Consider the following 99,422-nt stretch of genomic DNA (forward strand, 5'->3'; position numbering starts at 1 on the left):
AGTTGCCCTGGACGTCGGGGTTGGCATAGGCGGAGGTGCGGGTCGGCAGCAGGCTGATCTCCTTGGCGATCTTCGCCTGGGCCTCCACCGTGGTCATGAAGCGGACGAACTCATAGGCGGCCGGGATGTTCTTCGAGCCCGCGTAGATCGCCAGGTTCCACCCGCCCGTCGGTGCCCCGGCCTTGACCGAGCCGGCCGGGACCGGCGCGATGCCCAGGTTCGTCTTGTCCTTGAACTCCTTGCCCTGGTAGATCTCCGACAGCGACCACGGCCCGTTGTAGATCATCGCCGCCTTGCCCTCCTTGAGGGCGGTCATCGCGTTGGCGTAGCTCTCCGTGGTGGCGGGTTTGGGCGCGGCGCCCGAGCTGATCAGGTCGGCCACGGTCTGGATCGCCCGCACGTTCGCCGGCGAGTTCACCACGATCTTCTTGTTGGCCACGTCGAGGAGGTCGCCGCCCTCACCGTAGATGAACGGCAGCAGGAAGTAGGAGTCGACGTTGAGTGCCAGCCCCTCGGCGCCGGTCTTGGCCTTGACGTCGAGCGCGGTCTGCTTCAGCTCGGCGATCGTCTTCGGCGCCTCCTCGTGCCCGGCCTCCTTCAGCAGCCGCTTGTTGTAGAGCAGCGCGAGGGTGTCGGTGACCTGCGGCACGGCGTAGGTCTTGCCGTTGTACTTGGTGCTGCTCAGCGGCCCCGGCAGGAAGTCGGCCTCGTTGTCCACCGCCCGCGTACCGTCCAGCGGCTGCAGGTAGCCCAGCGACGCGAACTGCGAGGTCCAGGCCACCTCCGAGCGGATCACGTCCGGCGCCCCCGCCCCCGCCTGCGCGGCGGTCTGGAACTGCCCCTGCGCCTGGTCGGAGGGCACGTTCACGTACTTGACCTTGACCTGCGGATATTTCGCCTCGAACGCCATGATCAACGCCTGGAACGTCGGCCCCTCGCTGTCCGGCCGCGTCGTGTCCCACCACGTGATCTCGCCGCTGACCTTCGAGGGATCGGAGACGGTCGCGGTCGGGGGTGCCGCGGTCCCACCGCCGCAGGCGGAGACCGCCAAGGCGAGTGCCGCAACGACCGCTGCGGCGGGTAAGAGTCGTCGCATGTCCTTCTCCTCATCTTTCCGAGGGGGAACACGCCGGACGTTACGCCGAGGTGACGCTCCTTGAAAGATGGGTACGTAAGGTTTTGCAAGTTGTTACCTTGATCCACGGATCTGGCGGATCGGCCGCCGGACCGCGTGTTCCCCCACGTTTTCGCAGGTGATCTCCTATGGTGGAGCCCTGCCCGCCGCGCGTCCGCCGGCCCTCCGGTCAGGGAGCGGTCCCAGCGGTTTCAGAAATTTCCAGAAAGGGTTGCAAAGCGTCGTGATCCGCGAGGGCGAGGCGAGGGCCCACTGGATCGACCGCGACACGGTGGCGTGGCAGGTCGACCCGTCGTTCGAGCACGCTCTGGCGTGCGGCGCCGAGCGGGTCATCCGGCTGTCGCCCGGGACGCTGAGCGACGGGCAGCGGAGCGCGTGGCCGCACCTGGCGTCGTACACCGCGCTGAAGGTGGACCCGCGCGACGCCGGCCTCGTCCGCGAGGCGCTGCGCGAGCGGGTCCTGGCCGTGGCGCGGGACGGCTCGGGCGAGCTCGCGGCGGCGACGGGCGTGCAGCTCCCCGGCGTGCTCGACGACCTCTACGCGGGGGCCGCCACCGCGCCGCTCGGCCCCAGGGGACGGGCGGTTCCGAGGCTGTCGCTGTGGGCGCCGACCGCCCGCAAGGTCGAGCTGGCCCTGTACGACCCCACTGATGGGCCCACTGATGGGCCCACTCATGGGCGCGGCCGGAGCGTGCACCCGATGCGGCGCGACGACGAGACCGGCGTCTGGTCGGTACGCGGGCTGCCGGCCTGGTGGGGCCGCGAGTACACGTTCCTGGTCACGCACCACTCGGGGACGAACGAGGTCACGGACCCGTACGGCCTGGCCGTGACCCCGGACGGCGGGCGCAGCAGGCTCGTCGACCTCGACGGCCCCGCGCTCAAGCCGCCCGGCTGGGACCGGCTCGCCAAGCCCCCGGCCGTCCCCCAGCACCGGGCGACGATCTACGAGCTGCACGTGCGCGACTTCTCGGCCTCCGACGCCACCGTCCCGGCCGGGCTGCGCGGGACGTACGCGGCCTTCGGCCTCGACTCCGCCGGGATGCGGGAGCTGCGGGCGCTGGCGGAGGACGGGCTGACGCACGTGCATCTGCTGCCGGTGTTCGACTTCGCCACGGTGCCCGAGCGCAGGGCCGACAGGACCGAGCCCGACTGCGACCCAGACTGTGACTTCGCCGCGCTGCCGCCCGACTCGCGGCGGCAGCAGGAGTGCGTGGCGCGCACGGCCGCGACCGACTCCTTCAACTGGGGGTACGACCCGCTGCACTACACCGTGCCCGAGGGCTCGTACGCGACGGACCCCGACGAGCGGATCAAGGAGTTCCGCGCCATGGTCGCCGCGCTCAACGGGGCCGGGCTGCGCGTGGTGATGGACGTGGTCTACAACCACACCCACTCCACCGGCGTGCTCGACCCGATCGTGCCCGGCTACTACCACCGCCTGCTGGCGGACGGCGCGGTCGCCGACTCCACGTGCTGCCCCAACACCGCGCCCGAGCACACGATGATGGGCCGGCTGGTGGTCGACTCGGTCGTCACCTGGGCCCGCCAGTACAAGATCGACGGCTTCCGCTTCGACCTCATGGGTCACCACCCGAAGGCCAACCTCCTCGCCGTCCGCCGAGCCCTCGACGAGCTGACCGTGGACGGGGACGGCGTGGACGGCAGGTCGATCATCCTTTACGGCGAGGGCTGGAACTTCGGCGAGGTGGCCGACGGGGCCAGGTTCGAGCAGGCCACGCAGGCCAACCTGGCCGGGACCGGCATCGGCACGTTCACCGACCGGCTGCGGGACGCGGTGCGCGGCGGCACCCCGTTCGAGGCCGACCCGCGCGTGCAGGGGTTCGGCTCGGGCCTGGCGGGCGCGCCGAACGGCGCCCCGGTCAACGGCACGGCCGAGCAGCAGCGGGCCCGGCTGGCCGGTTACACCGATCTGATCAAGCTCGGGCTGGCCGGGAACCTGCGCGACTACGTGCTGCCCTCCGGGAAGAAGGGCTCGGAGATCGACTACAACGGCGCACCCGCCGGGTACGCGGCCGAGCCGGGCGAGACGGTGTCGTACGTGGACGCGCACGACAACGAGACGCTGTTCGACGCGCTGGCGTACAAGCTGCCGCAGCCGACGCCGATGGCCGACCGGGTGCGCATGCAGGTGCTGTCGCTGGCCACCGTGCTGCTGGCGCAGGGGACGGCGTTCGTGCACGCGGGCAGCGAGCGGCTGCGCTCGAAGTCCCTCGACCGCAACTCCTTCGACTCCGGCGACTGGTTCAACCGGCTGCTGTGGGACTGCTCGCTGGGCAACGGGTTCGGCGGCGGGCTGCCGCCCAGGGCCGACAACGAGCCCAGGTGGCCCTATGCCGGGCCGCTGCTGGCGGACCCGGCCCTGCTCCCCGGCTGCGCGGCGATCGGCGAGTGCCGGGCCGGCTTCGGGGAGCTGTTGCGGATCCGGGCCTCGTCGCCGGCGTTCGCGCTGGGATCCGAGGTGCGCGAGCGGCTGACGTTCGCCGATGCGGCGGACGGGGTGATCGCGATGCACGTGGACACGTCCGGGCTGGACCCGCGCTGGTCGTCGGTCACCGTGGTCTTCAACGCCACTCCGGCCACGCAGGTCCAGCGGATGGAGCGGCTGGCGGGGCGGTCGGTGGTGCTGCACCCGGTGCAGGCCGTCTCCGGCGATGCGGTCGTCCGGGAGTCCGCCTTCGACCCGGACACCGGCACGCTCACGGTCCCGGCCCGCACGGTGGCGGTGTTCGTCGCCAAAACCCACCCGGGATAGAGGTGGGACGGCTCGGGTAGGGGGAACATTCAGGACGAAGAACATACATCACTGGCGTTGGCGATCGCGACAGCGCAAACTGGATGGACGGCGATCGCGTGGAGCAGTGGAGCACCCGTGGACAATCACCTTGATCACATGCCGGTCCTGTCCCGCGGCAGACATCGCAATCCGAAACGCGGTGCCTGCTTCATGGAACTGGCCTCCTACCTGGCCGGAGAGCGGTGGAGCGACCACCCGGCCTGCACCCACCCGTTGCTGGCCGCACTCGCCCGCCTGGTCAACGACAACACCAGCGACGAAAGCCGCGCCCAGCTCGTCCACCTCGTCCCGACCATCATCGGCCTGACCAGCGACGACCTGAGGCTGGACGCCCGCATCGCACTGCGCTGCGCCACGACGGCCCTGCCGGTGGCGGCGGCCGAGCGCCAGCTCGCGCTGGCGGTGTCGGTGCTGGCGGCCGAGGAGATGCTCGCCAGGCTCGAAGGGGCCCCGTCAGGACAGCTCAGCGAGCGGAGCCGCCGGGCGATGGAGGAGGTGCCGCACGCGGCCGAGCAGGCCCGGCGCTTCAGCCGCGCGGCCCGGATCACGGAGAAGGGCTTCCGCCGGTACGCGGCGCCGAACGCGGTGCAGCTGTCGGTGGTGGGCATCGTCCAGGCCTGCATCGCCGACCCGGACGCGCTGCTGCGCCGCCTGCTGGAAGAGGCGATCGACGACTGCGTGACCCTCATCCGCACCCCGGAGCGCACCACCCCGGCCCCGGCCCACGCCTGACCGGTTCACGGCGGCGCCCGGGTGCCGGGCGCCGTCCGTGATCGGGCTTCTTCGCAGCTCAGGGAAGCCTCTCCTTCGTTGCGGATCTTGGTGACCTGTGTCTACATTTCCAGATGAAATATTGGGAATGGAGGCACTTTCGTGACTATTGAGCTGACTCATCCTTATTCGCCGGAGAAGCACCACAGCCACCGTGACGTCACCGGTGGATGGTTGCGGCCCGCCGTCTTCGGGGCGATGGACGGGCTGGTGTCCAATCTCGCGCTGATCGCCGGAGTCGTGGGCGCGGCCGGCGCCGGGCGCGGCGCGGTGGTGGCCGGGGTCGCGGGGCTGATCGCGGGTGCCTGCTCCATGGCGGCCGGCGAGTACACCTCGGTGAAGTCCCAGACCGAGCTGATGCGGGCGGAGATCGCCGTCGAGCGGCGGGAGCTGGCCCGCAATCCCGAGGGCGAGCAGGCGGAGCTGGCGGCGATGTACCGGGCGAAGGGGCTCGACGCGGACCTCGCGCGGAGGGTGGCCGAGGGGCTGTCGGCCGATCCCGAGCAGGCCCTGCGGGTGCACGTGCGGGAGGAGCTGGGCGTGGACGTCGACGACCTGCCCTCGCCGTACGTGGCCGCCGCGTCGTCGTTCGGAGCGTTCGCGGCCGGGGCGCTGGTGCCGCTGGTGCCGTTCCTGTTCGGGGCGTCCGGGCTGATGGTCGCCATGATCGTGAGCGTGCTGGCGCTGTTCGGGTTCGGGGCGGCGGTGGCGCGCATGACCGCGCGGCCGTGGTGGCTGGGCGGGCTGCGCCAGCTCGCGCTGGGCGCGGGTGCCGCCGCCGTGACGTTCGGGCTGGGGCATCTACTGGGCGTCACCGTCTCGTAAGACCCCGCCGGGAACGTGTGACATTCTCGTGACTGTACGTGATGGGCCCCTGGGCGGATCATGTCGGCATGGACGGATTCCTCGACGAGACCCGCTCGGGAGTGACCGAGCTGCGCGTCCACGGCGTCTCCGGCACACCCCCCGAGGGCATGCTGAACCACCCCCACCCCTGGATCGTCGCCGGTGACGGCACCACCGGGTTCTACCGGCGCTGGTGGACCGACGGGCCGCCGGACGGCGAGCACGCGGACGTGCCGGACTCCCGCCATCGCGAGGCGTACGCGTGGGGCGGCCTCACCTCCGGCGGTAAGACGATCGCCCTGTGGCTGCTCCTGCTGCCGTTCGCGTTGGCGAACCTGTCGTACTTCATGCTCCCCAGACCCGCGCGCGGCACGGGCCTGCGGCACGTGACCGAGGCGGCGCAGCGGCTGTTCGCCCTGCTGCTGACCGGCACTCTCGTCGGGGCCGTCACGCGGGCCAGCGTGGACCTCGTCGGCTGGCAGTGCACCGCGGCCGGGCGGGCCTGCACCTACGACACCGCGCCTGTGTGGGTGCACTGGCTCGGCGCGCTGTGGGGCAACGAGCCGTCCCGGCGGCTGGCGGTCACCGCGCTCGTCCCGCTGCTGATCGTGGCGCTCCTGTGGTGGATCGCCCGGCGCACCTGGCAGCGGGACGAGCGCACGGCCGTGCCGCCCGACGGCGGCGGCGCCGAGCTGCCGCTGGCCCGGCCGCGCCTGTGGCACGGCGACGAGCCGGTGTGGCGGCTGCGGGTCGTGCACGTCTGCTTCGCGATCGCCTCGATCGGGGTGGCCGTGGCCGCGCCGTTCGCGGGCACGCCGCTGGGGCTGGCCCTGACCGTCGCGAACGCGGCCGTGGAGCTGGCCGCCGCGGTGCTGGTCGTGCTGCCGGGGATCGCCCGGCGGCTGGACCCCGGCTCGGACGAGCGGATCCCCGGCTGGCTCACATTCGCGTGCCGGGCGCTGCGCGTGCTCGCGCCGCTGGTGTGCCTGGCCACCCTCGGGGCGGCGCTGGCCGGGCTGGCGCCGGGCGCGCCCGGACGGCAGCTGCCCGGCGTGGGGGTGGGGACGTTCCAGTTCGCGCTCACGGTCGGGATCGGGGCGTTCATCCTGGTCGCCACCTGTGTGCTGGCCTGGATGGACCGCGCTTCCGGCGAGCCCCGGGCGATGGGCGGGATCGCCGCGTGGTTCGTGCTGATGGTGGCCGCGGGCAGCGCGAACGTGCTGGCACTCGGCCTGCTGTTCTGGACCGCCACGTTCTTCGGCGTCCCGGGCACCTCAGCCTCCCCGGAGCCGGTCGGCAAGAAGCTCTTCCTCGACGACCCGGTGTGGTGGACGGCCGCGCTGGTGCCGCTGCTGGCCGTCGGTTTCGCAGGCCTGGCCGTCACCCTGTACGCGATCCGCGGGTCCGACGCCGCCCGGCTGACTCCCGAGGTGACACCCCTCTACGGCCAGCGCGACGGTGGCGCGGTGGCCGGGAAGTGGGCGCTCGCCGCCCTGACCGACCGCGCCGGGCTCGTGCTGGCCGTGCTGACCGGCATCGGCGTCGCCGGGTTCGCCGCGGTGACCGTGATCTACCAGTTCCACCTGTTCACTCCGAACGGCGGGATCGTGGGGCTGCTCGCCACCCTCGGCAGCTGGGCCATGGCGGCGGTCATCGTGGGCCTGGTCTTCCTCGGCCGCCGCACGTACAGCGACTCCGGGCTGCGCCGGACGATCGGGATCCTCTGGGACATCTCCACCTTCTGGCCCCGCGCCATCCACCCGCTGGCCCCGCCGTGCTACACCGAACGCGTCATCCCCGAGCTGATCGACCGCGTGGGCCGGCTGGCCAAGGAGGAGCGGGAAGAGGTGGTCCTGTCCGGGCACAGCCAGGGGAGCGTCATCACCGCCGCCCTGGTGCTGCAGCTCGGTCCCGAGGTGCGGGCCCGGGTCAGGATGCTCACCCACGGCTCGCCGCTGCGCCGCCTGTACGCCGCCTTCTTCCCCGCCTACTTCGGCACCGCCGGGCTGTCGGCCGTACGCGACGCCGTCCCCTGGTACAACCTCTACCGGCTGAGCGACCCCATCGGCGGGCCCGTCTTCGGCCACGTCGACCCCCTGGCCCCCGGCGCCCCCAACGGCGTGGACGTCTTCTGCTGGGACCCGCACCGGCCCGCCCCCGGCGAGCCCCTGCCCGAGGCCCGCTGGCACTCGGACTACTGGCTCGACCCGGAGTACGACGAGGCGCTGAGCCGATTGATCGTCGGATCGTCGCGAAGCCCTTCGCCTGAGCCCCCGGCCCGGTAGGGTTTCGGGCGTTTCCAACAAGAGCGGGGGTCGGTCGGTGAGGTGGGTGCTGTTGCTCCTGGTGTCGTCCGCCCTGTGGTGGGCCGCCCCGCCCGCCCAGGCGGCGCAGGAGGACGCCGGAGGGCGGGTGGCCTTCATCGGGGTGCCGGGGCTGATGTGGGACGATCTCGACCCGGCGGACACGCCCCGCCTGTGGCGGCTGGCCGGGCAGAGCGGGATCGGGTCCCTGTCGGTCAAGGCCGTGGGCACCGTGACCTGCGCGTACGACGGGTGGCTGACCGTGGCGTCGGGCGTGCGGTCGGCGGTCGGGCGCCGGTGCGGGATGTCGCCCGAGCCGGTCGCGCAGGGAGCCGGGGCCGTGGTCTCCGAGGTCCCCGGGCTGCTGCAACTGCGTGACGGGACCTTCGCGGGCACGCTCGGGACCGCCGTGCACGCCGCCGGGCAGTGCACGGCCGCCGTCGGGCCCGGCGCGGCGCTGGCCCTCGCCGACCGGACGGGCAAGGTCGACCTGTACGCCGCCGAGCCCGCCGGGCTGGCCGACTGGTCGCGCTGCCGGATGCTGGCGGTGGACGTCGACGTGCTGGTGAAGCCGTACATCGTGGACGGCAAGCTGCCGCTGGAGCCCGAGCTGCTCGCGCCGGAGCGGCGGCGCGCCCTGGTCCGCGAGGCCGACGCCGAGGTCGGCGCGGCCCTGGACAAGCTGCCCCCGGACACTGAGATCGTGCTGGCCGGGATCGGCGACCACGGCTCGGTGCCGCACCTGCGGGTGGCGATGTGGAAGCGCGCGGGCATGGTGGCCGCGCCGGGCGGCGAGGTCGCCGGGCCGTCGGTGGGGGCCAACTCCACCCGGCGCGCGGACATCGTCGTGCTGCCCGACATCACGCCCACGCTCCTCACCGCGGCGGGCATCGCCCCGCCCTCCACCGTGATCGGGCTGCCGTGGCAGCTCGGCGAGCGCACCACGATCGACGATTTGCGCAGGGCCGACCTCAAGGGCACCGCCGTACGCGGCACGACCGGCGTCTTCTTCACCGCCTTCGCCATCGTCCAGGTCGCCTTCTACGCCCTCGCCTACTTCCTGCTGTCCAGGCGCAGGCGGCTGGGCGCGGTCGGCGTGGCCGCCATCGTGCTCGCCTCCATCCCCGTCTCCACGTACGCGGTCAACCTGGTGCCGTGGGAGCGCAGCCCGTACCCCGTGCCGACGCTGATCGGCGGGGTGCTGGCGAGCACGGCGATCGTCGCGGTCGTCGCGCTGGGCGGCCCGTGGCGGCGCCACCCGCTGGGCCCGCCCGCGGCCGTCGCGGCCACCACCGCCGCCGTGCTCGTGGGCGACCTGCTGACCGGGACGACGCTGCAGTTCAACAGCCTGATGGGCTACACCGCCGTGGTCGGCGGCCGTTACTACGGGCTGGCGAACATCCCGTTCGCGCTGCTGGCCACGGCCGTGCTGATGGTCACCGCCGTGGCCGCCGAGCACTTCGTCCGCGTCGGCCGCAAGCGGCTGGCCGTGGCCGGGGTGACGGGGCTCGGCGTGGTGGCGATGCTGCTGGCCGGCTGGCCCGGCGTGGGCAGCGACTTCGGCGGCGTGATCGCGTTCGTGCCGGGCATCGCGGTGACCGCGATGCTCGTCGCGGGCAAGCGGGTGTCGGTGCTGAAGCTGGCCGCGTTCTGCGTGCTGGGCGGGGTGGCGGTGTCGATCATCGCGGTGCTCGACCACCTGCGCCCGCCCGCCTCGCAGACCCACCTGGGGCGGTTCGTGGGGCAGGTGATCGACGGGACGTTCCTGCCCATGATCGGGCGCAAGCTGGGCGCCATGCTGAACACCATGCTCTCCCCGAACCTCATGCCGATCGTGCTGGCCGGCCTGGCGTTCCTGATCTTCGCGGTGCTGCGGCCCGGGCAGATCAGCGCGGGCATCGTGCCGAAGGCGTTCGCGCGGGCGCCCATGCTGCGGGCCGGGCTCGTCGGGGCGCTGGTCAGCGGCGTGGTCGGCATGCTGGTCAACGACTCGGGCACGGCCGTGCTGTCCATGGCGGTCGCGCTGGCCGTGCCGCTGGTGCTGCACGCGGGCGTGCGCTCGGCGGAGGAGCCGGACTCACCAGCCGAGGTGGAGCTCCTCGGGGGCCCGGTGGATGAACGTGGCCGCCATGACGACGTCCTCGCCGGCGAGACGTAGACCGGGCAGCTCGCGTACGAGCAGCTCGAGGGTGACCTTGAGCTGCTCGCGGGCCAGCAGCGCGCCCGGGCAGCCGTGTACGCCGTGCCCGAACGACAGGTGCCGCACCGGCTCCCGCGCGATGTCGAACTCGTCCGGCCGCTCGAACACCGCCTCGTCCCGCCCGGCCGAGCCGAACGACACGAACACCGTCTCGCCCTCGCCGAGCGCGGTCCCCGCGAGCTCCAGCGGCCTGGTGACGGTGCGGCGGAAGCCCTGCACGGGCGCCTCGTACCGGGCCGCCTCCTCGATCGCCGCGCCCGCCAGCTCCGGCCGCCCGCACAGCAGCTCCCACTGGCCGCGCTCGCGCAGCAGGCGGTGCACGACGGTGCCGAGCAGGGCGGTCGTGGTCAGGTGACCGGCCAGCATGACGTTCTGGGTGTTGGCCACGATCTCGTCGTGCTGCTCGGGCGTCGGCTCGCCGGGACCCGGGGCCAGGCCGCGCGACAGCTCGCCGGTCAGGCTCTCGGCGGTCCTCGACCTGGCCGCGTGCGCCGCGAAGAGGTGCCGCAGCGCGGCCACCTCGCGGGCCGCGGCCACCTGGTCGTCCTCCGACATCGGGGTGAACAGCAGGTCCTCGGCCCGGTTGCCGGCCCGGATCGCGGCGGGCACGTCGGCCGGGTCGAGGCCGAGCAGGTGGCCGATCACGGCGGCCGGGAGCGGCCTGGCGTACCCGGACATCCACTCCACGTGCCCCGCCTTGGCGAACGACGCGACCAAGTCGCCCGCCGTCGCCCGGACGAACGGCAGCGCCGCCGCAACCTTGGCCGGGGACAGGCCGCGGGTGAGCGGCCGGCGGTAGCGCGCGTGCGCCTCGCCGTCCGTGCTCAGCACCACCGGGGCGCCGCCGGGCGCGCCCGCCAGCTCCGCGAACGCCCGCGGGCCCGGGATCACGTCGGGCCGCAGCGCGCCCTTGGAGGAGAAGTCGTCCGGGCGCCCCAGCACCTCGCGCACGTCGGCGTGCCGGGCCACCAGCCAGGCGTCCAGCTCCTCGACGAAGGTCAGCCCCGGCGCGGCGCGGGCCCGGGCGTAGACGGGATACGGGTCGCGGTAGAGCGCCTCTCGATCCACGCGTACCATCCTGCAAGCCCTGGTGGAGGGTCGACAAGATCTGAAATTTTCTTTTAGTTCACTCTTAAGTCTTGAAAGTTATATCCACGAGCGATTGAGTTCGGTCGTGCAGTCCCTCAGAATCCTCACAGCTTCGGTGCTGGCGTTAGGCCCCCTCGCCCTGGCCACGGCCCCGGCGCAGGCCGATCCCGCGCCCCCCGTAGAGGACGCGCTCAAGGCGTCGTCCTACCCGCCGCCGTCCACGCTGCTCGCCCAGGATGCCGGGCAGCGGCTGGAGACGGCCAAGAGGACCCGGCCGGTCGCGCCGGGCATCTCGCTCACCTCGTTCGACACCTACGACGCGCTCGGCTGGCTGCGCGCGGACGCGGTCACCGCCGACCTCGGCGGCGCGAAGGCCGACTACCTGTACTCCGGCGAGGTGTCCAAGACCGAGCCGCTGTCCGGGCCCGCCAAGCGCGCGCACGCCGTCGCGGCCGTCAACGGCGACTTCTTCGACATCAACAACTCCGGCGCCGCCCAGGGCATCGGCGTGCAGAACGGCTCGCTGGTGCAGTCGCCCGTCACGGGCCACGAGAACGCGGTCGCGATCACCGGTGACGGCCTCGGCCGCGTGCTCAAGATGTACTTCGAGGGCACCGCCACCCCGGCCAGCGGCACGCCCATCGCGCTCACCCAGTTCAACCAGATCGTGAAGAGCGGCGGCGTCGGGCTGTTCACGCCGCTGTGGGGCTCGTTCAACCGGGCCCGCGCCGTCGAGGGCGCCACGTCCGTCGCCGAGGTCGTCCTGGTGGACGGGGTGGTCTCCGAAGTACGCACGTCCGCCGGCACCGGCCCCATCCCCGCCGGGACCACGATCCTGCTGGGCCGCGACGCCGGGGCCACCGCCCTGTCCGCGCTGAAGGCCGGCGACCGCGTGGACGTCAAGTACCAGCCGAAGTCGTCGGACGGCAGCCAGGTCAAGGCGGCCGTGGGCGGCAACTGGGTGCTGGTCAAGGACGGGGTCGTGCAGAACTCCACCGACCCCGCCGCGCACCCCCGCACCGCCGTCGGGTTCTCGGCCGACGGCAGGAAGATGTACCTGCTGACCGTGGACGGCCGCCAGGTCGACAGCCGCGGCGTCACGCTCAACGAGCTCGCCGCCATGATGGTCGACCTCGGCGCCGCCAACGCCCTCAACCTCGACGGCGGCGGCTCCTCCACCATGCTCGCCCGCGAGCCCGGCGCCGCCGACGTCCAGGTGGAGAACAGCCCCTCCGACGGCGGCGAGCGCCACGTGCCCAACGGCCTCGCGCTCTACGCGCCCGAGGGCAGCGGCAAGCTCAAGGGCTTCTGGCTGGAGACCGCGAGCGACCCCGCCAAGGCGCCCGGCGTCGGCCCGGTCGCGGGCGGCCGCCCCGACCGCGTCTTCCCCGGCCTCACGCGGCGGCTGACCGCCGCCGGATACGACGAGACGTACGGCCCGGCGGCCGGCACGCCGTCGTGGCGGGCCAACCCGGCCGTGCACGGCGTCGTCCGCGACGGGAAGTTCCACGCTCTGGTGCCCGGCCAGACCACCGTCACCGCCTCCCGCGGCGGCGCCAAGGGTGCCATCGACCTGACCGTCCTGCAGCCGCTCCAGCGGCTCGGCGCCACCGCCGACCGGCTCGGCCTGGCGGGGGCGGACGGCGTGGCGACGTTCGGCGTGGTCGGCTACGACCGCAACGGCAACTCCGCGCCCGTCGAGCCCTCCGACCTCACGCTCGACTACGACAAGAGCCTGTACGAGGTCACCGCGGCCGAGCACGGCTACTTCACCGTCAAGGCCAAGAAGGCCGTCGGGTCCGGCCTGATCACCGCCAAGGTCGGCAAGCTCAGCACGGCGGTGCCGGTGACCGTCGGGTTCGAGGAGAAGCCGGTCGCCGACTTCGAGGACGCGGCGAAGTGGACGTTCGCCGCCGCCCGCGCCACCGGCTCGCTGTCGGCCGCGCCCGGCCAGAGCGGGGGCGGGCTCAAGCTCTCGTACGACTTCACCACCTCGACCGCGACCCGGGCCGCGTACGCCAGCCCGCCGCAGCAGATCGTGGTGGACGGCCAGCCGCAGGCGTTCGGGCTCTGGATCAACTCCACCGGCAAGGGCGAGTGGCCGAGCCTGGAGTTCTACGACGCGCTCGGCCAGTCGCAGATCCTGCGCGGTCCGTACATGACGTGGACCGGATGGAAGTACGTCGAGTTCGCCGTGCCTCCGGGCGTGAACTACCCGCTCAAGCTGCGGCGCTTCTACGTGGCCGAGACCAAGGCGGACGCGAAGTACACCAACGAGATCCTCATCGACGGCCTGGTGGCCAAGGTGCCGCCGTCGATCTCCGCCCCCGCCGCGCCGAAGGTCGTCGATCCGGTGGTCAAGGCCGACGTGGGCCGGATGCCGTGGCGGTTCGCGGTCATGTCGGACGCGCAGTTCGTGGCCCGGGACCCGGACAGCGACATCGTCAAGAACGCGCGCCGCACGCTGCGGGAGATCAAGGCGGCCAAGCCGGACTTCCTGCTGATCAACGGTGACCTGGTGGACGAGGCGTCGCCCGAGGACTTCGCGCTGGCGAAGAAGATCCTCGACGAGGAGCTCGGCGGAACCCTGGAATATCACTACATTCCCGGCAACCATGAGGTCATGGGCGGCAAGATCGACAACTTCAAGGCCGTCTTCGGCGACACGTACAGCACCTTCGACCACAAGGGCACGCGCTTCGTCACCCTGGACACCTCGCGCCTGAACCTGCGCGGCGGCGGCTACGACCAGGTGGCCATGCTCCGGTCCGAGCTGGACAAGGCCGCCGGCGACGCGTCGGTGGGCTCGGTCGCGGTGCTGTTCCACGTGCCGCCGCGCGACCCGACGCCCGGCAAGGGCAGCCAGCTCGGTGACCGCAAGGAGGCGGCGCTGGTGGAGGGCTGGCTGGCGGACTTCCAGCGCACCACCGGCAAGGGGGCCGCGTACATCGGGGCGCACGTGGGGACGTTCCACGCCTCGCACGTGGACGCGGTGCCGTACTTCATCAACGGCAACTCCGGCAAGAACCCGGCCACCGCGGCCGACGACGGCGGGTTCACCGGGTGGTCGCTGTGGGGCGTCGACCCCGTGACGCCGGCCGAGGCCGAGCACGTGCGGCGGAACTGGTTCGCCGACGCGCCCGACTGGATCGGCACGCAGGTCCGGCCGCACCTGGACGACCTCGTGCTCACCGCCCCCGCGACCGTCGCGATCGGCGCGCCCGGCGCGGTGACGGCGGCGGTCAAGCAGGGGAGCCGTACGGTCCCCGCGGCCTACCCGGTCTCGGCGGCGTGGTCCGGCTCGCCCAACCTGTACGTCGGCGGCCGTGACGGCGTCAAGCCGTGGCACGTGGCCTACTTCGACCCCTCGACGGGGACGCTGACGGCGCTGCGGCGGGGGCAGGTGACGGTCGCCGTCACGGTGAGCGGCGTCACCCGCCAGGCCACCGTGGCGCTGGCCGCCAAGGCCGCCGCCTGACCTCCCTCCGGGCGGGCCGCCGCGGCGGCCCGCCCGGGCTCCTGAACAGCCCGGTCGTACCATGAAGGGAATGCATTCATAACAGCGAGTCGCCGTCTCCTCCCGGGCGATCGCGCCGCAAGGCGCTCAGAGGAGACGGGAGACGCTGATGGCGCTCTTCGACACCGACGTGATGATCGTCGGAGCCGGCCCGACGGGCCTGCTGCTCGCGGGCGACCTCGCCGCGAGAGGCGTCGCGTGCATGATCGTGGATCGGGAGCTTCGGGGGTCGAAGCTGTCGCGGGCGTTCGTCGTGCACGCCAGGACGCTGGAACAGCTCGACGCCCGGGGCGTGGCCGACGAGCTGATCGAGACGGGCTCGATCTTCGGGACGATGTCGATGTTCGGCAACCTGGAGATCGACCTGTCCCGGCTGCGGTCGCGGTTCCCGTTCCTGCTGTGCACCCCGCAGTACAACACCGAACACGTGCTGGAGAACCGGGCCTCCAGGCTCGGCGTGGAGGTCATGCGCGGGGTCGAGGTCGTCGGTCTCCGCCAGGACGCCGACGGCGTGGACGTGAGCATGCGCATCGACGGCACCATCCACAGCCGGCGCGCGAAGTTCGTGGTGGGCGCCGACGGCGTGCGCAGCGTCGTACGGGACGCACTCGGCGTTCCGTTCCTCGGGCGTTCCGCGGTGGACTCGGTGATGCTGGCCGACGTGCGCCTCAGCCGGCCCCCGACGCAGGAGCTGGGCCTCAACACCGGCGCCGAGGGCTTCTGCTTCGTCGCCCCCTTCGGGGACGGGCGCTACCGGATCATCGCCTGGGACCGGCGGCGGCAGCTTCCCAGCAGCGCGCCGGTCACGCTCCAGGAGGTGAGTGACATCACCCGCAGCGTCATGGGCGGCGATCTCGGCCTGCACGACGTGCGCTGGCTGACGCGGTTCCACAGCGACGAGCGACAGGTTCCCAGCTACCGCGTGGGCCGGGTGTTCCTGGCGGGCGACGCCGCGCACGTGCATTCCCCCGCGGGCGGGCAGGGGATGAACACCGGCATGCAGGACGCGGCCAACCTCGGCTGGAAGCTCGCCGCGGCGGTCCAGGGCTGGGCGCCGGACGGCCTGCTCGACACCTACCACGCCGAACGGCATCCGGTGGGCGGCATGATCGTGCGGCTCAGCGGTCGCCTGCTCACGACGGCCCTGGCCCGTACCCGGCGTGACAGGGTCCTGCGGGCGACGCTCCCGATCATCATGAACCGGTTCCCGCCGGCCGCCCGCCGGCTGCGGGAGGCCATCTCCGGCCTCGCGATCTCCTACTCCGCGCCCCGGGGAGCGCACCCGCTGGTCGGGCGGCGGGTCCCCGACGTCCTCCTGACCGGCGACGCGAGCCGGCTGTACGAGGCGCTGCGCGACGGGCGCTTCGTGCTCCTGGCCCCCGCCGACGAGCCCGCCGACGAGCCCGCCGTGCTTCCGCCGGCGCGGGTCAGGCACGCCACGCCGAGAAGCGCCCGCCTGCCCTCCATGCTGGTCCGTCCGGACGGTTACATCGCCTGGGCGAGCGCCGCCGCCGATCCCGCCACCCGTGTCCTCGGCCTGCGTTCCGCCCTGGCGGAATGGTGCGGCCTGCCGCCGGCGTCGCCCGTGACCGGCCCGGTCGGGACGAGGCTGCCCGGTTGATGGCCTGACCTGCGCGTATGTGGGTAACAGGCCCATGGAGGTGTGGTGACCATGTCGAACAAGGACTCGGCGGCGGAGCCCGGATTCAAGATGCTGGCGGACATCAAGCCGCCCTTCATCCCCGAGGGTGCTTCGGGGATGACCATCCTCGTCGAGTGGTCTCCCGGCCACCCCGGCCTTGCTCCGCACCGCCACGCGGGGCCGGCCTTCGGCTACGTGATCGATGGCGCGATACGGTTCGAGCTCGAAGGTGAGCCGGAGCGCGTGGTCGAGGCCGGTGAGACGTTCTGGGAGCCGGGCGGCGACGTGATCCACTACCAGGACGGCAACGCCTTGCCGGACGCGCCGACCAAGTTCGTCGTGTTCATGCTGTGCGCGCCCGGTCAGCCGATGCTGACGTACGTCGACGAGGCGGAGCTGGCGCAGCGGGCCCACCTGCGCGCCCCGCGCCCTACCGCCGGGCAGGGCCCGCAAGGCTCTTGAAAGCGTACGTCGGTCCGCGGCAAGTCGGCTGAAATCGGCGTATCGCACATTGTCGTCATCTCGCCACGAAAGGACGGCCCCCGATGACGATCCCCCGTACTCTCGCCGGTCTTGCCATCGCCGCCACCGCCACCATCGCCGCTGTCACGACCATCGCCCCCGCCGCACAGGCCTCGACCGCGGCGGATTCGGCCGCGTGGGGCCCGTACTACGCGCCGGGGCGCGCCGCCCACGCCGTGGGCACGCTGACGGCCACGGGGGAGGACCACGCCGACCTGCCGACGGCCGACGTCGTCCGGGTTTCGGGCAAGGTGTACGACCACACGCGGCCCGCCGCCACCTGCGGCTGGGCGGTCTTCCGCATCACGTACCGCTCCGGGAGCAACCTGCCGTTCCGCCAGCACGCGGTGCGCGACTGCTCGTACCGCGCCCCGAAGCGGTTCTCGTTCTCCTACCGGGACGTCTACCAGGTCGAGCTCAAGGTCTGCTCGGAGTCCAAGTCCGCCAAGCCGTCCCTCGTCTGCCAGTACGCGGGCACCTGGAAGACCCTCTACCTGTCGAAGTAGCCGCACTCAGATCTCGGAGATGATCTGCCGGCGCTTGGCGGCGTACTCGTCGTCCGTGATCGCCCCCGTCGTGCGGAGCGCCTCCAGCTCCTCCAGACGCTGGGCGGCGGACCGCTCGGACGGCGAGGCGGCGCCGGCCGCCGGTCGTTGATCCTGGTGCCGGTCTCCGACATGCCGGTGATCTGGGCGAGCGTCAGCACTCCGCTCCGCTCCAGGGCGGCGGTCCTGGCGGCCGCCTTCGCGCCGCGGCGGGCCAGGGCCACCGCGACCACCACGTCGGACACCGTGAGCACCAGGCCGACGTAGAACATCCACTGGATCTCCGCGCGTTCGGCCGGGCCGAGTGCGAGGTAGACGATCACGAAGATCGGGCCGACCAGCCCTCCGCAGAGCAGGACGACCAGTTGTGACCTCAGATAACGCCCGAACATCGGCCTGCTCCCGTCAGCGGGGCGGTGGATCGGGTGCCAGAGTAACGAGCGGTGATCTCGGCCAGGGATCCGTTTGAGGAAGAATCGGACCGTTCCATCGACGCTTGGAGGCGGCCCTGGATGGGAAATATGCGGATTGTTAGCCTTTCAGGAGGTTCTCCTGGTGCTCGAGAGACTCAATGGACAAACTCTCTGACGACGACCTGGCGCTGTTACTGCTGATCCGATTCTTCGAGCTGAAGCTGCTCTCGCTCTTCGAGCGCGGCGAGCTCAACGGCACCACGCACACCTGCCTCGGCCAGGAGTACGTCCCCGTAGCCCTGCGGACGCTCCTGCGCGAGAGCGACTGGATCTTCAGCAACCACCGGGGCCATGGCCACTATCTGGCCAGGTTCGAGGACCCGGAGGGGCTGCTGGCCGAGATCATGGGCAGGAAGGGGGCGATCTGCGACGGCGTCGGCGGCAGCCAGCACCTCAAGCGCGACCGCTACCTGTCCACCGGCGTCCAGGGCCAGAGCCTGCCCGTGGCGGCCGGGGTCGCGTTGCGGCTGAAGCGGCACGAGCCGGGCGCGCTGGCGTGCGTCTACATCGGCGACGGCACCTGGGGCGAGGGAGCCGTGTACGAGGCGCTCAACCTGGCCCAGCTCTGGCGGCTCCCGCTTCTGGTCGTGGTCGAGCACAACGGCATCGCCCAGTCCACGCCGACGGGGCTGCAGATGGCGGGCACGGTGGAGGGGCGGGCGCTGGCGTTCGGCGTGGCGCACCACCGGGTGGACATCGCGGAAATTCACGAAATCCGCGCCCAGTTGGCGCCGCTCGTCGACCGGGCCCGGACGGAGTCGCTTCCGCTGATCGTGGAGTTCGCCACCCATCGCCTCGGCCCTCACAGCAAGGGCGACGACACCCGGCCGCCGGACTTTCCCCGCTTCGACTGGTACGCCGCCTACCAGGCCGCGCACCCCGTACAGTCCGCCGGGATCGAGGCGGAGGCCCGTACCCGGATCGACCGGATCGCGGCCGAGGTCGCCGCCCGTCCGCCGTCCGTCTGGACGCCGGCGTGACGGTCGGCGGGGCGCCCGCGCGCAGGGTGCGGGTCGGTGAGGACCTCAACCGCGCGCTGCACGGGCTCCTCGAGGACGACCCCTCCGTGTACGTCCTGGGCGAGGACCTCCTCGACCCCTACGGCGGCGCCTTCAAGATCACCAAGGGCCTGTCCACCCGCTTCCCCGGCCGCGTGCTCACCACCCCGCTCAGCGAGGGCGCCATCGTCGGCGCGGCCTCGGGGCTGGCGCTGGCGGGCGGCAAGGCGGTCGTGGAGATCATGTTCGCCGACTTCGTGGCGCTCGCCTTCGACCAGATCCTCAACTTCGCCGGCAAATCCGTCACCATGTACGGGACCCGCGTACCCCTCCCGCTGGTGATCCGGTGCCCGTCCGGCGGCCACCGCGGCTACGGCCCCACCCACAGCCAGAGCCCGCAGAAGCACTTCATCGGGATCCCCGGGCTGTCGCTGTTCGAGATGTCGCCCTTCCACGACAACCGGGCCGTGCTCGACCGCATGCTGGCGCTGGGCGAGCCGTGCCTGCTGTTCGAGGACAAGGTGCTCTACACGCGGCGGATGTACGAGGTGGACGAGCTGTTCACGTGGGAGCCGGTGGGCGACGTGGCGGTGGTCCGCCTCGACACCGGGGGACCCGGCGGCCTCGACATCCCCTCCGGCGATCTCGACTACGTGCTGATCACCCCCGGCGGGGTCGCCCACCGCGCGCTGGCCGCCATGCGAACCCTGCTGCTCGACCACGACCTGACCGGCGTCCTGGTGGTCCCCTCGCGCCTGTACCCCTTCGACCCGTCGGAGCTGCTGCCGCTGCTCGGGCGGGCGCCGCTGGTGTGCGTGGCCGAGGACGGCAGCGCGGGCGGCACCTGGGGCGACCACGTGGCCGCCGACCTGCACACCCGCCTCTGGGGCCGCCTGCGGCGCCCGGTCCGGCTGGTCAGCTCGGCGGACAGCGTGATCCCCACGGCCGCCCACCTGGAGCGCGAGGTGCTCGTCCAGGACTCCACGATCCGCCGTGCCGTGCTGGAGGGGTTGGATGGCTGAGATCCGGGTGCCGAAGCTGAACACCAACGACTCGGCGTACGTGCTGCTGGAATGGCTGGTGGCGGATGGCGCGCCGGTGCGGGGGGATGACGTGGTGGCGTCGGTGGAGACGTCCAAGACGGTGGAGGAGCTGGTCAGCGGGCACGACGGGATCCTGGTCCAGCTGATCCCGGCCGGCGCCGACTGCACCCCGGGCCAGCCCATCGCCCACATCACCCCCCACCCCGCACCACCCCCCACCCCACCTCCACCCGCCCCCGCCCCGCTTTCGCCCAGCCCCGCGCCCGCCCCGCCTTCGTTCGCGCTTCCCTCGGCCGTGCCCTCGCTCGCCTCGGGCGCGCTTGCGGCGGTCTCCGGTGACGCCCTGCCCGCTGAAGCGCCGCTGATCACGGCGCCCGCGCGGGCGCTCATCGACGAGCTGGGCATCGACCCCGCCCGCGTGCGCGACCTGCCCGTGAAGGTGGTGCGGCGCGCCGACGTCGAGCGCCTGGCCGCAGCCTGCTCACCCCCGCCCCGCCCGCCGGCATCGCCTGCCACCGAAGGACCCTCGCCGTCCGTGGAGGCCGCCGTCGCGGAGACACCCCCACCGCCCTCGCCCGCCGCCGCGTCACCTGGAGCCGCGCCGGTCGGGGGGAGTGTGCGGGGGTTGAGCGGGAATCAGCAGGCCGTCGGGAGGACGGTGAGCCTTTCGCATCAGACGATCCCCGCCGCCTACACCGCCATCAAAGTGGACGTCGGCAGGGCCACCACAACCGCCCGCGACCTCACCAAGCGCCTGCGCAAGCTCGTCGGCCTGCCCGACCTCCTCATCGCCGCCGTCGCGCGCCTGCACCAGGACTTCCCGCTGTGCTTCGCCACTCTCATGGACGAGGGCACGGCGGCCGTCCCCGACGCCCCCAACGTGGGTGTCACGATCGATCTCGGCACCGGCCTGTACGTGCCGGTCATCCGCGACGCGCACGGCAAGGGGATCGAGGAGATCGCCGGGGAGCTGGCCGGGTTCCGGCGGCTGGCCCAGCGCGGCGGGTTCAGGCAGGAGCACTTCGACGGCGGCAACATCGTCGTCACCCTGCACCACGACCGCGACATCGTCATGGCCATCCCCATCGTCTTCCCGGGCCAGGCGTGCGCCCTCGCGCTCACCTCGCCGCAGCGGGAAGGCGAGCGCACGGTGGCGGTGATCGGGCTGGCCTACGACCATCGGCTGGTCAACGGCAGGGACGCCGTCCTGTTCCTCCAGGCGCTCAAGGAAGCGCTAGAGGCGGCGTCCTTCGAGGGACTGTAAGCCGACCAGGTCGTCGGGGGCGGCGTCGGCGGCGTCGTCCACCAAGGACGGCAGCCGGGACCGGAGCGCCACGACCGCCAGCACCGCCATCGCGACCGCGAACAGGACGTACATCAACCCCACACCCCGCCCCGCCCCGGTCCCGATCAGCGCGCCGACGGTCGAGGCGAGCGGCCCGTCCGGGGCGAGCAGCGGGTCGAACACCGCCGCCCCGTACGGCGCCACGAGCCCGAACCCCAGCGGCAGCGTCGACCAGGCGATCAGCGTGTTCAGCGCGAACACCCGCCCGTGGAAGCGCTGCGGCACCTTCACCTGCACGATCGTGGCGTAGACCCCGTTGAGCAGCGTCACCCACAACGACATCCCGAACGCCCCGAGCCCGATCGTCACCAGATCCGCCCGCAACCCCGTGACCAGGCAGAACGCGGCCAGCGCGAGCGTGCACCAGAGCACCGCCCGCATCCGCCCGTGGCCCGGCCCGCCCCACACCGTCATGGCTAGGCCGCCGAGCAGCACCCCGAGCCCCGACAGGAACGAGATCCGCCCCACGTCCTGCAGCCCCGCGAACGACAGCACCAGCGGCGAGATCATCAGGAAGAGCGGCGACAGGAACACGTTCAGGACCGCGAAGAACAGCAGCATCCGCCGGAACCCGAGCTGCCCCCACGAATACCGGAACCCGGCCACCAGCTCCGTCATGACCGGCTCCTTGCGCCGCCAGGCCATCGTCCGAGGGAAGCGCACCAGCAGCGTCACGGCGATCGCGAACACGTAGCTGACCACGTCCAGGACCAGGATGCCCCCGAGCCCGACGACCGCCATCAGCCCGGCGGCCGCCAGCGGCACGATGAGCTGCGTCATCCCCCCGGCCATCTGCACGATGCCGTTCGCGTGGCCGAGGTGCCGCTTGGGCACGAGCTGCGGCACCGCCGAGCTGTAGGCGAGGCGCTGGAACGTGAGCGCCACCGACAGCAGCGCGAGCAGCGGGTAGATGTGCCAGGTCTGCAGGTTGCCCGTCCACAGCAGCACGCCGAGCAGGAGCTGCGTCCCGAAGGCGGCGAAATCGCCGCCGAGCATCACGGTACGGCGGTCGCTGCGGTCCACGATGGCGCCCGCCAGCGGGGCCACCACCATGCCCGGCACCAGGCCGAGGACGGCGAGCAGGGCGAACTGGGCCAGGGAGCCGGTGGTGAGGTAGATCCAGAGCGGAATGGCGAACTCGGTCAGCGCCGAGCCCATGATCGACACCAGCTGGCCCCCGGCCACGACCAGGAACCGCCGCATGCTGGGTTGCGGCCCCGCGAGCGGCCCTGCGAGCGGGATCCGAGCCGGGGTCGGGCCGGCGGCGGGGGCTGGCCGAGCGGATGAGGCCGGGGTCGGGGCCGGGTCAGGGGGAGTGGTGGGGACCGAGCGTGCGGATGGGGCTGGGGCTGGGGGCGATGGGGTGAGGTGGGAGGTGTCGTGCAGGCGCCAGTTCGGGCCCGAGGCCGGCTCGCCGGTGTCCAGGGAGAGGTGGGTGCGGGTGACGATCTCGGCCAGCTCCTGCGCCCGATATTTCAGGAAAAAGTGTCCGGCCTCATCCAGCTCCACCACCGCGGCCGTCGGACTCAGGAAGTGCCACTCGCGATACCGCTCCTCGAAGTACTCGGTAGCCGGATCCCGCTCACCCGCCACACTGATCACCGGCGCCCGCAACGGCTCCACCGCGCTCTCGAACAGCCCGGTGAAATACTCCTCCGCCGCCTCCGTGTCCTCGCGCATGTTCCTGATGATGTGCCGCGCCTGCCCCGCATCGAGCTCGCTCATGTCGAGCCCCATCGAGGTCAGCCAGTTGGCGTAGCTGCGGTCGCTGCGCAGGTACTCCCGCCGCGCCAGCCGGGACAGCACCGCCAGCACCCGGTTCCCCGGCCGGGCGAACGGGAAGATCGCCCCGATGTAGACCGCTTCGAGCCGCCGCCCGGCCGCCTCCAGCCGCCGAGCGATCGCGACCGTCAGCGCCGACCCGACCCCGCAGTGCCCGTACAGCGCGAGCGGCCCCCGTACCTTCTCCAGGATCTCCCGCACGCACCGGTCGGCCACCTGCTCCAGGGGCAGCCGGTCCTCGTCCAGCCCCACGTCGTGCCCGGGGATCGCGACCGCCCACAGCGCGTGCGTGGCGGGCAGCGCGTCGGCCAGCGGCTGGTAGGCCACCGCGGCGCCCCCGCCGTACGGGACGCACACGTACGTGAGCTCGGCATGGACGCGGCGCGGCGTCAGCTCGTGCAGCAGCCCGCGCGGCCCGGCGGCGCCGCCGTCGGCGAACGCGGCCAGCTCGCGCACCGTCGGATGCTTGAACAGGTCCACCACCGCGACCGGCGACGGGAGCCGCCTGCGCAGGCGCGCCACGACCTTGATGGCCAGCAGCGAGTGCCCGCCGACGTCGAAGAAGTCGTCGTCGATGCCGAAGTCCGCCCCGTCGAGCACCTCCGCCCAGACGGCGCTCACCAGGCGCTCGGTGTCCGTCTCCGGCGCGGTGCGCGTTCCCGCCGGAGCGGCCGAGGGGGCGGGCAGTCGGCGGCGGTCCACCTTGCCGTTGGCCGTGAGGGGGAGGCTCGGGAGGGCGACGAAACGGGCGGGGATCATGTACGCGGGCAGCGTCTCGGCGAGGTGGGCGCGCAGGCGCACCGGGTCCGGATGCGGCGTGACCACGTACGCGACGAGCTGCGCTCCCGTGCCCCGCCCGTCGGTCGTGACCACGCACTCGGTCACGTCGGGGTGGCGGGCGAGATGGGTCTCGATCTCGCCGAGTTCGATCCGGTAGCCGCGGATCTTGACCTGCGCGTCGGCCCGGCCGAGGAACTCGATGACGCCGTCGGCGGCGTACCGGCCGAGGTCGCCCGTGCGGTAGAGACGCTCGCCGGTGCGGGGGTGGGTGCGGAAGGAGGCGGCCGTCCGCTCGGGGTCGCGCCAGTAGCCGGTGGCCACGCCCGCGCCGCCGATGTACAGGTCGCCGGGCACGCCGACGGGGGTGTCCCGCAGCCCGGGGCCGAGGATGTGGAACGTCTGGTTGGCCAGGGGGCGGCCGTACGGGATGGAGGTCCAGGACGGGTCCACCCGGCCGATCGGGTACGAGATGGACCAGATCGATCCCTCGGTGGCGCCGCCCAGGCTGATGACCTCGGCGTCCGGGGCGAGGGCGCGGATGCGGTCGGGGAGCGTCAGCGGGATCCAGTCGCCCGACAGCAGGACCAGGCGCAGGGAGCGAAGGTCGGTGCCCTCGTGCTCGGCGTGGTCCACCAGGAGCTCCATGAGGGCGGGCACGGAGTTCCAGACGGTGACGCGTTCCCGCTCCACGAGGCGGGCCCAGGCGGCCGGGTCCTTGTCGGCGGCCGGGTCGCCCATGACCAGGGTCGCGCCGACGGCCGCCGCGCCGTAGACGTCGTACACGGACAGGTCGAAGCTCAGGGCCGAGAGCGCGAGGAAGCGGTCGGCGGGGCCGACACGGAAGCGCTGGTTGAGGTCGCGGACGGTGTTCAGGGCGGCCTGATGCTCGATCATCACCCCCTTGGGTGCGCCGGTGGAGCCGGAGGTGAAGATCACGTACGCGAGGTCGTCGGGGGAGGCGGGGCAGTCGAAGGGCGGGGCGTCCGCGTCCGGGAGCACCGCGAGCCGGGTCACCCCGTCCGGCCAGGACAGGTTCAGCCAGGGCTGGGTGACGGCGATCGCGCATCCGCCGCGCTCGATCAGCTCGAAGCGCCGCCGGTCGGGCAGGTCGGCGTCGATCGGCAGGTACGCCGCCCCGGCCGCGTTGATCGCCAGCACCGCGACGACCTGCTCCCAGCCCCGCTCCATCACGACGGCCACCAACTGGCCCGGCCCGGCCCCGGCGGTCCTGAGCTCGGCGGCCAGAGCCCGTACCCGGCGGCGCAGCTCCCCGTACGTGATCTCGCCCCCGGGATGCCGCACCGCCACGGCCCCGCTCTCCGCGCCGGCCATGACCGGCTCGTGCAGCAGGCCAGGCGGGCCGAGGTCGACGGCGGTGTCGTTCCAGCGCCGCCGCTCCTCCAGCTCCCGCGGCGTCAGCAGCTCCAGCTCCGACACCGGCGCCGCCGGATCGGCCGCCACCCCCTCCAGCAGCGTGACCAGATGCCCGGCCATGCGCTCGATCCGCTCGGCGGAGAACAGCGCGGTGTTGTAGACGAACAGGAACGCCCCGCCGCCCCCGGTGTAGAGCTCCAGGTCGAACCGGGTCGCCCACACCCCCGGCTCGAACCCCTCCAGCGTCAGCGGCCCCGGCTCCGGCTCGCCGCCGTAGTTCTGCATGGCGAGGATGACCTGGAACACCGGCGACCTGGACGGCTCCCGCGCCACGTTCAGCTCCGACACCAGCCGCTCGAACGGCACCTCCTGGTGCGAGTACGCGTCCGTGGCCAGCTCCCGCACCCGTCCCAGCAGCTCCGCGAACGACGGATCCCCGGACAGGTCCACCCGCATCGCCAGCATGTTGACGAAGCACCCGATCAGGTTGTCCAGCTCGGGCAGCGACCGCCCGGCCACCGGCGAGCCGATCGCCACGTCGTCCTGCCCCGCGTACCGCCCGAGCAGCACCGCGAAGGCCGCCAGCAGCACCATGTACGGCGTCGCGCGGTGCTCCCCGCCCAGCCGGTCCAGCCGCTCGGCCAGCTCGGGGGCGATCGCGAAGCGGTGCGCCGCCCCGTCGTGGGTCAGCTCGGGCGGCCGCGGCGCGTCGGCCGGCAGCTCCAGGGGCTCCAGCCCGGCCAGCCGGTCGCGCCAGTAGCCGACGTCGCCGTCCGCGCGTTCGCGCTGCCAGGCGGCGAAGTCCCCGTACGTGATCGGCAGCTCGAGCGCGGTCCCGCCGGTGCAGAACGCCAGGATCTCGCGCAGCAGGAGGTTCGCCGACCAGCCGTCGGCCGCGATGTGGTGCACGGCCAGCGCCAGCACGTGGTCGTCGGGCGCCAGCCGTACCAGCAGGGCTCTCATGACCGGGCCCGTCACCAGGTCGAACGGCTCCATCAGGAACGGCCCCACCAGCTCCCTGGCCGCCTCCGCCGACCCGGCCGCGGCGACGGTCAGCGGGACCTCGGTCTCGTCCGACACCAGCACGTCCGGCTGCCCGTCCGCGCCGGCGGGGAAGCGGGTGCGCAGCGGCTGGTGGCGTTCGCAGACCCTGCGCAGCGCCGCCGCCAGGACGTCGGGCCGGAGCGGCCCGCGTACCCGTCGCACCAGCGGGATCGTGTAGGTGGCGTTCCCGGGGGCGTACTGCTCCATGAACCACAGCCGCTCCTGCGCGTACGACAGGGGCGGGGGCCGGTCGGCGGGCAGCGCGGGGATGACCGGCCGCGATCCGCCGCGCCTGCGCAGCCGCTGGGTGAGCAGCGCCCGCTGTGCCTGGGTCAGCTCGGTCATGGGCCTTCCTCCGTCAGTCTCATGACCTGCTCGTCGGACAGCCCCGCCACCTCGGCCACCAGCGCCTGCTCGACGGCCTGCGCCAGCGCCGCCACGGTGCGGCGGTCGAACAGCGTACGGATCGGCAGATCCACCCCCGCCAGGGCGCGCAAGCGGGCGGCCACCCGGATGGCGAGCAGCGAGTGGCCGCCGAGGGCGAAGAAGTCGTCGAACGCGCCGATCTTGTCCGCGCCCAGCACCTCCGCCCAGACGTCGGCCACCAGCTCCTCGGCGTCCGTCCTGGGCGGCGTGTCGTCGCTCCCGACCGGAGCGTCCGGCTCGGGGAGCGCGGCCCGGTCGAGCTTGCCGTTGCGGGTGAGGGGCAGCGCGTCGAGCAGCACCCAGCGCGCGGGCACCAGGTACGGCGGCAGCGCCCGCGCGACGTGCTCGGCCAGGCTCCCGGCGCCGGTCTCCCCACGCGGCACCACGTACGCCACCAGGTCGCCCTCTCGCGCGAGCACGGCCGCCTGCCGGACGTCGGGATGGGTGAGCAGGCAGTGCTCGACCTCGCCCGGCTCGACGCGGAACCCGCGCACCTTGACCTGGGCGTCCAGGCGCCCGAGGAACTCCAACCGGCCGTCGCGCCGCAGCCGCACCCGGTCGCCCGTCCGGAAGTAGCGGCCCTCCGGCAGGGTCACGAACGGCGTATCGGGGGCGTTGAGGTAGCCGCGGGCCACGCCGGGGCCGCCGACGTACAGCTCGCCGGGCGTGCCCGGCGGGGTGGGCGCCCCGTGGCGGTCGAGGACCCGGACGGGGGTCGCTTCCACCGGGCGGCCGATCGGCGGGTGCGGGTCCCCGCCCTCCAGTTCCGCGTGCGTGGCGATGATCGTCGCCTCCGTGGGGCCGTACGTGTTGACCAGCCGCACCCGGTCGCCGAAGCGTTCGCGCCAGCGGTCCACGGCCTGCGCGCGCACCTGCTCGCCGCCGAGGATCACCAGGCGGAGCCCGTCCGGCCAGGGGATCTCGTCGATCAGGTCCACCAGGTGGTGGAAGTAGGCGGTGGGCAGGTCGAGCACGGTGACGTCGGGCCGCCGGGCGAGCAGGTCGGGCAGGGTGGCGCCGCCGCCGGGCAGCAGCTCGACCGTGGCGCCCGCGGCCAGCGCGGGGAAGATCTCCTCGGCGTGGGTGTCGAAGCTAAGCGAGGCGAGCTGGACGACGCGGTCGCCGGGACGCAGTCCGTACGCGGTGCGCATCCACCGGACCCGCTCGGCCAGCCCGGCGTGCTCGACGGCGACACCTTTGGGGGTGCCGGTGGAGCCCGAGGTGTAGATCACGTACGCCAGGCCGGGCCGGCGTTCCCCGGCGCCCGGTCCCGGCTCGATCCCCGCCGTGACGACGAGGGACGTCCCCGCGGCCATCGCGCGCAGGCGCTCCGGCGGGTACTCGGGGTCCAGGGGCACGTAGGCGGCGCCCACCCGCCAGATCGCCAGCATGGCCACCACCGCCTCGACCGAGCGGCCCGTCCGGAGCCCGATCAGGTCCCCTTCGCCCGCGCCCCGCCCGGCCAGCTCACCGGCCAGCCGCGCCACCCGCCGCTCCAGCTCGGCGTACCTCACGGCCTCGGCGCCGCAGCTCACGGCCACCTCGCCGGGGTGCGCCGACCCCGACTCGGCGATGAGCCCTCCGACGGTCCCCACGCTGCCCAAAAGAGGGCCCGCCGGAGGGCGGTCCAGCGACGCGAGCAGGGCCTCGTCGGACGGCGTCAGCACGGGCAGGCGCGACAAGGGCACCTGCCGGTTGCCCGGGTCGGCCACCCCCCGCAGCACCACCGCGAACCGCTCCGCCAGCTCCGCCACCGTCTCCGCGTCGAACAACCCCGCGTCGTACCCGAACGCCACCCGCAGCCGCCCGGGCGACCGCCACGCCTCCACGGTCAGGTCGAACTTGGCCTGCCGGTACCCGTCGTCGAAGAACGACATCCGCACCGGGCCGAGGCGGTCGCGTTCGCCGTCGGCGGTCTGGCTGTTCAGGGTGAACAGGGTCTGGAACATCGGCTTCCTGGCCAGGTCCCGTTCCACGTCCAGCTCGGCCAGCAGCTGCTCGAACGGCACGTCGTGATGGGCCATCGCGTCCAGGACCGTCCTGCGCGTCCGGGCCAGCAGCTCCTCCAGCGCCGGGTCACCCGACAGGTCGCCGCGCAGGACGAGCGTGGTGCTGAGGTAGCCGATGAGGGGCTCCAGCTCCACCCGGTCCCGGCCCGCCGTCGGCGACCCGACCAGCACGTCGTCCTGCCCCGTGTGCCGGGACAGCAGGACCTGGTACGCCGCCAGCAGCACCATGAAGAGCGTCACCCGATGCCGGCGAGCCGTCGACTCCAGCTGGGCGAGCAGCTCGCCCGGCACCTCCAGCAGGTGGAAGTCGCCGCGCGTCGCCCCCGGGCTGTGCGGTCGGTCCGTGCGCAGGTCCAGGGTGGGCGGGTCGGCAAGCTGGGCGCGCCAGTAGCCGAGGGCCGCGCCGCGGTCCTGCTCCCGCCGCCACCCGGCGACGTCCCCGTGCTGCACGGCCAGCGGTGCGAGCTCGGCGGAGGCGTACAGGGCGGCCAGGTCGTCCAGGAAGACGGTGATCGACCAGCCGTCGGCCATGATGTGGTGCAGGACGACGCAGAGCACGTGATCGTCCGGGCTGAGCCGGACGAGCGTGACGCGCAGCGGCGGCGCGGCGCCCAGGTCGAGCGGGGCGTTCGTGCGGGCGGCGACGAGCGCGCGGGCCTCGGCCTCGTCGCGGGCTGCCAGCCGCTCGATCCCGGCGGGCGCGGGCCGCTCGACCACGGCCACCGGCCGCCCGTCCACCTCGGGGAAGCGGGTCCGCAACGACTCGTGCCTGGCGATCAGCCCGGTCAGCGCCCGCTCCAGCGCCGTCTCGTCGAGCGGGCCCTGGAGCCTGCGCACGATGTACATGTTGTACGAGGCGTCGGCGGGATCCAGGCGGTGCAGGAACCACAGGCGTTCCTGGGCGGGGGAGAGCGGCGGCAGCGTGCCGGCCGGGCGCGGCACGAGGGGGCTGCCCGGCTCGCCCGCGAGCTCGTCCAGCGTCGCGGCGAACCCGGCGACCGTGGGATGCGTGAACAGCTCCCGCAGCGGCGCCGCCGTCCCCGCCGCCGCCAGCCGGGCGATCACCCGGGTGGCCAGCAGCGAGTGGCCGCCGAGCGCGAAGAAGTCGTCGTCCGCGCCGAGGTCGCCGGTGCCCAGCACCTCGGCGAAGATCCGCGCCACCTGCCGCTCCCTCGCGGTGACCGGCGCGCCGCCCCGGCCCGCCGCCGGCCGCGCGGGCTCGGGCAGCGCCCGCCGGTCCACCTTCCCGTTGGGGGTCAGCGGCAGGGCCTCCAGGGGCACGACGACCGAGGGCAGCATGTACGAGGGCAGCCACTCGGCCGCCCGCTCCAGCAGATCGTCCGGGACGGCGGGCACCACGTAGGCCACCAGGTCGCCGCCCCGCACCACCACGGCGGCCCGTCGCACCCCCGGGTGCCGCTCCAGGGTGGCCTCGATCTCGCCCGGCTCGACCCGGTGCCCCCGCAGCTTGACCTGGCCGTCCCCGCGCCCCAGGAACTCCAGCGTGCCGTCGGCCAGCCACCGCACCCGGTCGCCCGTCCGGTACCACCCGTCCGGGAACGCCTCCGGCGGCTCGCCCGGCGAGCGCAGGTAGCCGAGGGCCACCCCGGCGCCGCCGATGACCAGTTCCCCGGGGACGCCGATGGGCGCGGTCGAGCCGGAGCGGTCGAGCACCCGTACCGTGGTGTTCGCGAGCGGTCGCCCGATGCTCACCCGGTCGGGGGAGGGCGGCACCTCCCAGGCGGTGGACCAGATCGTGGTCTCGGTCGGCCCGTACATGTTGAGCAGCCGCCCCACCCGCCTGCGCAGCCGCCTGGCCGGCGCGAGCGGCAGCGCCTCGCCCCCGGCCAGCGCCACCAGCCCCGACGGGTCCAGCCCGGCGGACAGCAGCATGCTCCACCCCGACGGCGTGGCCTGCACGTGGGTGACCCCGGACGCGCCGATCAGCCGGGCCAGCGCCACCCCGTCGCGCACGGCGTCGTCGCCGGCCAGCACCAGCCGCCCGCCCGTCACCAGCGGCAGGTACAGCTCCAGCCCGGCGATGTCGAACGACAGCGCCGTGCTGCCCAGCCACACGTCCTCCGGGCGGGAGCCGAGCAGCCGTTCCATCGCGGCCAGCAGGTTGACCAGCGCGGAGTGCGGCACCGCCACCCCCTTGGGCGTGCCGGTGGAGCCCGAGGTGTGCAGCACGTACGCGGGGGCACCGGCCGCCGCCTGTGATGCGGCGAAGGCCGCCTGGGGGGCGGGCTCGATCCGTTCGACGTGCTCGGGCAGGGGTGCCGACGGGCCGGCCAGCGCGGCCCGCACGCCCGCCTGCGCGAGCATGGCCGCGACGCGCCCGGCGGGCAGCGCCGGGTCCACCGGCAGGTACGCGGCCCCCGCCATCATGACGCCCAGCAGCGTCCCCGGCAGCTCGGCCGAGCGCGGCAGGCACACCGCCACCACGGACCCCGGCCCCGCCCCGCGCGCACGCAGCCCCGCCGCGACCAGCCGGGCCCGGGCGGCCACCTCGGCATAGGTGCGCGCCTCCCCGGAGCACTCCACTGCCACGGCGTCCGGCCGCAGCTCCGCCTGCCGCAGGAACAGGTCCACGACCGTGCCGGACGGGACGCCGGCCGCGGTGTCGTTCCAGGAGTCCAGCAGCTCGCGTTCCTCGGGCGGCAGCACCTCCAGCTCGGACACCCGCGCGCCGGGACTGCGGACGACGGAGCCCAGCAGCGCGAGGAAGCGCGCCGCCAGCCGCTCCACCGTGCCCCGCGAGAACAGCTCGGCGCTGTGGACGAACGCACCGCGCAGCCCGCCGCCGTCCGGCCACAGGTCCACGCGCAGGTCCACCATCGCGGGCGGCGTCCCGTGCGGGAACGGCTCGCTCGTCAGCCCGGCGAACGTGGCGGCCTCGCCGTACCCGACCGCCGCGTTGTGCAGCCCGAACATGGTCTGGAACAGCGGCGTGCGGCTGAGGTCGCGTTCGATGTCCAGCGCCGACAGCACCCGCTCGACGGGCGTCTCGCCGTGCGCCATCGCCTCCAGCACGGTCCGGCGGGTGCGTCGCAGCAGCTCCGTGAACGCCGGATCGCCCGACAGGTCGCCCCGCAGCACCAGCGTCGAGGCGAACAGCCCGACCATCGGCTCCAGCTCCGGCCGGCTCCGCCCGGCCGTGGGCGTGCCGACCACGATGTCGTCCTGCCCGGTGTGGCGGGCCAGCAGCGCCTGGTACGCGGCCAGCAGCACCATGAACAGCGTGCACCGCTCCGCCCGGGCGAGCCGCGCCAGCGCCGCCACGAGCGCGGGGTCGAGGTCGAACCAGGTCTCCCCGCCCGCGCTGCCCCGCCGGGCCGGGCGCGGCCGGTCCGCCGGCAGGTCCAGCGGCGCGGCCCCGTCGAGCCTGGCCGTCCAGTGGTCCACGTCCGCGTCCGCCTCGCGCTGCGCGTCGGCGTACTCGGCGTAGGTCGTGGCCAGCTCCGGCAGCCGGGCGGGGGTGCCGTCCAGGCGGGCCGCGTAGCACCTGGCCAGGTCGTCCATGAGCACGTTCAGCGACCAGCCGTCGCCGATGATGTGGTGCAGGACGACGCACAGCACGTGGTCGCCGGGGGAGAGCCGGACCAGCGTCACGCGCAGGGGCGGCGCGGAGCCCAGCTCGAAGGGGGTGTTCGCGCGCTCTTCGAGCAGCCGCGCGGCCTGCTCGGGCGTGTCCAGGGTGACGCGCTCGACCGGTACGGGGCCGGGCGGCTCGACGATCGCGACCGGCTGCCCGTCGTGGTCGGGGAAGCGGGTGCGCAGCGATTCGTGCCGCGTCACCACGTCGCCGAACGCGCCGGTCAGGGCGTCGGCGTCGAGCGGGCCGGAGATCCGCCGCACGACGGCCACGCGGTAGGCCGGGTCGGCCGGGTCGAGCCGGTGCAGGAACCAGAGCCGTTCCTGGCCGAGGGAGATCATGCGCGCAGCTCGCTGACCGCCGCCGCCACCCCGGCGACCGTCGGATCGTCGAGGAACACGTCGAACGGCACCTCGACGCCGAGCCGTTTCCTGATCCGGGCGCCGATCTGGGTGATGGTCAGCGAGTGGCCGCCGAGGTCGTACAGGTCCTCGTCGGGGGCGAGCTCCTCGATCCGCAGGACCTCCATCCAGATCTGGCGTATCTGCTCGACCAGCTCGCCGTCCACCGTCCCCGCCGTTGCATCCGGTACGGGGGCCTCGACCGGCGCGGGCGCCGCCATCGGCGCGGCGGTGGGCAGGGGCAGGTCGGCGAGCCGGAGGCCGGGGTCGGCGGCGAGCACGGCCCGCAGGTGCTCCCCGGCCCGCTCGACGTGCTCGCGCCCGATGACGTCGGGGCTGTGGTGCAGGGTGAGCCGGAGCCCGTCGTCGCCGTCCACGGCCTGCAGGTGCAGGACGTTCCTGACCATGTGGTTGGACATCTTCCACTCGGCCACCACGCCCAGCCCCGGGAAGACCACGTCGGCCGCGCGCCGCCGGAAGCTGATCGACACCGGTGCCAGCGCGGGGCGCGGCCGGATGCCGCCCGCGGCCCTGGCCGCGGGGATGTCGCGGAAGCGGTTCAGCTCGCGCAGCCGCGCCCGCAGGTCGTGGGCCAGCTCCGCGAGCGTGGTGTCCGGCGTGGGCGCGGAGTAGAGCGGTAACTCGGTGGCGAACAGGCCGATGTGCTCCCTGGTCTCCGGCCGCCGGGTGGACATGGCGACCGCGACCGCCGGCTCGGCGTTGCCGTACCGGAAGAGCAGGGCGTGCACGGCAGCCAGGAACAGCTCGAACCGCGTGACCCCGACCCCCTCCCAGCCGGACATCTCGCCCGTCAGGTCGAGCAGGACCGTCTCGCCGCGGCCGGCCGTCCGCGCGGTCCCGGCCATCCCGTCGATGACCACCGTCGGCCGGTCGCGCCAGTGCTCGTGCCAGTACGCCGCGGCCTCGGGCGGGATCGTGGCGGCGGCTCCGTACGGCATGGGCAGCGGCGGCAGGGGCCCGCCCGAGTACGCCGCCGCCAGGTCGCGCACCAGCAGGTCCTTCGACATGCCGTCGAACACCAGGTGGTGCCCCACGAACAGCAGCAGATGCCGCGCCGGCCCCACCTCCGCCAGCGTGAACCGCGCCAGCGGCCCCCGCCCCAGGTCGAACGGCCGCGCGATCTCCTCGCGGAGCAGGTCGTCCGTGTCCGCCGCCCCGGCGAACGCGACCGGCGGCCGGTCGGCGGCGGGGACCAGGTGCAGCTCCCCGTCGCGGTCCTCGAACGCGCACCCCAGCACCGGGTGGCGGGCGAGCACCGACTCGCACGCCTTCAGCATCGCCCCCCGGTCCAGCGGGCCGTCGAACCACAGGGCGAACGGCATGTGGTACGCCGTGCCGCCGCCGTGCATCATCTCGGTGATCCACATGCCGTGCTGGGCCTGCGATGCCAGGACCATCGTCACTCCTCTGCCATACGGCGCAGTTCCCGCTTGATGACCTTGCCCGCGGCGTTCCTGGGCAGGGCGTCCAGGGTGAGCAGCACCGTGGGCAGCTCGTGCCCGGCCAGCCGGGTGCTCAGGAAGGCCCGCACGTCGCTGAGCGCCAGCGGCCCGGTGGCCACCACCGCGGCGGCCACCGCCGTGCCCATCACCGGGTGCGGCACCCCGAACACCGACGCGTCCGCCACGGCCGGGTGCTCGTGCAGCGCCGACTCGACCTGGATCGTCGAGACCTTGAACGCGCCCGACTTGATCACGTCGCTCTCCCGGTCGACGAGGTACAGGTAGCCCTCGTCGTCGAGGCGGCCGAGATCGCCCATGCGCACCCAGCCGTCCTGGAACGCGCTGTCTTTGCCGGGGCCGTAGTAGGCGCGGGGATGGGCGGCGGCGCGTAGCCACACCTCGCCCGTCTCGCCGGGCGCCACGGGGGTGCCGTCCGCGTTCGCGATCCTGAGCCGGGAGCCGCCCGCCGCGCGGCCGAGCGAGCCGGGCCGGTCCGCGTCGTAGATCATGATGGTCTGAGCCGGGGCGGCCTCGGTGGAGGTGTAGTAGTTGGCGACGGTCGCGTTCGGGAACACGGCGGTCAGGCCGGCGGCGATCGACGGGGGCAGCGCGGCGGCGGCCGAGCCGAGCAGCAGCACGCTGGACAGGTCGTGGCGGTCCTGCACGCGGGCGTTGAGGAGCTCGGCGGCCATCGCGGGGACGACGAAGACGGTGCCGGCCGCGTACTCCTCGATCAGGGCGGCGAAGCGGGCCGGGGTGAAGAGCGGGAGCGTCACCACCGCAGGGGCGGCGGTGAGGGAGTGGAGCAGCATCACCTGGCCGGCGTTCGTGCCGATGGGGAAGGCGTGCACCAGATGCCGGGAATGGGCGAACGGGCGGCGCTTGGGGTGGACGGGAGGGGAGGTCAGGTTCGCGTGGGTGGCGGCGACACCCTTGGGCCTGCCCGTCGTGCCGGAGGTGTAGAGGATCTGGGCGAGCGAGAGCGGATCCGGGGCCTCCGTCTTCTCGCGGACGGCGGGTCCCGACAGGAGCGTTGCCAACGGGATGAGGGCCGGCCCCGGTGGGAGCGCCGGGCCCCCGCCGCCGTGGACGACCGTCGTCGCCCCGCAGTCCTCGATCATGTACGCCAGCTCCGGCGGGGCGAGCCGGTCCGAGAGCGGCACCGCCACGCCGCCCGCCTTCAGCACGGCCATCCAGCTCACCGCGTAGTCCAGCCACTCGCGGGCGCCGAAGACCAGCGCGACCCGATCGCCCTTGAGCGGTCCTGGGAGCGCGCGGGCGGCGGCGGTGGAGCGCTCGTCCCACTCCGCCAGGGTCAGGCTGCCCTGGCCGGCGACGATCAGCGCGGTGTGGTCGGGATCGGTGGCGGCTCGGGACGTCAGGAGATCGGGCACTGGAAGGGCCGACGGAACCACCCCCAGAATTTTTTTCGTCGTGCCGCTTGACGCTAGAAAAAATGCACACACGCGTCAAGCCCTTACCTATAGGCGCTTGCCGACGTCTGGCACCGCGTGACACACTCGCCCCGGATTCCCCGACGAGGGAGGGTTCACCAGGTGCTGATGGATGGGGAGCTTCGCGAACGGCTCGCCGACATGATCGCCAAGGCCGCCGACGGGGCGGTCGATCCGGCCGAGGTGCTGTCCGGGCAGACCCGGCTGAGCGATCTCGGCGTCACTTCTCTGGCCTACTTACGACTGATCGACGCGGTGGAGGCCGAGTTCGGGGTGGAGCTCGACCCCACGGCCATCGACAGCCTGGACGCGCTGGTGGACTACGTCCGGCTCCATGGCTGACCCCGGTGAGGTGCCGGCCAGGGACGGGCCGCTGACCTGGGGGCAGCAGGACATCTGGCGGGCGGTCGTCGCCGCCGCGCCGCAGGAGCGCTACCTCAACATCGCCCGGGTCTTCGCCGCGCCCAAGCGTCCGGTGAGCGTGGAGCGCGCCGCGCTGGCCCTCGAACGGCTGGTCGCCCGGCACGAGTCGCTCCGCACCCGGCTCACGGGGCCGCGCGACGCGCCGCTCCAGCGGGTCTGGCCGTCCGCGTGCCCGCCGTACGAGGTGGTCGAGTCGGGGCCGACCGAGCCGGGGCCGGTGGAGTCGATGGCGGTCGGTTCGGGGGAGCTTGGCTCTGGGACGGTCCGGTCGGTTCGGGCCGAGGAAGTGAGCCCGGTTCCCGCCGGGGAAGTGAGCTCGGTTCTGGCCGAGCGGCTGGCGGCCGAGCCGTTCGCTTACTGGGAGGAGTGGCCGCTGCGGGTGGCGTTCGTGGTGGCCGGGGGATATGTCCGGCACATCGTCCTGGTCCTCTGCCATCTCGCCGCCGACGGCCACGCGGCCGAACTCGTGGTCAAGGACTTCCGCCTGCTCCTGATCCGGGACTCCCTGCCACCCCTGCGCAGCGCCCCACCCCGGGAGCTCGCCGCCTGGGAGCACTCGCCCGAGGGGAGGCGGGTGTCGGGGGAGGCGATCGGGTTCTGGCTGGAGGAGTACGCCCGGATGGACCCCGTGCCGCCGTCTTCGCACGTACCGGGGGAGCCGCGGTTCGTGGAGACCACCATGCGCTCGCCCGCGCTGGCCGCCGCCGCGCAGGAGGTCGCCGCGCGCAACCGGGTCAGCTCCTCGACGGTGCTGCTCGCGGGCGCGATGCGGGTGGCCGGAGGGCTGACCGGGCAGCGGTTCTGTGGGATGCGGGTGATCGTGAACAACCGCTTCGCGGCCGGGCGGCGCGACGTGGTGTCCACGGTCTCGCAGGAGGCGCTGGTGGTGCTGGACCTGCGTACGGAGTCCTTCGACGCGCTGGTGCGCCAGGCGTGGGGGACGGCGCTGCGGGCGTACCGGCAGGCGCAGTACGACCCGTACGCGATGGAGGAGGCGGTCAGCCGGGTGGGGCCGGGGATCCGGTCGTTCGGCTGCTTCAACGACCAGCGGCTCGTCCAGGAGGACGGCCAGGTCGCCGTTCTGGAGGGCAAGACCGAGGTGGCCAGGACGGACGCGATGGACCGCAACATCTGCGACTTCCGCCTGCACGTCGGCGGCGAGCCGGGCCGCATGGAGGTCTCCTGCTACGCCGACACCGCCCTGCTGCCCCCACCGGGCATCGAACAGTACCTGCTGGACCTGGAAGCCCTGATCGTGGAGGCGGCCCGTACATGAGCCTGTACGCGGAGGCGACGTCGTGCGCGCAGGGGGAGGAGCTCCGCTTCCGGCTCCTCGACGACGGCGGCGGCCCGATCGTGGTGGAGGACGTGCCGTCGGGCCGGGTCGTCATGGAGGACGTCTCCTCCGGCGGCCGCTCCTGGACCCTGAAGGTAGGCGACGACTGGCCCAGCTCCCTCTATCGAGCCATTTATCACGACACCAGCGCATATTTCGTCGTACGTAGCTCCGTGCCCGCTTCGCCCATCCTCGTGTCGATCCCGTTCCCCACCTGGGAGGCGTACAACCGGCCCGGCGTCCCCGGCGAGGGCCTCTACCAGTCGGAGCAGCCCGACCGCGCCGTCAAGGTCACCTTCGACCGGCCGGGCGCGGGGCCGCAGATCGAGGAGTGGGAGCTCGGCCTGCTCCGCTGGCTCGGCCCGGCGGGCTACACCGTCGACTACTGCTCGGGCCTGGACCTGCACGGCGGCCTCGACCTCCTCTCCCGCTACCGGCTCCTGGTCATCAACGGCCATGACGAGTACTGGTCGTGGGAGATGCGGGACGCGGCGGAGGCATTTGCCCGCCGTGGCGGAAATATCGCCATATTCTCCGGCAACACCTGCTGGTGGCAGGTCCGCTTCGAGGACGACCTCCGTACCATGGTCTGCTACCGCGACGCCACCGCCGACCCCATGGCCGCCACCGACCCCGGCAGGGTCACGGTCGAATGGCCGAGCGACCCCGTCAACCGGCCCGAGAACACCCTCACCGGCCTCACCTTCAGGAACGGCGCCGGCTGCTGGGTGGACTCGCGCGTCATGTCCGAGGAGTCCTACACCGCCAGATTCGCCGGCCACTGGGTCTTCGAGGGAACGGGGCTCGCGGACGGCGACACGTTCGGGAGAGGCGCGATCGGCTACGAGACGGACGCGGCCGACCTGGAATGGGTGGCCGGCGTCCCCCGGGCGACCGGCCGCGACGGCACACCCCCGTCCTTCGTCGTCCTCGCCACGGCCGACCTGTCCCACTGGCGCCGCTACGGCAAGGGCGGGGCCGCCACGATGGGCCTCCACCGCCTCGGGGCGGGCACCGTCTTCAACGCCGGCACCATCAACTGGGGCAACACCCTCGACGACCCGGCCCTGGCCACCATCACCCGCAACATCCTCAACCGCCTCTCCCACCCACCCACGACTCCCACCTGGGACCCCATCGGCCCCACCCCCGCACCCGCTTCCCCACCTCCGGCCCTCACCCCAGGCCGGGCTCCCGCGCCGCCTTCGGCATCACCGGCTTCCACGCCACACCCGGCGACCAGGTCGGCTTCAGGACCTCCGGCTCCTATGCCACGTCCGGCCTCCGCGTCGGGGGACGTCGAGGCGAGCGGTGCCTTCGTGCGGGCGCTCGTGTGCTGCGAGAACCGTCTCTACGCCGCATGCTGGGACGGGAGCCTCGCCGTCAGGGACGTATGCGGCCAGAACCTCCCATGGCAGACGATCGACGAGACCGACGCGATCGCGCTCGCCGCCCCCCGGGAAGCGCACGGCGGCCCGCCCGCCGGGCTGTACGGCGTCGCCCCCGACGGCACCATCCGTTACCGCGACCCCGTGCCGGCTCCGAAGCCGTGGCGGGACGTCAGCCGGGCGCCAGAGGGCACCATCGCCCTGGCGGTCGTGGACGAAGGGCTGTTCGCCGTCACCTCCGGGGACGAGCTGTGGCACTTGCCCATCAGGCGGCTCGGCGTCCACGACTGGAGGAGCGTCGGCCCGGCCGCCGGTGCGGTGAGCCTGACCGCGATGAACGGCCGGCTGTTCGCCGTCTCGGCCGACCGGATCCTCGTACGGACGGCCGAGCGACACGAGGCCGGTTGGCACGACCTTGGCCCCGCCGAAGGGCACACCGTCGTAGCCGCCACCGCAGGACGGCTCATCGGCGCGGCACCCGACGGCGCCCTCCGCTGGCGATCACTGCCGTAGAGCAAGCGCCGACCACCGTCGCCAAGCCTGCCAACGAGCGGCCGCCCTGCGGATCGGCCCATCACGTGGATGCGATGTTCGGCCTGGACCTCAGACCACTTCTACCCCGTCCCGAGCGCCGGGCCGGCCACGCCCCGCCTCGAAGGCTGAATCACCTTCGCCGCCCTCGCCCGGACGGCGCGGCGCATCCGCCAGGGCGCCCTGGTCACCAGTGTTCGCTACCGGCACCCGGCCGTGCCGGCCAACGTGGCCGCCACCCTCGACATCGTCTCCGGGGCCGGCCGGAGCGAGGAGGAGTCCGCCAAGCTCAGTCGTACAGCCACGAGGCCAGGAGACGGCTGAGTCTTGGCATGACGATCCAGGTCATGAGTGCGGTGAGGACGGGCAGGAGCAGCGCGAACCGCAGCGGTGGTGGGAGCGGGGACAGGAGCGGTTCGGCGATGGTGGTGATGGCGAGCAGCAGGATGTAGAGGGCCGTGAGGGTGATGAGCCAGGTCTTCCAGCGGGCGGGCGGGCGTACGACCTGGCCGTCGGTGGGTGCGAACCAGCCGTCGAGGCCGGTCAGGTCGCGTTCGAGGGGCGGCGAGTCGACCAGGTCGGCCGACTCGGCGATCAGGACCGCGCGGTCGGGTGAGGATCTCCAGGCGGCCAGCCGCTCGGCATCGGCGAAGCGGTAGACGATCGCGTACTCGCCGCCTCCCTCGGATGGGGGGATGACCGTCATGCCCTGGCTGCCGTGCGCGGCGGCCAAGGAGCGGACGCGTTCGAGGAAGGCCTCGAACTCCTGCTCTCTGCCCGCCCGCACGCGTCGGGTGACCAGGACGATCATGGCAGCAGGTCGGTGACCAGGGTGACGGCCTCGTGCAGCTCGCGCCGATCCTGGTAGCGGCTGAAGTGGACGCCGTCGGGGGTGACCAGGGCCTTGGCGCCCAGGTGTTCGGCGAACAGCCGCACATGCTCGAGGGGGTCGGGGGTGAGCACCGGGTCGTCGATGGCGGCCAGCACCCGGAACTGCCCGGCGGCGCGACGGATGCGGTCCCAGTCGAAGCCATCCTGGAAGAACGGGGCGAGTTGGTCGTAGCCGACCTCGTGGGCCATGGAGGCGACCAGCACGACGCCGGCGTAGGGGCCCTCGCGGCCGACGTCGTGCTGCTGTAGCAGGCGGAGCAGGTTGACGCCGCCCAAGCTGTGCCCGACCAGGACGGTGTCGCGGGGGTCGTCCACCTCGGCGGTCACGGCCTTGAGCCAGGGTCCGGGCTGTGGCGCCTGAGGGTCGGGCATCTGCGGGACCCGCACGTCGTGAGGGCTCAGCTCGGCGGCCAGGTGGCCGTACCACGCCTGGTCGGGGGAGCTGGCGTATTCGTGCGAGATGACGACACGGCTCATGAGGTTCCAATCGAATCGCTACGTTTCGTTTCGATTGAAAGGTAGGCTACGGTGATCTACATGTCAACCGAGCGCAGGGGCGGGCGCACCCGCAGCCCCGAGGCCCACCAGGCGGTCCTGACCGCCGCCGCCGAACTGCTGGAGGAGCACGGCTACCAGACCCTGACCATCGAGAAGATCGCCGCGCGCTCCGGGGTCGCCAAGAGCACCATCTACCGGTGGTGGCGCTCCCGGCCTGAGCTGGTGATGGAGGCCTATACCCAGACCGTCGACCGGCGGATGCCCGAGCCCGACACCGGATCGGTGCAGAGCGATCTCACCGTCTTCGTCACCGAGCTCTATCGGGTGGTGAAGCATCCACTGCGCGTCCGCACGCTGCGCGGGCTGATGGCCGAAGCCCAGCTCGACGAGGACTTCCGCGAACCGTTCCGCGCCTGGGTGAACAGCCGCCGCGCGATCGTAGCCCACCTCCTGGAACGAGGCGTCGAACGCGGCGAACTCGACCCCGGCCTGGACGTCGGCCACGCGACGGACCTGATCTTCGGACCGTTCTGGTACCGGCTGCTCGTGGAACACGAACCACTCGACCCCGCCGACGCGGCGGCCCACGTGACCCGACTGATCAAGGGACTCAGACGAACACAAGGGTCAGAGGCTGAATGACAAGGTCGGCTTGCTCCAGCGGACCACTTGCCCGGCGGAGCGATCCCCGCCTAAGAGCGGTCGCTCTCGTAGGCCAGCCACTGCGCGAACGTGTGCAGCCCGTAGTCCGGCGTCACACTCTCCCGCCACCCCAGCTCGACCCCCGCCCGCTCGACGTTCACCAGCGGCCCGGGAGGCTCGTCGGACGTCTCGACGTCCATCGGACGCACCGCCTGTGACACCGCCTCGGCCAGCTCACTCATGCGCAGCCGCTTCCGGTTGGCGACGTTGTACACGCGCCCCGCAACCCCCCGTTCCAGCGCGGCCAGCACCGCCCCGGCGACGTCCTGTACGTGCACCAGCTGCACCGGACGCCCGGAGACAGGCGCGGGACGGTTGAGCGACGACCTCAGCACCAGGTCCGCCACCGGCCCGAGCTGAGGCATCCCGGGGCCGTACGGCTCACCCAGCCGCAGCACCACCGCTCCCGGCGCGGCCGCCTCCACCTGCAGCAGGGCCCGCGACACCGGCGTGGCGGCGGGAGACACGGGCGTCTCCTCGTCCACCCACTTCCGCTGCGGATAGACGTGGACCGAGCTGAGCAGCACCCCGCTCCGCCCGCCCGCGAAGGCCGCCCGCGCGAGCCGCAACTCCTCCTCCGGGTCGGCGTCCGGGGACCAGCCGAGGGCGCACACGTGCACCACCGGCACGCCGGAGTCCCCGGCGGCGGCGAGACGGAGGCCCCGGTCGGTGAGCGCGTGCGCCAGGTGCTCCCGGACGAACGTCTCGGCACCGCTCACGGCCACCGTCGCAGACGGCCCCAGGGCCGCGATCGAGGGGATCGGGGGCGGCGAGGTCACGGAGCGTGGCGAGCGATCCGCCGGGCCCGCCCCAAGGCCTGCCTCCAGGCCCGACCGCGCCACCTCGTGCAGTTCCGCCGACAGCCGCCCCAGCTCCCGCCCCGAGAGCTCGTGGCACAACCCGCCCGCCCCCATCGTGGCCAGCGCCTCGTCCACGACCCGAGCGTCCCCCAGCCCTCGGCCCCCGCCCACGACCTGGGCGTCTCCCGGCTCGCGCCCACGATGCACGACCCCCATCGTGTACGCCGTCAGCCACAGCGCCCCATGCGCCCCCGCGCCCGCCCGCGCCACCAGCGCGCCCGCGTCGATCCCCAGGCCCGCCAGATAGTCCTCGCACCGCAGATCCCGCCACCGCCCCGACCCCGGCACCCGTACGGCGCACTGCGCGACACCCCGCTTGAAGAACGGGATCACCGGCAGATCGTCCAGCACGGCGTCCTCGCCCAGCCCCGCCAGCGGGTCGTCGGTGAAGAAGCACGGCGAGCGGCGCACCCCCTGGAAGTCGTTGTCCACCAGGCTCGCCAGGTCCTCGTGCTCGGCCAGGCTGGGCACCGCCACGAACACCGGCACCCCGGCCTGCCGCAGGTACCGCCCCATGAGCACATCGTCGGGCCACGTGTCGCCCCGGCCCGCGGCCCACTCCACGTACCCCTCGGCGACCTCCTTGGGCAGCAGCAGGGCGGCCACCGGCGTGTACTCGCCCGCCCCCGCCACCCAACGCGCCCCGGCCAGCGCCCCCTGGCGTACGGCGGCGCCGTTGCGCGAGTTCCAGAACGCGAACAGGGCGAGCGCGGCGTGCGGCATGGCGCGGGCGGCGCGCTCGGCCCGTTGGAAGAACGTGCTGGAGAGCACCATGTCGTCGTGCAGGAGGAAGTGGTGGGTGGAGTCGCCGGGGATGCTCGACCAGGCCAGCAGCGAGGTGCGGAACGCCGAGGGCCGGCCCCCCGGATCGGGGTCGGTGACGACGTCGAGCACGCCCCCGGCCAGCCGCGCGGCCGCCTCCCTGCGCTGGGGATGCGCCATCACGGCCCCGCTCAGCCGCACGCCCCGATTCACGTCCCCAGGCATGCGCCTACCGTGAGCTCGCCCGACTCGACGAGGTCAAGGGCGTCGCGCCGGTCCGCGCCCTCCCACCGCACGTCGCGTAGCACCAGCAGCCCCGACCCGCAGGCCACCAGCACGCCGCCGGTCCCGGTCGACCACACGGGCGCGAGCACGGTCCCGGCCGGTTCCGTGCCGCTGAGCTCGATGAGGTCTGCCCCAATGAGATCTGCGCTGTGGACGTACAGCCGCCGCCCGGAGACGGACGTGAACGCCCCCGGATAGGGCGGGGCCAGCGCGCGTACCCAGTCGTAGAGGTCGGAGGCGGGCCGGGACCAGTCGATCAGCCCGTCCTCGGGCCGCCGCTTCTCCCACCACGACCCGCCGGGCCCCTGCGGGCGCGCCACCACGCGGCCCTCCAGCAGCAGCGGGATGTACGTCGCCAGCAGGTCCACGTTGATCTCGGTGACCTTGCGGTAGACGGCGCCGACGTCGTCGCGCCGGCTCACCGTGAACTCCCGCTGCGCGATCAGGTCCCCGGTGTCGGCCCCCTCGTCCAGGAAGAACAGGCTGACCGCGCTCGTCTCCAGCCGCTTGATGATCGTCCACGGCAGCGCGGCCCGCCCCCGCCCCTCGGGCAGTCGCGTGGGATGCAGCCCGATGGACCCCAGGGGACACACCGACAGCAGGGGCTCGCGCACCAGCTGCGACCATCCCGCGATCACGAACAGGTCCATGTCCTTGACCAGCTCGTACGCCTGCCCGTCGTTGATGTCGGCCGTCTCCAGCAGCGGGATGCCGTGCTTTTCGGACGCCTCCCGCAGCGGCGCGAACCCGGAGCGGTGCTGCAGCGCGGGCGGGTAGCCGATCAGCAGCGACGGCGGGGTGCCCTGCGCCACCAGCACGTCCACCGCCGGCGCGGCGAACTCCATCCCGGTGGCGAACGCGAACGTCTTCACAGGACCTCCCTCAGCACACCGAACGCCTCCGCGCGGGTGACGCCGATCTCCGCTCCGCGTAACGTGGCCAGCGCCGTCACCGAATCCTCGCTCCTGATGTGCGGTGAGGGCCGGTGCTGGCTCTCGTACGCCCGCAATGCCGCAAGCTTCGCGTCCATATAAGCGGATATATCGCAGTAAGCCGTCGAGCGGGGCATCGGCTCGGACGCCCACTGGATCTTCGACATCTCGTACATGAAGACGTTCGGCACCAGCCACTTGCCGAACTGCTGCGCGATCGGCCGGGCGGCGGCGAACCCGGCGTCGAAGACCGCGCAGTGGTCCTGGTCGTAGTCGGCGAAGCTGGGCACGAGCAGCAGGTCGGGCCGCCGCTCGTTCAGGGCGTGCTCGAACAGGTCCACCAGCTCCCGGCGCGGCAGCGTGTCGAGCCGCTCGGTCAGCCCGCGGTCCCCGTACGCGATCTCGAAGGTGAAGCCGAGCAGGCCCCGCACGGCCTCGATCTCGTCCAGCCGCTGCCGGTAGGTCGTGGCGCCGGCCAGCCCGTAGTGGCGCATGCCGTCCACCGCCAGATACAGGACGTGCACCTCGGCACCGAGCTCGGCCTGCGCGGCCATCAGGCCGGCACAACCCAGGACCTCGTCGTCGGCGTGGGGGGAGATCACCAGGACGCGGTCAAAGCGGCGCATTCACTGCCCTTCGGTCCTCGCGGGCGCGGTAGTAGTCGGCGGTGGCCATGATGAGCTCGTCGAGGGTGACGCGGGGCCGCCAGCCCAGGTCGGTGGCCGTCCTGAGCGCCGGGATCTTGTGGAAGGACTCCGCCTCGGCGTAGTGCGGCCCGTGCACGGTCCGGCCGTCCACGCCGACGATGGGGGAGGGGCTGCCGAGCAGGGCCTTGACGCGTTCGGCGAGCTCCATGACGGTGACGGCGTTGGCCGGGTTGCCGACGTTGATGATGACGTCGTCGCCGTCCAGCGCCGCGTCCATGAAGCCGATGAGGAACGCCGTCAGGTCACTGGCCGCGATGAACGCCCTGACCTGCTCCCCGCCCGCGAACACCGTGATCGGCCGCCCGGCCAGGGCCTGCTGCACGAACGTGGGCATCACGAACCCGCCCGCGCGCGACTGCCGCGCGCCCGCCACGTTGAAGGGCCGGATGACGATGCCGCGTAACCCGTGCCGCCGGCTGTTGCAGACCATGGCCTCGGCCAGCGTCTTGGCGACGGCGTACTCGATGCGCGTGTTGTACTGCGTCGGCACGACGATGTCGTCCTTCTCGTCGAGCACGCCGCTGCGCCCGTACACCTCGGCCGAGCTGAACATGCACAGCGGCACCCCGGCGGCGGCGCACGCCTCGATGACCGGCGCGGTGCTGCCGATGATGTCGTGCCCGAGCCGCCCCGACCGTGACAGGATGCTGGCCGGGCCCACGTAGGAGGCCGCGTGGATGACGCGGTCCACGCCCGCGAAGTCGCCGCCGGAGGCCAGGTGGTCCTCCACGCGCTGCCTGACGACCGTGCAGCGCGGGTCGGTGTCGTAGTCCTCGCCGTCCACGACCGCTCCGGCGTTCGAGTCGATGATCCGTACGCGGTGGCCCGCCGCGAGGTAGGCGTCCACCAGATGTGAGCCGATGAATCCGAGACCGCCGGTGATGACTACTTCGCCACCTGGTGCTCGCACGGACCCGCCTTTCCCGCTCGAGGAAAACGGTCATACTGGGACCTAGGCGGGATTAAAACAGTTTTCGTCTGTCTTGTCACCCATGGCCACAACTTTTCACCGCGGCGCGTGAACCCCTCCTGACGCGGGTAGCTCCCTATCCTGACCGGGCAGGGAGACCTGGGGAGACACCGCCGATGTCCAGTGAGCTCGACCTCATGCCCGCCGGCTTCGTGCGGGCCATCGAGGAGATGGCGCTGGTGGACCACCACGTGCACGGCGTCACGTCCCACGACCTGTCGCGCCGGGCGTTCGAGGAGCTGATCACCGAGTCCGACCGGCCGGTGCCGTCGTGGATGACCCCGTTCGACTCCCAGGTCGGCCACGCCATCCTGCGGCACTGCGCGCCGGTGCTCGGGCTGGACCCGTACTGCGCGCCGGAGGAATACCTGGCCAGGCGCGCCCGGCTCGGCGCCGACGAGACCAACCGGCTGCTGCTGGGCGCGAGCGGCATCGGGCACTTCCTGGTCGAGACCGGCTACCGGGGCGAGGAGCTGCTCGGGCCCTCCGGCATGGCGGAGGTCACCGGCGTGCCCGCCGACGAGGTGGTGCGGCTGGAGGCCGTGGCCGAGCAGGTGGCCGCCGGCGGGTGCGGGGCGGGCGCGTTCGCCGACCGGTTCGCCGAGGCACTGTGGGAGCGCACGCGTACGGCACGCGGGCTCAAGAGCATCGCCGCCTACCGCTGCGGGCTCGACTTCGACCCCGCGCCACCCTCGCGCGAGGAGGTCACGGAGGCGGCCGGGCGCTGGTTGTCCGCCGGGGGCGGGCGGCTGTCCGATCCCGTGCTGCTGCGCCACCTCATCTGGACGGGGCTGGAGCGGGGCCTGCCGCTGCAGTTCCACATCGGGTTCGGGGATCCGGACGTGGACCTGCGCCGGTCGGACCCGCTGCTGCTGCGCGGGCTCATCGAGCTGGCCGAGCCGACCGGGGTGCCGCTGCTGTTGCTGCACTGCTACCCGTACCAGCGGCACGCGGGGCTGCTGGCGCACGCGTACCCGAACGTGTTCTTCGACGTGGGGCTGGGCGTGAGCTACACCGGCGCGCGCAGCGTGGCGCTGGTGGCCGAGAGCCTGGAGGTGGCGCCGTTCGCGAAGCTGCTCTTCTCCTCCGACGGCTTCGGCCCGGCCGAGCTGCACTATCTCGGGGCGCTGCTGTGGCGGCGGGCGATGGCGCGGGTGGTCGGCGGGTTCGTGGCCGAGGGGGAGTGGTCGGTGGAGCAGGCGATGCGGGTGGCCTGGATGGTGGGCGCGGAGAACGCCCACCGCGTCTATGACCTCGGAGGGTGAAGGAGAACGATGTTCCGCCCATGTGTGGACAGAAAACTCATCGATGACGAAACCATCTCTAACCTCTAGGCTCGACCGCGATGGATCTCGAAACTTTCTCCCCCGGTTCGGGACTGCTCGAACCCCGGGCAGCACTCCGCTCTGACGCGCCCGCCCTCGACCTCAACGGCACGTGGCGCTTCCGCCTCTCACCCACCGCGAACGTCCCTGACGACTTCGCCCAGCCGGCCTTCGACGACGCCGGCTGGGACGAGCTCCCGGTCCCGTCCCACTGGAACCTGCACGGGCACGGCGCACCCGCGTACACCAACGTCGACTTCCCGATCCCCGTCGACCCGCCCCGGGTCCCGGACGAGAACCCGACGGGCGACTACCGCCGCGTGTTCGACCTGCCGGAGGGGTGGACGGGCGGCCGGCTGCGGTTCGAGGGCGCCGACTCCTTCGCCAGGGTCTGGCTCAACGGCCACGAGCTGGGCTTCTGGACCGGCAGCAGGCTGCCCGCCGAGTTCGACGCGGGGCCGTACCTGCGGCCGGGGCGCAACGTGCTGGCCGTCCGCGTACACCAGTGGTCGGCCGCCAGCTACCTCGAGGACCAGGACATGTGGTGGCTGCCGGGCATCTTCCGGGACGTCACCCTCACCCGCTCCAGCGCCGACGTCTTCGTGCGCGCCTCCTACGCGGACGGGCGCGGCACGCTGAGCTTCGAGGGCTCGGGCACGCTGAGCGTCCCCGAGCTCGGCGTCGCCGACCTCGCGCCCGGGGCGGAGGTGACGCTGGAGGTGGAGCCGTGGACGGCCGAGGCGCCCCGCCTGTACGACGCCGTCCTCACCCTCCCCGAGGAGACGGTACGGCTGCGCGTCGGCTTCCGCACGATCTCCATCGTGGACGGCGTGCTCCTGGCCAACGGCCGCCCGCTGCTGTTCAAGGGCGTGAACCGGCACGAGTTCCATCCGGAGAGCGGCCGGACCCTGACGTACGAGACGATGCGCGAGGACGTGCTGCTGATGAAGCGGCACAACGTCAACGCCGTCCGGACCAGCCACTACCCGCCCCACCCCGACTTCCTCGACCTGTGCGACGAGCTGGGCCTGTGGGTCATCGACGAGTGCGACCTCGAGACCCACGGCTTCGGCATGATCGGCTGGCGCGGCAACCCCACCGACGACCCCCGCTACGCCGACGCGCTGCTCGACCGCATGCGCCGCATGGTCGAACGCGACAAGAACCACCCCAGCATCATCATGTGGTCGCTCGGCAACGAGGCGGGCGTCGGCCGGAACCTGGCCGTCATGTCCGACTGGACCCGCGAGCGCGACCCGTCCCGCCCGATCCACTACGAGGGCGACCGGTCCTGCGCGCACACCGACGTCTACTCCCGCATGTACGCCTCGCACGCCGAGGTCGAGCTCATCGGGCGGCATGAGGAGGCGCCGCTGGACGACCCCGAGCTGGACGCGCGGCGCCGGGGCATGCCGTTCATGCAGTGCGAGTACGCCCACGCCATGGGCAACGGGCCCGGCGGGCTGGCCGAGTACCAGGAGCTGTTCGAGAAGTATCCGCGGCTGGCCGGCGGGTTCATCTGGGAGTGGATCGACCACGGGCTGGCGCATCCGGAGTACGAGTACGCGTACGGCGGCGACTACGGCGAGCCCGTACACGACTCGAACTTCGTCATCGACGGCCTCGTCTTCCCCGACCGCACGCCGTCGCCCGGGCTGATCGACCTGAAGAAGGTGTTCGAGCCGGTCCGCTTCGAGTTCGGGGACGGCGTGGTGCGCGTCGTCAACGGTCACGGCTTCGCGGACCTGTCGCACCTGGAGTTCCTGGCCACGGTGGAGGCGGACGGGGAGACGGTCGCCGAGCACCGGCTGACCGTTCCCGCCGAGGGCGGCGAGGTCAAGCTGCCCGCCGCGCCCGGCCTGGACTCGGGCTCCGAGGTGTGGCTCACCGTACGCGCGGTGCTGGCGGCCGACCAGCCGTGGGCCGGAGCGGGCCACGAGGTGGCCTGGGGCCAGGCGCTCCTGTCGCCGCTCATCGGCGAGGCTGTCGAGGGCGCGCCCGCGACGTGGAGCGCCGGGCTGGTCCGTGACGGCGGCGAGATCTCCGTGGGTTCCGCGGGGGACTCGGCCTTCGACCTGGAGACCGGGCGCCTGATCAGGCTGTTCGGCGTCGAGGTGGAGGGGCCGCGGCTCGGCCTGTGGCGGGCGCCGACCGACAACGACACCTACGGCGGGCTGGCCGGCAAGTGGCGCGGGCTCGGCCTGCACCGCCTCACCCACCGCGTGGACGAGGTCGAGATCGGCGACGCGCTGACCGTGCGTACCCGGGTGGCGCCGGCCGCGACCGACGCCGGCATGCGCGCCACCTACACCTGGACGGCCTCGGACGGCGGCCTGGAGCTGAGGGTGGACGTCGAGCCGGAGGGCGACTGGGCCGACCCCATCCCGCGCCTCGGGCTGGACATGTCGCTGCCCGCGGGTGCGGTCGAGCACGTCACCTGGTTCGGCAGGGGGCCGGGCGAGGCGTACCCGGACACCGGGATGGCCGCCAGGGTCGGCCGCTGGCGGGCGACCCTTGACGAGTTCCAGACGCCGTACGTGTTCCCGCAGGAGAACGGCCACCGGGCGGACGTGCGCTGGGCCGACTTCGGCGCCTTCACGGTGCGCGGGTTCCCGGCGTTCGGGCTGACCGCGCGGCCGTGGAGCGCCTTCGACCTGGACCGGGCGCGGCACCGGCCGGACCTGGTGCCGGGAGAGCGCGTGCATCTGGGCCTCGACCTGGCCCAGCAGGGCATCGGCACCGCCACCTGCGGGCCCGGCGCCCTTCCCGTCTACGACCTCAGGGCCGGGCGGGCGACGTTCAGGCTCCGCTTCGAGCCCAGCTGACCGACGGATCTGATCATGCGCGGCCCCTCCCTCGGGGCCGCGCAGCCTTCGTGCTGACCGTTCACTGACGTTCAACGGGAGGAATGTGATGGATGCCAAGGAATACCTGGCCGGTGTGTTCGACCGCGCGTCCGGGACGTACGAGCAGGTGGGGGTGCCGTTCTTCGCGCCCGTGGCCGCCGAGTTGGTACGCCAGGCCGCGCCCGGGCCGGGCGACCGCGTCCTGGACGCCGGCTGCGGGACGGGCGCCTCGCTCGTGCCCGCGGCCCAGGCCGTCGGCCCCACGGGGCGGGTGGTCGGGCTGGACCTCGCGCCCGGCATGGTCGCCGCCGCCACGGCCGAGATCGAGCGGTACGGCCTGAGCCACGCGACCGTCCTGCTGGGCGACGCGGAGCGGGCCGAGGAACTGCTGCCCGGCGAGCGGTTCGACGTCGTGCTGGCCGGGATGATGCTCTACTTCCTGCCCGACCCGCTGGCCGCCGTACGCTCCATGACCGGGCTGCTGCGGTCCGAGGGCCGGTTGGCGGCCAGCCTGCTGGTGCGGTCGAGCCCGGTCGAGGTCGAGCTGCTCGGCCTGGTCGGGCGGGCGCTGGAGCCGTACACGTCGGGGGCGGGCGGCGCCCCGTTCAGCCACACGCTGGGCTCGGCCGAAGAGCTGACCGGGCTGTTCGAGGCGGGCGGGCTGGGCGGGGTCCGGCACGAGGACGTGGTGTTCGAGGTGGTCGTCGAGGCGGGGCAGGTGTGGGACTGGCTCTGGTCGGCCGCCCGCAGGGCCCCGCTGGAGGCGATCCCGGAGCACCTGCGCGAGGAGGCCCGGGCGGCCCTGGAGGCGGCGCTCCCCCAGGACCGCTACGTGCTTCCCCGCACGGTCCGCTTCGCGACGGGCGTCCGCCCCTGATCGGACGCGCCCGGCCCTTCTCCTTCCGGGGCCGGGCGCTCCCTTCCGGGGCCGGTCAGGCGTCGGGCACGGTGAGGATCGTGCCCGCGCCGACCGTCAGCCCGCCCTCGCGGATGGCGAAGCCGAGACCGGGCTCCAGCGCGACCGCCTTGCCCAGCTCGACCGCCACGTCCACCGTGTCACCCGGCCGGGCGGCGACGGCGCCGCTGAGTGTCAGCTCCCCGGGCACGTCCGTCGTCCGCAGGTAGAACTGCGGCCGGTAGCCGGACGCGATCGGCTTGCGCCGCCCGCCCTCATCCGCGGTCAGGAGGTACACGCGGGCGGTGAAGGACCGGTGGGCGCGCTGGCTGCCGGGCGCCGCCAGCACCATGCCGCGCCGTACCTGCTCGCGGCGGACCCCGCGCAGCAGCACGGCCGCGTTGTCACCGGCCTCGCCCCGCTCCATCGTCTTGCCGAACGTCTCCACGCCCGTGACGACGGCGCCGAACGCCTCACCGAACCCGACCGCCTCCACCGAGTCACCGACCCGGACGGTGCCGCGCTCGATGGCCCCGGTGACGACCGTGCCCCGGCCGGTGACCGTGAGCACGTTCTCGACCGGCATGAGGAACGGCGCGTCCACGTACCGCACCGGCACGGGGATGTGCTCGTCCACCGCCTGGAGCAGCGCCTCGATCGACGCGATCCAGACCGGGTCGCCCTCCAGCGCCCGCAGCCCGGACACCCGCACCATCGGGACGCCGTCGTAGCCGTGCTCGGCCAGCAGCTCCTGCAGCTCCAGCTCGACCAGGTCGGTCAGCTCCGGGTCGGCGCCGTCGGCCTTGTTGACGGCCACGACCAGGTGCTCGACGCCGACCCGCTTGGCGAGCAGCACGTGCTCCCTGGTCTGCGGCATGATCCCGTCGTGCGCGGACACGACGAGGATCGCGCCGTCCAGCTGCGCCGCCCCCGTGATCATGTTCTTCACGTAGTCGGCGTGCCCGGGCATGTCCACGTGCGCGTAGTGGCGGGTGGCGGTCTCGTACTCGACGTGCGAGATGTTGATCGTGATCCCGCGCCGCGCCTCCTCGGGCGTGCGGTCGATCCGCTCGAACGGCGTGTACGTGGCCTGCCCGCGCTGCGCCAGCACCTTCGTGATGGCGGCGGTCAGCGTGGTCTTGCCGTGGTCGACGTGCCCCATCGTGCCGATGTTGAGATGCGGCTTGTTCCGTACGTAGGCCTGCTTGGCCATGGTTCCTTCCTTGAGACCTGGTTTCCGTGTGACCCGTACTCGGGGCCGACAACCTCCCCCCGCCGGGTCACCTCAGGACTCACGGGAAGAGGTCAACGCTCCAGGCCGTCGCAGGCACGCTCAAGCACGCCCGGCACCGCGGGCGTCACAAGGAGAGCGTGCAGGAACATGAGGAACATGGTGCGACCCACAGCAAGCGACCGCAACCGAATATTCCCCAGGGGTAGGTGGGCCGATGCCACCCTCCCGTTGCCCATCCGGATGGTCGGCCTGCTGGAGCCCGCCCCGCGCCAAAGGTCTTCGCCACGGCGGCGCTTCGCGCCAAAGGGCTCAGGCGTCCTTATTGTGGCGCCTGACGGCGCAACCCCCGCGCCTTCGGCGCCATCGCGGGCCCACCCGTTGACCGACGAGGCGGTGGGCCGACTGACACCCACCCCGGACCGGCATGCCCTTCGGGCACTTCGGAGGCCGAAACGGAACCCAGGACAGCCCTCGCCCGGAGATGGCCCGATCCTGTAGGCACGAGATCGAGGGATTCAAAGCTTGGCGAGCAAATCTACTGCGCCAATTGAGCGCAACTGGCGCAGGCGCGTGAGCTCGTTACTCGAAATGGCAATGACCAACCGCAGATCGGAAGGGGGTATGCATTCTGTCCGCACAGGGCTCGCTTCGCGTCCGATGGGACGGCATGTTGGACGGCCTCTCGGTCGTAGCCTGAGAGCCCCAGGCGCAAGCAGATGGTGTTCTCATCCGCCTTGGACTCGCCAGGATGAACAAGCAGATCATCCCAATGGAAGGACCACCTTCGAACCCTGCCGAGCAGGTCGTTCGGGCTGCCATCCAGTTCGAGAAGGGCGAGGGTGCCGTTGCGGAGTGTGGCGACCACCCTTCCGTGTTCGCCGATAAGCCAAATGTCGGCGTTTCGTGTGCTGATGGGGCTGTGAAGCAGTTCGACGACCTCGGCTGGGTGGCGGGCGTAGATGACGCGCTTGCGGCGCTCGTCCCAGCCTGAGCGCCACCAGAACAATTCACCGTCGCACCAGACGACCAGCCCGATCCAGACGGATACCAAGGTCAGGCCGTAGCCGTCGTGCACGTCTGTGGGGATGCCCAGGGCCCCGAGGGCTTCGGCCAGCTCGTCGGCGGCCAGTTTCTGCGGTGAGAGATAGCGGTTTGGTGGTTTCATGAGCGGCCCTCCCCTTCCATCGGCGGTGACGTAGCGTGACGGTATGCGTCGGCTGAGCCGCGACCCAGGAAAGAAATTCCGGGGTATGCGGTGAGCGCCCGATGAGGATGAGGACATGCGGGGAATGACCAGCAAGCTGTCCATCGGCCAGCGCGTGGCCTGGTACCGGCGACGGCGAGGGATGGCTCAGGACGTACTGGCCGGGTTGGTAGGGCGCACCACCGATTGGTTGAGCAAGGTCGAGAACGACCGCATCACCCTGGATCGGTTGTCCGTCATCAAGTCCCTGGCCAACGCGCTGGATGTCTCTCTTGGTGATCTACTGGCTGAGCCGCACCTGTTCGAGTGGACTGATGAGAGCGGTGATCAGACCATCCCCGCATTGCGGGCGGCGATTACCGACTATCGGCAGCTTTCGCCGATGGCCGAGCTGATCCAGGCCGTAGAACCGCCGTGTCCGGCCGAGCTGGAGCGGATGCTTGGTGAGGTATGGCGGGCGTACCAGGGAGCCAGGTACAGCTACGTCATACGGACGCTTCCGGGACTCCTGGGCGAAGCGCATCACGCTGTGCGTGCCGGCGGGGGCGACGCCCGCCTGGCATCGCTGGGCGTGCTCGGGCAGGTTTATCACGCTGCCGCCAGCATTCTGACCAAGGTAGGCGAGGCTGATCTGGCGTGGATCGCCGCTGAGCGAGGATTGACCTTTGCCCGGGAGTCCGGAGATCAGCTCGTCACAGCTTCGTTGCTTCGCTCTGTGACGCACGCCTTGCTGTCCAACGGCCGCTACGAGGCGGCCAAGCAACTCACCGAGGACGCCGCCGAGCTTCTGTCTTCTGATCTTCCGCACGCCACGCCTGAACTGCTGTCGGTGTACGGCACCCTGTATCTCGCCGGCTCCATGGCCGCGGCACGGGACGACGATCGGAATACGACGCGGGCCTTCCTCGCAGAGGCCCGGGGTTCTGCTACGCGGCTTGGCAGGGACGCCAACCACGTTTGGACCGCGTTCGGGCCGACGAACGTCCGTATCCACGAGGTGGCGACGGCGATCGAGTTGGGAGACATTCAGGTTGCCGTGGAGCTCGGGCCGCGGCTGGACACCAGAGGGCTGCCGATTGAGCGCCGAGCCCGCCACGGGCTTGCCGTCGCCCACGCGCTGAGCCTGTGGAACCGTACCGACGCCGCCATGGCGGCGTTGCTGGAGGCTGAGACGATCGCGCCCGAGCAGGTGCGTCATCACTACCTCAGTCGCCAGCTCACGATGTCGTGGATCAGACGTCAGAAGGGCAAGCCCAGCTTCCAACTTGCTGCTCTTGCCCGGCGGCTGCACATCGTTTGAGAGCGGCCGCGGTCGCGTAAAGTCGAGGTCGTGAGCGATCAGGGGACCGTGCCGTTCGCCCAGGCGCGCGCCGCCGCAGGCGCGCTGTTCTTTGACGAGGTCGGCCACGTGCTGCTTGTCCGGCCAACGTACAAGTCCTACATGGACATCCCCGGCGGATATGTTGAGCCGGGAGAGACGCCGCATCAGGCGTGCGTTCGTGAGGTTCGCGAGGAGCTGAGCATTCAGCCGGCCATCGGCCGTCTCCTCGTGGTCGACTGGGCTCCTCATCCCCAGGAGGGGGACAAGGTCCTGTTCGTGTTCGACGGCGGCACCCTCGACAGCGAGGTGATCAAGCAGATCAGGTTCGCCGACAACGAGCTGAGCGCGTACGAGTTCCACCGCGTTGATGAGGCGGACGACCTCCTGATCGAGCGCCTTGCTCGTCGCATCAAGGCTGCCGCCACCGCTCGTGCGCGGGGAGCGATGGTTTATCTGGAGCATGGCCGGGTTGTCCCCGCTGGGTAACCCGCCCTGGAAGACCACGATCCGGGAGGAATCGGGGACAGCCCACATGGCGGCCGTTTCGACGACCGTGAAGGGGTGTCGGCGGTACCGTCGTTCGACGGGGGAGGCACATCCCGATCGGCCAGTAGAACCGTCACCGCCGCCCGCGACATGACCCCCGACCGACGGGCAGACGTCCTCGTCCGCTGGCCGCCAGAGGAAGTAACCCCAAACGGTCAGCACCGCGCCGGTCCCATGCCAGCCCGCCGGGGATCCACCCCGAGTCCTGATCATGTGATGGGGCGGAGCCAGCGAGCGCAATGAGCACGGGGATGCGCCAGACGGGACAGACCAGGCTGCAACCCCCTGCTGTCCAGGTATCGGTCAGATTGGCCCCAGCGGGACCGCAACTGTGAGCACGTCGATCAGGGGGCATGATCCGCTCTACGCCGGCTTCGTCAGCCGCCCTGAGCTGGCGCCTTGAAGCCCGTCATAACGGCGTCATGGTTCCTGATCCTGGACAGGGCTCACCGGACGAGCTTTACGTCCTGCCGCACGATCAGCCCTGCGAGGACGTCCCCGATCCGCTGGGATTCGACGGTCTGGCGGCCCAGATCGGCGGGCTGATCGTCGCGTCCAGGGAGTCCACCTCATTCACCATCAGGATTGTCGGCGGATGGGGCAGCGGCAAGAGCACGCTTATGCGGAAGCTGGACGCCCGGTGGGCCGCAGAGCCGGACATCGAAACCATCTGGTTCAACGCCTGCAGCGCCGAAGGCGCCGGCATGCCTTCAGGGCCGGCTGGAGGCCGAACCGGAACCCGCGCCGGCTCTCACCCGGAGACGGCCCCATCCTGCACGGGCTACCAGGGCCAGATGGCGTGGACCGTTGTCCTGATGGGCAGCACATCGATCGCCGGCCATGTCTCGCCGCCGGCGCTTGCCTCCGCAGTCCACGAGGTCCCCGCCGTAGCTCGTGCGTTCGTTGTCGCGTCGCAATGGCATCACCGCTTCTTGCGGCGCCTACGCCGCGTCCGGGTTGCGACGGCGCTGCTGGCGGTCGCTCGATCAGCGGGTGCCCGCTTGCGAAAGGCGAACGTCGGCATGCGTAGCCGGTCGAGCCTCAGGTCGACTCTTCTTCTCAGTGCGGCCGCGATCAAACCGAGTAGCGCCAGAACGATAAGCCAGATCCACGCGGTATGGCGGGCAGACACCGCGGCCGCGATGGTTGGTTCGCGTAGAGCGGTCGCGCGTACGTCGACGGTGACGGCGTGGTCGTCATAGGCGTCGGGTTCACTGACGTCGATAGTGCGTTCCTCGCGACCGCCGGATATGACGACGGGCTCAGAGGCCGGAGTGGTGGATTCAACGGTGAGACGCGGATGACGGAGAACGACTTTTGATTTCTCCGCGGGTAGGAAGAAGACTCGTATCGGCTCGCCGACGCCGGCGCGAGGAGGTCGGGCATTCGTGGCTTCTACTAGGTACAGGCTCTCTTTGGGCGCAGCAATGGTGGTGAGAGCATCCCGGCCTTCCACCACGGGTGGGATCGGTATGCGGTGTGTGACCGTTACGGGGAAGCCCGTGGGCGTATTCGGTTGAGGCAGATTCACTGTGCGCGTGTAGGAGCGAGCGCGGGTATTGCCGAACTGTGCAGGTGTGGGCGCACTTGACCATCCCTGCCTGAGCAAGGTGGTGGCGATGTCGGCCAGTTCTGGAACCTTCGAGGGCAGTTGATAGGTGATTGTTTCCGTGCCGGACCATGTGGTGCAGGCGTCATAGCAATTGAGATAACTGGAGTAGGTGACACCGATGTGGACGTCCTGAACCGCGGGTGGGCGATTCGCCGGTTCATATGCTTTTCCTGCCAGGAAGACTGCGACACCGTTGAGCAGTGTCACGATCATGAAGAGAAGGGCGCGCAGCCAGAACCGATGGCCGGATCTGTGGTAACGGGGATAGTGGCTTGCCTGGTAGGCGTGCTGGTCGCGCCCGACATGATCTCTTGGTGATGGCGGAGAAGGCTGGGTCATACGGCCCTCCATGCCGAGCGGGTGTCGTGGTCTCAGTATGAGACTCGAGGGGAACTCACCGCTTGCATTTCGCTTTCACCGACTGTCGGCTGCCACCAACGATTCGATGGAAATGGAATCGCGGCGACGGATTTGGCCGCTGCGTTCCTCAGCGGGTTCGATGTGGTTGTCCTTTTCTCGATCATGTGATGGGTGGCAGGCCATCATTGACGCTGTGCCGTCGGGTGGCGTTGCCGGGGCGGGCCGAGACGTCAGGTGGGCGGCCACGTCCCGCACCGTCCAGTCGAGCGCACAGCTAGGCAGCCCAGGAGGGCAGCGAAACTCAGCCGTTCCGCCGCCGTCCTGGTGAGTCGTGTCGTCCTGTCACGCGCCGGATGTCGTCGATCAGCGTTTTCCGAGCCGAACGGACAGGGCGGCGAGCCAGGCGGAGATGAGTACGGCGCCGGCGGCGAAGCGAAGGCTGGCGCTGTCCTCGCCCCACGGCGGCACCGTGAGGACGAACGTGGCCAGGCTGCTGACGACGCTGTAGGCCATCCAGCCACGGCTCGCGAACCGCCGCGCGAAGACGAGTCCGGCCACGATCAGCGACAGGAACGCCGTCGCCCCGAAGACCGTGTGCAAGATACTGCCGGTGCTGAGGCGCTCCGGCAGCCCGGCGGGGGCGCCGGCCGGCCAGCCCAGTGCGGGATCGGGCGCGAAGACCCCGCCACCGACCATCGCCACGCCGTACGCGCCGATCAGGATCGGCCCGATGACCGGCGCGGCCGCTCCCGCCACACCGGGACGGGCGGCCCGCAGTACGCCGAGCGCGAAGGCGCACGCCAGCAGGCCCGTGAGCGCGAAATTCGCGGTCTGCAGCCAGCCCAGGTCGCCGAGCGTGAGAGCGCTCAGCGCGTGCCGCCGCAGGTCGAATCCGGTCCGGGTGAAGGCCTGCGTGAACGACACGACGGGGAACAGGATCCCGGCGACCGCGCCGCAGCCCAGCAGCAGCGCGGTCCCTGTCGCAGGAGAGGTCGTGGGCTTGGTAATGGTGCTCATCGTGGATCCTTTCGCGGTCGGTGGTCATCGCTTCGTCGCACGGCATGACCACGAACGGGATGCGGCCGGATGGACAGCCGCCCGCGAAATTCCTCAGGACTCCTCGACGGCGGCCAGGCGACGCCGGAGATGGACGCGCTCCGGCTCGCTCCCGGCCGCTTCCAGCGCCGCGCGATAGGCCGCGGCGGCCTCGGGACGGCGGCCGAGCCGGTGCAGCAGGTCGGCGCGCGCCACGAGGTACGGGTGGTAGCCGCGCAGCCGCGGCTCTCCGGCCAGCTCGTCCAGCAGAGCCAGGCCCGCCTCCGGCCCGTCGCGCACGGCCACGGCCGCCGCCCGGTTCAGCGCGACCACCGGGGACGGGTCGAGTGCGAGCAGCACGTCGTACAGGGCCACGACCTGCGGCCAGTCGGTCGTGGCCAGGTCCGCCGCCTCGTCGTGGAGGGCGGCGATCGCGGCCTGCACGCCGTACACGCCGGGCGGGCCGCCGCTCAGCGCGGTCACCACCAGCGCCGAGCCCTCCTCGATCAGGTCCCGGTCCCAGCGGCCGCGGTCCTGCTCGTCCAGCAGCACCGGCTCACCGTCGGGGCCGGTACGGGCATCGCGGCGCGCGTGGACCAGCAGCGTCAACGCCAGCAGCCCGGCGACCTCCCGCTCGGCGGGCAGCAGCCGGCGCAGGATGCGCGCCAGCCGGATCGCCTCCTCGGCCAGGTCCAGGCGCTGCAGGTCGGGGCCGGAGCTGGCGGCGTACCCCTCGGTGAAGATCGAGTAGATCACCTGCAGCACCCCGGGCAGTCGCTCCGGCAGCTCGTCCGCGCCGGGCACGCGGAACGGGATGCGGGCCTCGCGGATCTTCTTCTTCGCCCGGACGATCCGCTTGGCCATCGTCTGCACCGGCACCAGGTACGCCCGCGCCACCTCCGGCGTGGTCAGCCCTGCCAGGCAGCGCAACGTCAGCGCCCCGCGGTCCTCGGCGGGCAGCGCGGGGTGGGCGCAGGTGAAGAACAGCTGCAGCCGCTCGTCCGGCAGCTCGCCGCCGTCCGCGTCGGCCGACGGGGCGTGCGCCGCCCGCTCCGCCTCCACCTGCAGGATGGCCAGCCGCGCGGCGAAGGCCTGGTCACGCCTGAGCCGGTCGACCGCCTTGCGCCGCGCCGTCGTCATCAGCCACGCGCCCGGCTTCGGCGGCACACCCTCGACCGGCCAGTGCTTCAACGCCGCCTCGATGGCGTCCGAGGTCACCTCCTCGGCGAGGTCGAGGTCGCCGAAGCGGCGCACGAGCGCGGCCAGCAGCCTGCCGCGCTCCTCCCGGAATACCGCCTCGACCTCATTCATTGAAGTCGGCGACCGGGCGCACGACCACCGACCCGCCGCCACGCGCACCCGGGCAACGGGCGGCCCAGTCGAGCGCCACGTCGAGGTCCGGTACGTCGATCACATAGAACCCGCCCAGAACCTCCCGCGTCTCGGCATATGGCCCGTCGATCACGGTCCGCACCCCGTCCCGGTCCACGCGCACGGTCGTGGCGGTCACCAGATCGGCCAGCGACTCGCCGGACACCCAGATCCCCGCCTCGTGTACGGCCTTGTCATAGGCCATCCAGTCCTCGAAGGTGCACTGCTCGTCCTGGTCGGTGGTGGCGGCGTTGATCAGCATCATGTACTTCACGGTGTCCCCTTCATGGGTGAGTTCGGCGTACGGCAGGCTCGCCGTACACCATCACCACGAACGGCTCTCCGCCAAATGGACAACTTCTCACAGAGAAGTTGCGGGCTCCAGAGAGCGGGTCAGCCGCACTCCTTCTTCGAGATACCCCAGCGCGGCGTAGAACCGCCGGGCGGTCGTGTTCGCCGCCCCCGTCTCCAGGGTCAGGTGACGCAGGCCCTGCTGCCGGGCCCAGTCCTCGGCGGCGGCCATCAACCGCCGGCCCACTCCCGTACGCACGGCTCGCGGATGGACGGCCAACTCGCCGACGTAGGCGTCCATCGCTCCGGTGAAGTGCTGCTGCCGCTGGACGGACACCACGCCGACGACCTGTGAGTCCCCACCGTACACGGCGACGAACACCGCCCCCCGCTGGGCCTCGGCCGCGGCGAGGGACCCGGTGAGCCACTGCCGCGCCGCCCGTGTGGCGCCCTCGGGATCACGCCACGCCGCCACACCTTCGGCGAGCCGGGGAGCCAGCGCAAGGACGCCTTCAAGATCTTCATGGCATGCGGGCCGAATCCGGACCTCGTTCATGAACGGCAGCATGTCAGGCGGAAGTCCCCCGAAAAAAGCCCTGCCGGGGCGATTCCCACCGCCTGTCCCAGGTTTTCGTGACTCCGGAAGTAGATGGCTGGACGCGGAGCCTGCTCCCCGCCGTTGGGGTCCCCAATGATCAAAGCTCATCAGGGTTCGCGAGCAGCTGATCCAATGATCATGACATCGTTCTCTCCATTTTCAGGAAGGCAACCATCGGGGACTGTGACGCCTGTGGGGGGGTGAGACCTCCAAGATGCGCCCCCGCCGCTGAGCGCGATTCGGTCCCCTTCGACGTAGACGCCAGATCCTGGGACCTTCACCCCGCGTTTGCCGTCAACGATTACGGGCTCGGTGTCCTGTGGCCAGACGGGCACAGCCTCTGTGTCGTCACTGAAGGCGATCCTCAGGCATTTGCTCTTTTTGTCGAATTTCAGGGCTGGGTGAGCTGCCGCTTTATGTGTGACCCGGTAGGTGTGCGAAAAAATGATAGGATCCTGCCCGTGTATGGTCACCTCATCTGGTCTTGCGGCGCACGAGACGGCGGTAATTAAGGTGGCCGAGAACACGTAGATGCTGATATGGCGCCGCAGTTTAAGTCACTCCTCCGGGATCCGCATGCCGGGCTGAGGTCGAAGCCTCGCGCCCGGCGCGAAAACGACCCTTCTTGTGTCAGTTACCTCGTCCAGATCTGCCAGTTGGATCCCATGCCTCCAGCGTCATTGAGCCTGTCGGCCGCTACGGCATATGAGGCGGTGTCGCAGACCGTGCAGTCCGTCCCGCCTGAGTGTATGCCCCATGCTCGATTGCCGTAATACCACGGCCCGCCGCTGTCCCCACCGTCGGACATATCATCAGTTTCGATGTTCCCACGATATGTCTTGCCGTCGCCGTAGTCGACGGTGACGTTGACATCAGTGATGTCATCACACGTAGCACCGCTTGTCCGCCCGAATTTGCAGACCGGTTGGCCGATTACAGGCGAAGTACCGACATCGTCTGCGTAGCGAGGGAGGTTCCAGTCGTAGTAGAACGTGCGGGTCCTGGTCATGTCGCCGCTCTCGTACCGGGCGATGTCGTAGTCTGTTGCGCGGAAGAACCGCGAGATGGTGGTTGTCTCCGTGTCGTAGCTCGGGTGGTTTTTGTACGTGTAGTACGTGACCTTGTCAGCACAGTGGCGGGCGGTTGCGCTGGCCGTGGCTCCTGTCGACACGTTCTGGATATTGAACCCGTTGGTGCAGAGGAAGCTGGCGTTCAAGAGGCCGCCGCCCCGGAGGTATTTGTCCTCCTTACGGATGCCGGGCCCAGTATCGATCTTCAGGGCGACATCGATGTTGGGGTTGCTCGGCTTGCCGATTTCGGAGGCGATCGAGGCGCGCAGGGAGTCGCTGTCGCTTCTCATCGTCTCCGGTCGAGGCTTGAGGGCGAAAGAGACCTGGCCGGTCTCGGCATTGTATTTGCCAACCCACATGGCGATGTCGCTGCGGCCTCGCAGGCGCGCTGCGGCGGCGTCGAGGGTAGCTTGCAGTTCGAGTTCGGTGAACCCTCTGTCGCTGAAGAGGTTGACCTCGACGGGGAGTGAGCGGGCAAGTGCAACCGCGTCGTCGGGGACGGCTCCCTTGAAGCCGATCCTGACGCCTCGCCCCTCGTTGGTGATCGCCAGACCGGCCAGGTCGTTCGGGAATCGCTGCTTGAGTTGCTGCGCGACAGCATTGACGGCAGGCGTCCAACTGTAGCGCTCGATGGCTTCAGCGAAGGTGATGCCTTTGCCCTTGGCGAGACGCTGCAGGTCTATGAGTTCTGCGTACGGGATTCCGTCGATCTTGATGTCAGGGTCGGGAACTGGCCCGTCCGGCTGAGGTGCCTGGAGGGCGGCCCGCTTATTGACCGCATCGCCGGCGTAGCGCTTGAGCGCTTCCTCAATGCTGATGCCTTTCACTTCCGCGTCATGCTGAATGCTTTGCAGCGTGGAGCGTGCCGGATGCGGCTGGGAGTCCGCCGACAGGGTGAAAGCGAGCCTGCCCTTCGCGGTTGGTTCAGGATCCTGCTTCTGGTCCGCCGCATTGGCCGTTCCCGTTAAGACTCCGACTAACGCCGCGAGAGAGGCGACGACGATGACCCTGCTCGAACCCCTCACAGACTCTCCTTTTCTCTTCGGATGGAGAAACTGAACCCAGCCGACTCCGTGCTTCGTCCGATGCTCTGGAGATTCGACTGATCGATGATGGCCAGGTGAACATAACTGCCCTGGTCCGGATAGGTCAAGATTCTTTTCTGTAAACGGACAAGTGCGCTCCGCGTGGATTTCATAACAATTTGCGAGGCCACCGCCGCTGAGACTCCACTCAAGGCCATTCGCCGCGGCTCGCCCGCAATGCCGTGCCGCCGGCACGGATGAGACGTGGGGCGCGAACTGCTCGGTGGACGGCTCGCGCCCGTCGCTACTCAGATCGCATCAGCGATGTGTGTCCAGATGTGGCCATGTCATGGACCAGGTGGGCCGGCAACGAGAGGGATAGCTCTGGGTGTCTCGTCGTGGTAGGCGGGAACATCGCGGGCTACAGTCACGGCGAGGCCCGGCAAAGGAGACTCGCATGGCTATCACCGCGTTCAAGTTCTTCAAGAACTTATCCGACGTCCCGGTCATGCTCTGGAATCACGAGAACAAGCCGCACAAGTATGAAAACATCCTGCCCGGTGAGTCGCGAGCGATAGACGAATGGGTGCCGCACTGCCACAGCAAGGACAGATTCGACGAGGACCACTTCATCGAGGTCCGGCTGATACGTCAGGGTGGCGAGGACACTATCCTCACGATCTGGCAGCGGGATACCGGCGGCGACGATCGCGTGCGATTCGCAAAGAGCTCGGAACAGCCTCGGTGGGAGGATCCCGGCACCGCTGTGCCGGGATCGTCCGAGGTAGGCGGCAACAGGGTTCTCTTCCTCATGCAGGATGAGACGCTCCTCGTGGAGTTGTCCGGCTAGTATCCCGATGACACTTCGCGATCTGGAGGGATCGGGGCCACATGGCGACGGCCACTGCGGATCATTCGGAGTTTGTGAAGACAAGATCGTGCGGTGGCCGCGGGCCACGGCGTAGATCTCCTGGCCGCCAGGACCCGCGCCTGCGCGCGGCTCTGGAAGAGCGTCGAGCGCGCTACCTGCCGGCCATCGTCGGACGGGCACTGGCCACCATGAGGAGGGCGGTCAGCCCGCCGCAGACCATCGCCGTCGAGACCGAGAAGGCGTCCACGATCTGGCCGCCGGCGAGCGCCCCGAGGGCGAATGTCGCCTGGAAAGAGGAGGTGAAGACGACCGTCGCGGCCTCCGGCGTCCCAGAGGCGGCGTTCATGAACCAGGTCTGAGAGCAGACTGGGACGCCTCCGTAGGCCAGTCCCCACAGGACCACCAGCGTGATGGCCCCGACGGTCGAGGTGCCGGCCACGGGCAGCAGCAGCGTGGCCAGGGCGATCAGACCGCCGCAGACCAGGAAGGTGGCTCGGGGGGCGGTCGCGACCGCCTTGCTCGCCAGGAAGTTCCCGACCGTCCCGGCGATGCCGTACGCCAGGAGGGTGGCGCTGATGGCGGCCGGGTCCAGGTGGGTGACGTTCTGGAGGAAGGGGGTGACGTAGGTGTAGGTGCCGAAGTGCGCCAGGACGATGAGGAACGTGGCCAGCAGGGCGATCCTGGTGCCCCGTTCGCGCAGGAGGCCGAGCAGGACGCGGCCGCTGGTGACCTCGTCAGCGGGGAGCGGCGGCAGCAGCATCAGCAGGGCGATCAGTACGAGGACCGACAGGGCGGCCAGGACGAGGAAGGCGGTTCGCCAGCCGGCGAGGTGGCCGATGAAGGTGCCGGCCGGCACGCCGAGCACCGAGCCCAGGGGGACGGCGGAGAAGATCAGCGCGGTGGCGGTGCCGACCGAGCGCGGCGGCACGAGGCGGGCGGACAGCCCGGCCCCGATCGACCAGAAACCGCCGATGGTGAGGCCGACCAGCACCCTGGAGACCAGCATGATCCAGTACGAGGTCGCCACCGCCGCCAGGACGTCGGCGACCGCGAGCACCGCCATGAGCGCGCACAGCATCACCCGGCGGTCCAGGCGGGCGGTGGCCAGCGTGACGGCGGGCGCGGCGACGGCGGCGACGATGCCGGGCAGGGTCATGGTCAGTCCGGTGATGCCATCGGAGATGCCGAAATCGGCGCCGATGTCGGTCAGCAGGCCGATGGGCAGGATCTCGCTGGTGACGATGGCGAAGATGCCCAGCGTGAGTGAGGTGACCGCCAGCCAGCTGATGAGCGGTGGGCGTGGCCGGGCGTGGATGATCGTGGACATGGTTCCGTTCGGGTTAGGGCCGTGGGGTTGGGGAACCAGCCAAGCAGCGGTGGGGGAGCGGATACCGGCAGGTTTCAGACCACACCATGCCGTGACGACATCAGCGCCAAGTGCCGAAGGCGTCGACGTCACCTTGGGTCGGCGGCCTTGTCCCGCAGGTCACAGTGAGATGATCCTTTCTGCCGCGTGTGGCACGTTGACCGCCTCTTCCAGCATGTTGCGCAGCCCGGAGAGCGAGGGCTCGACGGCGCAAGCGTGCGCGGGCCCTCGCTGGCCCCGGTTCGTGCCGCGCCCGCCTGAGCCGAGCTACCGCACCATGTGGACAATCAGACTCCCTCGCCCTCTCCCGTTCCGGGCCGATGCGTGCATACCCGCAGGAATCGAATGGCCGCTCCGTCTATTGCGCCAGCTCGTGCCCCGTCGCGGGGCGCGCGTGCGCTGCTGATATCACGGCGGCGACTGGCATCGCGTCTGCGCCATCGCGATCCGGCTCGTCAGACGGGCCCAGCGCGAAGCAGTGACTGCCGGCGACATCGCCGATTCCGGTTACGAGGTGGCCGGGGCGGATGGCGTCCACGGCTGGGGAACTGGATGCGCTGGACCTCCTGGACTGCCCGGAGGACGGCATCCAGCCGGCCGTCTTCGCCGGCGATCACAGACCGTCGTTACCATCTGTCGTTAGACGCACGTGTGCTGAGATGTGAGCCAGCGCAAGCCGCACTCGAGCGACTGGGCACGGGCGCTGACAGACCCAATCCGCTCAACTCCCGGAGCGGCGCTTCGCCACTGCTCATGATCGGTAAGCCGGCTCATCTGCGAGATGATCAGGATTCGCGGCCAGACGTCCATACCTGGTCACCGATCAATTCTAAGGAGTCGTTTCCCCGATGCTTGACCGCGAAAGACTCGTGTCCACGTTCGATGTGCTGGGGCTGGAGGTGACCACATCGCCGCCCAGTACGCTCGCCGGGCGCGTGACGGACGAAACGGCCAGGCGGGTGATCACCGCGATCGGGATCCCCGAGCGGATCGGTGGTTGCCTCACCTTCACCGATTTCAGTGACGGTCCGACGCTCATCTCCGACGAGGTGCAGGATCCGAATTCAAGCCTGCGGCGGGAGGTTGGAGACTTCATCTTCTTGGGCAGCGGCGCCGGAATCCTTGTCCTGAACGGACAGAGCGGAGAGGTGGCGAGCTGGAACGATGGCACGCTCCGCACGATAAGTTCAGCGCTCGACAAGTTCGTCGAGTTCATGGTCCTCATCCAGGAGAAGCTGAACATCGCGGAGGAAGAGTCCTGGCCGACCGGGGGAGCAGAGACCCGGCAGGCGTCGAACGACCTCATGCGCCGGTTTCGTGAAATCGACAGCGAGGTCATGAAACCGGCCCGAGCATTCTGGCGGAGCGTAGTGATGGGGTCGTTCCGATCCATGGGTTTCTGAGAGGCGTTGCGCAAGCCGAGCGCGAGAAACGCCGCCTCACCTCTCAGTCGGCCGGCTCCTTCCGCGCGCCGACCCGCGCTACCGGGGCCATGGACTGGCAGGGCCGAGAAATCCGGCTGCGGCAAGGTCAGCCCCATGGATGCGTACCGATGTCCCCCAGCGCCGGCCATCAGCCCGTTTTCGGCCTGTCCAAAGAAGTTGCGCCAGCGTGCACTTCGACATAGACCGGCGAGCCGCGCTGTTGCAAGGGTGGATCTCGAAAGGCCAGACGCCCAAACGGCGGAACAACGGGCCGGGCGATGCAATCTGACAAGCAGGCCCGCCGTCGCTTCATGAGTTACGGCACCATGACGTCGATCACCAAGACGATGGCCGTCTTCGGCACGAGCGCCGCCCTGGCCAGTGGTCTCCTGACGCGGTCAGCCGGACCGCGCAAGGGGCGCGTCAGGTTCGAATAACGCGCCACGTCCGGGTGTAGCTCCGGAGGTCGGTCAGTGGGGACGACGTCGCCGGCCGGTGGGATCGTGCTCGGCGGTGATGCGGGCAGAGCTGGCCAGGAAGCGGAGGGGGACCTTCTGCAGGCGGCCGGGGTACGGAGGCCAGGCGACCGGCGCCGGTCACCCCCGAGCAGATGATCGCCAGGGTCGGGCGAGCGTCGACGCCACTGCTGTCTCGGAGTTCGACGACGTCCATGCGATGACGCAGGAGCGGATCTCCCAGTTGCTGATCGAGCAGCCGCTGGTCGCCGACGTGCGGGCCGCGCTGTTCCGGGCGCTGTCCACGGTCCAGGGGTCTCGGCCGAGCAGGACGCGATCGACGCGGCGGGGCGTCACGGGACCGCGTCCGTCTACACGCGAGCCTTGGGCACTCCTCTGCGGTCATAGCCTCCAACCCCTGCAGCCGTACCGGGACCAGTGCCGGTGCCGCGTGGGTCGCTCGCACCCGCGCGATCGCCATCGATGTCCTCAGAGGGTGGCGTCAGCCCGGGCCGCCGCCGAAGCTGATCTCATTGCCGTCCGTGTCCCGGTAGGTCACCTTGGTCGTGCCACCGTCGTACCTCTCGCGCTTCGCGGGCTCGATGCCTCGCCGCGCGATCTCGGCAACCCGTCCGTCGAGGTCGTCGACGAACGACAACACCAGCGCGTTCCCTGCCCGTTGCGGATCTTGCACGATGTAGACGTACCGGTGCTCGGCCACCTCCCACACCGCCTCGATGTCGTTCGGCAGGAATGACGGCGGCCCACCGAAGAACTGCTCGTACCACGGCAGCGCCGCGGCATAGTCGGTGACGGGTACGCCTGCGAACAGATCCAGTGTCATGTGGTCATCCCTACGTCGTCGATGGGTCGCCGGTAATGACCTCGGCAGTGTCGGAAACTCATCGTCGCGATGATCTGACTCAAAGCCGCCCGGTTCCCCGCCCGCGGTGCGACGGCAGGGACACCCATTCCACATCGAACACGAAGAGGCGGATCGGGCCCTGGAGAGTGCGGTGAGGCCGGCGTGGCTCCATCTAGCGGAGGAGCACCGGCAGCGTCGTGGGCCCCTCGGTGATGAGTGACGAGGTGTACGGGATCTCGCCGGGCTCGACCGCCAACCGGAGATCGGGGAACCGGCCGAACAACGACGCCAGCGCGATACGTGCCTCGAGCCTGGCCAGCGGCGCCCCCAGGCAGAAGTGCGGACCGCGGCCGAATGCGAGGTGCGCGTCCGGCTCCCGTACCGCGTCGAACCGCTGCGCCTCCCCGCCGAATCTGGCCCTGTCCGTCCCGGTGCTGGAGATGCCGACCATGATGGGCTGGCCCGCCTCGACTGTCACCCCGCCGAGCCGCACGTCCCGCAGCGGATACCGGAACATGACGCTGATCACCGAGTTCCTGCTGCGCAGCGCCTCCTCCACCACCTGCTCCCAGGCGTTCTTCGCACGCGCGAAGACCAACTGCTCCGGGTCTGAGCACAGCGCGACGACCGTGTTGGCCAGCAGGTGAACCGTGGTCTCGTGACCGGCGATGAGCACCAGCCACAGGATCCACATCATCTCGCTGTCGGACAGGCGGTCGCCGTCGTCCGCCTGCGCACGTATCAGCCCCGTGGTGAGATCGTCGCCCGAGTCGTCGCGCTTGCGCTCGATGAAGGCGGCCAGATACCCGAGCAACCCGGCGTTGGCGGCGAGCATCTCCTCCGGCGAGGTGGTGTGCTGCAGCAGAGTGTGGCTCCAGTCGCGGATCTGCTGCTGCTCGCCCCGCGGCACCCCGAACAGCTCGCAGATCACCATGACCGGCAGCGGCTCGGTGAACAAGCGCACGAGGTCCACCGCGCCGCTCCGGCCGGCCATCCGGTCCAGCAGTTCGTCGGTGATCCGCTGGATGCGCGGGGCCAGTCCCTGTACGCGGGCGGGGGTGAAGGCCCGGTTGATGAGTCCCCGCAGCCTCCGGTGGTCCGCGCCGTCCTGGGTCAGCAGGTGCTCTCCCTGGATGAGCTGGCGCAGCGGCCAGTCGGCCGGGATGGTGCCGTCGTTCAGCGCCGTGAAGTTCGCCGGGTTCTTGCTGAACAGCGTGTCGTCGTTCGTCAGGACCTCGTTGACCAGTTCGTACGAGGTCACGAGCCAGGCGGGCACCTGGCCCGGCAGTTCGACGCGTAAGATCGGCCCGCCCTGGTCGAGGTAACGGCGGAAGGTCGCGGACGTCCGTTCCGACGGCACGGGGATCTGGAGAGGAGTAGCCATGGAATTCCCCACTTTGGGATGAAGGTCCCCCTCACTTTCCGCGTTGGGTTCGGCAGGGCCAAGTCGTGAACGTTGTCACTGTGTAGCCCTCAACCTCTGCCGCTTCCGCCATTGCGGAACGTGAAGGTCTGCTCGGAAGGCCGTGGCGGACCTGCCCAGGGGCCGCGTCGCTGCCCCGGCCTTCCTCCCGAGCGCCCCGCGCTTCCCTGGCCTGCCGACCCCGCGCTGGGCGGTTATCTCGGGGAACGGGCCAGGTCGCTGGGCGGCATGCCGCGGACCCGTTTGAAGGCGTTGCTGAAGGCGAAGCCGTCGGCGTACCCGACCCTCCTGGCCACGGCGGCGACAGTCGCGCCGGGTGTGCGAAGGAGGTCGGCGGCGATGGTCATCCGCCACTCCGTGAGATAGAGCAGGGGCGGCTGCCCGACCAGGTCGGCGAAGCGCCGCGCGAACACCGCCCGCGACATCCCCACCGCCGCGCCCAGGCCCGCGACCGTCCACGGGTGGGCCGGGCGTTCGTGCATCAGGCGCAGCGCCCGCCCGATCCGCGGGTCGGCCAGGGCCCGGTAGCCGGGCGGGGCCTCGACGTCGGGCCGCGCGAACCACGACCGCAGGGCCCGTACCAGCAGCAGGTCCAGGAGCCGGTCGAGCACGACCTGCTGGCCCGGCTCCTCCCGCCCGATCTCGACCGCCAGCAGGTCCAGCAGCGGCGTGAACTCGGGCTCCGGCGGGATGACGGCCACCTCGGGCAGGGCCTTGAGCAGGCGCTCGGACACGTCGCCACGCAGCGGATACTCGGCGGTGACGAACAGGTCGGAGCCTTCGGCGCTGAACCCGTACGTGCGCGGCCCCAGCACGAGGTTGGGCGCGGCTCTCGCGGGGCCGTCGGCCGTCGTCCAGCACGTCTTCGCGTCGTCGACCACCACCTGGGGCTCCGTCCCCGGGCGGTCGGCCACGGTGAACGGCCGCAGGCCGCGGACCAGGACGACGCCGCGCTCCCGGACCCGGACGGGAGCCGCGCCGTCGCGCACGATCCAGGACTCGCCCCGCAGCATCGCGCCCAGCGCCAGCGGGGCGGGATCGTTGAACCGCACCGCCCACGGCGGCTCGGCGACCGACTGGCAGAAGATCGCGCCGTCCGCACGTACACCCGCGAGATAGTCCTCCAAGAGGTCCATGATGAGACGATCTCACATGTGTGCGAGATAGATGGCCATGGAGTGTCTCGCTCGGCACCCGATGTACTGGCCTCATGTCCGATTCACCTGTTCTCGTACTTGGCGCCCGGGGTAAGACCGGCCGCCGCGTCGTCGCCCGGCTCGACCACCTCGGCCGTCCCTTCCGCGCGGCCTCCCGCTCCGGCGGTGCCAGATTCGACTTCGCCGACCGTGACACCTGGGGGCCGGCCCTGGACGGCGCGGGAGCGGTCTACCTCATTCCGATGAGCGAAGCCGTGCCGGCCGCCACCGTGGAAGAGTTCCTCGCGGCCGTGGCCCGGGTCGGCGTCCACCGGGTGGTGCTGCTGTCGGCGCGCGGTGCGGGCGGCGCGGCGGACCCGTACCAGGAGTCGGTCGAGCTGGCCCTGCGCGCGACGGGCCTGGAGTGGACGATCCTGCGCGCGGCCTGGTTCGCGCAGAACTTCGGCGAGGACCTGTTCCTGGAGCCGATCCTGTCCGGGGAACTGGCGCTGCCGGCCGGGGAGGGCCGGGAGGCGTTCGTCGATGCCGAGGACATCGCCGACGTCGCGACCGCCGCGCTCGTCCAGGACGGCCACGCGGGCGAGATCTACGAACTGTCCGGCCCCGAACCGGTGTCGTTCCGCACCGCGGTCGAGATGATCTCCGAGGCCACCGGGCGGCCCGTCCAATACACGGCGCTGGAGACCTCCCGGTTCACCGCCGCGCTGACGGCTCAGGGAGTGCCCCCGGAGGCGGCCGACCTGGCGGCCGAGCTCCTGGGCCGGATCCGCGACGGCGCCGGTGAGCACATCGGCGACGGTGTACGGCGAGCGCTCGGACGCGACCCGCGGTCCTTCGCCGACTACGTCAAGGCGGCCGCCGCCGCGGGAACCTGGGGCAACTGAGCCGAGGCCCGGAGTGCCTCAGCAACACAAGACGAGACGTTCCGTCTCTTGGTATCGTCGCTCGGAACCCAACCCATGAGGAGCGAGTCATGGCCCGAGCGACCGACCCGCAGACCGGCGGACTTCGCCACGCTGAGACCTTCGTCGAGGTCGCGGACGGTTATCGGCTCTGGGTGGAGACGACCGGCGATCCGGAGCGTCCCGCCCTGTTGCTGGTGATGGGAGCCAACGCGAGCGGGCTGACCTGGCCCGACGCGTTGGTCGAGCTGCTGTCCCGCGACCACTTCGTCGTCCGCTACGACCACCGCGACACCGGACGCTCCACCCATGCCTTCCACGAGCGTCCCTACCCGATCCGGGCGCTGGCCGGCGACCCGATCGCGGTCCTCGACGCGCTGCGGATCACATGTGCTCACGTGGTCGGGATGTCGATGGGCGGCACCCTGGTCCAGCTGCTCCTCCTCGACCAGGCGGACCGGCTGATGAGCGCCACGATCTTCGGCTCCGCGCTGATCGGCGGGGCGGCCCCCGACCCCGGCATCTCCGACGACGACCTGCCCGGACCCGACCCCGGGCTGCTCGCTCTGTGGGCGGAGCTCGGACAAGAGCGCGACCCGGAGGCGGAGCTGCGCTGGCGCGTCGAGCACTGGAAAGTCCTCAACGGCGACGTCCTGCCCTTCGACGCCGAGGAGTTCGCCGACCTCGAACGCCGGATCGCCACCCACGGCGGCACCTGGCGTAACTCCGCCGCCCATGCCCTGGCCGACCAGTCGGGCATGGAGCGCGGGGCCGAACTCGCGAACGTCTCGGTGCCCACCCTGGTGATCGACGCGCCGGAGGATCCCGTCACCCCGCCGCCGCACGCCGCCCGGCTGGCGCGCGCCATCCCCGGCGCCACGCTCGTCACAGTGCCCGGTCTCGGCCACGCGCTGCCCCGCGCGGTCGTGCCGTCCCTCGCGGCGACGATCATCACCCACACCGGTGGGCGGCCCTGACGTTCACCGGCGTCGGCGGGTTCAGGTGGCGAAGTCGGCCAGAGCGGGCTCCAGCAGATCGAACGCCTGGGTGGCTTCGGCGCCGATGGTGCGGGCGATCTCGTCGTTGGAGCGTCCGGCCAGGGTGAGGTCCTGGATGCGTTGGAACAGTATGCGGTGAACGGTGCCCAGGAGCCCTGCGGCGGTCCGGACGGTGATGTCGTCGGGGGTGGTGCCGGTGGCCTCGGCGAGGGCTTGGGTGAGGCGGTGTTCGCGCTGGTCGTGCAGGCCTCGCAGGCAGATGGTCAGGGTGGGGCTGTCGGCGATCATGCGGGCGAAGGCCGCGCCGGAGAAGCCGGCGACCGGGTCCTGGGCGGCGATGGCGTCCTGCGAGGCGCGGCGCAGCGCGGTCAGGGCGGATTGCCCGGGCTGCCGGGTGGCGACGGCCTGGGCCAGGGCGGCGGCGAACTCCTCCTGGTGGTCCAGGGCCAGGTCTTCCTTGCGGGCGAAGTAGTTGGTGACGGTCTTCTTGGCGACGCGGGCGGCGGCGGCGATCTCGGCGATGGTGGTCTGTTCGAAGCCTTGGGCGATGAACAGCCGGGTGGCGTGGTCGGAGATGAGCTGCCGGGTCTCCTGCTTCTTGGCCTCCCGCAGGCCGATGGGCGACTCGAGCGGGGTGGGCTCGCCGGCGGTCTGAGCCGGAGTCTGGGTAGCCATGGGGAAATATTACCCCCGTAGCATTTTTATGTTGACACCTCTGAGCCGTCTGGGCTAAATTTACGCCCGTCGTAAGTTTGCGACCATTCGAAGGAGGGTGCCCATGCGTCACCTCGACCCCGCCGCCGAGCAGGCCATCCCCGCGATCGACCGCACCGATCTGCTGACCGGGCAGCTGGGCCACCACCGGCCGGAGCAGCCCCTCAAGCGCGGTGACGACCTCCGCCATCTGCCCTCCGACCGTGCTGTCCGCGGGCGACGCGAGCCCCGTGTCGCCCGCAACATCCCCCGCCGCCGCGGCTACTGACCCGCGTCGGCACCTCACACCTCCGTCCCGGCCCCGACCCGACAGGGAGACCTTCTTGCAGATCATCGCGTCCACCGTCTCGCTCACGATCGACGACATCGCCGCCTCCCAGGCGTTCTTCACCACTCACCTGGGCTACACCGTTCAGGCCGCCGCCGACGGCTTCGTCTCCCTCACCCGTACCGATGCGGTGGACGTCGTCCTGCTCGCCCGCGGCACCCAGGTCCTGCCGCCTGAGCAGCGCGATCAGCACGCGGCGGGCCTGATCCTGGCGTTCACCCTCGCCACCGGCCTGCGGGACCAGGAGAAGCTGCTGCGTGACGCCGGGGTCGAGATCACGATGCCGCTGCGTGAAGAGCCCTGGGGCGAACGCCTGTTCCAGGTCACCGACCCCAACGGCGTGATCATCCAGTTCGTCGAATGGGCCACGCCCGACAACGCCTGAGGACGCCGTCGCCAGGCGGCGCGCCTCTGCTCGCCCGGCCCGGGCCGCGTCGCGCGGGGCGGCCACGAGGGTCGGCTGGCCATGGGCGGCAGGAGCGGCTCGGCACCCTTCGGCGCGGGTGATCGTCTGGGGCGGTCCCGCGCCTGCCGTCGCCCGTTCAGGCCGGTAGCACCGATCCAATGCGCCTAAGATGATCGTCGCCGGAAGTAGTGCACGGTCAGGAGGGCGAGCAGCGGGCCCCAGGCGGCCAGCGGCGCGTACGTGACCCAGAAGGCGACCGCCTGCCAGCCGTGCACGATCAGGCCGGAAGGGCTCCCGTTGATCATCCGGCCGAAGGCGAACATGACCAGCGCGAACGGGAAGACCATCAGCACCGCCGCACCCAGGCCGGCGGGGACGACGGCCGCCAGGACCGGCACCCGCCGGCCGCCCAGCCCGGGGATCCAGCGCGGCCACACCTCACCCCAGCGGGCGACCAGCCCGACAGTGAGGAACGCCGTCGCCTCGCTGACCACGCTGAGCGTGACGATGTACCACCACTCGCCGTCGATCAACACCGGCCCGTGGCCGGGCGGGGGAGCCCCGCCGAACTCCAGCAGCGGCGCCCCGAAAACGAAGGCCGCGATCCGCCAGATGCCGGCGGGCAGCGGGGTCAAGGTGGTGGCGTAGGCGGCCCACACGGCCCAGCGGGGCACGCCCACCGCCGTCCGGCCGTGCAGCCTGGCCAGGATGGCCGGAAGCCGTCCGGTCCGTGGTGTTCCGCCGAGGGTGGTGGTCATGCGGGGGCCTCCGGTCAGGCAGGTGGTGTTCGCGTGGCGCGTTCCGATGCTCGCCGCCGCAGCGTCCGTGAACATCCCCCACGTGGGGGACCCGTATTGACCACCTGCCAGGCCGTGCTGCCCAGGGTCAGAGCGTGATCCACTCCGTGCTCGTGGTCACCGCGTCGAGCACCTCCGGGATCGGGTCCACGCCCAGGCCCGGCCCCACGGGCACCTCCAGGTGGCCGTCGGACAGCTCGAAGGGCTGGGTGATGTCGGTGGAGTAGTAGCGCCGCGACCCGGAGGTGTCGCCGGGCAGCGTGAAGCCCGGCAGGGCGGCCAGGGCCACGTTCGCCGCCCGGCCGAGGCCGGTCTCCAGCATGCCGCCGCACCACACCGCGATGCCGTTCGCCCGGCACAGGTCGTGGATGCGCCGGGCCTCCAGGTAGCCGCCGATCCGGCCGGGCTTGATGTTGACGATCGAGCACGAGCCGAGCGCGATGGCGGCGGCCGCGTGCTCGGCCGACTCGATCGACTCGTCCAGGCAGATCGGCGTCTTGAGCTGCTTGGCCAGCCTGGCGTGCTGCACGAGGTCGTCGTTGGCCAGCGGCTGCTCGATCAGCAGCAGGTCGAACGCGTCGAGCCGGGCCAGGCGGCGGGCGTCGCTCAGCGAGTAGGCGGCGTTCGCGTCGACCTGGAGGAGAACGTCGTCGCCGAACCGCTCGCGCACGGCCCGGACCGGCTCCAGGTCCCAGCCGGGCTCGATCTTGAGCTTGATGCGGACGTACCCCTCGTCGAGGTAACCCCCCACGGCGTCGAGCAGCTGCGGGATCGAGTCCATGATGCCGACCGACACCCCGCACGGCACCCGCGTGCGGGAGGCGCCGAGGAAGCGGGCGAACGACTCGCCCGCCGTCCTGAGCTGCGCGTCCAGCACCGCCGTCTCCACCGCGGCCTTCGCCATCCGGTGGCCCTTGATGGGCTCCAGCGCGCGGCCGACGTCGTGCACGTCCAGCGTCTTCGGCAGCGCGGGCAGCAGGAAGCGCCGGATCACCTCGGCCGCGCCGTCGGTGTACTCGGAGGAGTAGAGCGGCTCGTCCATGGCCACGCACTCGCCCCATCCCTCGGCGTCCGGCGTCACCACCCTGACCAGCAGGACGTCGCGGGCCGTCTCCGTGCCGAACGACGTGCGGAACGGCGCCACCAGCGGCATCGCGATCCGCCGCAGCTCAACTCCAGTGATCTTCACTTCTTCTCCACTACGTAGTAGGACTTCCCGGCGAACCCCGTGACCGCGCGGCCCTCGGCCATCAGGCCGCCCAGCACGTCGCGTACGGCGTGCCGCCACGCCTTGGCCGTTCCCGGGTCGGCGCCGCGCAATCCCGCGATGTCCGCGGGCACGGCCACCAGCACCGTGCCGGCGTCCACCGGACCGGCCACCGGCCGCCCGCCCACGTCGGCGAGCGCCACCACGGCGCCCGGCGGCGGGCCGTCCGACGGCCGCGCCACAGCATCCGGCCGCGCCACAGCCTCCACGCGCGGGTCGGACAGCGGCCAGACGGTCAGGAGCCGGTCGGACTCGTCGCCCCGGTTGATCGCGTCGTCCATGACCCCGTAGAAGCAGGGCAGGTACTCGCGGGGCCGGGCGCCCAGCTTGGCCAGGTTGAAGTGGGCGTTGCGGCGCATGAGCGGATCGTAGGTCCAGGTGATCCGCTCCAGCCCGCGCTCCAGGGCCCACCGGCGCTGGTGCAGCTTGAGCGCGAACCCGATGCCGCGCCCGGCCGCCGCCCCCGTGACATGGGAGTGCAGTGCGTTCCCGCTGGCCAGGAACCCGACCGAGCCGCCCACCAGGCGGCCGCCCTCGAAGGCGCCCGCCACGTAGCCGCCCGCGTGCGACAGGGCCCGCATCAGCTCGACCGTGATGGGCGGGGCGCCGGTCCCGAAGTGCCAGATGTCCTCGAACAGCGCATCCACCTGCTCGAACTCCGCCATCTCATGGAGCTCCCTGACCTCGACCAACCTGCCGCTCCTCGTCTCGGACGTTCCCAGGCGACGGTATTCGATGGCGGGGCCGCCGCGATTCGTCCGGGTTCACCAAGCCGGGGCCGGGCTTTGGTGGAAGCGGCTAACAGGGTGTGATGAGGAGCCTGCTGGGGGCCTCCTGGCTGAGGCGTACCGACTCCAGGGGGACGGCCCCGGCCAGGCAGGCGCGTACGGTCTCCGCCCGCACGTCACCGGCGAGCGAGCTGCGGCCGTCGCGGCGGATCTCCACCGCGCACGGCCCGGGCTGCGCGGCCATGACGAGGCCCGCGGCGGTCGCCCCGGCCAGCGCGCCCGGATCGCTCGCGGTCCAGCCGTAGTGCCACATGCCCGCCGCCACGACGGGCGCCGCGGGGCAGCAGTCCGGCGCGGTGGCCACCACGTCGATCCCCTGGAGCAGGGCCTCGGCGATCTCCTCCGCGCACGTCGCCACGAGGGTGCCCACGCGCAGCCCGGGAAAGCCGGGCATCGGACCGCCGACTCCGTAGATGAGCTTGATGCCCGTTTCGAGGGGCCCTGGACCGCCGTCGTGCCAGCCGCAGATCACCATGTCGAGCGACCCGGCAGATCTCCACGTGCCGATGCGCAGCATGATTCTGGACTACCCTTGACCGTGGATCATCACACACCGTCACGGGATAGGGTGACGCGAGTGGAAGATGAGATCGCGCGGGTGCTCGGCGGCACCGACGCCGTCGTCGAGCCGCTCACGCACAACCCGCTGAACGCGGTGACCGGCGGCATCTGGCGGGTGCGCAGGGGGTCGAGGTCGGCGGTGCTCAAGGTGCTGACCCGCCGCAAGGAAGGCGGCACGGGGTGGGGGCACTCGGACGATCCGCGCCACTGGAACTACTGGCGCAGGGAGGCCGACGTCTACGCCGACGGCCTGCCGGGGCTGTGGGCGGGCTCGGGGCTGGCCGCGCCGAAGCTGCTGGAGCTGGTCGAACGCGACGACGGCGACCTCGCGCTGTGGACCGAGGACGTGGCCGGGCGGCCCGGCACCACCTGGGACCTCGGGCGCCACACGCTGTTCGGGCACCAGCTCGGCCTGGCCCAGGGGGCGGCGGGCCAGGTGGAGCGGCCCTGGTCGAGCCGGTCGTTCCTGCGCGACTATCTGGGCTCGAAACCGGTCCCGTACGAGCTGCTGGAGGACGACGCGGTCTGGCGCCACCCCCTGGTCGCCGAGAACTTCCCGCCCGGGCTGCGCGGGGAGCTGGTGCGGCTGCACCGGGACCGGGAGGAGTTCCTGGCCGTCCTGGAGTCGCTGCCGAGGGCGCTGTGCCACCTCGACGTGTGGCCGAGCAACGTGATCGACCGCGACGGCGAGAGCGTGCTGGTGGACTGGGCGTTCGCGGGCGACGGCGCGCTGGGCGAGGACGTCGGCAACCACATCCCGGACAGCGTGTTCGACCTGTTCCTGCCGGCCGCTCTGCTGCCCGCGCTCGACGCGGCCGTCCACGGGGCGTACGTGCGGGGGCTGCGGGATTCCGGCTGGCGCGGTGACGAGCGGCTGGTGCGGCTGGCGGTGTGCGCGTCGGCGGTCAAGTACGACTTCCTGACCCCGCTGATGCTGGCCCGGGCAGGGGAGACGCAGCTCGACTACGGCGGCGCCACGCCCGTGGACGCGGCCCGCCGGTTCAGGGAGCGGGGGGAGGCGCTGATGTTCCTGGCGGGATGGGCCGACGAGGCCCGCAGGCTGGCCGAGGCCGTCAGGCTGCCTTAACGGTCGAGGACGTGCAGGGTGTGCGGGTACGCGCCCAGCGGCACCGGCCCGTCGTCCGCGCACACCACCACGTCCGCGACCCGGGCCCCGAACAGTTCGGGCACGTAGATGGCGGGCTCCAGACAGAACACCATCCCCGGCTCGAACACGGCGTCCTCACCCGGCCACGGCCCCTCGTCGTGCCCCAGCCCGACGCCCCGGCCCACGTGCGCCGCCGCGAAGCGCCCGTACCCGCTGCCGTCGATCACCTCGCCCACGGCCCTGGCCACCTCGTCCACCGGCACGCCGGGCCGCACGGCCGCGAGCCCGGCCCGGTGGGCGGCCAGCACCACCGAGTACATCGCCTCGAAGTCGTCCGGCGGCTCCGCCACGGCGAACACCCTGGACACCTCGGCGCAGTAGCCGCCCCACCGCCCGCACACCGCCACGGCCAGCGCGTCCCCGGGGTTGATCACGCGCTCCCCGGGCACGTGCGCGGGGAGCGCCGTGTGCTCCCCGGCCGCCACCCGCAGCGACAGCAGCTCCTCGCACCCCGACTCGGCCAGCAGCACCCGCAGCCGGTAGGCCATCGCCCGCTCGGTCGCCCCGAACCAGGCCAGCTCCAGCGCCTGCCCCAGCACCCCTTCCGCCGCCGCGACCGCGCGCCCGACGGCCTCGACCTCGTACGGCTCCTTGCGCAGCCGCAGCGGCCACAGCACCGAGGACGCGGGCACGAGCTCGGCCTCGATCGCCAGCCCGAACAGCTCCCGCACCCGCATCTCCGGATCCACCCCGACCCGGCGCGCCCCCGCGGGCACCACCCCGGCCGGATCGCCGGTCTCGGCCACCACGTCCTGCGTGACCACCAGGAACGCGCCCTGACGGTCCCCAAGTAGGCTCCCGAGGAAGCGGGCGTCCGGTGAGGGCCGCAGCACGAGGGCCTCCACCCCGGCCTCGTCCATGGCCGCCCGCACCGCCGCCAGCCGCGCCGCGGCGGCCCGCGGCCCGGGGACGGGGGTCACTTCGGCTCGTGCAGCCAGCAGGCGACCGGCCCGAACTCCGGCTCCTTCACGCGGCACACGTCCATCACGGACGGGCACCGCGGGTTGAACCGGCACCCACCCGGCGGGTTCGCCGGGTCCGGCACGTCACCGGCCAGCTCGGCGGGCAGCATCCCCATCCCGTCCGGCTTGGGGATGGCCTGGAGCAGCGCCTTCGTGTACGGGTGCTTCGGGTCGGCGTCGGCCCACACCTCGGCCGTGTCGCCCACCTCGACGATCTTGCCGAGGTACATGACCGCGATCCGGTCGGCGATCAGCCGCACCACGGACAGGTCGTGGCTGATGAACAGCAGCCCCGCGCCCGAGTCCACCGCCAGGTCCCGCATCAGCCTGGCCACCTGCGACTGCGCCGAGGCGTCCAGCGCCGAGATGGGCTCGTCGCCGATCAGCAGCCGCGGCCGGGCCGCGAGCGCCCTGGCGATGGCGATGCGCTGCCGCTGCCCGCCGGAGAACTCGTGCGGATGCCGGCCGGCGAAGTCCCGCGGCAGGCCGACGCGTTCCAGCAGGTCGGCGGGGGAGGTGGCGGTGTCCTGCGAGGTGCGCAGCCCGTCGGCGATCTGGTCGCCGACCCGCCGCCGGGGGTTGAGGGAGGCGTACGGGTCCTGGAAGACCATCTGGATCCCGGTCAGCTTCCTGCGCCGCAGGCCGAGCGGCGTGACCGGCTGCCCGTCGAACGCGATCGAGCCCGCGGTGATCGGGTTGAGCCCGCAGACGGCGCGGGCCAGCGTCGACTTGCCGCACCCGGACTCGCCGACCAGCCCGACGACCTCGCCGGGGTTGACCGCCAGGCTGGCGCCCGCCACGGCCCGCACGGCGGGACGCCCGGGGGTGCGGTGCTCGACGACCAGGTCGTCGATGGCCAACAGAGTCATTGCGCCTCCGCGTCGGGTAGGGACTCCAGCAGGGAACGCGTGTAGGCGTGCTCGGGCTCCCGCAGCACCCGCCCGCGCGGCCCCGACTCCACGACGAGGCCGTCCTTCATCACGCTCACCTCGTCCGCCACCGCGGACATCACCCCGAGGTCGTGGGTGACCAGCAGCACCGCCAGGCCCAGCTCGTCGCAGAGCCCGCGCAGCAGCCGCAGCACGCCGGCCTGCACGGTCACGTCGAGCGCGGTGGTCGGCTCGTCGGCGATCAGCACCTTGGGGGAGCAGGCCAGCGCGATGGCGATGGCGATGCGCTGGCGCATCCCGCCGGAGAACTGGTGCGGGTAGCGCCCGTACGCCTCCTCCGCGCCCGGGATGCGCACCTTGCCCAGCAGCTCCACCGCCCGGGCCCGCGCCTCGCGCTTGTCCAGCCCCAGGTGGTGGCGCATGTGCTCGGTGAGCTGCTTGCCGATGGTCAGCATGGGGTGCAGGCTGGTCGCCGGGTCCTGGAACACCATGGCGACCTCGCCGCCGCGCACCCGGTTCAGCTCCTTGGGCGGCAGGGTGAGCAGGTCGCGCTCGCCGAGCCGGATCGCGCCCGACACGCGGGCGCCGTGCGGCAGCAGCCCGAGCACGGCCAGGCCCGTCATCGTCTTGCCCGAGCCGCTCTCCCCGGCCAGCCCGTGCACCCGGCCGGGCTCCAGCGCGAGATCGACACCGCGCAGGATCTCCTTGCCGCCGATCGACATCTTCAAATCGGTGATGTCCAGCGTCGTCACAGGTCCTCCTTCGTCGGACCTGCGACCGGGTCGCTGTGCTGTCTCGTTCCCTCGCTTCGCTCGGTCACAGGTCCTCCTTCGTCGGACCTGCGACCGGGTCGCTGTGCTGTCTCGTTCCCTCGCTTCGCTCGGTCACAGTGCACGCTCCTTGATCGCGCGGGCCGTACGGGGGTCGAGCGCGTCCCGCAGGGTGTCGCCGAGGAAGTTGAACGCCAGCACCACCGTCAGGATCGCCAGCCCCGGGAACGTCGCCACCCACCAGCTGTCGAACACCTCCACGCCCGAGGCCACCATCGCCCCCCACTCGGGGGAGGGCGGCTTGGCCCCGAGGCCCAGGAACGACAGCCCGGACAGCAGCAGCAGCGCGGTGCCGATGTCCAGCGTCGCGAGCACGAGGATGGGGCCGGTCACGTTCGGCAGCACGTCCACGCGCAGCGACCGCCACACGGAGAAGCCCAGCAGCCGCCCGCTCAGCACGAACTCCCGCTCGCGCACCCCCAGCACCAGCCCCCGGGTGACGCGGGCGTACGCGGGCCAGGCCACCACCAGCACGGCCAGCACCGCGTTCGTCAGGCTGGCGCCCAGCGCGGCGGCCACCACCATGGCCAGGATCACGGTCGGGAACGCGAACACCAGGTCCGCCAGTCGCATGATCGTCTCGTCCACCCAGCGGCCGAAGTACCCGGCGCAGGCGCCGAGCAGCCCGCCGATCAGCACCGACAGCACGACCAGCAGCAACGTCAGCGGGATCGACACCCGGGCCCCGTACATGACGCGGCTCAGGATGTCGCGGCCGAGCTGGTCCGTGCCGAACCAGTGCCCGGGCCCCGGCGGCGCGAGCCGCGGCAGGTCCTGGGCGAGGGGGTCGTGCGGCGCCAGCACGGGGGCGGCCAGCGCGATGACCAGCCAGGCCACCGCCAGCACGGCGCCGACCACGGCCAGCGGCTGCCGCCACGCCTCGGGCAGCCGGGCAAGCAGGCCCCTGCGGGCCAGAGGGTCCCGCCGTCTCATTGCAGCCTCACTCGGGGATCGATGACGCCGTACAGGACGTCCACGATCAGGTTGATGACCAGGTAGACGACGCCGACGACCAGGCCGACGCCCATGACGGCGGGCAGGTCGAGGGTGGTGGCGCTCTTGTACGCGTACTGGCCGACGCCGGGCCAGGCGAAGATCGCCTCGACCAGCACGGTGCCGGACAGCAGGCTGCCGAACGCCAGGCCCGCCACGGTGATGATGGGCACCAGGGCCGAACGCAGCACGTACCGGAAGAGGATCACCCGGCCGGGCAGGCCCTTGGCCCTGGCGGCGCGCACGTAGTCCTGCCCCAGCACCTCCAGCACCGCCGAGCGCGTGAAGCGGGTGAGCAGGCCGATCGTGTAGAGCGCCAGCACCAGCGCGGGGGTCACGAGGTGCCCGACCGCGGAGGAGAACACGTCCCACCGGCCCGCCACCAGCGCGTCCACGGTCTGCAGCCCGGTCACGGCCGGGACCGCGCCGTTGAGCGCCGCGTCCACCCGGCCGCTGCCCGGGGTGAGCTGCAGCCGGTAGAAGAACACGTAGAACGCCACCAGCGCCAGCCAGAACGTCGGGACCGAGATGCCGATGAGGCTCAGCACGCGCAGCGCGTGGTCCGACAGCCGGTCCCGGCGCAGCGCGGCGATCACGCCGAACGCCACGCCCAGCACCAGCGACACCAGGATCGCCGCCCCGGCCAGCTCCAGCGTCGCCGGGACGAACTCGGCCAGGTCCTGGCTGACCGGCCGGTGACTCTGCTGGCTGGTGCCGAGGTCGCCGTGGACCAGGCCCTGGAGGTGCAGCACGTACTGCTCCCAGAGCGGCTTGTCCAGGCCGTGCTCGGCCCGCCACTGGGCCACGATCGCCGGGTCGCCCAGCGCCCGCTGGCCGAGGTTCGCGGCCACGGGGTCGCCGGGCACCAGGTTCGTCAGGACGAACGTGACGAGCGTGATGCCCCAGGCCATCAGGACCGCGAGCAGGATGCGCCGGATCAGGAAGCGGACGAGCGGATGGACCCGTCTCGCCCGGCTCCGGCGGGGTTCGCCCGGGATGTCGGACACCTGCGAGGCTCCCTTACTTCACGCCGAGGTCGGCCACGTCCACCGTCCACACCGGGTGGTACTCGAGGCCGGTCACCGACGCCGCCGTCACGATGTTCTGGCTGGGCTGGATCAGCGGGACGAACGGGCCGGAGGCGTTCAGCTTGGTCTGCACGTCCACGTAGGCGGCCTTGCGGGCGTCGTCGCCGATCGCCGTGGCGGCCTTGTCACCGGCGGCCTCGATCTCCTTGGCCGCTCCCGCCTTCCAGCTGGCCCGCAGGCCCACCGTCTTGCCCGGCAGGAACGCCAGGTAGTCGCTCGGGTCCGGGTAGTCCGGGCCCCAGTACCACAGGCCCATCTCCTCCTTGCCGTTGCGGTAGTTGTCCAGGGCCGTGGTGACCGGCGCGGGCTGCAGGTCGACCGTGATGCCGACCTCCTTGAGGTTGGCCTGGACGCGCTCGGCCAGCGGCTGGAAGGACAGGCCGTTGACGGTCAGCTCGCTCGGGTACTCCAGCTTGACGGTCGGGTTCGACACGCCGCTGGCGGCCAGCGCCGCCTTGGCTCCCTCGACGTCCCGCTTGGCCGCCTGGTCGGCGGGCAGCGCGCCGAGCAGCTGCGACGGGATGACGCCCGGCGCCTGCGCCGCGCCCTCGCCGGCCAGCTCCAGCAGCCCCGCGTAGTCGACGCCCTTGCGGACCGCCTCGACGAACTTGGGGTTCGTCGTCGTCTTGCTGATCGCGGAGTCCTGGTTGGCCAGCAGGAAGATGACGTTCGCCGAGGCGGTCTTCTTGACCTGCAGGGTCGCGGGCATGCCGGTGACCTGGTCGCCCGACAGGTTGAGGGCGATCTGGCTGTCGCCGCGCTGGACGTTCAGCTTCTGCGTGGCGGCCTCGACGTTGCGGATGACGACCTTGTCGTAGGCGGGCTTGGTGCCGTAGTACTTGGGGTTCGCCTTGAGCGTGACCTGGCTGCTCACGTTGAACGACTCGATCTGGTACGGGCCGGAGCCCGCCGAGGCCGAGTTCAGGTACTGCTCGGCCTTGTCCTGGGCGTCCGTGGTGGCGCCGTGCTCCTTGGCGACCTTGCTGTTGAGGATGCCGAGGGCCGGGTTGGGCAGGATGTACGGCAGCGCCGGGTTGGCCGCCTTCGACGTCAGCGTGATCGTCGAGTCGTCGGTCTTGGCCACCTCGACGCCGTCCAGCAGGAACGACGGCGTGCCCTTCATGTCCCGCACGCGCGTCAGCGAGAACACCACGTCGTCCGCGGTCAACGGCGACCCGTCCGCGAACGTGGCGCCCTTCTTCAGCTTGAGCGTCAGGATCTTGCCGTCCTTGCTCAGCTCGTACGACTCGGCGAGCGCGGGCACCGGCTTGGTCACGTCCGCGCCGTCGAACGTCAGCAGCGTCTCATAGACGGCCTTGCCGACGATCAGACCCGTCGGCTCGTACGTGCGGCCCGGGTCGGCCGTCTTGAGGTCGAAGGACGTGTCGATGACGAGGGTCTTGCCCCCACCGCCGGACGCGGCGGGAGTCTGGGAGCCGCCGCCGCTGCCGCAGGCGGCCAGGGCGAGTGCACCGGCGAGCAGCACAGCCGCCGTCTGCGAGCGGGTCGCCATGATGGGTCCTCCAAGATTTGGACGTTCGGCAGGAAGATGTCGAGGATTGTGCGGCAGAACGTCCAGGCACTGTGCGGTCGGTGAGACGTATATAAAGGTCAGTGAGGTAATGATGAGTGAAATTTCCAGAAATGGTGTCGGCGGCGGCGGTCAGCCTGGACGGATCGGCATCGGTCTCGAGCTTGACGATATCCACATGAAGATCCTTGAGGTCCTGCGCGAGAACGGCAGGATCTCGGTGGCCGCGCTGGCCGACCGGGTGGGCATCTCCCGCGCGAACGCCTACACGCGCTTCGAGGCGCTGCGCGCCGACGGCGCGATCAAGCGTTTCACCGCCGAGATCGACCACGTGCGGGCCGGGCTCGGCATCACCGCCCTGATCTTCGTGACCGTACGCCAGCAGATGTGGAAGCAGTTCCGGGCCGAGCTGGCCCGGATGCCGGAGGTGGAGTACTGCGCGATCACCACCGGGCAGCACGACGCCATGATCCAGGTGCGGGTGTCCGACGTGGCCGCCGTGCACACCATGGTGACCGACCGGCTGGCCAACATCCCGGCGGTCAAGGCGACGGAGACCGTGTTCATCCTGGACGAGGTGCTCAAGCGGCCGTACGTGCTGCCCAGCGACCGCGATCGTGATCGCGACCGGGCCCGTCCGGCGCGGCGGCCCGTCCAGGAGGGGGCGCAGGGCGGCGTGCCGCTCGGCAAGATGCGCTTCGTCGGCGCCGCCGAGGGCCGCGCCGCCCTCCGCAAGGACGACTGAGTGATCAGCCGACCTCCCTGCACACGCTCACGTGCACCGTGTCGTCCCCGTCGAAGCTGAACTCCTCCACCAGGCGCAGCAGCCCGTCGTCCCCCTTCTCGATGCGGCTGCTGCTCTGGCCGCCCGCCTTCCCGCCGGCCTTCAGCGCGTGCGCGTACGAGATCGCCACCTGGGCGTCGTCACGCATGCCCACGAAACGCCCATGGGTCACGGTGTCGCCGGAGTAGCTGCCCCACACCACCCCGTCGGACTCCTGGTACAGGAACTCCGTCGGGCTGTCCGGGTCGACTGCGCTCGCGGTCGAGCTCACCATCACGAATTTGCGGCCGTTGAGATTCACGCCCGTCATGGTGGCCCACAATCCAGAAATATCAGCATTCCTCTGGACGGATCGTGAGGAGACCGGTCAATGATCGACAATCCGTCCAGCCAGGATCGTCACGCTGAGGGCCAGTACGCGAACCCTTCCAGGGAGGAGGCCCGCCACCGCGGACCATGCGGGACCTGCGCAGTCTCGCCAGAACGTCTACCAGCGCGTCACGGCCGCTCCGGACCGCTGGGCCTTCACCGTACACGACGGCCCCCTCCTCGTCCTCAGAGCCTGGCAAACCCGCTCTGACCAGGTTCGACGGCCGGTGGACAGGAAAGGGGCCGCGAGAGAGGGCCTCTCCGCGGGGCCGCTGCTTCCGTAAGCAGAGGAGGTGGTGCTGGCGACGGTGACCAACGGGTGCACGGGCACGCTTCCGGCATCGCGGTCGACACCCAGGACACCATGAGGTTCGCCGCCCGGAACGGCGTCCGGGCGTGGACCGAGGAGGTCCCGCTGGAGGAGGCCGGTGCGGCGTTCCAGAAGATGCTCTCCGGCCGGGCCCGCTTCCGCATGGTCCTGACCACGGGTAACTGATCACGGTGGCCGGGCTGGAGCAGCAGGCTCGCTTTGTCAGAGGTGCCGGTGCTTTCTATGCTCGGCGTGTGCTGGGGAGAGACGACGAGAGCGAACTGCTTGAGTCGTTGCTGCGGCGCGCCGCCGAGGGACGCGGCGGCGGAGTGATCCTCCACGGTGAGCCGGGGATCGGGAAGACCGCGCTGCTGTCACATGCCACGGAGCGGTCCGCGGGGTTCCGGGTGCTCCGCGCGGTGGGCGTCGAGCCGGAGGCCGATCTCGCGTACGCGACGCTGCACCAGCTCCTGCTCCCCCTGCTCGGGCGGGCCCACGAGCTGCCGGACCCGCAGGCGCAGGCTCTGCGCGTCCTGTTCGGGCGCGCGCACGGCACGCCACCCGATCCGTTCCTGGTGGGCCTGTCGACCCTGTCGCTGCTGTCCCTGGCGGCCGGGGAGAAGCCGGTGTTGTGCGTCGTCGACGACGCGCACTGGGCCGATCGGCCGACGCTGAAGACCCTGGCGTTCGTCGCCCGCCGGCTGGACGACGAGCCCATCGCGGTGGCGCTGGCCGCGCGCGCCGACGAGGGCCACAGCACCGATCTGCCCGACCTGCGCCGCATCCCGCTCGCGGGCCTCGAACCCGAAGCGGGCAGGGCGCTGCTCGCCGGGCGCGCGGGCGGGCGGCGCCTCAGCGAGGGTGAGCAGGACCGTCTGCTGGCGATCACCGGGGGAAATCCCCTGGCCCTGCTCGAGCTTGCCGGAAGGAGGATCCCGCCGGAGGGGACACCGGAGCCGCCGGCCATGACGGACCGGCTGCAGCGGTCGTTCCTGGCCAGGATCCGGGCGCGGCACGTCGAATCACTGCCGCTGCTCCAGCTGATCGCCGCCGACGGCTCGGGCAGCGTCGAGACCATCGAGAAGGCGGCCGCCTCCATGGGGATCGCCGCCGACCTGCTGCACCGCGCCGAGCTCGACGAGCTGCTGACCTACGACGGGCCGCGGCTGGCGTTCCGGCATCCGCTGATCCGATCAGCGGTCTACCACAGCGCCACGGGCAACCGGCGCGTCGCGATCCACCGCGCCTTCGCCGCGGCCTTCGACACCCCGGCCGACCAGCACCGCCATGCCTGGCACCTCGGGCAGGCCGCCGTCGGGCACGACGAGCACGCCGCCGACCAGCTCGAGCACTCGGCCGAACAGGCGGCCCTGCGCGGGGGCCCGGCCGCGGCCATGGCCTCGCTGTCGCGGGCGGCCGAGCTCACGCTCGACGGCCCACGCAGGGGACGGCGGCTGTGGAGCGCCGCGCACGCCGCCGCCCAGGGCGGGTTCACCGCCGCGGCTGCCGAACTGCTCGATCAGGCCGAACGCGAGCCCTCCCTGGAGGAGACGGACCGGATCTCCGTGGCCGTCATGCGAGCCATCGTGGCCGAGTTCGCCGGCTCGCCCGATGACGCGATGGACCTGATCAAGCCCTGGATCCCACGCGTCCTGCGGATCGACCGGCGCCGCTTCGCCCCGACCGTCGCGATGTACGGCAACCTCGGTGTCCGCGCCAACCGGCCACAGGCCTGGTCCGACCTCGCCGGCTGGCTCGACGAGATCGGGCCGGCCCCGGACGACTCGGACGACCCGGAGGACGCGCTGCTGCTGCTCCTTCGCAACGCCGGCCGGGCACGAACAGGCCGCGATCCGGGACCGGCCGTACGCGACCGCGCGGTGATCGCATCGCTCACCGATCCGATCACGATGACCCTGGCCGGGTCGATCACCCGCGCGCTCGGCGAGCATGAGCTGAGCGGGCGCCTGTTCCGCAACGCCGGGCAACTGGCACGCAGCAGCGGCGCCCTCGGCGCGCTCGCGTGGAACCTCGAGTACCAGGCGGCTGATGCGATCTCGCGCGGCAGGCTGGGGCTCGCCGAGGCCCACGCCGAGGAGGGCTGCCAGTTCTCCGCCGAGGTCGGCCAGCCGAACACGGCATGCCGCAACCGAGGGCTGCTCGCGCTGTCGGCGGCCATCCGGGGCCGGGCGGACGCCGGAGAGCTGGCCTCCGGCGTGCTGGCCGAGGCGAGCGACCGCGACCTGGCCGACGCCAAGTTCTACGCCAGGCGGGCACTCGGGCTCGTCGAGCTGGTCGCGGGCAGGCATCGCGAGGCCGTACGGCACTTCGAGGCGGTCGGCGTCTGGGACGCCGACGAGCCCCCGGACCTCGCCATGGCCATCGTCCCCGACCTCGTCGAGGCCCTGGTCCGCGCCGGTGAGCGGGATCGGGCCGCCGCGGCCACGGCCCGCTACGCGCAATGGACCGAGCGCATCGCGTCGCCGGACCTGGGCGCACTCGCGGCCCGCTGCCAGGCGCTGGTCCGCACCGACGGCGGCGCCGAGGCCCACTACGCCGAGAGCCTGCGGCTGCATGCCAGGTCGGACGCTCCGCTGGAGCACGCCCGGACGGAGCTGCTGTTCGGCGAGCAACTGCGGCGTGACCGGCGACGTACCGAGGCTCAGGAACACCTGCGCGCCGCGGCGGAGACCTTCCGCCGCATCGGCGCCCTCACCTGGGCCGAGCGCGCGCTGGGCGAGCTGCGCGCCACCGGGGAGTCGGCCCGGACCCGCGCGCCCGAGGCGGACACGCTGAGCACGCTCACCCCACAGGAGCTGCGCATCACGCTGGCCGTCGGAGAGGGGCTGACCAACCGGGAGATCGCCGGGCAGCTGTTCCTCAGCCCGCGCACCGTGGACTACCACCTGCGCAAGGTCTTCCAGAAGGCCGGCATCACCTCGCGGGCCGAGCTCATGCGGCTGGTCCTCTCCGAGCGATCCGCCTGAGACCGGCGATTTCACTGATTCGGCGGCCGCCTGGGCCTTCCTAACGTGGGGACGTCAATCCCTCACGGGTCATGACGATGTCGGCCGGTGGGGCACACGAGTGCCACGCCCGCAAGCCCGTCGTCGGCCCTGGAGCGTGCCGGACGGCTCGCTCCCAGAACATTCACCGAAGGAACACGTTCATGTCTTCCGCGGATATCGACGACGGCCGGCGCGCCGGTCTCAAGCAGTGGCTCGGGCTGGTGGTGCTGGTCCTGCCCGCCATGTTGCTGTTCATGATGCTCACCATCCTGTTCCTGGCCATTCCCCAGCTGGCCGCGGAGCTCCGGCCGACCAGCACCCAGTCATTGTGGATCATCGACATATACGGGTTCCTGATGGCCGGGCTGCTGGTCACCATGGGCACGCTGGGAGACAGGATCGGTCATCGCCGCTTGCTGATCGCCGGCGCGGTCGTCTTCGCCCTGGTCTCGCTGGCCGCCGCGAACACCTCCGACCCCGCTCTGCTGATCCTGTGGCGAGCCGTCCTGGGCGTCGCGGCCGCCACCCAGATGCCCGCCACCCTGGGCCTGATCTTCGCCACGTTCGCCGACGCGCGGCAGCGGGGAGTCGCCGTCGGCGTGTGGTCGGGCGGCATCTCGGTGGGCACCGGTCTCGGCCCCGTGCTCGGCGGGGCGCTGCTGGAGACGTACTCCTGGCGTGCGGCGTTCCTGGTGGCCGTGCCGGTCATGGTGGTGGTGGCGATCGGCGCCCTCCTGCTGCTGCCCGACAACCGCAACCCGGCGGCGGGCCGGCCCGATCTGTTCAGCGTGGCGCTGTCGCTGGCGACACTGCTGCCCGTCGTCTACGGCGTCAAAGAGCTGGGCAAGGCCGGCACCCTCGCGACGGCGCTGGTGAGCATCGTGGTCGGGCTGGCGTTCGGAGGGTGGTTCGTGCTGCGCCAGCTGCGGTTGCCGGAGCCGCTGCTGGATGTGCGGCTGTTCGCCCACCGCGCGGTCAGCGGTGCGCTGGGCGTCTTCCTGCTGGCCGCGATCGCGCTCGGCGGCGTGTACCTGCTGGTCACGCAGTACCTGCAGCTGGTGGAGGGGCTCTCCCCGCTGCAGGCGGGGCTGTGGGTGCTGCCGGGGGCGGCCCTGCTGGTGCTGGTCTCGACGGTCTCCCCGATCCTGGTACGGCGGGTCCGTCCGGGGTATCTCATCGCGGCCGGACTGGTCGTACAGGTGATCGGCTACCTGATGCTCACCCAGGTCGGCGCCGTCGGCGGGCTGCCGCTGCTGGTCGCGGGCTTCATGGTGCTCTATCCGGCGGTCGCGCCGTCCATGGCGCTGACCACCAACCTGGTCGTGGGCTCCGTGCCGCCGCAGAAGGCGGGTGCGGCCTCCGGGCTCGCGACAACCTGCAGCGACCTGGGCATCTCGCTCGGCATCGCCATCATCGGCAGCATCGGCGCCGCCGTCTACCGTAGCCGGATCAGCGGCGAACTGCCCGGCGGCCTGCCGCCGGAAGCCGTCGCGGCCGGCAGCGACAGCCTCGACGGCGCGGTCTCGGCGGCACAGGGGTTGCCGGGCGAGCTCGCCGCGCAGGTCCTCGCCCCCGCTCGCGAGGCCTTCGCGGGCGGGCTCAACGTGGCGGCCGTCGTCGCGGCGGTCATCGCGGGCGGCGCGGCGATCCTCGCGCTCCTCCGGCTGCGCCACATCCCGCCCACCGGCTGAGAAGGGAATCCACCATGGTGTCGATCCGTCGCGCGACGGCCGACGACGCGGCGACCGTTCACGGCTTGCTGCGCGAGCTCGCTGAGCACCAGAGTCAGGGGGCTGCGATCACCGTGAGCGTGGATCGCATGGAAGAGCTGCTCCGGCGTCCCGAGATCACCTACCTGATCGCGGAGAGGGACGGACGGGCGATCGGGTACGTGTCCTGGCTGGAGCGGGTCAGCCTGTGGTCGGGCGGCGACTATCTCGCGCTCGACGACCTCTACGTGCGCGCCGGAGAGCGCGGCCACGGGGTCGGGGAACGGCTGATGCGCGCGGTCTCCGCCGCCTCGGACGGCAGGGTGATCCGCTGGGAGGTCGCCGAGAGCAACGTGGCGGCACAGCGGTTCTACCAGCGCATCGGGGCCGGCCTGGTCGCCAAGAAGATCTGCCGATGGCAGGAGGTGGAGTCCCACGCCGCCGGGGAGCCATGATGGGTCCGCGGGCCAAGCAGACGCTTGGCCGATGAGGCGGGGGAGTGGGGCGGTGGCCCGGAGCCCGGAGCCCGGAGTCGTTCGGGTCGCGCGCTGTGCGGTGCGCGGTGCGGCTCAGTGGGGGACCACTCCGTTCGCGAGGACCCGGCGGTAGGCGGTCACGCGGTCCTCGGCGCTGTCCAGGCAGCAGCTGGAGCATTTCACCGCTTCGTCGGAGGTGTAGTAGAGGCAGCACGTGTTGCGCAGGTAGAACAGCCCTTCGCGATCGCCCTCTCGCAGCCTGATCACTTCGCCGAGCTTTTCCAGGCCGCCGGTGGAGGCGGCGAGGAACTCCTCGTAGGCCCGTTGCAGCCGATCGACGTCGCCGCCGAGTCGGCTGGCGATGCAGAACGCCGCCGCGCACCCGTGCGCCACTCCGCCATGGAGCTGGCGCAGGCCCGCCCGGGTGCGCGTACGCATGGCGTGCGCGAGCGGGAGGAGATGCTCGTCGAGCACCCAGGAGACAAGCGTGTCGACGGGCGCCTCCACGGCGTTCGGCTCGCGTAGCGCGACCGCCTCGAACCCGTGGTGCTCGGAGAGCCGGATGGCGACGTTGTCCGGTCGCATGTCCACGACCACCCGGTCGAGCGCCCATGCCAGCAGCGCGGACGCGGTCACGGTGCCCGCGTACACGGCCATGACGGTCAGTGCGGTGGCGTGATCCGACTTCTGGCCGCTGGCCACCCGCTCGGCTTCGAGTACGCGGGAGAGTTCGTCCGATGAGGAGTCGAGCAGCCGGTCGCATGCGATCCAGCCGTCGTGCGGCGTCAGGCCACGTTCAAGCCGGAAGCGATCCCCGAACGACTCCAGTCGCGAAAAGACATCCATCACTGCACAACCGCACTACGTATCGCCATAGTAGAGAATGATACCCATAACGGGTATACGGTTTCCAGGGCCGGACGACCGCTCCAGGCCCCGGTCGCCGGCCCCGGGAACTGCACGGTGCGGTCGTGGGTTACGACCAGCTCGTGCCCAGGAGGGGCCACCCGGTGTGGTCCGGGGAGCGGGTGCGGCTGTCGTTTCATGTGGAAGCCTGGAGGAGCCGGGTCGTATAGGCGTGGGACGGGGATCGGGCCAGGTCGTCGGCCGGGCCGTGCTCGACGACCCGGCCCGCCTGGAGGACCAGGATGCGGTCGCACGACTGGACGGCCTCGCCCAGGTCGTGGGTGACGAGCAGGACGGCGAGGCCGCGTTCGACGGCCAGGGATCGCAGCGTGGTGGCGATCCCCGCGCGGGTGGAGACGTCCAGCATGGAAGTGGCCTCGTCCGCGATGAGCAGCGCGGGGCTGCCGGCGAGAGCTCGGGCGATGGACACCCGCTGGCGCTGGCCGCCGGACAGCTGGCCGGGGAAACGGGCGAGGAACCCGGAATCGTCCGGCAGCCCGGCGGCGGTCAGCGATTCCCGGACGCGGCCGAGCCGCTCGCCCCGGGGCACTCCGGCCACCGCCAGCGGCTCGGCCACCAGCGCCGCCACCCGCATGCCGGGGTGGAGCGAATCGTAGGGGTCCTGGTGGACGAAGCCGATCCGTCGTCGCAGGCGGCGCAGTGCACGGCCGGCCGTCAGCTCCCGGCCTTCGAGCGTCACGCGACCGGCGGTCGGTTTGATGAGACCGAGCAGAATCCGGGCGAGCGTGCTCTTGCCCGATCCGCTCTCTCCCACGAGGCCGACGATCTCGCCCGCGCCGATCTCGAGGTCGACGTCGCGCAGCGCGTCCACGACACGTGAGCGGGCCCGGTAGGTGTGCCGGATGCCTGACGCGCTGACCACGGTGCTCCCCGACGGGCTGTCGACGCGGGGCACGTTCGGGTAGGAGGGGTGGTCCGGCTCGTCGTGACGGTGGCAGGCGACCTGCGCCTCTCCGCGTGCGACCAAGGGCGGCGTCTCCTCGCGGCAACGGTCGACGGCGAGCGGGCAGCGGGCCGCGAACGCGCAGCCGGGCGTGACGTGCCCGAGGGCGGGCGCGGATCCGGGGATGCTGCCCCAGGCGACCTCGCGGTCGGCGACGGGGGTCGCGCTGAGCAGTCCTGCCGTGTAGGGGTGGGCGGAGGCCGGGGACAGCGCGCGAGCCGGGCGGACTTCGGCGAGGCGGCCCGCGTACATGATGGCGACGCGGTCGGCGTACGGCAGCAGCCCGGTCAGGTCGTGCGAGACGATCAGCATGCTGGTGCGGAGCCCGGCCAGGAGGGCGAGGACCTGCCGCTGGGTGATGGCGTCCAGCCCGGTGGTGGGTTCGTCCGCGACCAGCAGGTCCGGCTCGCCGGCCAGGGCGAGCGCGATGGCCACCCGCTGGCGTTGCCCGCCGGACAGCTCGTGCGGATATGACCTGAGCATCGTCCGCTGGAGTCCGACGCGGTCGAGCAGGTCGGCGGGCTGGGCCGTGCCGCCGTGCAGGGTGAGCATCTCGGCGAGCTGGGCACCGACGCGGTGCACGGGGCTGAGCCCGGTCATCGCGCCCTGCGGCACGGTGGCGACGCGGGTGCCGCGCACACCTGTCCAGTCGGTCCGTCCGACCAGTTCGTGTTCGCCCAGCACCGCGGAGCCGCCGACCTGTGACGTGGAGGGGAGCAGGCCGAGCAGGGTGCGGGCCAGCGAGGTCTTGCCGCAGCCGCTCTCGCCGACCAGCGCCAGGATCTCGCCGTCGGCGATGTCGAGGTTGACGTGCGAGACCGCGGCCAGGCCGCCGTACCGGACGGTCAGGTCGCGTACTTTCAAGGTCATCGGGCAGCCTCCCGCAGGGCAGGGTTGAGCCGTTCCTCCACCGCGACGCCGATCAGGGCGAGGGAGAGCACTGTGAGCGTGATGGCGGCACCGGGCGGCAGCGCCCACCACAGCCAGGCGTCGGACAGGAAGACGCCGTTGGTCTGCACCCAGTAGAGCGTGGTGCCCCAGCTCGGCGAGGTCGGGTCGCCGAGGCCGAGGAAGGACAGGGTGGCGTCGTAGATGATGGCGACCTTCGCGGTGCGGACGAAGACCGGGATGAGCAGCGGCCCGATGAGGTACGTGCCGTGGCGGGCCAGCAACCACCAGGCCGGTGCGCCCATGGCCCGCGACACCTCCAGATGGCCGCGGGACCAGGCGGTGAGCACCCCGGCTCGGAGCACGCGGGCGGGGACCGGCCACAGGATGAGCGCCAGGATCGCCGCCCGTATGCCGAAGGACTGGCCGAGGAAGGCGGCCGCCAGGATGTAGAGGATCAGCTCGGGCAGGATCAGCAGGACGTCCGCGCCGCGCATCAGCGAGACCGACAACCAGCGCGGGCCGATCCCGGCGGCGCCGCCGATGATCGCGGCCAGCAGCGTGGTGCAGACGGCGACGATGAACGCCAGGCCCAGGGACGTGCCGGCGCCCACGATGAGCTGGTCGAGCAGGTCCCGGCCGAGATCGTCGGAACCCAGCGGCAAGCCTGCCCGCGGCGGTGCGTACGGCTCGGCCACCCGCTCGCGCCCCGCCTCGTCCGGCAGGGCGACTCCGTACGCCGCGATGGCGACGATCGCGACGAGGACGCCGACGCCGATCACTCCTTGCGCGCCGAGCAGGTTCCGGCGCGGCGCCTTGAGGAACATCATCTCCGGTCTCCGGTTCTGGCACGGGGATCCAGCAGCGGGTACGTCGCGTCGGCCAGCGCGTTCATGAGCACCACCATGACGGTGAGCACCAGGAACGCCCCCTGCATGAGCGGGTAGTCGCGGGCGGTGATCGCGTCGAAGGTGAGCCGCCCGAGCCCGGGATAGGCGAAGACGGTCTCGACCACGATGGCCCCGGCGGCCAGGAAGCCGATCTCCAGCATGAGGATCGTGTGCACGGGCAGCAATGCCGGGCGCAGGGCGTGCCTGCGCACGAGCCTGCCGTACGGCACTCCGCGGGCGTGGGCGTGCTGCACCGGCTCGCTGGTCAGTACGGTGAGCAGGGACGAGCGGGTGTAGAGGAACAGATATCCCATGCCGGTGACGGTCAGCGTCGTCACCGGAAGGACCAGGTGCTGCAGGACCCCGCCGACCGTCACCCCTTCCGGCCCGGCCACGCCGTAGGTGGGCAGCAGCTGGAGCTTCACCCCGAACAGGACGATCAGCAGCATGCCAAGCCAGAACTGCGGGACCGAGTCGGCGACCACGGCCGCGCCGAGCAGCCCGGAGCCCTTGCCGCGGCGGCGACGCAGGGCGCCCGCGACGCCCAGCGTCACCCCCAGGACGGCGGTCACCGCAGTGCTGGTGCCCACCAGGAGCAGCGTCCACGGCAGCGCGTCCGCCAGCGCCTGGGTGACGGGCCGGCCGTCCGACAGCGAGGTGCCGAGATCCAGGGTGAACACGCCCGTCAGGTAGTCGAGGAACTGCTGGGGGAGCGGCCGGCCGAAGCCGTACTGCGTGGCGATCTGCGCGCGCTCGTCGGCGGTCAGCCTGGCCAGCGCCTCCGGGCTGCCGAACAGCTTGAGCGGGCCACCCGGGAGCGCCCGGGGGAGCGCGAAGTTGAGCGTGAGCGCGACCAGCAGCACCGAGAGGTATTCGGCCAGCCTGCCGGCGATGTAGCGGGGGTAGCCGCGGCGGACGGCTTGGACCGCCGTCATCCGAGCCGGTAGTCGACGAGGGAGAACTTGTTCAGCGCGCCGGAGCCGTTCTGCCAGGTCCAGCTGCTGTAGACGTCCTTGCGGAAGGCGTAGGCGCCGTTGCGGTAGTACAGGGTGAGGAACGGCAGCTGCTCCGCTATCTGGGCCTGGAGCTTCTTGGCGGCCTCCGTTCTGGCCTCCATGGTGGGTGCGGCGGTCATGGTGGCGATCGTCTCGTCGACGGCCGGGCTCTTGAAGCCGACGACATTGAGGCTGCCGTCGTCCGGGTCGGAGGCCAGGAGCTGGGCGATGGTGCCGCTGCTGAGCATGACGGGAGCGGACCAGCCCCACATGGACATGTCGTAGTTGCGGCCCTTACGGACGTCGTAGTCGGGCCAGACCTTGGCGTCGAGGGAGTCGGAGTCGAGCGAGGTGACCTTCACCGCGACGCCCGCGTTCTCGAGCATGTCGCGGATCAGCTCGGCGCTGCGCAGCCGGTCCGTGGAGGCGCTCTGCACCAGCAGCTCGTACGACATGGGCTTGCCGTCCAGCACCCGGATCCCGTCCGGTCCCGGCTTGGCGCCGAGAGCGTCGAGCTCCCGCTTGGCGGCCTCGGCGTCGAAGATCGGCGGGAGCCGGTCTCCCTTGATGGGCGACTCCGCGTGGATGAAGCCGGGGTTGCCCGGGGTGCCCTGGCCGAGCAGCGCCGTCTTGACCAGATCCCCCGTGTCGATGGCCTTGGCCAGAGCCCGGCGTACCTCGGGGCGGTCGAACGGCGGTCTGGTCGTGTTGAACGCCAGCAGCGTGGAGGCGAACTCGGTGCCCTTGACCACGCCGATGCCCGGCTGCCTTTCCAACGTCGCGAGCTGCTGCGGGGGCACGATGCGCGTGGACATGTGCACCTCTCCGGTGCGCAGGGCGGCGAACTGGGTGGACTCCTCCGGGATCACCGCCACCTTGATCGAATCCACTTTGGGCTTGCCCAGGGCATAGGCGGGGTTGGCGGTGAGGGTGTAGCCGCGGGCGTTGTCGTACTGGGTCAGCTTGTACGGCCCGCTGCCGACGGCTTTGTCCACCCCTGCCGTGCTCACCTTCTGCACCGACTCCCACAGGTGCTTGGGAAGGATCGCCATGTCGGCCAGGATCCGGCGCGGAAACTCGGGGTCGGGCGCCTTGAGCGTCATGGTCACGACATCGCCACTGGCGCTGACCTTCGCGATCGGGCGGACGTCGACCGACGAGTCGCCTTCCATGTTCTTGCGGTAGAAGTCGACGCTGAACACCACGTCGTCGGAGGTGAGCGGCTTGCCGTCGTGCCAGGTGACGCTCGGCCGGAGCGGCAGGGTGAACGTCTTGTTGTCGGAGGTCTTGATCTCTTTCGCCAGGAGCGGCGCGACGCCGTCGCCCCGCACGATCACCAGCGTGTCGAAGAGCAGTTTCACCAGGTTGTTGCCCGGGTAGCCGGTCTGGTTGGTGAACGGCGTGAGCGTGCCCTCGTCAGAGGAGATGGCGATGGTGATGCTCTTGGCCTGCCGGGTGCCGGGGGCGCTGGGTGCCGTGCCGGTGCTGGATCCGCAGGCCGTGAGGAGCGCGAGGGAGAGCAGCGCAGCGGTGGTTCGGTGGTACAAAACAAAACCTCCGGGGGGTATATGAGGTGCAGGATGACCCCATCGGGGAGGGCGTGCGTTGCACGTGACTCTATAGGTCCGCTACGTAGATGCAAGAGTCCATTGTGTAAACACCGTAATTCGCATTGAGCTGCGATGACGTGCCCGCCTGGGCTTCTTCGGTCAGCGCTCGTGCATGGGATGGGTAGGCAACCTACTATGCCGACTAATAGTCGTGTCGCCGGTCGGCCACCTGGGCTCAGGCTCGGTTTGGAATACGGTAGGGGGGTATGGTACGTTCAAGGAGTCGGAAGGGGGAGACATGGTCGGATACAGCGACAGCAAGCAGGACCAGCTGCGGCGGCTGCGCCGGATCGAGGGTCAGGTGCGGGGGTTGCAGCGGATGGTCGAGGGCGACAAGTACTGCATCGACGTCCTGACGCAGGTGTCGGCGGCCACCAGTGCCCTGCAGTCGGTCGCGATCTCTCTGCTGGAGGATCACCTGGCGCACTGTGTCGCCGAGGCCGCCGCTCAGGGCGGGCCGGAGGCTCAGGCGAAGGTCAAAGAGGCTTCCGACGCCATCGCGCGGCTCGTTCGTTCCTGACAGACATCACCGGAAAGGGTTGATCGATATGGCTACCGCTACCTACACCGTCACGGGCATGACCTGCGGGCACTGCGTGAGTTCGGTGAAGGAGGAGGTCGGTGAGGTGTCCGGGGTCACTTCGGTTGAGGTTGACCTGGCGAGCGGCCTGCTGACCGTGGAGAGCGACAGCCCCGTGGAGGCGGCGGACATCGTGGCCGCGGTCGAGGAAGCGGGCTACGAGGTGGCGGGTCGGTCATGAACGCGGCAACCAAGCTGGGTGCCTACGTCGTGGGGCTGGCCGTCGTCTTCGGCGGTGCCCTGGGCGTCGGTAACGCGGTGGGGGAGGTCGGCCCGGCCCCGGCGAAGCCGGAACACGGGGCGACCCATTCGACTCCCGCCGCTGAGAGTCATGGCGGTCATGCGGAGGCCACCGCAACAGCGAAGGGCGATACCCCTGGGGGGCTCCAGGTGTCCGAGAGCGGCTACACCCTCAACCCGTTGACCGCCGTCAAGCCCGGCGAGCCCACGGATTTCCGTTTCACCGTGACGGGTCCCGATGGCAGGCCGGTGACCGACTATCAGGTCGAGCATGACAAGAAGCTGCATTTCATCGTGGTGTCGCGGGATCTGGCGAGCTTCCAGCATGTGCACCCGGACATGGCCGCCGACGGCGTGTGGTCGGTGAAGCTGACGCTGGATGACCCGGGTGCGTACCGGGCTTTCGCCGACTTCACCCCGACGGGTGGGAGCGGCTTGACCCTCGGTGCGGATCTGCTGGTCGCGGGTGACTACAAGCCGCAGCCTCTTGCTCCGGTGGCTCGTACGGCTGAGGTGGACGGTTACGCGGTGTCCTTGGCGGGTGATCTCGTGCCCGGCCAGGCCAGCAAGCTGACGCTGAGCGTGAGCAAGGACGGCAAGCCGGTGACGGACCTGCAGCCGTATCTGGGAGCGTACGGGCATCTGGTGGCGTTGCGGGCCGGTGATCTGGCCTACCTGCACGTGCATCCGGAGGAGAGCGTGAAGGCGGGGCCGGAGATCACCTTCTACGCCGAAGTGCCCAGCGGCGGCGACTACCGGTTGTTCCTGGATTTCCAGCATGACGGCAAGGTCCGTACCGCGGACTTCACCGCTCAGGCCGGTACCGGACAGCCCAAAACCACGGCTGAGCCGAGCGCGAGCCCTTCTCACGGCAACGACTCGCATTGATCGCAGGACACGAGGAAAGGAGATGTGATGTCTTCCCTGGCTGAAGGCAGGGCTGTCGAGCTGTCGATCGGTGGCATGACCTGCGCGTCCTGCGCGAACCGGATCGAGCGCAAGCTGAACAAGCTCGAGGGTGTGAGCGCGACGGTGAACTACGCGACGGAGAAGGCGAAGGTCACCTTCCCGGATGGCGTGGATCCGCAGCAGTTGATCGCCGAGGTGGAGAAGGCCGGCTATACCGCCGCGCTGCCCGCGCCGCCCGCCGAGTCCGGCACCGGGGCCGAGCAGGAGCCTGCCGATGAGCTGCGGCCGCTGCGGCAGCGGTTGATCACCGCGGTGGTGCTGAGTGTGCCGGTGGTCGCGATGGCGATGGTGCCGGCGTTGCAGTTCACGAACTGGCAGTGGTTGTCGCTGGTGCTGGCGGCGCCGGT

80 protein-coding genes and 1 pseudogene (1 of these 81 running past the window's edge) are annotated in these 99,422 nt (G+C 71.5%); 39 read left to right on the forward strand and 42 right to left on the reverse strand.

Features of this window, described 5'->3' with window-relative positions; genetic code table 11:
• Positions 1-1,096, reverse strand: the 5' portion of a protein-coding gene (locus AB0L65_RS25760) for an extracellular solute-binding protein (RefSeq protein ID WP_364249597.1). 188 nt of this gene lie to the left of the window's left edge; the window shows 1,096 of its 1,284 coding nt (coding positions 1-1,096); it begins with the start codon at positions 1,094-1,096; its stop codon lies beyond the left edge, outside the window.
• 262 nt (positions 1,097-1,358) lie between these two features.
• Between AB0L65_RS25760 and pulA the strand changes: the two genes are divergently transcribed.
• The 5 genes from pulA to AB0L65_RS25785 all read left to right on the forward strand — a co-directional run bounded on the left by pulA (position 1,359) and on the right by AB0L65_RS25785 (position 10,031).
• Positions 1,359-3,911: a pullulanase-type alpha-1,6-glucosidase gene (gene pulA / locus AB0L65_RS25765; protein ID WP_364249600.1), complete on the forward strand. Its 2,553-nt coding sequence runs from the start codon at positions 1,359-1,361 to the stop codon at positions 3,909-3,911.
• Positions 3,912-4,103: 192 nt separating this feature from the next.
• On the forward strand, positions 4,104-4,685 hold the full coding sequence (locus AB0L65_RS25770; RefSeq protein WP_350727893.1) for a hypothetical protein: 582 nt from the start codon (positions 4,104-4,106) through the stop codon (positions 4,683-4,685).
• Between the two features lie 141 nt (positions 4,686-4,826).
• The gene (locus tag AB0L65_RS25775) at positions 4,827-5,549 is read left to right on the forward strand and encodes a VIT1/CCC1 transporter family protein (RefSeq protein ID WP_364249602.1); all 723 of its coding nucleotides are present in this window, start codon (positions 4,827-4,829) and stop codon (positions 5,547-5,549) included.
• Between the two features lie 68 nt (positions 5,550-5,617).
• Positions 5,618-7,855 carry a hypothetical protein gene (locus tag AB0L65_RS25780; RefSeq protein ID WP_364249605.1) on the forward strand — a complete coding sequence of 746 codons (2,238 nt, stop codon included), beginning with the start codon at positions 5,618-5,620 and terminating at the stop codon, positions 7,853-7,855.
• 46 nt (positions 7,856-7,901) lie between these two features.
• The gene (locus AB0L65_RS25785) at positions 7,902-10,031 is read left to right on the forward strand and encodes a hypothetical protein (protein WP_364249608.1); all 2,130 of its coding nucleotides are present in this window, start codon (positions 7,902-7,904) and stop codon (positions 10,029-10,031) included.
• Here AB0L65_RS25785 and AB0L65_RS25790 read toward each other — a convergent pair.
• The gene (locus tag AB0L65_RS25790; protein WP_364249611.1) at positions 9,951-11,141 is read right to left on the reverse strand and encodes a cytochrome P450; all 1,191 of its coding nucleotides are present in this window, start codon (positions 11,139-11,141) and stop codon (positions 9,951-9,953) included. The two genes, AB0L65_RS25785 and AB0L65_RS25790, sit on opposite strands and share 81 nt — an antisense overlap.
• A gap of 106 nt (positions 11,142-11,247) precedes the next feature.
• Between AB0L65_RS25790 and AB0L65_RS25795 the strand changes: the two genes are divergently transcribed.
• The 4 genes from AB0L65_RS25795 (at position 11,248) to AB0L65_RS25810 (ending at position 17,349) form a co-directional block, all read left to right on the forward strand.
• Positions 11,248-14,640, forward strand: a complete 3,393-nt coding sequence (locus AB0L65_RS25795; RefSeq protein WP_364249614.1) for a phosphodiester glycosidase family protein — start codon at positions 11,248-11,250, stop codon at positions 14,638-14,640.
• A 148-nt stretch (positions 14,641-14,788) separates the two neighbouring features.
• Entirely contained in the window at positions 14,789-16,300 is a 1,512-nt protein-coding gene (locus AB0L65_RS25800) for an FAD-dependent monooxygenase (protein ID WP_364249617.1), read from the forward strand.
• Positions 16,301-16,351: 51 nt separating this feature from the next.
• Positions 16,352-16,783: a cupin domain-containing protein gene (locus tag AB0L65_RS25805; protein ID WP_364249620.1), complete on the forward strand. Its 432-nt coding sequence runs from the start codon at positions 16,352-16,354 to the stop codon at positions 16,781-16,783.
• Positions 16,784-16,866: 83 nt separating this feature from the next.
• Positions 16,867-17,349: a hypothetical protein gene (locus tag AB0L65_RS25810; RefSeq protein WP_364249623.1), complete on the forward strand. Its 483-nt coding sequence runs from the start codon at positions 16,867-16,869 to the stop codon at positions 17,347-17,349.
• On the opposite strand, the gene AB0L65_RS25815 is transcribed toward AB0L65_RS25810, so the two are convergent.
• Positions 17,334-17,780, reverse strand: a complete 447-nt coding sequence (locus AB0L65_RS25815) for a hypothetical protein (RefSeq protein WP_364249626.1) — start codon at positions 17,778-17,780, stop codon at positions 17,334-17,336. The two genes, AB0L65_RS25810 and AB0L65_RS25815, sit on opposite strands and share 16 nt — an antisense overlap.
• 179 nt (positions 17,781-17,959) lie before the next feature.
• On the opposite strand from AB0L65_RS25815, the gene AB0L65_RS25820 reads away from it, so the two are divergent.
• The 3 genes from AB0L65_RS25820 to AB0L65_RS25830 are packed head-to-tail and all read left to right on the forward strand — an operon-like array spanning position 17,960 to position 21,166.
• Positions 17,960-18,841: a thiamine pyrophosphate-dependent dehydrogenase E1 component subunit alpha gene (locus AB0L65_RS25820; RefSeq protein ID WP_364249628.1), complete on the forward strand. Its 882-nt coding sequence runs from the start codon at positions 17,960-17,962 to the stop codon at positions 18,839-18,841.
• The gene (locus AB0L65_RS25825; protein WP_364249631.1) at positions 18,838-19,881 is read left to right on the forward strand and encodes a transketolase C-terminal domain-containing protein; all 1,044 of its coding nucleotides are present in this window, start codon (positions 18,838-18,840) and stop codon (positions 19,879-19,881) included. Before AB0L65_RS25820 ends, AB0L65_RS25825 begins: the two co-directional genes overlap by 4 nt.
• The gene (locus AB0L65_RS25830; protein WP_364249634.1) at positions 19,874-21,166 is read left to right on the forward strand and encodes a 2-oxo acid dehydrogenase subunit E2; all 1,293 of its coding nucleotides are present in this window, start codon (positions 19,874-19,876) and stop codon (positions 21,164-21,166) included. The genes AB0L65_RS25825 and AB0L65_RS25830 overlap by 8 nt, the downstream gene beginning before the upstream one ends.
• Here the strand turns inward: AB0L65_RS25830 and AB0L65_RS25835 are convergent.
• From AB0L65_RS25835 to AB0L65_RS25850, 4 genes are read right to left on the reverse strand one after another with little or no spacing between them, the layout of a single operon-like run.
• Positions 21,137-26,572 (reverse strand): amino acid adenylation domain-containing protein, encoded by a 5,436-nt coding sequence (locus AB0L65_RS25835; protein WP_364249637.1) that lies wholly within the window; start codon positions 26,570-26,572, stop codon positions 21,137-21,139. The two genes, AB0L65_RS25830 and AB0L65_RS25835, sit on opposite strands and share 30 nt — an antisense overlap.
• Positions 26,569-32,598 carry an amino acid adenylation domain-containing protein gene (locus AB0L65_RS25840; RefSeq protein ID WP_364249640.1) on the reverse strand — a complete coding sequence of 2,010 codons (6,030 nt, stop codon included), beginning with the start codon at positions 32,596-32,598 and terminating at the stop codon, positions 26,569-26,571. Before AB0L65_RS25840 ends, AB0L65_RS25835 begins: the two co-directional genes overlap by 4 nt.
• Positions 32,595-34,076: a condensation domain-containing protein gene (locus tag AB0L65_RS25845; protein WP_364249643.1), complete on the reverse strand. Its 1,482-nt coding sequence runs from the start codon at positions 34,074-34,076 to the stop codon at positions 32,595-32,597. Before AB0L65_RS25845 ends, AB0L65_RS25840 begins: the two co-directional genes overlap by 4 nt.
• A 2-nt stretch (positions 34,077-34,078) precedes the next feature.
• Complete coding sequence (locus tag AB0L65_RS25850) at positions 34,079-35,515, reverse strand: AMP-binding protein (RefSeq protein ID WP_364249646.1); 1,437 nt, start codon at positions 35,513-35,515, stop codon at positions 34,079-34,081.
• A 168-nt stretch (positions 35,516-35,683) separates the two neighbouring features.
• On the opposite strand from AB0L65_RS25850, the gene AB0L65_RS25855 reads away from it, so the two are divergent.
• From AB0L65_RS25855 to AB0L65_RS25865, 3 genes are read left to right on the forward strand one after another with little or no spacing between them, the layout of a single operon-like run.
• The gene (locus AB0L65_RS25855; RefSeq protein ID WP_355196023.1) at positions 35,684-35,917 is read left to right on the forward strand and encodes an acyl carrier protein; all 234 of its coding nucleotides are present in this window, start codon (positions 35,684-35,686) and stop codon (positions 35,915-35,917) included.
• Entirely contained in the window at positions 35,910-37,274 is a 1,365-nt protein-coding gene (locus AB0L65_RS25860) for a hypothetical protein (RefSeq protein WP_364249649.1), read from the forward strand. Before AB0L65_RS25855 ends, AB0L65_RS25860 begins: the two co-directional genes overlap by 8 nt.
• The gene (locus AB0L65_RS25865) at positions 37,271-39,235 is read left to right on the forward strand and encodes a N,N-dimethylformamidase beta subunit family domain-containing protein (protein WP_364249652.1); all 1,965 of its coding nucleotides are present in this window, start codon (positions 37,271-37,273) and stop codon (positions 39,233-39,235) included. The genes AB0L65_RS25860 and AB0L65_RS25865 overlap by 4 nt, the downstream gene beginning before the upstream one ends.
• A gap of 307 nt (positions 39,236-39,542) precedes the next feature.
• On the opposite strand, the gene AB0L65_RS25870 is transcribed toward AB0L65_RS25865, so the two are convergent.
• Together AB0L65_RS25870 and AB0L65_RS25875 are read right to left on the reverse strand one after the other, a co-directional pair.
• Positions 39,543-40,064, reverse strand: a complete 522-nt coding sequence (locus AB0L65_RS25870; RefSeq protein WP_364249655.1) for an antibiotic biosynthesis monooxygenase — start codon at positions 40,062-40,064, stop codon at positions 39,543-39,545.
• Positions 40,061-40,621 (reverse strand): alpha/beta fold hydrolase, encoded by a 561-nt coding sequence (locus tag AB0L65_RS25875; protein WP_364249658.1) that lies wholly within the window; start codon positions 40,619-40,621, stop codon positions 40,061-40,063. Before AB0L65_RS25875 ends, AB0L65_RS25870 begins: the two co-directional genes overlap by 4 nt.
• Before the next feature lie 60 nt (positions 40,622-40,681).
• On the opposite strand from AB0L65_RS25875, the gene AB0L65_RS25880 reads away from it, so the two are divergent.
• Entirely contained in the window at positions 40,682-41,284 is a 603-nt protein-coding gene (locus tag AB0L65_RS25880; RefSeq protein ID WP_364249661.1) for a TetR/AcrR family transcriptional regulator, read from the forward strand.
• A gap of 50 nt (positions 41,285-41,334) precedes the next feature.
• On the opposite strand, the gene AB0L65_RS25885 is transcribed toward AB0L65_RS25880, so the two are convergent.
• The 4 genes from AB0L65_RS25885 to AB0L65_RS25900 are packed head-to-tail and all read right to left on the reverse strand — an operon-like array spanning position 41,335 to position 45,800.
• Positions 41,335-43,191 (reverse strand): NAD-dependent epimerase/dehydratase family protein, encoded by a 1,857-nt coding sequence (locus AB0L65_RS25885; protein WP_364249664.1) that lies wholly within the window; start codon positions 43,189-43,191, stop codon positions 41,335-41,337.
• Positions 43,176-44,123, reverse strand: a complete 948-nt coding sequence (locus AB0L65_RS25890) for a methionyl-tRNA formyltransferase (RefSeq protein WP_364249667.1) — start codon at positions 44,121-44,123, stop codon at positions 43,176-43,178. The genes AB0L65_RS25885 and AB0L65_RS25890 overlap by 16 nt, the downstream gene beginning before the upstream one ends.
• A complete protein-coding gene (locus tag AB0L65_RS25895; RefSeq protein ID WP_364249670.1) occupies positions 44,120-44,809 on the reverse strand; it encodes a PIG-L family deacetylase in 690 nt (229 codons plus the stop codon). Before AB0L65_RS25895 ends, AB0L65_RS25890 begins: the two co-directional genes overlap by 4 nt.
• Positions 44,796-45,800: an NAD(P)-dependent oxidoreductase gene (locus tag AB0L65_RS25900; RefSeq protein WP_364249673.1), complete on the reverse strand. Its 1,005-nt coding sequence runs from the start codon at positions 45,798-45,800 to the stop codon at positions 44,796-44,798. The genes AB0L65_RS25895 and AB0L65_RS25900 overlap by 14 nt, the downstream gene beginning before the upstream one ends.
• A 176-nt stretch (positions 45,801-45,976) precedes the next feature.
• Between AB0L65_RS25900 and AB0L65_RS25905 the strand changes: the two genes are divergently transcribed.
• From AB0L65_RS25905 to AB0L65_RS25915, 3 genes are all read left to right on the forward strand, one after another.
• Positions 45,977-47,125 (forward strand): amidohydrolase family protein, encoded by a 1,149-nt coding sequence (locus AB0L65_RS25905; RefSeq protein ID WP_364249676.1) that lies wholly within the window; start codon positions 45,977-45,979, stop codon positions 47,123-47,125.
• An 80-nt stretch (positions 47,126-47,205) separates the two neighbouring features.
• Entirely contained in the window at positions 47,206-50,010 is a 2,805-nt protein-coding gene (locus AB0L65_RS25910) for a glycoside hydrolase family 2 TIM barrel-domain containing protein (RefSeq protein ID WP_364249679.1), read from the forward strand.
• Positions 50,011-50,098: 88 nt separating this feature from the next.
• Complete coding sequence (locus tag AB0L65_RS25915; protein ID WP_364249682.1) at positions 50,099-50,908, forward strand: methyltransferase domain-containing protein; 810 nt, start codon at positions 50,099-50,101, stop codon at positions 50,906-50,908.
• Positions 50,909-50,963: 55 nt separating this feature from the next.
• On the opposite strand, the gene tuf is transcribed toward AB0L65_RS25915, so the two are convergent.
• Both tuf and AB0L65_RS25925 read right to left on the reverse strand, forming a co-directional pair.
• Positions 50,964-52,139: an elongation factor Tu gene (gene tuf / locus AB0L65_RS25920; RefSeq protein ID WP_364249685.1), complete on the reverse strand. Its 1,176-nt coding sequence runs from the start codon at positions 52,137-52,139 to the stop codon at positions 50,964-50,966.
• 556 nt (positions 52,140-52,695) lie between these two features.
• On the reverse strand, positions 52,696-53,325 hold the full coding sequence (locus AB0L65_RS25925) for a hypothetical protein (RefSeq protein ID WP_364249688.1): 630 nt from the start codon (positions 53,323-53,325) through the stop codon (positions 52,696-52,698).
• A 124-nt stretch (positions 53,326-53,449) separates the two neighbouring features.
• On the opposite strand from AB0L65_RS25925, the gene AB0L65_RS25930 reads away from it, so the two are divergent.
• From AB0L65_RS25930 to AB0L65_RS25940, 3 genes and pseudogenes are all read left to right on the forward strand, one after another.
• On the forward strand, positions 53,450-54,664 hold the full coding sequence (locus AB0L65_RS25930) for a helix-turn-helix transcriptional regulator (protein WP_364249691.1): 1,215 nt from the start codon (positions 53,450-53,452) through the stop codon (positions 54,662-54,664).
• Between the two features lie 30 nt (positions 54,665-54,694).
• Positions 54,695-55,171 carry an NUDIX hydrolase gene (locus tag AB0L65_RS25935; protein WP_364249694.1) on the forward strand — a complete coding sequence of 159 codons (477 nt, stop codon included), beginning with the start codon at positions 54,695-54,697 and terminating at the stop codon, positions 55,169-55,171.
• 482 nt (positions 55,172-55,653) lie between these two features.
• Positions 55,654-55,911: pseudogene (locus AB0L65_RS25940) on the forward strand (P-loop NTPase fold protein); the annotation flags it as partial.
• Between the two features lie 242 nt (positions 55,912-56,153).
• Here AB0L65_RS25940 and AB0L65_RS25945 read toward each other — a convergent pair.
• The 6 genes from AB0L65_RS25945 to AB0L65_RS25970 all read right to left on the reverse strand — a co-directional run bounded on the left by AB0L65_RS25945 (position 56,154) and on the right by AB0L65_RS25970 (position 62,593).
• Positions 56,154-57,182 (reverse strand): hypothetical protein, encoded by a 1,029-nt coding sequence (locus AB0L65_RS25945; RefSeq protein ID WP_364249826.1) that lies wholly within the window; start codon positions 57,180-57,182, stop codon positions 56,154-56,156.
• 384 nt (positions 57,183-57,566) lie between these two features.
• Positions 57,567-58,220 carry a DUF998 domain-containing protein gene (locus AB0L65_RS25950; RefSeq protein WP_364249697.1) on the reverse strand — a complete coding sequence of 218 codons (654 nt, stop codon included), beginning with the start codon at positions 58,218-58,220 and terminating at the stop codon, positions 57,567-57,569.
• A 93-nt stretch (positions 58,221-58,313) separates the two neighbouring features.
• Positions 58,314-59,549, reverse strand: a complete 1,236-nt coding sequence (locus AB0L65_RS25955) for a DUF6596 domain-containing protein (protein WP_364249700.1) — start codon at positions 59,547-59,549, stop codon at positions 58,314-58,316.
• Positions 59,542-59,874 carry a YciI family protein gene (locus AB0L65_RS25960; protein ID WP_364249821.1) on the reverse strand — a complete coding sequence of 111 codons (333 nt, stop codon included), beginning with the start codon at positions 59,872-59,874 and terminating at the stop codon, positions 59,542-59,544. The genes AB0L65_RS25955 and AB0L65_RS25960 overlap by 8 nt, the downstream gene beginning before the upstream one ends.
• 96 nt (positions 59,875-59,970) lie before the next feature.
• Positions 59,971-60,456 carry a GNAT family N-acetyltransferase gene (locus tag AB0L65_RS25965; protein WP_364249703.1) on the reverse strand — a complete coding sequence of 162 codons (486 nt, stop codon included), beginning with the start codon at positions 60,454-60,456 and terminating at the stop codon, positions 59,971-59,973.
• A 676-nt stretch (positions 60,457-61,132) separates the two neighbouring features.
• Positions 61,133-62,593 (reverse strand): S1 family peptidase, encoded by a 1,461-nt coding sequence (locus tag AB0L65_RS25970; protein WP_364249706.1) that lies wholly within the window; start codon positions 62,591-62,593, stop codon positions 61,133-61,135.
• Positions 62,594-63,050: 457 nt separating this feature from the next.
• Between AB0L65_RS25970 and AB0L65_RS25975 the strand changes: the two genes are divergently transcribed.
• On the forward strand, positions 63,051-63,443 hold the full coding sequence (locus tag AB0L65_RS25975) for a hypothetical protein (RefSeq protein ID WP_364249709.1): 393 nt from the start codon (positions 63,051-63,053) through the stop codon (positions 63,441-63,443).
• A 172-nt stretch (positions 63,444-63,615) separates the two neighbouring features.
• On the opposite strand, the gene AB0L65_RS25980 is transcribed toward AB0L65_RS25975, so the two are convergent.
• Positions 63,616-64,791 carry an MFS transporter gene (locus AB0L65_RS25980; RefSeq protein ID WP_364249712.1) on the reverse strand — a complete coding sequence of 392 codons (1,176 nt, stop codon included), beginning with the start codon at positions 64,789-64,791 and terminating at the stop codon, positions 63,616-63,618.
• 887 nt (positions 64,792-65,678) lie between these two features.
• Here AB0L65_RS25980 and AB0L65_RS25985 point away from each other — a divergent pair.
• Both AB0L65_RS25985 and AB0L65_RS25990 read left to right on the forward strand, forming a co-directional pair.
• On the forward strand, positions 65,679-66,233 hold the full coding sequence (locus tag AB0L65_RS25985) for an SUKH-4 family immunity protein (RefSeq protein ID WP_364249715.1): 555 nt from the start codon (positions 65,679-65,681) through the stop codon (positions 66,231-66,233).
• A gap of 332 nt (positions 66,234-66,565) precedes the next feature.
• The gene (locus AB0L65_RS25990) at positions 66,566-66,691 is read left to right on the forward strand and encodes a hypothetical protein (RefSeq protein ID WP_364249718.1); all 126 of its coding nucleotides are present in this window, start codon (positions 66,566-66,568) and stop codon (positions 66,689-66,691) included.
• Between the two features lie 520 nt (positions 66,692-67,211).
• Here the strand turns inward: AB0L65_RS25990 and AB0L65_RS25995 are convergent.
• The 3 genes from AB0L65_RS25995 to AB0L65_RS26005 form a co-directional block, all read right to left on the reverse strand.
• Positions 67,212-67,553: a VOC family protein gene (locus tag AB0L65_RS25995; protein WP_364249721.1), complete on the reverse strand. Its 342-nt coding sequence runs from the start codon at positions 67,551-67,553 to the stop codon at positions 67,212-67,214.
• A gap of 193 nt (positions 67,554-67,746) precedes the next feature.
• Positions 67,747-68,958 carry a cytochrome P450 gene (locus AB0L65_RS26000; protein WP_364249724.1) on the reverse strand — a complete coding sequence of 404 codons (1,212 nt, stop codon included), beginning with the start codon at positions 68,956-68,958 and terminating at the stop codon, positions 67,747-67,749.
• 233 nt (positions 68,959-69,191) lie between these two features.
• Positions 69,192-70,133: an AraC family transcriptional regulator gene (locus tag AB0L65_RS26005; RefSeq protein ID WP_364249727.1), complete on the reverse strand. Its 942-nt coding sequence runs from the start codon at positions 70,131-70,133 to the stop codon at positions 69,192-69,194.
• Positions 70,134-70,207: 74 nt separating this feature from the next.
• Here AB0L65_RS26005 and AB0L65_RS26010 point away from each other — a divergent pair, with 74 nt between their 5' ends.
• Both AB0L65_RS26010 and AB0L65_RS26015 read left to right on the forward strand, forming a co-directional pair.
• On the forward strand, positions 70,208-71,038 hold the full coding sequence (locus AB0L65_RS26010) for an NAD(P)H-binding protein (RefSeq protein ID WP_364249730.1): 831 nt from the start codon (positions 70,208-70,210) through the stop codon (positions 71,036-71,038).
• A gap of 89 nt (positions 71,039-71,127) precedes the next feature.
• Positions 71,128-72,033 (forward strand): alpha/beta hydrolase, encoded by a 906-nt coding sequence (locus AB0L65_RS26015; RefSeq protein ID WP_364249733.1) that lies wholly within the window; start codon positions 71,128-71,130, stop codon positions 72,031-72,033.
• 21 nt (positions 72,034-72,054) lie between these two features.
• Here the strand turns inward: AB0L65_RS26015 and AB0L65_RS26020 are convergent, their stop codons facing one another.
• The gene (locus AB0L65_RS26020; RefSeq protein WP_364249736.1) at positions 72,055-72,729 is read right to left on the reverse strand and encodes a TetR family transcriptional regulator; all 675 of its coding nucleotides are present in this window, start codon (positions 72,727-72,729) and stop codon (positions 72,055-72,057) included.
• A 103-nt stretch (positions 72,730-72,832) separates the two neighbouring features.
• Between AB0L65_RS26020 and AB0L65_RS26025 the strand changes: the two genes are divergently transcribed.
• The gene (locus AB0L65_RS26025) at positions 72,833-73,036 is read left to right on the forward strand and encodes a hypothetical protein (RefSeq protein ID WP_364249739.1); all 204 of its coding nucleotides are present in this window, start codon (positions 72,833-72,835) and stop codon (positions 73,034-73,036) included.
• Positions 73,037-73,091: 55 nt separating this feature from the next.
• Positions 73,092-73,481 carry a VOC family protein gene (locus AB0L65_RS26030; protein WP_364249742.1) on the forward strand — a complete coding sequence of 130 codons (390 nt, stop codon included), beginning with the start codon at positions 73,092-73,094 and terminating at the stop codon, positions 73,479-73,481.
• Between the two features lie 185 nt (positions 73,482-73,666).
• Here AB0L65_RS26030 and AB0L65_RS26035 read toward each other — a convergent pair whose 3' ends face one another.
• From AB0L65_RS26035 to AB0L65_RS26050, 4 genes are all read right to left on the reverse strand, one after another.
• Positions 73,667-74,260, reverse strand: coding sequence for a hypothetical protein (locus AB0L65_RS26035; RefSeq protein ID WP_364249745.1), 594 nt, complete (start codon positions 74,258-74,260; stop codon positions 73,667-73,669).
• 127 nt (positions 74,261-74,387) lie between these two features.
• Entirely contained in the window at positions 74,388-75,488 is a 1,101-nt protein-coding gene (menC, locus tag AB0L65_RS26040) for an o-succinylbenzoate synthase (RefSeq protein WP_364249748.1), read from the reverse strand.
• Entirely contained in the window at positions 75,485-76,258 is a 774-nt protein-coding gene (locus AB0L65_RS26045) for a GNAT family N-acetyltransferase (RefSeq protein ID WP_364249751.1), read from the reverse strand. The genes menC and AB0L65_RS26045 overlap by 4 nt, the downstream gene beginning before the upstream one ends.
• 106 nt (positions 76,259-76,364) lie before the next feature.
• Entirely contained in the window at positions 76,365-76,871 is a 507-nt protein-coding gene (locus tag AB0L65_RS26050; protein WP_364249754.1) for an acyclic terpene utilization AtuA family protein, read from the reverse strand.
• 60 nt (positions 76,872-76,931) lie between these two features.
• Here AB0L65_RS26050 and AB0L65_RS26055 point away from each other — a divergent pair, with 60 nt between their 5' ends.
• Complete coding sequence (locus tag AB0L65_RS26055; protein WP_364249756.1) at positions 76,932-78,002, forward strand: hypothetical protein; 1,071 nt, start codon at positions 76,932-76,934, stop codon at positions 78,000-78,002.
• On the opposite strand, the gene AB0L65_RS26060 is transcribed toward AB0L65_RS26055, so the two are convergent.
• From AB0L65_RS26060 to AB0L65_RS26085, 6 genes are all read right to left on the reverse strand, one after another.
• Positions 77,999-79,003 (reverse strand): Xaa-Pro peptidase family protein, encoded by a 1,005-nt coding sequence (locus AB0L65_RS26060; RefSeq protein WP_364249759.1) that lies wholly within the window; start codon positions 79,001-79,003, stop codon positions 77,999-78,001. The two genes, AB0L65_RS26055 and AB0L65_RS26060, sit on opposite strands and share 4 nt — an antisense overlap.
• Positions 79,000-79,914 (reverse strand): ABC transporter ATP-binding protein, encoded by a 915-nt coding sequence (locus AB0L65_RS26065; protein ID WP_364249762.1) that lies wholly within the window; start codon positions 79,912-79,914, stop codon positions 79,000-79,002. The genes AB0L65_RS26060 and AB0L65_RS26065 overlap by 4 nt, the downstream gene beginning before the upstream one ends.
• Positions 79,911-80,687, reverse strand: a complete 777-nt coding sequence (locus AB0L65_RS26070; RefSeq protein WP_364249765.1) for an ABC transporter ATP-binding protein — start codon at positions 80,685-80,687, stop codon at positions 79,911-79,913. Before AB0L65_RS26070 ends, AB0L65_RS26065 begins: the two co-directional genes overlap by 4 nt.
• A 132-nt stretch (positions 80,688-80,819) precedes the next feature.
• Entirely contained in the window at positions 80,820-81,698 is an 879-nt protein-coding gene (locus tag AB0L65_RS26075; protein WP_350727950.1) for an ABC transporter permease, read from the reverse strand.
• Entirely contained in the window at positions 81,695-82,765 is a 1,071-nt protein-coding gene (locus tag AB0L65_RS26080) for an ABC transporter permease (protein WP_364249768.1), read from the reverse strand. Before AB0L65_RS26080 ends, AB0L65_RS26075 begins: the two co-directional genes overlap by 4 nt.
• A gap of 13 nt (positions 82,766-82,778) precedes the next feature.
• Positions 82,779-84,359 (reverse strand): ABC transporter substrate-binding protein, encoded by a 1,581-nt coding sequence (locus tag AB0L65_RS26085; RefSeq protein WP_364249771.1) that lies wholly within the window; start codon positions 84,357-84,359, stop codon positions 82,779-82,781.
• 112 nt (positions 84,360-84,471) lie between these two features.
• Here AB0L65_RS26085 and AB0L65_RS26090 point away from each other — a divergent pair, with 112 nt between their 5' ends.
• Positions 84,472-85,122: an Lrp/AsnC family transcriptional regulator gene (locus AB0L65_RS26090; RefSeq protein ID WP_357740542.1), complete on the forward strand. Its 651-nt coding sequence runs from the start codon at positions 84,472-84,474 to the stop codon at positions 85,120-85,122.
• 4 nt (positions 85,123-85,126) lie between these two features.
• Here the strand turns inward: AB0L65_RS26090 and AB0L65_RS26095 are convergent, their stop codons facing one another.
• Positions 85,127-85,462 carry a hypothetical protein gene (locus AB0L65_RS26095; RefSeq protein WP_364249774.1) on the reverse strand — a complete coding sequence of 112 codons (336 nt, stop codon included), beginning with the start codon at positions 85,460-85,462 and terminating at the stop codon, positions 85,127-85,129.
• A gap of 387 nt (positions 85,463-85,849) precedes the next feature.
• Between AB0L65_RS26095 and AB0L65_RS26100 the strand changes: the two genes are divergently transcribed.
• The 4 genes from AB0L65_RS26100 (at position 85,850) to AB0L65_RS26115 (ending at position 91,012) form a co-directional block, all read left to right on the forward strand.
• Positions 85,850-86,026: a hypothetical protein gene (locus AB0L65_RS26100; protein ID WP_364249777.1), complete on the forward strand. Its 177-nt coding sequence runs from the start codon at positions 85,850-85,852 to the stop codon at positions 86,024-86,026.
• A 68-nt stretch (positions 86,027-86,094) separates the two neighbouring features.
• The gene (locus AB0L65_RS26105) at positions 86,095-88,827 is read left to right on the forward strand and encodes an AAA family ATPase (protein WP_364249779.1); all 2,733 of its coding nucleotides are present in this window, start codon (positions 86,095-86,097) and stop codon (positions 88,825-88,827) included.
• 182 nt (positions 88,828-89,009) lie between these two features.
• Positions 89,010-90,539, forward strand: coding sequence for an MFS transporter (locus tag AB0L65_RS26110; protein ID WP_364249782.1), 1,530 nt, complete (start codon positions 89,010-89,012; stop codon positions 90,537-90,539).
• A gap of 14 nt (positions 90,540-90,553) precedes the next feature.
• Positions 90,554-91,012: a GNAT family N-acetyltransferase gene (locus tag AB0L65_RS26115; RefSeq protein ID WP_364249785.1), complete on the forward strand. Its 459-nt coding sequence runs from the start codon at positions 90,554-90,556 to the stop codon at positions 91,010-91,012.
• A 114-nt stretch (positions 91,013-91,126) separates the two neighbouring features.
• Here the strand turns inward: AB0L65_RS26115 and AB0L65_RS26120 are convergent, their stop codons facing one another.
• The 5 genes from AB0L65_RS26120 to AB0L65_RS26140 all read right to left on the reverse strand — a co-directional run bounded on the left by AB0L65_RS26120 (position 91,127) and on the right by AB0L65_RS26140 (position 97,223).
• On the reverse strand, positions 91,127-91,879 hold the full coding sequence (locus tag AB0L65_RS26120) for a (2Fe-2S)-binding protein (protein ID WP_364249788.1): 753 nt from the start codon (positions 91,877-91,879) through the stop codon (positions 91,127-91,129).
• Positions 91,880-92,075: 196 nt separating this feature from the next.
• On the reverse strand, positions 92,076-93,773 hold the full coding sequence (locus AB0L65_RS26125; protein ID WP_364249791.1) for an ABC transporter ATP-binding protein: 1,698 nt from the start codon (positions 93,771-93,773) through the stop codon (positions 92,076-92,078).
• On the reverse strand, positions 93,770-94,621 hold the full coding sequence (locus AB0L65_RS26130; RefSeq protein WP_364249794.1) for an ABC transporter permease: 852 nt from the start codon (positions 94,619-94,621) through the stop codon (positions 93,770-93,772). The genes AB0L65_RS26125 and AB0L65_RS26130 overlap by 4 nt, the downstream gene beginning before the upstream one ends.
• The gene (locus AB0L65_RS26135) at positions 94,618-95,616 is read right to left on the reverse strand and encodes an ABC transporter permease (protein WP_364249797.1); all 999 of its coding nucleotides are present in this window, start codon (positions 95,614-95,616) and stop codon (positions 94,618-94,620) included. Before AB0L65_RS26135 ends, AB0L65_RS26130 begins: the two co-directional genes overlap by 4 nt.
• A complete protein-coding gene (locus AB0L65_RS26140; RefSeq protein ID WP_364249800.1) occupies positions 95,613-97,223 on the reverse strand; it encodes an ABC transporter substrate-binding protein in 1,611 nt (536 codons plus the stop codon). Before AB0L65_RS26140 ends, AB0L65_RS26135 begins: the two co-directional genes overlap by 4 nt.
• A 301-nt stretch (positions 97,224-97,524) precedes the next feature.
• On the opposite strand from AB0L65_RS26140, the gene AB0L65_RS26145 reads away from it, so the two are divergent.
• From AB0L65_RS26145 to AB0L65_RS26160, 4 genes are all read left to right on the forward strand, one after another.
• Complete coding sequence (locus AB0L65_RS26145) at positions 97,525-97,806, forward strand: metal-sensitive transcriptional regulator (RefSeq protein ID WP_364249803.1); 282 nt, start codon at positions 97,525-97,527, stop codon at positions 97,804-97,806.
• Between the two features lie 28 nt (positions 97,807-97,834).
• Positions 97,835-98,047, forward strand: coding sequence for a copper ion binding protein (locus tag AB0L65_RS26150; protein ID WP_357736933.1), 213 nt, complete (start codon positions 97,835-97,837; stop codon positions 98,045-98,047).
• Positions 98,044-98,994: a hypothetical protein gene (locus AB0L65_RS26155; protein WP_364249807.1), complete on the forward strand. Its 951-nt coding sequence runs from the start codon at positions 98,044-98,046 to the stop codon at positions 98,992-98,994. The genes AB0L65_RS26150 and AB0L65_RS26155 overlap by 4 nt, the downstream gene beginning before the upstream one ends.
• Before the next feature lie 27 nt (positions 98,995-99,021).
• The coding region (locus AB0L65_RS26160) for a cation transporter (protein WP_364249810.1) at positions 99,022-99,422 on the forward strand (401 nt) is incomplete at its 3' end.

Origin of the sequence: Nonomuraea sp. NPDC052116, assembly GCF_040680035.1 — a bacterium.
Lineage (GTDB): Bacteria > Actinomycetota > Actinomycetes > Streptosporangiales > Streptosporangiaceae > Nonomuraea > Nonomuraea angiospora_A.

Bases quoted from the DNA above. Each gene is read 5' to 3' on its own strand.
- AB0L65_RS26035 (WP_364249745.1), bottom strand. From the start codon at position 74,260: ATGACCACCACCCTCGGCGGAACACCACGGACCGGACGGCTTCCGGCC.
- AB0L65_RS25945 (WP_364249826.1), bottom strand. From the start codon at position 57,182: ATGACCCAGCCTTCTCCGCCATCACCAAGAGATCATGTCGGGCGCGAC.
- AB0L65_RS26115 (WP_364249785.1), top strand. From the start codon at position 90,554: ATGGTGTCGATCCGTCGCGCGACGGCCGACGACGCGGCGACCGTTCAC.
- AB0L65_RS25925 (WP_364249688.1), bottom strand. From the start codon at position 53,325: ATGAAACCACCAAACCGCTATCTCTCACCGCAGAAACTGGCCGCCGAC.
- AB0L65_RS25820 (WP_364249628.1), top strand. From the start codon at position 17,960: ATGGACAAACTCTCTGACGACGACCTGGCGCTGTTACTGCTGATCCGA.
- AB0L65_RS25995 (WP_364249721.1), bottom strand. From the start codon at position 67,553: ATGACACTGGATCTGTTCGCAGGCGTACCCGTCACCGACTATGCCGCG.
- AB0L65_RS26000 (WP_364249724.1), bottom strand. From the start codon at position 68,958: ATGGCTACTCCTCTCCAGATCCCCGTGCCGTCGGAACGGACGTCCGCG.
- AB0L65_RS26145 (WP_364249803.1), top strand. From the start codon at position 97,525: ATGGTCGGATACAGCGACAGCAAGCAGGACCAGCTGCGGCGGCTGCGC.
- AB0L65_RS25865 (WP_364249652.1), top strand. From the start codon at position 37,271: ATGAGCCTGTACGCGGAGGCGACGTCGTGCGCGCAGGGGGAGGAGCTC.
- AB0L65_RS25805 (WP_364249620.1), top strand. From the start codon at position 16,352: ATGTCGAACAAGGACTCGGCGGCGGAGCCCGGATTCAAGATGCTGGCG.
- AB0L65_RS26015 (WP_364249733.1), top strand. From the start codon at position 71,128: ATGGCCCGAGCGACCGACCCGCAGACCGGCGGACTTCGCCACGCTGAG.
- AB0L65_RS26090 (WP_357740542.1), top strand. From the start codon at position 84,472: ATGAGTGAAATTTCCAGAAATGGTGTCGGCGGCGGCGGTCAGCCTGGA.
- AB0L65_RS25845 (WP_364249643.1), bottom strand. From the start codon at position 34,076: ATGGTCCTGGCATCGCAGGCCCAGCACGGCATGTGGATCACCGAGATG.
- tuf (WP_364249685.1), bottom strand. From the start codon at position 52,139: ATGGCCAAGCAGGCCTACGTACGGAACAAGCCGCATCTCAACATCGGC.
- AB0L65_RS26025 (WP_364249739.1), top strand. From the start codon at position 72,833: ATGCGTCACCTCGACCCCGCCGCCGAGCAGGCCATCCCCGCGATCGAC.
- AB0L65_RS26085 (WP_364249771.1), bottom strand. From the start codon at position 84,359: ATGGCGACCCGCTCGCAGACGGCGGCTGTGCTGCTCGCCGGTGCACTC.
- AB0L65_RS25840 (WP_364249640.1), bottom strand. From the start codon at position 32,598: ATGATCTCCCTCGGCCAGGAACGGCTCTGGTTCCTGCACCGGCTCGAC.
- AB0L65_RS25960 (WP_364249821.1), bottom strand. From the start codon at position 59,874: ATGATGCTGATCAACGCCGCCACCACCGACCAGGACGAGCAGTGCACC.
- AB0L65_RS26050 (WP_364249754.1), bottom strand. From the start codon at position 76,871: ATGCTGCGCATCGGCACGTGGAGATCTGCCGGGTCGCTCGACATGGTG.
- AB0L65_RS25955 (WP_364249700.1), bottom strand. From the start codon at position 59,549: ATGAATGAGGTCGAGGCGGTATTCCGGGAGGAGCGCGGCAGGCTGCTG.
- AB0L65_RS25965 (WP_364249703.1), bottom strand. From the start codon at position 60,456: ATGAACGAGGTCCGGATTCGGCCCGCATGCCATGAAGATCTTGAAGGC.
- AB0L65_RS26005 (WP_364249727.1), bottom strand. From the start codon at position 70,133: ATGGACCTCTTGGAGGACTATCTCGCGGGTGTACGTGCGGACGGCGCG.
- AB0L65_RS25870 (WP_364249655.1), bottom strand. From the start codon at position 40,064: ATGATCGTCCTGGTCACCCGACGCGTGCGGGCGGGCAGAGAGCAGGAG.
- AB0L65_RS26125 (WP_364249791.1), bottom strand. From the start codon at position 93,773: ATGACCTTGAAAGTACGCGACCTGACCGTCCGGTACGGCGGCCTGGCC.
- AB0L65_RS25875 (WP_364249658.1), bottom strand. From the start codon at position 40,621: ATGAGCCGTGTCGTCATCTCGCACGAATACGCCAGCTCCCCCGACCAG.
- AB0L65_RS25990 (WP_364249718.1), top strand. From the start codon at position 66,566: ATGAGTTACGGCACCATGACGTCGATCACCAAGACGATGGCCGTCTTC.
- AB0L65_RS25770 (WP_350727893.1), top strand. From the start codon at position 4,104: ATGGAACTGGCCTCCTACCTGGCCGGAGAGCGGTGGAGCGACCACCCG.
- AB0L65_RS26120 (WP_364249788.1), bottom strand. From the start codon at position 91,879: ATGGATGTCTTTTCGCGACTGGAGTCGTTCGGGGATCGCTTCCGGCTT.
- AB0L65_RS25915 (WP_364249682.1), top strand. From the start codon at position 50,099: ATGGATGCCAAGGAATACCTGGCCGGTGTGTTCGACCGCGCGTCCGGG.
- AB0L65_RS25860 (WP_364249649.1), top strand. From the start codon at position 35,910: ATGGCTGACCCCGGTGAGGTGCCGGCCAGGGACGGGCCGCTGACCTGG.
- AB0L65_RS25835 (WP_364249637.1), bottom strand. From the start codon at position 26,572: ATGACCGAGCTGACCCAGGCACAGCGGGCGCTGCTCACCCAGCGGCTG.
- AB0L65_RS26065 (WP_364249762.1), bottom strand. From the start codon at position 79,914: ATGACTCTGTTGGCCATCGACGACCTGGTCGTCGAGCACCGCACCCCC.
- AB0L65_RS26130 (WP_364249794.1), bottom strand. From the start codon at position 94,621: ATGATGTTCCTCAAGGCGCCGCGCCGGAACCTGCTCGGCGCGCAAGGA.
- AB0L65_RS25885 (WP_364249664.1), bottom strand. From the start codon at position 43,191: ATGCCTGGGGACGTGAATCGGGGCGTGCGGCTGAGCGGGGCCGTGATG.
- AB0L65_RS26150 (WP_357736933.1), top strand. From the start codon at position 97,835: ATGGCTACCGCTACCTACACCGTCACGGGCATGACCTGCGGGCACTGC.
- AB0L65_RS26135 (WP_364249797.1), bottom strand. From the start codon at position 95,616: ATGACGGCGGTCCAAGCCGTCCGCCGCGGCTACCCCCGCTACATCGCC.
- AB0L65_RS25880 (WP_364249661.1), top strand. From the start codon at position 40,682: ATGTCAACCGAGCGCAGGGGCGGGCGCACCCGCAGCCCCGAGGCCCAC.
- AB0L65_RS25950 (WP_364249697.1), bottom strand. From the start codon at position 58,220: ATGAGCACCATTACCAAGCCCACGACCTCTCCTGCGACAGGGACCGCG.
- AB0L65_RS26010 (WP_364249730.1), top strand. From the start codon at position 70,208: ATGTCCGATTCACCTGTTCTCGTACTTGGCGCCCGGGGTAAGACCGGC.
- AB0L65_RS26075 (WP_350727950.1), bottom strand. From the start codon at position 81,698: ATGAGACGGCGGGACCCTCTGGCCCGCAGGGGCCTGCTTGCCCGGCTG.
- AB0L65_RS25930 (WP_364249691.1), top strand. From the start codon at position 53,450: ATGACCAGCAAGCTGTCCATCGGCCAGCGCGTGGCCTGGTACCGGCGA.
- AB0L65_RS26020 (WP_364249736.1), bottom strand. From the start codon at position 72,729: ATGGCTACCCAGACTCCGGCTCAGACCGCCGGCGAGCCCACCCCGCTC.
- AB0L65_RS26155 (WP_364249807.1), top strand. From the start codon at position 98,044: ATGAACGCGGCAACCAAGCTGGGTGCCTACGTCGTGGGGCTGGCCGTC.
- AB0L65_RS25830 (WP_364249634.1), top strand. From the start codon at position 19,874: ATGGCTGAGATCCGGGTGCCGAAGCTGAACACCAACGACTCGGCGTAC.
- AB0L65_RS25800 (WP_364249617.1), top strand. From the start codon at position 14,789: ATGGCGCTCTTCGACACCGACGTGATGATCGTCGGAGCCGGCCCGACG.
- AB0L65_RS25905 (WP_364249676.1), top strand. From the start codon at position 45,977: ATGTCCAGTGAGCTCGACCTCATGCCCGCCGGCTTCGTGCGGGCCATC.
- AB0L65_RS25910 (WP_364249679.1), top strand. From the start codon at position 47,206: ATGGATCTCGAAACTTTCTCCCCCGGTTCGGGACTGCTCGAACCCCGG.
- AB0L65_RS25985 (WP_364249715.1), top strand. From the start codon at position 65,679: ATGCTTGACCGCGAAAGACTCGTGTCCACGTTCGATGTGCTGGGGCTG.
- AB0L65_RS25855 (WP_355196023.1), top strand. From the start codon at position 35,684: ATGGATGGGGAGCTTCGCGAACGGCTCGCCGACATGATCGCCAAGGCC.
- AB0L65_RS25980 (WP_364249712.1), bottom strand. From the start codon at position 64,791: ATGTCCACGATCATCCACGCCCGGCCACGCCCACCGCTCATCAGCTGG.
- AB0L65_RS25815 (WP_364249626.1), bottom strand. From the start codon at position 17,780: ATGTTCGGGCGTTATCTGAGGTCACAACTGGTCGTCCTGCTCTGCGGA.
- AB0L65_RS25975 (WP_364249709.1), top strand. From the start codon at position 63,051: ATGGCTATCACCGCGTTCAAGTTCTTCAAGAACTTATCCGACGTCCCG.
- AB0L65_RS25895 (WP_364249670.1), bottom strand. From the start codon at position 44,809: ATGCGCCGCTTTGACCGCGTCCTGGTGATCTCCCCCCACGCCGACGAC.
- AB0L65_RS26110 (WP_364249782.1), top strand. From the start codon at position 89,010: ATGTCTTCCGCGGATATCGACGACGGCCGGCGCGCCGGTCTCAAGCAG.
- AB0L65_RS25810 (WP_364249623.1), top strand. From the start codon at position 16,867: ATGACGATCCCCCGTACTCTCGCCGGTCTTGCCATCGCCGCCACCGCC.
- AB0L65_RS25780 (WP_364249605.1), top strand. From the start codon at position 5,618: ATGGACGGATTCCTCGACGAGACCCGCTCGGGAGTGACCGAGCTGCGC.